The 114563-nt window shown below is 64.8% G+C and carries 106 protein-coding genes, 3 tRNA genes, 1 other RNA gene and 1 pseudogene (2 of these 111 only partly in view); 44 read left to right on the top strand and 67 right to left on the bottom strand.

The annotated features are described in order from the left end of the window. From OH686_RS17090 to trmJ, 14 genes are all read right to left on the bottom strand, one after another. Positions 1-139, bottom strand: partial view of a RodZ domain-containing protein gene (locus OH686_RS17090; RefSeq protein ID WP_289534105.1) — the 5' portion only. Its footprint begins 923 nt before the window's first position; the window shows 139 of its 1062 coding nt (coding positions 1-139); it begins with the start codon at positions 137-139; its stop codon lies beyond the left edge, outside the window. After that, positions 139-900 carry a type IV pilus biogenesis/stability protein PilW gene (gene pilW / locus OH686_RS17085; protein WP_289534104.1) on the bottom strand — a complete coding sequence of 254 codons (762 nt, stop codon included), beginning with the start codon at positions 898-900 and terminating at the stop codon, positions 139-141. The genes OH686_RS17090 and pilW overlap by 1 nt, the downstream gene beginning before the upstream one ends. Positions 901-913: 13 nt before the next feature. Continuing rightward, positions 914-2059: a dual-specificity RNA methyltransferase RlmN gene (rlmN, locus tag OH686_RS17080; protein ID WP_289534103.1), complete on the bottom strand. Its 1146-nt coding sequence runs from the start codon at positions 2057-2059 to the stop codon at positions 914-916. 24 nt (positions 2060-2083) lie between these two features. Next, a complete protein-coding gene (gene ndk / locus OH686_RS17075) occupies positions 2084-2515 on the bottom strand; it encodes a nucleoside-diphosphate kinase (protein WP_043308688.1) in 432 nt (143 codons plus the stop codon). Positions 2516-2613: 98 nt separating this feature from the next. Next, on the bottom strand, positions 2614-2814 hold the full coding sequence (gene iscX / locus OH686_RS17070; protein ID WP_137971090.1) for a Fe-S cluster assembly protein IscX: 201 nt from the start codon (positions 2812-2814) through the stop codon (positions 2614-2616). Positions 2815-2828: 14 nt separating this feature from the next. Then, positions 2829-3170, bottom strand: a complete 342-nt coding sequence (gene fdx, locus OH686_RS17065) for an ISC system 2Fe-2S type ferredoxin (RefSeq protein ID WP_137971089.1) — start codon at positions 3168-3170, stop codon at positions 2829-2831. Beyond that, complete coding sequence (gene hscA, locus OH686_RS17060) at positions 3170-5038, bottom strand: Fe-S protein assembly chaperone HscA (RefSeq protein WP_289534102.1); 1869 nt, start codon at positions 5036-5038, stop codon at positions 3170-3172. The genes fdx and hscA overlap by 1 nt, the downstream gene beginning before the upstream one ends. A 42-nt stretch (positions 5039-5080) precedes the next feature. Then, positions 5081-5602 (bottom strand): co-chaperone HscB, encoded by a 522-nt coding sequence (gene hscB, locus OH686_RS17055; protein WP_289534101.1) that lies wholly within the window; start codon positions 5600-5602, stop codon positions 5081-5083. An 8-nt stretch (positions 5603-5610) separates the two neighbouring features. Next, positions 5611-5934 (bottom strand): iron-sulfur cluster assembly protein IscA, encoded by a 324-nt coding sequence (gene iscA, locus OH686_RS17050; RefSeq protein ID WP_137971086.1) that lies wholly within the window; start codon positions 5932-5934, stop codon positions 5611-5613. 16 nt (positions 5935-5950) lie between these two features. Continuing rightward, positions 5951-6337, bottom strand: coding sequence for a Fe-S cluster assembly scaffold IscU (gene iscU, locus OH686_RS17045; RefSeq protein WP_137971085.1), 387 nt, complete (start codon positions 6335-6337; stop codon positions 5951-5953). Positions 6338-6385: 48 nt separating this feature from the next. Further along, positions 6386-7600, bottom strand: coding sequence for an IscS subfamily cysteine desulfurase (locus OH686_RS17040; RefSeq protein WP_289534100.1), 1215 nt, complete (start codon positions 7598-7600; stop codon positions 6386-6388). A gap of 31 nt (positions 7601-7631) precedes the next feature. Beyond that, positions 7632-8123, bottom strand: coding sequence for a Fe-S cluster assembly transcriptional regulator IscR (gene iscR, locus OH686_RS17035; protein WP_137971083.1), 492 nt, complete (start codon positions 8121-8123; stop codon positions 7632-7634). Between the two features lie 134 nt (positions 8124-8257). Further along, positions 8258-9037, bottom strand: a complete 780-nt coding sequence (gene cysE / locus OH686_RS17030) for a serine O-acetyltransferase (protein ID WP_137971082.1) — start codon at positions 9035-9037, stop codon at positions 8258-8260. Continuing rightward, positions 9030-9809 carry a tRNA (cytosine(32)/uridine(32)-2'-O)-methyltransferase TrmJ gene (gene trmJ, locus OH686_RS17025; protein WP_289539019.1) on the bottom strand — a complete coding sequence of 260 codons (780 nt, stop codon included), beginning with the start codon at positions 9807-9809 and terminating at the stop codon, positions 9030-9032. The genes cysE and trmJ overlap by 8 nt, the downstream gene beginning before the upstream one ends. Positions 9810-9958: 149 nt before the next feature. Here trmJ and suhB point away from each other — a divergent pair, with 149 nt between their 5' ends. Further along, entirely contained in the window at positions 9959-10774 is an 816-nt protein-coding gene (suhB, locus tag OH686_RS17020) for a type III secretion system regulator SuhB (RefSeq protein WP_137971080.1), read from the top strand. Positions 10775-10828: 54 nt separating this feature from the next. On the opposite strand, the gene OH686_RS17015 is transcribed toward suhB, so the two are convergent. From OH686_RS17015 to OH686_RS16985, 7 genes are all read right to left on the bottom strand, one after another. Then, positions 10829-11377 (bottom strand): glycine zipper 2TM domain-containing protein, encoded by a 549-nt coding sequence (locus tag OH686_RS17015; RefSeq protein WP_289534099.1) that lies wholly within the window; start codon positions 11375-11377, stop codon positions 10829-10831. A gap of 176 nt (positions 11378-11553) precedes the next feature. Next, positions 11554-12468, bottom strand: a complete 915-nt coding sequence (gene secF, locus OH686_RS17010; RefSeq protein ID WP_289534098.1) for a protein translocase subunit SecF — start codon at positions 12466-12468, stop codon at positions 11554-11556. Positions 12469-12481: 13 nt separating this feature from the next. Then, positions 12482-14353 (bottom strand): protein translocase subunit SecD, encoded by a 1872-nt coding sequence (secD, locus tag OH686_RS17005; RefSeq protein ID WP_289534097.1) that lies wholly within the window; start codon positions 14351-14353, stop codon positions 12482-12484. 60 nt (positions 14354-14413) lie between these two features. Further along, the gene (gene yajC / locus OH686_RS17000; protein ID WP_192399400.1) at positions 14414-14755 is read right to left on the bottom strand and encodes a preprotein translocase subunit YajC; all 342 of its coding nucleotides are present in this window, start codon (positions 14753-14755) and stop codon (positions 14414-14416) included. A 152-nt stretch (positions 14756-14907) separates the two neighbouring features. Next, the gene (gene tgt, locus OH686_RS16995; protein ID WP_289539017.1) at positions 14908-16026 is read right to left on the bottom strand and encodes a tRNA guanosine(34) transglycosylase Tgt; all 1119 of its coding nucleotides are present in this window, start codon (positions 16024-16026) and stop codon (positions 14908-14910) included. 5 nt (positions 16027-16031) lie between these two features. Next, a complete protein-coding gene (gene queA / locus OH686_RS16990) occupies positions 16032-17087 on the bottom strand; it encodes a tRNA preQ1(34) S-adenosylmethionine ribosyltransferase-isomerase QueA (RefSeq protein WP_289534096.1) in 1056 nt (351 codons plus the stop codon). A 78-nt stretch (positions 17088-17165) separates the two neighbouring features. After that, positions 17166-18932, bottom strand: a complete 1767-nt coding sequence (locus OH686_RS16985; RefSeq protein WP_137971148.1) for a cation:proton antiporter — start codon at positions 18930-18932, stop codon at positions 17166-17168. 200 nt (positions 18933-19132) lie between these two features. Between OH686_RS16985 and OH686_RS16980 the strand changes: the two genes are divergently transcribed. The 3 genes from OH686_RS16980 to OH686_RS16970 all read left to right on the top strand — a co-directional run bounded on the left by OH686_RS16980 (position 19133) and on the right by OH686_RS16970 (position 20309). Continuing rightward, positions 19133-19217: transfer RNA gene (locus OH686_RS16980), tRNA-Leu, on the top strand. A 255-nt stretch (positions 19218-19472) separates the two neighbouring features. Next, on the top strand, positions 19473-19685 hold the full coding sequence (locus tag OH686_RS16975) for a cold-shock protein (RefSeq protein ID WP_021700367.1): 213 nt from the start codon (positions 19473-19475) through the stop codon (positions 19683-19685). 120 nt (positions 19686-19805) lie between these two features. Beyond that, positions 19806-20309: an RDD family protein gene (locus tag OH686_RS16970; RefSeq protein ID WP_289534095.1), complete on the top strand. Its 504-nt coding sequence runs from the start codon at positions 19806-19808 to the stop codon at positions 20307-20309. Between the two features lie 3 nt (positions 20310-20312). Here OH686_RS16970 and OH686_RS16965 read toward each other — a convergent pair whose 3' ends face one another. Continuing rightward, positions 20313-21230, bottom strand: a complete 918-nt coding sequence (locus tag OH686_RS16965; protein ID WP_289534094.1) for a GIDE domain-containing protein — start codon at positions 21228-21230, stop codon at positions 20313-20315. Position 21231: 1 nt separating this feature from the next. Next, positions 21232-21804, bottom strand: a complete 573-nt coding sequence (locus tag OH686_RS16960) for a LemA family protein (protein ID WP_279864321.1) — start codon at positions 21802-21804, stop codon at positions 21232-21234. Positions 21805-21961: 157 nt separating this feature from the next. Between OH686_RS16960 and OH686_RS16955 the strand changes: the two genes are divergently transcribed. The 7 genes from OH686_RS16955 to OH686_RS16925 all read left to right on the top strand — a co-directional run bounded on the left by OH686_RS16955 (position 21962) and on the right by OH686_RS16925 (position 33304). Continuing rightward, complete coding sequence (locus tag OH686_RS16955; RefSeq protein ID WP_289534093.1) at positions 21962-23296, top strand: imelysin family protein; 1335 nt, start codon at positions 21962-21964, stop codon at positions 23294-23296. A 201-nt stretch (positions 23297-23497) separates the two neighbouring features. Then, on the top strand, positions 23498-24910 hold the full coding sequence (locus tag OH686_RS16950) for a di-heme oxidoreductase family protein (protein ID WP_289534092.1): 1413 nt from the start codon (positions 23498-23500) through the stop codon (positions 24908-24910). Between the two features lie 10 nt (positions 24911-24920). Beyond that, positions 24921-25982, top strand: a complete 1062-nt coding sequence (locus OH686_RS16945) for an imelysin family protein (RefSeq protein ID WP_289534091.1) — start codon at positions 24921-24923, stop codon at positions 25980-25982. Continuing rightward, complete coding sequence (locus OH686_RS16940; protein ID WP_289534090.1) at positions 25983-27092, top strand: DUF1513 domain-containing protein; 1110 nt, start codon at positions 25983-25985, stop codon at positions 27090-27092. 174 nt (positions 27093-27266) lie between these two features. Next, positions 27267-28892 (top strand): methyl-accepting chemotaxis protein, encoded by a 1626-nt coding sequence (locus OH686_RS16935; RefSeq protein WP_289534089.1) that lies wholly within the window; start codon positions 27267-27269, stop codon positions 28890-28892. Positions 28893-29078: 186 nt separating this feature from the next. Beyond that, positions 29079-30227, top strand: coding sequence for an efflux RND transporter periplasmic adaptor subunit (locus tag OH686_RS16930; RefSeq protein ID WP_289534088.1), 1149 nt, complete (start codon positions 29079-29081; stop codon positions 30225-30227). 23 nt (positions 30228-30250) lie between these two features. After that, positions 30251-33304 (top strand): multidrug efflux RND transporter permease subunit, encoded by a 3054-nt coding sequence (locus OH686_RS16925; RefSeq protein ID WP_289534087.1) that lies wholly within the window; start codon positions 30251-30253, stop codon positions 33302-33304. Positions 33305-33381: 77 nt separating this feature from the next. Here OH686_RS16925 and OH686_RS16920 read toward each other — a convergent pair whose 3' ends face one another. The 8 genes from OH686_RS16920 to OH686_RS16885 form a co-directional block, all read right to left on the bottom strand. After that, positions 33382-33618 (bottom strand): hypothetical protein, encoded by a 237-nt coding sequence (locus tag OH686_RS16920; RefSeq protein WP_289534086.1) that lies wholly within the window; start codon positions 33616-33618, stop codon positions 33382-33384. A gap of 143 nt (positions 33619-33761) precedes the next feature. Beyond that, complete coding sequence (locus OH686_RS16915; protein WP_289534085.1) at positions 33762-34454, bottom strand: lipopolysaccharide kinase InaA family protein; 693 nt, start codon at positions 34452-34454, stop codon at positions 33762-33764. A gap of 147 nt (positions 34455-34601) precedes the next feature. Continuing rightward, positions 34602-35915: a sensor histidine kinase gene (locus OH686_RS16910; protein ID WP_289534084.1), complete on the bottom strand. Its 1314-nt coding sequence runs from the start codon at positions 35913-35915 to the stop codon at positions 34602-34604. Beyond that, positions 35905-36588: a response regulator transcription factor gene (locus OH686_RS16905; protein WP_289534083.1), complete on the bottom strand. Its 684-nt coding sequence runs from the start codon at positions 36586-36588 to the stop codon at positions 35905-35907. Before OH686_RS16905 ends, OH686_RS16910 begins: the two co-directional genes overlap by 11 nt. Positions 36589-36731: 143 nt before the next feature. Further along, positions 36732-38372, bottom strand: coding sequence for a chaperonin GroEL (groL, locus tag OH686_RS16900; RefSeq protein WP_289534082.1), 1641 nt, complete (start codon positions 38370-38372; stop codon positions 36732-36734). A gap of 45 nt (positions 38373-38417) precedes the next feature. Next, positions 38418-38711 (bottom strand): co-chaperone GroES, encoded by a 294-nt coding sequence (locus OH686_RS16895; RefSeq protein WP_137971074.1) that lies wholly within the window; start codon positions 38709-38711, stop codon positions 38418-38420. Positions 38712-38931: 220 nt separating this feature from the next. Further along, positions 38932-39381 carry an FxsA family protein gene (locus OH686_RS16890; protein WP_289534081.1) on the bottom strand — a complete coding sequence of 150 codons (450 nt, stop codon included), beginning with the start codon at positions 39379-39381 and terminating at the stop codon, positions 38932-38934. A 64-nt stretch (positions 39382-39445) separates the two neighbouring features. Next, positions 39446-40177: a HugZ family pyridoxamine 5'-phosphate oxidase gene (locus OH686_RS16885; protein ID WP_289534080.1), complete on the bottom strand. Its 732-nt coding sequence runs from the start codon at positions 40175-40177 to the stop codon at positions 39446-39448. Positions 40178-40270: 93 nt separating this feature from the next. Between OH686_RS16885 and OH686_RS16880 the strand changes: the two genes are divergently transcribed. Next, positions 40271-41029 (top strand): SDR family oxidoreductase, encoded by a 759-nt coding sequence (locus OH686_RS16880; protein ID WP_289534079.1) that lies wholly within the window; start codon positions 40271-40273, stop codon positions 41027-41029. A gap of 213 nt (positions 41030-41242) precedes the next feature. Here OH686_RS16880 and OH686_RS16875 read toward each other — a convergent pair whose 3' ends face one another. The 3 genes from OH686_RS16875 to OH686_RS16865 all read right to left on the bottom strand — a co-directional run bounded on the left by OH686_RS16875 (position 41243) and on the right by OH686_RS16865 (position 43968). Then, on the bottom strand, positions 41243-42130 hold the full coding sequence (locus OH686_RS16875) for a ChaN family lipoprotein (protein WP_289534078.1): 888 nt from the start codon (positions 42128-42130) through the stop codon (positions 41243-41245). An 87-nt stretch (positions 42131-42217) separates the two neighbouring features. After that, the gene (locus OH686_RS16870; protein ID WP_289534077.1) at positions 42218-42985 is read right to left on the bottom strand and encodes a heme ABC transporter ATP-binding protein; all 768 of its coding nucleotides are present in this window, start codon (positions 42983-42985) and stop codon (positions 42218-42220) included. Beyond that, positions 42985-43968, bottom strand: coding sequence for a FecCD family ABC transporter permease (locus OH686_RS16865; RefSeq protein ID WP_289539014.1), 984 nt, complete (start codon positions 43966-43968; stop codon positions 42985-42987). Before OH686_RS16865 ends, OH686_RS16870 begins: the two co-directional genes overlap by 1 nt. A 192-nt stretch (positions 43969-44160) precedes the next feature. Between OH686_RS16865 and OH686_RS16860 the strand changes: the two genes are divergently transcribed. Continuing rightward, positions 44161-44481 carry a Rieske (2Fe-2S) protein gene (locus OH686_RS16860; RefSeq protein WP_289534076.1) on the top strand — a complete coding sequence of 107 codons (321 nt, stop codon included), beginning with the start codon at positions 44161-44163 and terminating at the stop codon, positions 44479-44481. Here the strand turns inward: OH686_RS16860 and sfsA are convergent. Beyond that, positions 44478-45185 carry a DNA/RNA nuclease SfsA gene (sfsA, locus tag OH686_RS16855; RefSeq protein ID WP_289534075.1) on the bottom strand — a complete coding sequence of 236 codons (708 nt, stop codon included), beginning with the start codon at positions 45183-45185 and terminating at the stop codon, positions 44478-44480. The two genes, OH686_RS16860 and sfsA, sit on opposite strands and share 4 nt — an antisense overlap. Next, positions 45175-46356, bottom strand: a complete 1182-nt coding sequence (locus OH686_RS16850; RefSeq protein ID WP_289534074.1) for a pyridoxal phosphate-dependent aminotransferase — start codon at positions 46354-46356, stop codon at positions 45175-45177. Before OH686_RS16850 ends, sfsA begins: the two co-directional genes overlap by 11 nt. A gap of 196 nt (positions 46357-46552) precedes the next feature. Here OH686_RS16850 and dksA point away from each other — a divergent pair, with 196 nt between their 5' ends. The 20 genes from dksA (at position 46553) to OH686_RS16750 (ending at position 70639) form a co-directional block, all read left to right on the top strand. Continuing rightward, entirely contained in the window at positions 46553-46996 is a 444-nt protein-coding gene (dksA, locus tag OH686_RS16845; protein WP_021700399.1) for an RNA polymerase-binding protein DksA, read from the top strand. A gap of 91 nt (positions 46997-47087) precedes the next feature. Then, the gene (gene gluQRS / locus OH686_RS16840; RefSeq protein ID WP_289534073.1) at positions 47088-47975 is read left to right on the top strand and encodes a tRNA glutamyl-Q(34) synthetase GluQRS; all 888 of its coding nucleotides are present in this window, start codon (positions 47088-47090) and stop codon (positions 47973-47975) included. A gap of 199 nt (positions 47976-48174) precedes the next feature. After that, complete coding sequence (locus OH686_RS16835) at positions 48175-48351, top strand: hypothetical protein (protein WP_137971060.1); 177 nt, start codon at positions 48175-48177, stop codon at positions 48349-48351. A gap of 47 nt (positions 48352-48398) precedes the next feature. Beyond that, positions 48399-51353, top strand: a complete 2955-nt coding sequence (locus OH686_RS16830) for a sensor histidine kinase (protein WP_289534072.1) — start codon at positions 48399-48401, stop codon at positions 51351-51353. Between the two features lie 69 nt (positions 51354-51422). Then, a complete protein-coding gene (locus OH686_RS16825; RefSeq protein WP_289534071.1) occupies positions 51423-52841 on the top strand; it encodes a sigma-54-dependent transcriptional regulator in 1419 nt (472 codons plus the stop codon). A 669-nt stretch (positions 52842-53510) separates the two neighbouring features. Continuing rightward, the gene (locus OH686_RS16820; protein ID WP_137971057.1) at positions 53511-54926 is read left to right on the top strand and encodes a polynucleotide adenylyltransferase PcnB; all 1416 of its coding nucleotides are present in this window, start codon (positions 53511-53513) and stop codon (positions 54924-54926) included. Then, entirely contained in the window at positions 54923-55405 is a 483-nt protein-coding gene (folK, locus tag OH686_RS16815) for a 2-amino-4-hydroxy-6-hydroxymethyldihydropteridine diphosphokinase (RefSeq protein ID WP_289534070.1), read from the top strand. Before OH686_RS16820 ends, folK begins: the two co-directional genes overlap by 4 nt. Before the next feature lie 173 nt (positions 55406-55578). Next, complete coding sequence (gene panB, locus OH686_RS16810; RefSeq protein WP_137971055.1) at positions 55579-56379, top strand: 3-methyl-2-oxobutanoate hydroxymethyltransferase; 801 nt, start codon at positions 55579-55581, stop codon at positions 56377-56379. Next, positions 56376-57224: a pantoate--beta-alanine ligase gene (gene panC / locus OH686_RS16805; RefSeq protein ID WP_289534069.1), complete on the top strand. Its 849-nt coding sequence runs from the start codon at positions 56376-56378 to the stop codon at positions 57222-57224. The genes panB and panC overlap by 4 nt, the downstream gene beginning before the upstream one ends. A gap of 80 nt (positions 57225-57304) precedes the next feature. Then, positions 57305-57685 (top strand): aspartate 1-decarboxylase, encoded by a 381-nt coding sequence (gene panD / locus OH686_RS16800; protein WP_137971053.1) that lies wholly within the window; start codon positions 57305-57307, stop codon positions 57683-57685. Positions 57686-57771: 86 nt separating this feature from the next. Continuing rightward, the gene (gene pgi, locus OH686_RS16795) at positions 57772-59436 is read left to right on the top strand and encodes a glucose-6-phosphate isomerase (protein ID WP_289534068.1); all 1665 of its coding nucleotides are present in this window, start codon (positions 57772-57774) and stop codon (positions 59434-59436) included. 227 nt (positions 59437-59663) lie between these two features. Next, positions 59664-61601 (top strand): acetate--CoA ligase, encoded by a 1938-nt coding sequence (gene acs, locus OH686_RS16790; RefSeq protein WP_289534067.1) that lies wholly within the window; start codon positions 59664-59666, stop codon positions 61599-61601. 114 nt (positions 61602-61715) lie between these two features. Then, a complete protein-coding gene (locus tag OH686_RS16785) occupies positions 61716-62594 on the top strand; it encodes an oxygenase MpaB family protein (RefSeq protein ID WP_289534066.1) in 879 nt (292 codons plus the stop codon). Between the two features lie 98 nt (positions 62595-62692). Further along, complete coding sequence (locus OH686_RS16780; protein ID WP_289534065.1) at positions 62693-63871, top strand: acetyl-CoA C-acetyltransferase; 1179 nt, start codon at positions 62693-62695, stop codon at positions 63869-63871. Positions 63872-64050: 179 nt separating this feature from the next. Next, positions 64051-65064, top strand: coding sequence for a class I SAM-dependent rRNA methyltransferase (locus tag OH686_RS16775; protein WP_289534064.1), 1014 nt, complete (start codon positions 64051-64053; stop codon positions 65062-65064). Between the two features lie 88 nt (positions 65065-65152). Further along, positions 65153-68194 (top strand): DUF748 domain-containing protein, encoded by a 3042-nt coding sequence (locus OH686_RS16770; RefSeq protein ID WP_289534063.1) that lies wholly within the window; start codon positions 65153-65155, stop codon positions 68192-68194. Continuing rightward, positions 68194-68484 (top strand): DUF2845 domain-containing protein, encoded by a 291-nt coding sequence (locus tag OH686_RS16765; protein WP_289534062.1) that lies wholly within the window; start codon positions 68194-68196, stop codon positions 68482-68484. The genes OH686_RS16770 and OH686_RS16765 overlap by 1 nt, the downstream gene beginning before the upstream one ends. Before the next feature lie 53 nt (positions 68485-68537). Then, positions 68538-68843, top strand: coding sequence for a DUF2845 domain-containing protein (locus OH686_RS16760; protein WP_289534061.1), 306 nt, complete (start codon positions 68538-68540; stop codon positions 68841-68843). Positions 68844-68878: 35 nt separating this feature from the next. Further along, complete coding sequence (locus OH686_RS16755; protein ID WP_354005256.1) at positions 68879-69169, top strand: DUF2845 domain-containing protein; 291 nt, start codon at positions 68879-68881, stop codon at positions 69167-69169. Between the two features lie 15 nt (positions 69170-69184). After that, positions 69185-70639, top strand: coding sequence for a rhomboid family intramembrane serine protease (locus OH686_RS16750; protein ID WP_289534059.1), 1455 nt, complete (start codon positions 69185-69187; stop codon positions 70637-70639). A gap of 64 nt (positions 70640-70703) precedes the next feature. Here OH686_RS16750 and OH686_RS16745 read toward each other — a convergent pair whose 3' ends face one another. The 17 genes from OH686_RS16745 to ftsH all read right to left on the bottom strand — a co-directional run bounded on the left by OH686_RS16745 (position 70704) and on the right by ftsH (position 87441). Further along, the gene (locus OH686_RS16745) at positions 70704-70901 is read right to left on the bottom strand and encodes a CsbD family protein (protein WP_043308795.1); all 198 of its coding nucleotides are present in this window, start codon (positions 70899-70901) and stop codon (positions 70704-70706) included. 49 nt (positions 70902-70950) lie between these two features. Beyond that, complete coding sequence (locus tag OH686_RS16740) at positions 70951-71304, bottom strand: BON domain-containing protein (RefSeq protein WP_137971042.1); 354 nt, start codon at positions 71302-71304, stop codon at positions 70951-70953. 203 nt (positions 71305-71507) lie between these two features. Then, positions 71508-72923, bottom strand: a complete 1416-nt coding sequence (locus OH686_RS16735; protein ID WP_289534058.1) for a DUF4013 domain-containing protein — start codon at positions 72921-72923, stop codon at positions 71508-71510. Between the two features lie 108 nt (positions 72924-73031). Next, entirely contained in the window at positions 73032-75137 is a 2106-nt protein-coding gene (gene pnp / locus OH686_RS16730) for a polyribonucleotide nucleotidyltransferase (protein WP_289534057.1), read from the bottom strand. Positions 75138-75353: 216 nt separating this feature from the next. Then, positions 75354-75623, bottom strand: coding sequence for a 30S ribosomal protein S15 (gene rpsO / locus OH686_RS16725; protein WP_021700421.1), 270 nt, complete (start codon positions 75621-75623; stop codon positions 75354-75356). 174 nt (positions 75624-75797) lie between these two features. Continuing rightward, positions 75798-76718, bottom strand: coding sequence for a tRNA pseudouridine(55) synthase TruB (truB, locus tag OH686_RS16720; protein ID WP_289534056.1), 921 nt, complete (start codon positions 76716-76718; stop codon positions 75798-75800). 2 nt (positions 76719-76720) lie between these two features. Further along, positions 76721-77098, bottom strand: a complete 378-nt coding sequence (gene rbfA / locus OH686_RS16715) for a 30S ribosome-binding factor RbfA (protein WP_289534055.1) — start codon at positions 77096-77098, stop codon at positions 76721-76723. A 100-nt stretch (positions 77099-77198) separates the two neighbouring features. Beyond that, complete coding sequence (gene infB / locus OH686_RS16710; protein WP_289534054.1) at positions 77199-79697, bottom strand: translation initiation factor IF-2; 2499 nt, start codon at positions 79695-79697, stop codon at positions 77199-77201. A 27-nt stretch (positions 79698-79724) separates the two neighbouring features. After that, entirely contained in the window at positions 79725-81206 is a 1482-nt protein-coding gene (gene nusA / locus OH686_RS16705; RefSeq protein WP_137971036.1) for a transcription termination factor NusA, read from the bottom strand. A 47-nt stretch (positions 81207-81253) separates the two neighbouring features. After that, the gene (gene rimP / locus OH686_RS16700) at positions 81254-81712 is read right to left on the bottom strand and encodes a ribosome maturation factor RimP (RefSeq protein WP_192399451.1); all 459 of its coding nucleotides are present in this window, start codon (positions 81710-81712) and stop codon (positions 81254-81256) included. A 132-nt stretch (positions 81713-81844) separates the two neighbouring features. After that, positions 81845-81921 (bottom strand) — tRNA-Met (locus OH686_RS16695). A 96-nt stretch (positions 81922-82017) separates the two neighbouring features. Further along, a tRNA-Leu gene (locus OH686_RS16690) sits at positions 82018-82103 on the bottom strand. Positions 82104-82113: 10 nt separating this feature from the next. Further along, positions 82114-82497: a preprotein translocase subunit SecG gene (secG, locus tag OH686_RS16685; RefSeq protein ID WP_137971034.1), complete on the bottom strand. Its 384-nt coding sequence runs from the start codon at positions 82495-82497 to the stop codon at positions 82114-82116. 3 nt (positions 82498-82500) lie between these two features. Further along, complete coding sequence (gene tpiA, locus OH686_RS16680) at positions 82501-83256, bottom strand: triose-phosphate isomerase (RefSeq protein ID WP_289534053.1); 756 nt, start codon at positions 83254-83256, stop codon at positions 82501-82503. Positions 83257-83321: 65 nt separating this feature from the next. Next, positions 83322-84659: a phosphoglucosamine mutase gene (glmM, locus tag OH686_RS16675; protein WP_289534052.1), complete on the bottom strand. Its 1338-nt coding sequence runs from the start codon at positions 84657-84659 to the stop codon at positions 83322-83324. Between the two features lie 15 nt (positions 84660-84674). After that, positions 84675-85526, bottom strand: coding sequence for a dihydropteroate synthase (folP, locus tag OH686_RS16670; RefSeq protein ID WP_289534051.1), 852 nt, complete (start codon positions 85524-85526; stop codon positions 84675-84677). Positions 85527-85536: 10 nt separating this feature from the next. Next, positions 85537-87441, bottom strand: coding sequence for an ATP-dependent zinc metalloprotease FtsH (gene ftsH / locus OH686_RS16665; RefSeq protein ID WP_289534050.1), 1905 nt, complete (start codon positions 87439-87441; stop codon positions 85537-85539). Between the two features lie 501 nt (positions 87442-87942). On the opposite strand from ftsH, the gene yhbY reads away from it, so the two are divergent. Further along, on the top strand, positions 87943-88254 hold the full coding sequence (gene yhbY, locus OH686_RS16660; RefSeq protein ID WP_021700432.1) for a ribosome assembly RNA-binding protein YhbY: 312 nt from the start codon (positions 87943-87945) through the stop codon (positions 88252-88254). Positions 88255-88267: 13 nt separating this feature from the next. Here the strand turns inward: yhbY and OH686_RS16655 are convergent, their stop codons facing one another. The 8 genes from OH686_RS16655 to grpE all read right to left on the bottom strand — a co-directional run bounded on the left by OH686_RS16655 (position 88268) and on the right by grpE (position 98387). Further along, positions 88268-88669, bottom strand: coding sequence for a DUF4149 domain-containing protein (locus OH686_RS16655; protein ID WP_289539012.1), 402 nt, complete (start codon positions 88667-88669; stop codon positions 88268-88270). Between the two features lie 10 nt (positions 88670-88679). Then, positions 88680-89156, bottom strand: a complete 477-nt coding sequence (gene greA, locus OH686_RS16650; protein WP_289534049.1) for a transcription elongation factor GreA — start codon at positions 89154-89156, stop codon at positions 88680-88682. Then, entirely contained in the window at positions 89153-92374 is a 3222-nt protein-coding gene (gene carB, locus OH686_RS16645) for a carbamoyl-phosphate synthase large subunit (RefSeq protein WP_289534048.1), read from the bottom strand. The genes greA and carB overlap by 4 nt, the downstream gene beginning before the upstream one ends. 36 nt (positions 92375-92410) lie before the next feature. Further along, the gene (gene carA, locus OH686_RS16640; RefSeq protein ID WP_289534047.1) at positions 92411-93547 is read right to left on the bottom strand and encodes a glutamine-hydrolyzing carbamoyl-phosphate synthase small subunit; all 1137 of its coding nucleotides are present in this window, start codon (positions 93545-93547) and stop codon (positions 92411-92413) included. A 185-nt stretch (positions 93548-93732) separates the two neighbouring features. Continuing rightward, positions 93733-94536, bottom strand: coding sequence for a 4-hydroxy-tetrahydrodipicolinate reductase (gene dapB, locus OH686_RS16635; protein ID WP_289534046.1), 804 nt, complete (start codon positions 94534-94536; stop codon positions 93733-93735). A 10-nt stretch (positions 94537-94546) separates the two neighbouring features. Continuing rightward, positions 94547-95677 (bottom strand): molecular chaperone DnaJ, encoded by a 1131-nt coding sequence (gene dnaJ, locus OH686_RS16630; RefSeq protein WP_289534045.1) that lies wholly within the window; start codon positions 95675-95677, stop codon positions 94547-94549. Positions 95678-95797: 120 nt separating this feature from the next. Further along, positions 95798-97714: a molecular chaperone DnaK gene (gene dnaK, locus OH686_RS16625; protein WP_289534044.1), complete on the bottom strand. Its 1917-nt coding sequence runs from the start codon at positions 97712-97714 to the stop codon at positions 95798-95800. Positions 97715-97817: 103 nt separating this feature from the next. Then, positions 97818-98387 carry a nucleotide exchange factor GrpE gene (gene grpE / locus OH686_RS16620; protein ID WP_289534043.1) on the bottom strand — a complete coding sequence of 190 codons (570 nt, stop codon included), beginning with the start codon at positions 98385-98387 and terminating at the stop codon, positions 97818-97820. A gap of 147 nt (positions 98388-98534) precedes the next feature. On the opposite strand from grpE, the gene recN reads away from it, so the two are divergent. Further along, positions 98535-100208: a DNA repair protein RecN gene (gene recN / locus OH686_RS16615; protein WP_289534042.1), complete on the top strand. Its 1674-nt coding sequence runs from the start codon at positions 98535-98537 to the stop codon at positions 100206-100208. Positions 100209-100272: 64 nt separating this feature from the next. Here the strand turns inward: recN and fur are convergent, their stop codons facing one another. Then, entirely contained in the window at positions 100273-100683 is a 411-nt protein-coding gene (gene fur, locus OH686_RS16610) for a ferric iron uptake transcriptional regulator (RefSeq protein ID WP_137971020.1), read from the bottom strand. A gap of 97 nt (positions 100684-100780) precedes the next feature. Here fur and OH686_RS16605 point away from each other — a divergent pair, with 97 nt between their 5' ends. Continuing rightward, positions 100781-101296 carry an outer membrane protein assembly factor BamE gene (locus tag OH686_RS16605; RefSeq protein ID WP_289534041.1) on the top strand — a complete coding sequence of 172 codons (516 nt, stop codon included), beginning with the start codon at positions 100781-100783 and terminating at the stop codon, positions 101294-101296. Between the two features lie 58 nt (positions 101297-101354). On the opposite strand, the gene OH686_RS16600 is transcribed toward OH686_RS16605, so the two are convergent. After that, on the bottom strand, positions 101355-101660 hold the full coding sequence (locus OH686_RS16600) for an RnfH family protein (protein WP_289534040.1): 306 nt from the start codon (positions 101658-101660) through the stop codon (positions 101355-101357). Continuing rightward, on the bottom strand, positions 101653-102087 hold the full coding sequence (locus OH686_RS16595) for a type II toxin-antitoxin system RatA family toxin (RefSeq protein ID WP_289534039.1): 435 nt from the start codon (positions 102085-102087) through the stop codon (positions 101653-101655). Before OH686_RS16595 ends, OH686_RS16600 begins: the two co-directional genes overlap by 8 nt. A 129-nt stretch (positions 102088-102216) precedes the next feature. On the opposite strand from OH686_RS16595, the gene smpB reads away from it, so the two are divergent. Further along, the gene (gene smpB / locus OH686_RS16590; RefSeq protein WP_137971016.1) at positions 102217-102699 is read left to right on the top strand and encodes an SsrA-binding protein SmpB; all 483 of its coding nucleotides are present in this window, start codon (positions 102217-102219) and stop codon (positions 102697-102699) included. A 30-nt stretch (positions 102700-102729) separates the two neighbouring features. Here smpB and OH686_RS16585 read toward each other — a convergent pair whose 3' ends face one another. Continuing rightward, positions 102730-103497 carry an FCD domain-containing protein gene (locus OH686_RS16585; RefSeq protein ID WP_137971015.1) on the bottom strand — a complete coding sequence of 256 codons (768 nt, stop codon included), beginning with the start codon at positions 103495-103497 and terminating at the stop codon, positions 102730-102732. Positions 103498-103807: 310 nt separating this feature from the next. On the opposite strand from OH686_RS16585, the gene OH686_RS16580 reads away from it, so the two are divergent. From OH686_RS16580 to OH686_RS16560, 5 genes are all read left to right on the top strand, one after another. Further along, on the top strand, positions 103808-105493 hold the full coding sequence (locus tag OH686_RS16580; RefSeq protein WP_289534038.1) for a lactate permease LctP family transporter: 1686 nt from the start codon (positions 103808-103810) through the stop codon (positions 105491-105493). 170 nt (positions 105494-105663) lie between these two features. After that, a complete protein-coding gene (lldD, locus tag OH686_RS16575; protein WP_289534037.1) occupies positions 105664-106809 on the top strand; it encodes an FMN-dependent L-lactate dehydrogenase LldD in 1146 nt (381 codons plus the stop codon). A gap of 59 nt (positions 106810-106868) precedes the next feature. Further along, positions 106869-109694, top strand: coding sequence for an FAD-binding and (Fe-S)-binding domain-containing protein (locus OH686_RS16570; RefSeq protein ID WP_289534036.1), 2826 nt, complete (start codon positions 106869-106871; stop codon positions 109692-109694). A 65-nt stretch (positions 109695-109759) separates the two neighbouring features. Further along, positions 109760-110032: a PA2433 domain-containing protein gene (locus tag OH686_RS16565; RefSeq protein ID WP_289534035.1), complete on the top strand. Its 273-nt coding sequence runs from the start codon at positions 109760-109762 to the stop codon at positions 110030-110032. A gap of 77 nt (positions 110033-110109) precedes the next feature. Then, positions 110110-110355, top strand: a complete 246-nt coding sequence (locus tag OH686_RS16560) for a PA2433 domain-containing protein (RefSeq protein ID WP_289534034.1) — start codon at positions 110110-110112, stop codon at positions 110353-110355. Here OH686_RS16560 and OH686_RS16555 read toward each other — a convergent pair whose 3' ends face one another. Then, entirely contained in the window at positions 110356-113274 is a 2919-nt protein-coding gene (locus OH686_RS16555) for a hybrid sensor histidine kinase/response regulator (protein ID WP_289534033.1), read from the bottom strand. It abuts the gene before it with no gap. Between the two features lie 145 nt (positions 113275-113419). Between OH686_RS16555 and ssrA the strand changes: the two genes are divergently transcribed. Both ssrA and OH686_RS16545 read left to right on the top strand, forming a co-directional pair. After that, positions 113420-113777, top strand: a transfer-messenger RNA (tmRNA) gene (gene ssrA, locus OH686_RS16550). A 305-nt stretch (positions 113778-114082) separates the two neighbouring features. After that, positions 114083-114454, top strand: a complete 372-nt coding sequence (locus OH686_RS16545) for a hypothetical protein (protein ID WP_289534032.1) — start codon at positions 114083-114085, stop codon at positions 114452-114454. Here the strand turns inward: OH686_RS16545 and OH686_RS16540 are convergent. Then, positions 114409-114563: pseudogene (locus OH686_RS16540) on the bottom strand (phage integrase) (it continues 828 nt past the right edge of the window). The gene OH686_RS16545 and the pseudogene OH686_RS16540 overlap by 46 nt on opposite strands.

Below are 114563 nucleotides of genomic sequence, written 5' to 3'. Positions count from 1 at the left end.
TACGCAGAGCCTGGGCAGTCAGGTTCAGCTGCACGGCGACATCGTTCAGCGCCAGGTTTCGGCTTTCGCGCACCTTGCGCAGCGTCTCTCCCGGATTGACCCGGGGCGCGGCAGCAACTTCAGGATGCGTAGCTTTCATCACTGCTCCGACAGGTATTGCTGGTATTCCGGGGTACCCGGATAGAGGCGCTTCAACTGCAGACCGAGGCTGGCCGCCTGGTCGCGGTCTTCGAAGACTTTGGCCAGACGGATACCCAAGAGCAAGCTCTGGGGATTCTGCCGCGCCTGCTGGCTGTAACCGGCGTAGTAGCTTCGAGCAGCCACATAGTTTTTATCGTCAAAAGACAGCAACCCCATCTGCAATAACGAAATGGAGCGCTGGCTATTGAGACGCAGCGCCTTTTCGAAGAACTGCTTGGCCTCTGCCCGCTTGCCCAGCTGCAGGGCAGTCAAGCCTAGATTCTCGAAAACTCGTGAACGCTCAGAGTACAGAGTGTCCTCAGAAGCCTTCATATATTGGGCATAGGCTTCGGGGTAACGTTTTTGCTCAAACAGAAAACCGCCGTAGTTGTTCAAAACCCGAGCATCGCCTTTGCTCAGTGAAATAGCTTTCCGATAGTGCTCATCCGCCAGTTTAGGCTCCATCTCGTATTGATATACGACAGCTAGAGCGGCATAGGTTTCGGCGTTGGACGAATCAAGCTCAAGCGCCTTGCGTAAAGGTTCCTTGGCCTTCTCGGTAGAGCCCTGCTGCAAATGCCCTATCCCTAACTGAACATAGGCATCACGAGCTGCATTTCGCCCCTCGCTCGTGCTCAACGGGTCGACCGGACCGCCCTCTCTCACACACCCCGCCAACAGGAAAACCAAGGACAGATACAGCGCAGCGCGCAAGGTCATGAATTACTCCCCTTCAATTTCGGTTGGCAGCATCGCGAGGCTCTGCGGCCTCGTTACCCAGCTGGCGTACGGCGATATAACGCTCACTGCGACGGGTACGGTCCTGCACCTGCCCGACCAGCTGCCCGCAGGCGGCATCGATATCGTCGCCACGGGTGGTGCGCACGGTGACGTTGAAGCCAGCCTTGTGCAGCAGATCCTGGAAGCGGCGAATGGCGTTGTTGCTCGGCCGTTCGTAACCGGAGTGGGGGAAGGGATTAAACGGAATCAGATTGATCTTGCAAGGGAAATCCTTGAGAAGTGCGATCATCTGCGCAGCATGTTCCGGCTGGTCGTTGACGTCCTTGAGCAGGGTGTACTCGACAGTGAGGAAACGCTTCTCGCCCAGACCCTCGATGTAGCGGCGGCAAGACGCCAACAGTACTTCCAGCGGATATTTCTTGTTGAGCGGCACCAACTGGTTGCGCAGCTCGTCGTTCGGTGCGTGCAGCGACAGGGCCAGGGACACGTCGGTGACGGTGGCCAGCTTGTCGATCATGGGCACCACGCCAGAGGTGGACAGCGTCACCTTGCGCTTGGAGATGCCGTAGCCAAGGTCATCCATCATGATCTGCATGGCCGGTACGACATTGTCGAAATTCAACAGGGGCTCGCCCATGCCCATCATCACCACGTTGGTGATGGCACGGTCGATCTTGGCCGGCACGGTGCCGAAGGATTTGTTGGCGATCCACACCTGGCCGATGATTTCCGCGGCAGTCAGGTCGCTGTTGAAGCCCTGCTTGCCGGTGGAACAGAAACTGCAATCCAGCGCACAGCCAGCCTGGGACGACACACAGAGGGTGCCACGGCCGCCTTGCGGGATATACACGGTCTCGACGCAGCTGCCGGACGCCACGCGCACCACCCACTTGCGGGTGCCGTCGCTGGAGATGTCCTGACTGACGATCTCGGGACCGCGAATCTCGGCGCAGGCGCTGAGCTTTTCGCGCAGGGCCTTGCCGAGATTGCTCATGGCGTCGAAATCCTCGACGCCAAAATGGTGAATCCACTTCATGACCTGACCGGCACGGAAACGCTTTTCCCCGATGCTCTCGAAGAAGCTTTCCATCTCGGGCTGGGTCAGCCCCAGCAGGTTGGTCTTGGCAACATCACTCATGGATTCACCCTCGCCGGTTCGCGCTTAGCGAATGCGAGCGCACACCTCGGTGGCGGAGAAGAAGTACGCGATTTCGCGAGCGGCAGAAGCCTCGGAATCGGAACCGTGTACGGCGTTCTCGTCGATGGAAACGGCGAAGTCGGCACGAATGGTGCCGGCAGCAGCTTCTTTCGGGTTGGTGGCGCCCATCAGCTCACGGTTCTTCAGGACGGCGTCTTCGCCTTCCAGAACCTGGACGATGACCGGACCGGAAGTCATGAAGGCAACCAGGTCCTTGAAGAAGCCGCGCTCGCTGTGCTCGGCGTAGAAACCGGCGGCTTCACGCTCGGACAGCTGAACCATCTTGGAAGCAACGACGCGCAGGCCGGCCTTCTCGAAACGGGTGGTGATTTCACCGATGACGTTTTTGGCAACGGCATCCGGCTTGATGATGGAGAAAGTGCGTTGAACGGCCATGTGAAGCTCCAGAAAGTTAAAGCGAAAAATTAAACCCGCGAATTATACGCGGGTTAGGGGGAAATGCGTAGGGCCGCGCCCTGAAGCGGTGCGGCGACTCAGTCGAGCTCTTCGATCCAGGCCGCCTGGATGGCCTCTAGCACCTTCTCGCCACCGCGCTGCGGGTCATCGGCGAAATCCGGCAGGGCCAGCACCCAGCGGTGCAGGTCGACGAAGTTGACGTAGCGCGGATCGACATCCGCCTTGCTCTCGGCCAGCTCGATGGCGATATCCAGCACATCGGTCCATTTCAGGCTCATGTCGGCTCCTTGACTCAGTGCGGCGCTTCGGCAGCGTGGTTGAGCGAGTATTTCGGGATCTCGACGGTCAGGTCTTCGGTGCCAACGACAGCCTGGCAAGCCAGCCGCGATTGCGCCTCCAGCCCCCAGGCCCGATCGAGGAAGTCTTCCTCCAACTCGTCTGCCTCTTCCAGCGAATCGAAACCCTCGCGAATGATGCAGTGGCAAGTGGTGCAGGCGCAGACGCCGCCGCAGGCACTCTCCATCTCGATGTGGTGTTCGTGAGCCAGCTCGAGAATGGAAGTACCGGGCTCGGCCTCCACGACCATGCCGTCAGGACAGAACTTCTCGTGCGGCAGAAAAATGACCTGTGGCATCAGTTATCCTCGATTTCATTCAGATTGCGCCCCGCCAGGGCGGCTTTCACCGTCGAGTCCATCCGCCGAGCGGCAAAGGCGTCGGTGATCTGCGACAGACGCTTGGTCTGCTGCTCGATGGCATGCGTATCGTCGCCAACCGCCAGAGCTCGCAGCTCTTCCATGGCCGCCAGAATGGCGATTCGCTCGTCTTCGTCGAGCAGGCGCTGGCCATCAACCTCCAGTGCCGACTGCACGGCCTCGAGCAGGCGCTCGGCCTCGACCTGCTGCTCGCGCAGCGCACGAGCCGCCTTGTCGCCACCGGCATTGCTGAAGGAATCCTGCAGCATGCGCGCGATTTCGCCATCGGTCAGACCGTAGGACGGCTTGACCTGGATGCTCGCCTCAACGCCAGAGCCCAATTCGCGCGCGGCGACGCTGAGCAGGCCATCGGCGTCGACCTGGAAGGTCACGCGAATCTTTGCAGCACCGGCAACCATCGGCGGAATACCGCGCAGCTCGAAGCGCGCCAGGGAACGGCAGTCCTTGACCAGCTCGCGCTCGCCCTGCAGCACCTGGATGGCCATGGCGCTCTGGCCGTCCTTGTAGGTGGTGAAATCCTGGGCACGCGCCACCGGGATGGTGGTGTTGCGCGGGATGACCTTCTCCATCAGCCCGCCCATGGTCTCCAGCCCCAGGGATAGCGGAATGACGTCGAGCAGCAACAGCTCCTCGCCATTGCCGCGCTGATTGCCGGCCAGGGTGTCGGCTTGGATGGCGGCGCCTATGGCCACCACCTGATCCGGGTCGATATCGGTCAGCGGCTCGCGACCGAACAGCTCGCCCACCGCCTCGCGCACGCGCGGCACGCGGGTGGAGCCACCGACCATGACCACCGCCTCGACCTCCTCGATCTCGATGTTCGCGTCGCGCACCGCGCGACGGCAGGCCTTGAGGCTGCGGACAATCATCGGCTCGATTAGCGCCTGGAACTGCGCCCGGCTCAGCTCGCCAGACCAACCATCATGGGACAGCGCAAAGACCTCGACCTCGGTCAGCGCCTCTTTCGCCGCACAGGCAGCCTGCAGCAGGCGGCGCTGGGCCGCAGGATCGAGATCGTGAGACAGGCCGGCCTGCTCGATGATCCAGCCGGCGATGGCGTGGTCGAAGTCATCGCCGCCCAGGGCGCTATCGCCGCCGGTGGCCAGCACCTCGAATACGCCACGAGTCAGGCGCAGCACGGAAATATCGAAGGTGCCGCCACCGAGGTCGTAAATGGCCACGACACCCTCGGCACCCTTGTCCAGACCGTAGGCAACAGCAGCCGCGGTCGGCTCGTTGAGCAGACGCAGCACGTTGAGATTGGCCAGGCGCGCGGCGTCCTTGGTGGCCTGGCGCTGGGCATCGTCGAAATAGGCCGGCACGGTGATCACCGCGCCGACCAGCTCACCACCCAGCGCGGCTTCGGCGCGCTGACGCAGGGAGCGGAGAATCTCCGCCGACACTTCCACCGGGCTCTTGGCACCCTGCACCGTCTCGATGAACGGCATGTGTGACTCGCCCTCGGCGAAACGATAGGGCAGCTGGTCGCCGAGCTGTTTGACGTCTGCCACACCGCGCCCCATCAGGCGCTTGACCGACAGCACGGTGTTCAGCGGGTCCAGCGCGGCAGCGGCCTTGGCGGAAGCGCCCACCTCGACGCGATCGGCGTGATAGCGCACGGCAGACGGCAGGATCACTCGCCCATCGGCATCGGCCAGCGGCTCGGAAAGACCGCTGCGCACGGCAGCGACCAACGAATTGGTGGTGCCCAGGTCGATGCCCACCGCCAGGCGGCGCTGATGGGGTTGCGGGCTCTGCCCGGGCTCGGCGATCTGCAGTAGGGCCATGGTGCTCTAGATGTCAGGCGCGCAGCGCAAGGCTGCGCCGGGTTAGTCGTCGAGGCGCTCTTCCAGATCGCGCACTTCGTGGGCCAGCTTGTCGAGGAACTGCATGCGACGCACCAGGCGCTCGGCCTCTTCGCGTCGCGCGGCATCTTTCCAGCAGGCGGAGAAATCTTCGTCCAGCTCGTCCTGAGCCGCTTTCAAGCGCTTCTTGAACGCCGCCACGCCGACCAGATCGGCGCTGTCCTGCAGGTCTTCCAGCTCCTCGCGCCAGCGCATCTGCTGCAGAAGGAACTCGGGATCCTGCACCGTTACTTCCAGCGGCAGCTCACGGCCACCCAGCGCCAGCAGGTAGAGCGCGCGACGCGGCCCGCTCTTCAAGGTCTGATAGGCCTCGTTGAGGCTGGCCGACTGCTCCAGCGCCAGACGCTGCTCGCGCTCGCCGGCATCGGCGAAACGGTCCGGATGGACGGCCTTGGCCAGCTCGCGATAGCGCGCGGCCAGCTGCGCCTGATCCAAACGGAACGTGGGCTGCAACTCGAACAGGGCGAAATGACAGGGACTACCCACAACCAGCCTCAGACGTTGAAGCTCTCGCCGCAGCCGCATTCGCCACGCACGTTGGGGTTGTTGAACTTGAAGCCCTCGTTGAGGCCTTCGCGGACGAAGTCCAGCTCGGTGCCGTCCAGGTAGGTCAGGCTCTTCGGATCGATGATCACCTTGACCCCGAAGCTTTCGAACACCTGATCCTCGCCCGCCACTTCATCGACGAACTCCAGCACGTAGGCCAGACCCGAACAACCGGTGGTACGTACGCCGAGGCGAATGCCCTCGCCCTTGCCACGCCCGTCGATCGAGCGCTGCACATGGCGAGCGGCGGCTTCAGTCATGGTAATGGCCATTAGCGACTCCTCGGGATCAGAGCAGACCTTTCTTCTGCTTGTAGTCGTGCACGGCGGCCTTGATGGCGTCTTCGGCGAGCACGGAGCAGTGGATCTTTACCGGCGGCAGGGCCAGTTCTTCGGCCAGCTGGGTGTTCTTGATCGACTCGGCCTCGTCCAAGGTCTTGCCCTTCATCCACTCGGTGGCGAGGGAGCTGGAGGCGATGGCCGAACCGCAGCCGTAGGTCTTGAACTTGGCGTCTTCGATCACGCCCTGCTCGTTGACCTTGATCTGCAGACGCATCACGTCGCCACACGCCGGAGCGCCGACCATGCCGGTACCGACATTCGGGTCCTCGGCATCCATCTTGCCGACGTTGCGCGGGTTTTCGTAATGGTCGATGACCTTTTCACTGTATGCCATGTTGCAAATCCTCTCTCATCAGGTGCCGCTCTACAGGCGACTCGAAAATCAGTGTGCCTGCCATTCGACCTTGGAGATGTCGACACCTTCTTTGAACATGTCCCACAGCGGCGACAGCTCACGCAGCTTGTTCACCGCACCGGCCACTTTGCTGGCCGCGTAATCGACTTCTTCCTCGGTGGTGAAGCGGCCGAAGGTGAAACGGATCGAGCTGTGCGCCAGCTCGTCGTTGCGACCCAGGGCGCGCAGCACGTAGGACGGCTCCAGCGAGGCGGAGGTACAGGCGGAACCGGAGGAAACCGCCAGGTCCTTGAGCGCCATGATCAGCGACTCGCCTTCGACGTAGTTGAAGCTGAGGTTCAGGTTGTGCGGCACGCGCTGGGTCAGGCTGCCGTTGACGTACAGCTCCTCCATGCCCTCGAGCTGCTTGTAGAAGCGATCACGCAGCGCCAGCACGCGCTGGTTTTCCTGCGCCATCTCTTCCTTGGCGATGCGGAAGGCCTCGCCCATGCCGACGCACTGGTGCGTGGCCAGGGTGCCGGAGCGCATGCCGCGCTCGTGGCCGCCACCATGGGTCTGGGCCTCGAGGCGCACGCGTGGCTTACGACGCACGTACAGGGCGCCGACGCCTTTCGGGCCGTAGGTCTTGTGGGCGGAGAAGGACATCAGGTCGACCTTCAGCTTCTCCAGATCGATCTCGACCTTGCCGGTGGACTGCGCCGCATCGACATGAAACAGCACGCCACGGGAGCGGGTCAGCTCACCGATGGCAGCGATATCGTTGATGGTGCCGATCTCGTTGTTGACGTGCATGATCGACACCAGAATGGTGTCCTCGCGCAGCGCCGCCTCGACCATGGCCGGAGTTACCAGGCCATCTTCACCCGGCTCGAGATAGGTCACTTCGAAGCCTTCGCGCTCCAGCTGGCGCGCCGTATCCAGCACCGCCTTGTGCTCGATCTTCGAGGTGATGATGTGCTTGCCCTTGGAGCTGTAGAAGTGCGCGACGCCCTTGATGGCGAGGTTGTCGGACTCGGTGGCGCCGGAGGTCCAGACGATCTCGCGCGGGTCGGCATTGACCAGCTCGGCGACCTGGCGACGGGCGTTCTCGACCGCTTCCTCGGCCTTCCAGCCGAAGACGTGGGAGCGCGATGCCGGGTTGCCAAAATTGCCATCCACCAGCAGGCACTCGCTCATCTTCTGCGCCACGCGCGGGTCGACCGGGGTGGTGGCGGAGTAATCGAGGTAAATCGGCAATCTCATCAGGTATCTCCTATTCAGGCAGGCGCCCTGCTCACTCGATGGCGGACGCTTCGATCTTGTCCAGCTGCGGCGTCCTGCCGTTACAACGGCGCTGATCCTGACGCTGTGCGACTTCCTGCACTTCGCGCCGGGTCACCAGATCAGCCAGGCTGATGCCGCTGAGAAATTCGTGAATCTGCTGACTGAGGTCGCACCACAGATGGTGGGTCAGACAGGTGTCACCGGAGTGGCAATCGCCCATGCCCTGGCAACGGGTGGCGTCGACCGATTCGTTCACCGCGTCGATCACTTGCGCCACCTGGATCACCCGCATGTCGCGCGACAGCTGATAGCCGCCACCCGGACCACGCACGCTGCTGACCAGGTTGCCACGGCGCAACTTGGCGAACAGCTGCTCCAGATAGGACAGGGAAATACCCTGCCGCTCGGAGATGTCCGCCAACGACACAGGCCCGCTCTGGGCATGCAGCGCCAGATCGAGCATGGCTGTGACGGCGTAGCGGCCTTTGGTGGTCAGACGCATGGTTATCGCACCACGGGTGAGCTGAGTTGCCGCAAGTATCCTCTTTTCCGACTATTTAGGTCAACTATAAGACCGATTAAAACAGTCGGGTATAGCGGCAATGCGGGGCGCGAATGATAGCAGACTATGCGTCGTCAGGCAGCCGGCTTGTCGCCCTGCTCCTTGCACACATCGGCGAAGTCCTCATCGCGCAGCGCCGGCAGCTCCTTGGCGCAGTAGTCGCTACCCAGCGCCTTAAGCGCCGAGCACATGCCCTCCAGGCGCCCATCGACCGCATGCAGATGGTCGAGCAGCTGGCCGATGGCACGCGCCACCGGATCGGGCATGTCCTGGCCAACGCCATAGGCATCGAAGCCGAGCTTCTCGGCCATGGCCTGACGCTTGGCCTCCTGTTCATCGTCGCTCTTGGCGATGATCCGCCCAGGGATGCCAACCACAGTGGCACCCGCCGGCACCTCCTTGGTCACCACCGCATTGGAGCCGACCTTGGCGCCGGCACCGACAGTGAACGGGCCGAGCACCTTGGCACCGGCACCGACCACCACGCCATCCTCCAACGTCGGATGGCGCTTGCCCTTGTTCCAGCTGGTGCCACCCAGGGTCACCCCCTGATAGAGGGTGACGTCATTGCCGATCTCGGCCGTCTCGCCGATGACGATGCCCATGCCGTGATCGATGAAGAAGCGCCGCCCGATCTTCGCCCCCGGGTGAATCTCGATGCCGGTCATCCAGCGCCCGAAGTTCGACACCAGGCGCGCCAGCCATTTCCAGCCCGCGCCCCACAACGCGTGCGCCAGCCGGTGCAGCCACACCGCGTGCAGACCCGGATAGCAGGTCACCACCTCGAAAGCGTTGCGCGCTGCCGGATCACGATGGAAAACACTTTGGATATCTTCGCGCACACGCTCAAACATCGTCTTTTCTCCGCTTGTGGGACTCGCCACGCACCGCCTTCTGGGTTTCCGTGAGAACGCCGCGCAGGATATTCATTTCCAGCTTGCTGATGCCCGAGCGACCGTACAGGCGGCGCAGGCGCGACATCAGGTGACGCGGATTGGCCGGATCGAGGAAGCCGATCTCCACCAGCGTACTCTCCAGATGGCCGTAGAACAGCTCCAGCTCATCCGTGGTTACCGGCTGGGTATTGAGCATCGCCGTGGTTTCCAGTTTGCTCATCTTGGTTGGCTGGCCCTCGGCCGCCAGCCAGGCCATACGCACCTCGTAGGCCAGCACCTGCACGGCAGCCGCCAGGTTCAGCGAGCTGAACTCCGGATTGGACGGGATGTGCACGTGGAACTGACAGCGCTGCAGCTCATCATTGGTCAGGCCGGCGTACTCGCGACCGAACACCAGCGCCACCTCGCCACCCAACTCGGCTTGTTGCAACGCCGTGGTCGCACACTCGCGCGGATTGAGCAGCGGCCAGGGGATGCGCCGATCGCGCGCACTGGTACCCAGTGCCACGCTGCAACCGACCAGCGCCTCTTCCAGAGTGCCGACAACCACAGCGTTATCGAGGATATCGGTGGCACCGGAGGCGCGCGCCACCGCTTCCGCGCTAGGAAAGTCTTCAGGATCGACCAGCACCAGACGCGACAGGCCCATGTTCTTCATGGCCCGCGCGGCACCGCCGATATTGCCGGGATGACTGGTATTGACCAGCACGACGCGAATGTTCTGCAGCAACGCCAGCTCCGCCCAAGGATGCGAAAGGGCCATGAATGTTACAGAAGGCCCCGCCCCAGCGCCATGCACTGCGACGAGCCGGCTGCACAGAAAAAGCTAGTCTGCTAGAATGGCCGGCTTTCTTCTTTAACGATCCAGGTGAACCTTCCATGCAGCCCATGCTGAATATCGCGCTGCGCGCTGCGCGCAGTGCCGGCGAACTGATCATCCGCTCCGTCGAACGCCTGGACGTCATCTCGGTCAACGAGAAAGATGCCAACGACTACGTCAGCGAAGTCGACCGCGCCGCCGAGCAGACCATCATCCAGGCGCTGCAGAAGGCCTACCCGACCCACGGCTTCCTCGGCGAGGAAGGCGGCAGCATCGCCGGTACCGGCGACGGCGCCGACTACCAGTGGATCATCGACCCGCTGGACGGCACCACCAACTTCCTGCGCGGCGTGCCGCACTTCGCCGTCAGCATCGCCTGCAAATACCGCGGCCGCCTGGAGCATGCCGTGGTGCTCGACCCGGTGCGCCAGGAAGAGTTCACCGCCAGCCGTGGCCGCGGCGCCGCCGTAAACGGCCGCCGCATCCGCGTCAGCAACCGCAAGAGCCTGGACGGCGCCCTGCTCGGCACCGGCTTCCCGTTCCGCGCCGAGCAGGTCGACAATCTGGACAACTACCTGGGCATGTTCCGCAGCCTGGTCGGCCAGACTGCCGGCATCCGCCGCGCCGGCGCCGCCAGCCTGGATCTGGCCTACGTGGCCGCCGGCCGCTACGACGCCTTCTGGGAGTTCGGCCTGTCCGAGTGGGACATGGCGGCAGGCGCCCTGCTGATCCAGGAAGCAGGCGGTCTGGTCAGCGACTTCAGCGGCGGCCACGATTTCCTCGAGAAAGGCCAGGTCGTTGCCGGCAACACCAAGTGCTTCAAGGCGGTGCTGACCGCCATTCAGCCGCACCTGGCGCCCTCGATGAAGCGCTGATTGCCAGCCAATGAAAAAGCCGCCCTAGGGCGGCTTTTTTGTTTCGGGTCGCGCTTACTGGGCGACTTGCGATTGCTGCACCAGCACCAGCTGGCCATCCTTGTTGACCGGAATCTGGCTGCCCGGATCGCGGTCCATGCGCACCTGACCGATCTTGCCGTCCAGCTGATACTTCACGTCGTAGCCCACCAGCTTCTCGCTGGTGTCGGTCACGGTGTTGCAGCGGGTCTCGGTGGTAGTGTAGGTGTCACGCTCCTGCATGCCCTCCTGCACCTTGTTGCCGGCATAGCCACCGCCGACGGCGCCGGCCACAGTGGCGATCTTCTTGCCGTTGCCGCCACCCACCTGATTGCCCAGCAGGCCACCAGCAACGGCGCCGAGCACGGTACCGGCGATCCGATGCTGATCCTTGACCGGCGCCTGACGAGTCACCGCCACGTCCTTGCAGACCTCGCGCGGCGTCTTGATGGTCTCTTTGATCGGCTGCACGGCCAGCACCTCGGCATACTGAGGACCGCCTACCAGGCTGTAGGTGGCTACAGCGCCACCGGCAGTGACACCCACCGCGCCCAATACTGCACCTACGATCATCGACTTGTTCATGGGGTCCTCCAGACTTCAGTTGCCGGGCATTTATGCCCTATTCCCTGCCTTGGATCAGGCCAGGCTGAGCGAGTTCCCGCTGCGCTGGCCAGCGCAGCGAGAACTGCGACGAAACGCACACCACCAAAACACGAAGCCCGGCACTGGGCCGGGCTTCGGACGATCGGCGAGATGAATCAGGGACGCTCGTCGACTTCCTCGCTGACCGCCGGCGGAATCAGGTCCTCGCTGGTCAGGTTCAACCAGATCAGCACCACGTTGGCGATATAGATCGACGAGTAGGTACCAGCCAGCACACCGACGAACAGGGCGATGGAGAAGCCCCACAGGTTGTCGCCGGCGAACGCCAGCAGGGCGAAGATCGCCAGCAAGGTGGAGATCGAGGTCGCCATGGTGCGCAGCAGGGTCTGGGTGGTCGAGATGTTGATGTTCTCGATCAGCGTCGCCTTGCGCAGCACGCGGAAGTTCTCGCGTACCCGGTCGAACACCACGATGGTGTCGTTCAGCGAGTAGCCAATGATCGCCAGCACCGCGGCCAGCACCGTCAGGTCGAAGGTGATCTGGAAGAACGACAGGATACCCATGGTCACGACCACGTCGTGCACCAGCGAGGCGATGGCGCCCACGGCGAACTTCCACTGGAAGCGGAAGGCCACGTAGATCAGGATGCCGCCGAGAGCCAGCAGCATGCCCAGGCCGCCCTGGTCGCGAAGCTCCTCGCCCACGGCCGGGCCGACATACTCGACCTTCTTCACCTGCAGCGAGTTGCCACCGCTGGCTGCCTGCAGCACGGAGGCCACCTTGTTGCCGAGCTGCGGATCATCACCCTGCAGACGCACCACCACATCGGTGGTAGCGCCGAAGTTCTGCACCACGGCGTCGGCATAACCGGCCGCCGCCAGCTGCTCGCGCACCTGGCCGAGGTCGGCGGGCTTGTCGTAACTCAGCTCGATCTGGCTGCCGCCGGTGAAGTCGAGACCGAAGTTGAGCCCCTTGAAGAACCAGCTACCGAGGGCGATAAGGGTCAGGATCATGGTCAGGGCAAACGCGAAATTGCGTATGCCCATGAAGTTGATAGTTCCGATTTTCATGACTGGCTGCCCCTTAGATCCACAGCTTCTTGAAGTCGCGACCGCCGAAGATCAGGTTGACCATCGCGCGGGTCACCATGATGGCGGTGAACATCGAAGTGACGATACCCAGCGACATGGTCACGGCGAAGCCCTTGACCGGGCCACTGCCCATGGCGAAGAGAATGCCGCCGACCAGCAGGGTGGTCAGGTTGGCGTCGAGAATCGCCGAGTAGGCACGGTCGAAGCCTTCGTGGATGGCGCGCTGCACCGACATGCCATTGGCGATTTCCTCGCGTATCCGCGAGAAGATCAGCACGTTGGCGTCCACCGCCATACCCATGGTCAAGACGATACCGGCGATACCCGGCAGGGTCAGAGTCGCGCTCAGCGCCGACATCAGCGCCAGCAGCAGGACCATGTTGAAGCCCAGGGCCACGGTCGCCAGCACGCCGAAGAAGCGGTAGATGGCGATGATGAAGATGGACACGAAGATCATGCCCCAGATCGACGCATCGATACCCTTGGCGATGTTGTCGGCACCCAGGCTCGGACCGATGGTGCGTTCTTCGGCGAAGTACATCGGCGCGGCCAGGCCACCGGCACGCAGCAGCAGGGCCAACTCGGAGGACTCACCCTGGCCGTTCAGGCCGGTGATGCGGAACTGGCTGCCCAGCGGCGACTGGATGGTCGCCAGGCTGATGATCTTCTTCTCTTCCTTGAAGGAGGGCACCGCCACTTCCTTCTCGACGCCGTCGACCACCTGCTTGACGTAGCGGGTCAGCGGCTTCTGCTCGATGAAGATCACCGCCATGCTGCGACCCACGTTGTTGCGGGTGGCGCGGTTCATCAGCTCGCCGCCATGGCCATCCAGACGGATGTTCACCTGCGGACGGCCGTTCTCGTCGTAGCTGGCCTGGGCATCGGTGACCTGGTCACCGGTGATGATCAGGCTGCGCTCCAGCGCCACGGCCGGGCGACCGGACTCGCGGAACTCGAAGGGCTCGGTGGCGGCGCGCGCGGCGTCGACGTCGGCCTGCAGACGGAACTCCAGGTTCGCGGTCTTGCCGAGAATACGCTTGGCCTCGGCGGTGTCCTGCACGCCCGGCAGCTCGACCACGATGCGGTTGGCGCCCTGGCGCTGCACCAGCGGCTCGGCCACACCCAGCTCGTTGACCCGGTTACGCACAGTGGTCAGGTTCTGCTTGATCGAATACTCGCGGATCTCCGCGCGCTTGGCCTCGGTCAGCGCCAGACGCAGCACCTGCTGGTCGTTGCGCTCGGTGGTGGTCTGCTCGAAATCGTTGAAGCTGCCACGGATTAGCTCACGGGCTTTTTCCAGCGATTCGCTGTCGGCGAAGCCGAGCTGGATGGCGCCACCCTGCTGCGGCAGGCTGCGATAACGCACGCGGTCTTTGCGCAGCAGACTCTTGATCTCGCTCTCGTAGACCTTCATGCGCGCGTCCATGGCCTTGTCCATGTCCACTTCCAGCAGGAAGTGCACACCACCGGACAGGTCCAGACCCAGCTTCATCGGGCCGGCGCCCAGGTTGCGCAACCACTGCGGAGTGGTCGGCGCCAGGTTCAGGGCGACCACGTACTCGTCACCGAGCAGCTTGCGCACCAGCTCCTTGGCCGGCAGCTGGTCTTCCTGCTTGGTCAGACGCAGCAGCGCAACCTGACCCTGCTTGGCGCCCAACTGAGCGGACTTGACCGCAATGCCACCGTCATTCAGCGCCTTGCCGATGCGATCGAGGTCGGCCTGGCCGATCTCCAGCGCCGTGCTGGCACCGGTGATCTGGATGGCCGGGTCGTCCGGATACAGATTGGGTGCGGAATAGATGAAGCCGACCGCCAGCACAGCCAGGATCAGCAGGTACTTCCACAGAGGATATTTGTTGAGCATGACGCCGCCCGTTATGACACGGGGCGCCTTAGGCGCCCCGTATTGGTGAACGAAGAATCGTTAGATGGACTTCAGAGTGCCCTTCGGCAGGGTCGCCGCGATGGCCTGCTTCTGGAACTTCAGCTCGACGTTGTCGGCGATCTCGACCACCACGAAGTCGTCGGTGACTTTGTTGACCTTGCCGATGATGCCGCCGCTGGTCACTACCTCGTCACCCTTCTGCAGGCCGCCGAGCAGGTTCTTGTGCTCCTTGGCGCGCTTGGCCTGGGGGCGCCAGATCATCAGATAGAAGATGACCATGAAACCGACCAGCATCAGGATGCTCATCATGTCACCGCCGGGCGCGGCGCCTGCCGCCGGGGCTGCGGTGTCGGCATAAGCAGCGGGGATCAGAAAACTCATGGAAAACTCCTATTGCGAGGTCTTGAAGCTGTTGTTTTCAGGCTATTTTTCGCGAGCGCCCGGGCTTTTTTTTTTGCACGGGCGTCGGCTGCCATCGCGAGTAGATGGGTGCGCCGCGCCGAATTTCAAGCGGCAGGCCGGCGAATCACCGATCAGGGCTCCAGCGGCGGCGTCGGTAGGCCGCGCCGGGCGTAGAAGGCGTCGACAAAGGCGGCCAATGTACCCTGTTGAATTGCCTCGCGCAAACCAGCCATCAGGCGCTGGTAATGGCGCAAGTTATGGATGGTATTCAGCATGCTTCCCAGCATTTCGCCGCATTTATCCAGGTGATGCAGATAGGCGCGGGAGAAGTGGCTGCAGGTGTAGCAATCGCAGCTCGGATCCAGCGGCGACTCGTCGTGCTTGTGCCCCGAGTTGCGGATCTTGACCACGCCGGTCTCGGTGAACAGATGACCATTGCGCGCGTTGCGGGTCGGCATCACGCAGTCGAACATGTCCACGCCACGGCGCACACCCTCGACCAGGTCCTCCGGCTTGCCTACGCCCATCAGGTAGCGCGGCTTGTCGGCCGGCAGCTGCGGCGGCAGGAAGTCCAGCACGCGGATCATCTCCTCCTTCGGCTCGCCCACCGACAGGCCGCCGATGGCCAGGCCGTCGAAGCCGATCTCGCACAGGCCTTCCAGCGAGCGCATGCGCAGTTCTTCGTGCATGCCGCCCTGGACGATGCCGAACAGCGCCGAGGGGTTGCCCTCGTGGGCGTTCTTCGAGCGTTTGGCCCAGCGCAGCGACAGTTCCATGGAGCGCTTGGCCACATCGAAGTCGGCCGGGTACGGGGTGCACTCGTCGAAGATCATCACGATGTCCGAACCCAGGTCGCGCTGTACCTGCATCGACTCTTCCGGCCCCATGAACACCTTGGCGCCGTCCACCGGCGAGGAGAAGTACACGCCCTCCTCCTTGATCTTGCGCATGGCGCCCAGGCTGAACACCTGGAAACCGCCGGAGTCGGTGAGGATCGGCCCCTGCCACTGCATGAAGTCGTGCAGGTCGCCATGGCGCTTGATCACTTCGGTGCCCGGACGCAGCCAAAGGTGGAAGGTGTTGCCGAGGATGATCTGCGCGCCGATGCCCTCGATGTCGCGCGGCAGCATGCCCTTGACCGTACCGTAGGTGCCGACCGGCATGAAGGCCGGGGTTTCCACCACGCCACGCGGGAAGGTCAGGCGGCCACGGCGGGCACGGCCGTCGGTGGCCAGCAGCTCGAAGGACATATGGCTCATGGGGTCTCCTCGGGACCGCGCGGGTCGGGGTTGCGGGTGATGAACATGGCATCACCGTAGCTGAAGAAGCGGTACTGCTGCTCCACGGCCGCTGCATAGGCGGCCATGGTCTCGGGATACCCGGCAAAGGCCGAGACCAGCATCAGCAGGGTCGACTCCGGCAGGTGGAAGTTGGTGACCAGGGCATCGACCACATGGAAGCGCTTGCCCGGGTAGAGAAAGATGTCGGTGTCACCACTGAAGGCCTTGAGCTCGCCATCGCGCGCGGCGCTCTCCAGCGAGCGCACGCTGGTGGTGCCGACGGCGATCACCCGTCCGCCACGGGCACGACAGGCCGACACGGCATCGACCACATCCTGACCGACCTGCAGCCACTCGCGGTGCATGTGGTGGTCCTCGATGCGCTCCACGCGCACCGGCTGGAAGGTACCGGCACCCACGTGCAGAGTGACGAAGGCGGTGTCGATACCCTTGTCGCGAATGGCCGCCAGCAGCGCCTCGTCAAAGTGCAGACCGGCCGTCGGCGCAGCCACGGCACCGGCCTTGGACCTGTCCGAGTAGACGGTCTGGTAGCGCTCGCGGTCGGCAGCTTCGTCGGGGCGATCGATATAGGGCGGCAGCGGCATGTGGCCGACGCGATCCAGCAGCGGCAGCACCGGCTCGCTGAAGCGCAGCTCGAACAGCGCGTCGTGACGGGCCAGCATCTCGGCCTCGCCACCACCTTCTATATGAATCAGCGAACCCGGCTTGGGCGACTTGCTCGAACGCACATGCGCCAGCACCCGGTACTCGTCGAGCACACGCTCGACCAGGACTTCCAGCTTGCCGCCGGAGGCCTTCTGGCCGAACAGGCGCGCCGGGATGACCCGGGTATCGTTGAAAACCATCAGGTCGCCGGGGCGCAGGTACTCCAGCAGATCGGCGAACTGCCGATGGGCCAGCGCACCGCTCTCGCCATCCAGCACCAGCAGGCGACTGGAACGGCGCTCGGCCAGGGGATGGCGGGCGATCAGGGCATCGGGCAGGTCGAAATGGAAGTCGGCAACGCGCATGGGGTCAGTCTCGCAGGGGGCGCAGAGCTTACCGGAAAGCGGGCCCGCGGACCACGCACCGGGCGACTGAAGGCATGCTCAATGCGGATCGCCGCCATGCTTGTCCTGCTCCAGGGTTTCCAGCAGGGCGATCTGCATCCGCGAGTGCAGGCGAATCAGCCAGCGCCACAGCAGGGTGATCGCCGCCACCGCTACCAGGCCGATGACCAACAGCGCCTCGCCGGTCGGCAGGATGCTGGCCGACAGCGCCATCAGCAGCACCATGATCAGGGCGAGAGACACCAGCGGGATCACTTCGGCTATCACCTTGCGCACGCGGACGGTGTGGCGCCCGGCCTTCTCGGGGCGCACACCGAGCTCGGCCAGGAGCATCGCCAACGCCTTCAGCTTGCGGTACGCCGCCACCAGAAACGGCAGCGACAACAGCAGCGCGCCACCCCAGACCAGCGCCTTCTGCAGGTTCTGCGCGGCCACCCAGGGTTCCAGATAGGCCGCCAGCGGTACGGCGAAATAGCTGGCACTGAGGAAGATCGCTATCACCAAGGCGATATTGATCGCCACCTGCAGCAGGATGCGCCGGATCATGCCCAGCAGCATCACGTTCTGCCCCTGGGGCTGGATGCTGCCCAGCCAGTCGCCGTACAGGCCGAAGACCCGCGCGACACGTTCCGGCATCAGCCCCGCCAGCTTGTTGGAGAAGGGGTCGGCGGCGCGGATCAGGTAGGGCGTGGTCAGGGTGGTGATGGCCGAGACGGCCACCGCCACCGGATAGAGGAAGTGACTGGTGACCTGCAGGGTCATGCCCAGCGCGGCGATGATGAAGGAGAACTCGCCGATCTGCGAAAGGCCCATGCCGACGCGCAGCGAGGTGCGCCCATCGTTGCCAGCGATGAAGGCGCCGAGGCTGCAGGACACCACCTTGCCGACGATGACCGCGACCGTGATCACCAGGATCGGCCAGGCATATTCGACGAGAATCGCCGGATCGATCAGCAGGCCGATGGCGACGAAGAAGATCGCGCTGAACATGTCGCGCACCGGTTCGATCAGCCGCTCGATCTGCGGCAGCTGGCGCGACTCGGCCATGATCGCGCCGATCAGGAACGCCCCCAGCACCATGCTGTATTCCAGCTTGACCACCAGCAGGCAGAAGCCGAAACACAGGCCCAGCACGGTGACCAAGAGCATCTCGTTGCTCTCGAACTTGGCCACGTACGCCAGGATGCGCGGCACCAGCAGGATGCCGATGACCAGCGCCACCACCATGAACAGCGACAGCTTGCCGACCGTGGCGAACACCTCGCCGGTCTCCACCGAGCCACTGACAGCGATGCCGGACAACAGCGCGATGATGCCGATGCCGAGGATGTCCTCGACGATCAACACACCGAAGATCAACTGGGCGAAGCGCTCGTTCTTCAGCTTCAGGTCGCTCAGCGCCTTGACGATGATGGTGGTCGAGGAGATGGCCAGGATGCCGCCGAGGAACAGCGAGTCCATCTTGCTCCAGCCGAAGAAGCTGCCGATCTCGTAGCCGATCCACAGCATCAGGCCGATTTCCAGCAGGGCCGCGATGAAGGCGGTGGCGCCGACGTTAAATAGCTTGCGCAGGCTGAACTCGAGGCCGAGGAAGAACATCAGGAAGATCACGCCCAGCTCGGCGAGGATCTTGATCGTCTCCTCGTCGTGAATCAGGCCAAAGGGCGGCGTATGGGGACCGATGATGAAGCCGGCAAGGATGTAGCCCAAAACCACCGGCTGGCGCAGGCGATGGAACAGCACGGTGACCACGCCGGCGACCAGCATGATCACGGCCAGATCCTGGATGAAACTGATGGCATGCATCGCGGCGCCCCCTCCTGTGAAAACCTCCCCGGCGCCGCTGCAGCGGCCACCACCAAACCGACCTCAGAGCCTAACAGCTTGATTTGGCGGACTTATCGGCAGCGCTCAGGGAATTTGTAAGCACAGATGGCAGTGCATTGACGCCGAAGCCGGTGCGATTGACCACCCCCTGACGCCTCCCTATACTGCGCGCCCATCGTGCCTCGGTGGCGGAATCGGTAGACGCGGCGGATTCAAAATCCGTTTTCGAAAGAAGTGAGAGTTCGAGTCTCTCCCGGGGCACCACGATATTCCCTCCTCAATTGCCTGCAAGGCCTCTGGAATCAGCTATTCCAGGGGGGTTGGCAAACGTATTTGAGTTAGCGTAGAGTTGGTCAACTGTGTTTGCATGGGTCGCCTTGAATCGTGACCTGGTGCAGTAGATCCTAAGATCCGCTACATCCCGCTCGACTTCTCTTACTCTCTGCAACCAGTTCCAGCCCTCTCGCGTCACAAGCTCGCGAGGCTGTCATCTAACTCTAGTTTCAAGGAAATAAGACAATGTCGAATCGTCAAACCGGCACCGTCAAGTGGTTCAACGACGAGAAGGGCTTCGGCTTCATCACTCCTGAGAGCGGTCCGGATCTGTTCGTGCACTTCCGCGCTATCGAAGGTTCGGGCTTCCGCAGCCTGAAAGAAGGCCAGAAGGTCACCTTCGAAGCCGTGCAAGGCCAGAAAGGCATGCAAGCTGACAAGGTCCAGGTTCTGGGCTAATCGCTGCTGCTACGAAGAGCCCCTGATGGCAACATCAGGGGCTTTTTTGTGCCCGGCGTTTTTGTCCCGGATGACGACACCCCGTACAATCCCGCGCAGTCTTTTCTTCCCGAGCTGTCCATGCCCAAGCACATGCTGCGCCCCCAGGGCGAATTCCCCGGCGTCGGCCTGCCCCGCCGCTTCGCCGCGATGTTCTATGACTTCCTGCTGTGCGTGGCCCTGGTCATGGTGGTGGGCCTGATTTACCAGCAGGGCCTGCTGCGCCTGATCTATGGCAGCGAGCGCCTGATGCAGCTGTCCCAGGCCGGCGCGCTGGACAACGACCCCATGCTGGCCAGCCTGGCGCTACTCAGCCTGTTCGGTTTCTTCGCCAAGTTCTGGACCCACAACGGCCAGACCCTCGGCATGCAGGCCTGGGGCCTGCGCATCCAGAACGCCGACGGCTCGGCCATCAGCCTGTGGCAGGCGCTGCTGCGCTTCGTGATCGCCATCGGCTCCTGGCTGTGCCTGGGCCTGGGCTTTCTCTGGGCGCTGTGGGACAAGGACAAGCGCAGCTGGCACGACATCTACTCGGAGAGCCGCGTCGTCCAGCTGCCCAAGGGCATCCACAAGCAGGGCAAGTAAGACTCAGGCCCCAGCCAGCCCCGGCAGCAGCACGTTGCTCACCAGCCAGGCAGTGGCCAGCGCACCCGCCACGCAGAGCAGCGCGCCACCGACCGCCTGCCAGTAGAAACCACGCGCCAGTTCGTCCTCGCCGCCATTGGAGAGGATGAACGGGAAGGACTCCCCCGGCTTGCGCAGCTGATGATGCACCGGCACCTCGCCGCGACCCGCCTGGCGACGCTGCGCCTCGACCCGCGCCGACTCGCGCATGCGTTCCCACTCGGCCGGGTCCAGCTGACCGTCGCCGTTGCTGTCGAAGCGCTGCAGCATGCCGGCGAAATCGCTCTTCCACTCGCGCACCACCGCGCCCTGGGCCAGGGTCAGGTCGAACGCTTCGGTGCCACCCTGAGTGCGGAAGTCACCGATGGCATACAGCGGCTGACCGACATGCAGGCGCTCCTCGGTGTAGCGATAGCGGCTACCGCCGGAGAACAGCATGCCGAACAACCCTCCACCGCCACTCAGGCCACGCGGATGGCGTTCGCTGCCACTCCAGACCTGGCGCGTGCTCGGCCGCACTTCCGCGCCCTTGGGGTTGATCAGGCATTCGCCGGTGGCATCCTTCAGGCGCACCAGCGCCTCGCTGACGCCGCTCTCGACCACCCGCCAGCGGCGGTTCTTGCCATCGCCGGAATACTCTTCGATCTTGAAGCGCCACCACAGGCACGGTGTGCCGGTGAGTGGCGCCTGCAGCGAGCCGTCGGGGAGCTCGTGCAGCACGCCGTAGAGCTCGACATAACCCTGGGCCGCCGAGCGGATCTTCGAGGTCGGCGTGTTGAGCAGGAAGCGCGCCTCGGACAGGCGCTTGATGCACCACCAGCCACCGCCGACGCACGCGCCGACGCTGAAGGCCATGCTGATGGCCAGACCAGGTACATCCATCTCAGTTGAACAGCGACTTGAGGTCGACGTCGGCCTTTTCTTCCTCGCTGAACTGCAGCAGCTCGGCTTCCTTGAAGGCGAACAGGCGAGCCAGGATCACGTCGGGGAACTGCTCAATGCGCACGTTGTTCAGGTTGACCGCCTCGTTGTACAGCTCGCGGCGATCAGCGATGGCGTTCTCCAGGCCGGAGATGCGCTGCTGCAGGTGCTGGAAGCTGTCGTTGGCCTTCAGGTCCGGGTAGTTCTCGGCCAGGGCGAACAGCTGGCCGAGGCCGGCGCGCAGGCTGCTCTCGGCCTTGCCCAGGGCGCCCACGTCGTGCTGCTCGCGAGCGCTGGCCACGGCGCTGCGCGCGGCGATCACCCGCTCCAGGGTGGTGCGCTCGTGCTGCATGTACTGCTTGCAGGTCTCCACCAGCTTGGGTAGTTCGTCGTGGCGTTGCTTGAGCAGCACGTCGATGTTCGACCAGGCCTTGCTCACGCCGTGCTTGAGACGCACCAGGCCGTTATAGAGAACCACCGCCCAGGCGGCGAGGAGAAACAGCACGACGAGTACGGCAACGGCAGTGAGGCTCATGGACAACGCTCCTTGTGAATTGCCGGCAATTCTATCGACACCATGAGCCACGTCTACCAGGGCGACGAACGGAAACGCCCTTTGCATTTAATGAAAATCTTTCGCATTATTGTGCGGTTTTCCCGCCTTCCAACACTAAGAAGCAAAGGACTCCGCCATGACTCGTATGCCCCTGGCCACCGCCAGCCTGCTGGCCCTCGCCATTTCCCTCGCCGGCTGCGGCGACGACAAGAAAGAGGCCGCCGCTCCGCAAGCTGCCGCTCCGGCTGCCGCCACCGCTACCGCCCCCGCTGGCAAGGTAGACGAAGCCGCCGCCAAGGCCGTGGTCGGTCATTACGCCGAACTGGCTTCCGCCGTATTCAGCGACGCCGCCAGCACCGGCAAGCAGCTGCAAACCGCCATCGACGCCCTGCTGGCCAAGCCCAGCGAAGAGACCCTGAAAGCCGCCAAGGAAGCCTGGCTGGCCGCGCGCGTACCCTACATGCAGACCGAAGTGTTCCGCTTCGGCAACGCCGTGGTCGACGACTGGGAAGGCCAGCTGAACGCCTGGCCGCTGGACGAAGGCCTGATCGACTACGTGGCCAAGGACTACCAGCACACCCAGGGCAACCCGGGCGCCACTGCCAACATCATCGCCAACACCACCATCCAGGTCGGCGAAGACAAGATCGACGTCACCGAGATCACCAGCGCGAAGCTGGCCGAGCTAAACGAGCTGGGCGGCTCCGAAGCCAACATCGCCACCGGCTACCATGCCATCGAGTTCCTCCTCTGGGGCCAGGACCTGAACGGCACCAACCCGGGCGCCGGTGCCCGTCCGGCGAGCGACTTCGTGGTCGGCGCTGGCGCCACCGGTGAGCACAACGAGCGTCGTCGTGCCTACCTGAAGGCCGCCACCGACCTGCTGGTTGCCGACCTGGACGAAATGGTCGGCCAGTGGCAAGCCGGCGTTGCCGACAACTACCGCGCCAAGCTGGAGGCCGAGCCGGCCGAGAGCGGCCTGCGCAAGATGCTGTTCGGCATGGGCAGCCTGTCCCTCGGCGAGCTGGCCGGCGAGCGCATGAAGGTCGCCCTGGAAGCCAACTCCACCGAAGACGAGCACGACTGCTTCAGCGACAACACCCACAACTCGCACTTCTACAACGGCAAGGGCGTGCGCAACGTCTACCTGGGCGAGTACAAGAAGGTCGACGGCACCACCCTGACCGGCCCGAGCCTGTCCTCCCTGGTCGCCAAGGCCGACGCCGCTGCCGACACCACCCTGAAGGCCGACCTGGAAGCCAGCGAAGCCAAGCTGCAGGCCCTGGTCGACAGCGCCGAGAAGAACAACGTGCACTTCGACCAGCTGATCGCCGCCGACAACAAGGATGGCCAGCAGATCGTGCGTGACGCCATCGCCGCCCTGGTCAAGCAGACCGCTGCCATCGAGAAGGCCTCGGCCGCTCTGGGCATCAGCGATCTGAACCCGGACACCGCCGATCACCAGTTCTGATACCCGCAGAGCTGTCCAGGACGGATGCGCCCACAAGGCGCATCCGTTTTTTTATGGCCGGCGTTACGCGAGCCGGAAACTTCTCCCGACAGCTTTTATGCCCGCGACAATCTGGCCCCGGCACAAACGCTAATTCCTCTTATTTGACTTCCCTTAGCCTGCTAAGATTGCCCGCCTGATTGGCCGTCCAGGTTTTCGCCGATGCCCTCGCCGTTGCGCCTTTGTTTTTTGCCGCTGGCCTTTGCCCTGGCGGCCTGTGAGCGCACGCCGCCTCCCGCCGAGCCGGGCGAGGCGCTGTCCGGCGGTGCCACCACGGTGCGCCAGAGCGACCAGAACGCCTTCTCCCTGCCCTCCGCCAACCTCGCGCCATCGCGGCGCCTGGACTTCGCCGTGGGCAACAGCTTCTTTCGCAACCCCTGGGTGATCGCCCCGGCCACCACCACGGCGCGCGACGGTCTCGGCCCGCTGTTCAATACCAACGCCTGCCAGAACTGCCATATCAAGGACGGTCGCGGGCACCCGCCGGAGCGCGATGCGCTCAGTGCCGCCTCCATGCTGGTGCGCCTGTCCATCAAGGGTGACGACTCACCGGCCCACGCCGAACTGCGCCAGCGCCTGGGCGTGGTGCCCGAGCCGGTATACGGCGGCCAGCTGCAGGACATGAGCAACCCCGGCGTGGCGCCCGAGGGCAAGGTGCGGGTCGAGTACGACCTGCAGTCGGTGACGCTCGCCGACGGCACCGTCGTCGAGCTGCGCAAGCCGCGCCTGGTGATCAGCAAGCTGGGCTACGGCGCGCTGCAGCCGGACACCCTGTTCTCCGCCCGCGTGGCGCCGCCGATGATCGGCCTCGGCCTGCTGGAAGCGATTCCCGAGGCGGCGATCCTGGCCAATGCCGACCCCGAGGACCGCGACGGCAACGGCATTCGCGGCGTCCCCAACCGCGTACATGACGATGCCAGCGGCCGGAAGGTGCTCGGCCGCTTTGGCTGGAAGGCCGGCCAGCCCAGCCTCAACCAGCAGAATGCCCATGCGTTTTCCGGCGATATGGGCCTGACCACCGAGCTGCTGCCGCATGACGACTGCAGCGCCGCCCAGACCGACTGCCGCGCCATGCCCGACGGCGGCCAGCCCGAGGTCAGCGCCAACATCCTCGCCAACGTGCTGTTCTACACCCGCAACCTGGCGGTGCCGGCACGCCGCGGCGTGGACGAGCTGGAAGTGCGCCGCGGCAAGCAGCTGTTCAGCGACGCCGGTTGCCAGCAGTGCCACATCCCCAGCTTCGTCACCGCCGCCGATGCCGCGGAACCGGAGCTGGCCAACCAGACCATTCGCCCCTATACCGATATGCTGCTGCACGACATGGGCGAGGGCCTGGCCGATGGCCGCCCTGAGTTCCAGGCCAGCGGCAGCCAGTGGCGCACCGCGCCGCTGTGGGGCATCGGCCTGACCCAGGCCGTCAACGGCCACACCCAGTTCCTCCACGACGGCCGCGCGCGCAACCTGCTGGAGGCCATCCTCTGGCACGGCGGCGAGGCGCAGAGCGCCCGGCAGGCCGTCATCAATTTCGACGCCAGCGAGCGCGGTGCGCTGCTGGCCTTCCTCAACTCCCTGTAAGGAGCCCGGAATGCCCCGTTCCCCCCTCGTCATCGCCCTGCTCGCCCTGGGCCTCGCCGCCTGCAGCCCGCAGGACCCGCAACAGCGCACCAGCGCCGCCCTGGTCGACGGCGTGCTGCTGCCGGCCTACAGCGCCTGGCACCAGTCCAACCAGCAGCTGGCCGAGAGCGCCAAGGCTTTCTGCGCCGGCCAGCAGGAGCTGGGCGCCGCGCAGCAGGCGTTCCTCACCGATGTCGCCAGCTGGGCCGCCCTGCAGCCCCTGCTGCTCGGCCCGCTGGCCGAAGGCAACCGGGCCTGGCAGGTGCAGTTCTGGCCGGACAAGAAGAACCTGGTGCAGCGCCAGGTGGAAACCCTGCTGAAGAACAAGCCGCAGCTGACCCAGGCCGACGTGGAGAAGGCCAGCGTGGTGGTGCAGGGCCTGACCGCCTATGAATATGTGCTGTTCGATGCGGGCATCGACCTCTCAGATGCCGCCCAGAAGACCCGCTACTGCCCGCTGCTGACCGCCATCGGCGAGCACCAGCAGAAGCTCTCCGCCGACGTCCTCGGCCAGTGGCAGGCCGAAGGCGGCATGGCCGCCCAGCTCAAGGAATTCCCCAACACCCGCTACGCCGAGGCACCCGAGGCCGTGGCCGAATTGCTGCGCGCCCAGGTCAACGCCATCGACGGTCTGAAGAAGAAGCTCGGCGCCGCCCTCGGCCGCCAGAGCAAGGGCGTGCCGCAGCCGTACCAGGCCGAGTTCTGGCGCAGCAATGCCAGCCTGGCCAGCCTCGCCGCCAGTGTCGCCAGCGCCGAGCGCCTGTGGCTGGGCGGCAACAAGGACGGCGTGCGTAGCCTGCTCGGCGACGACCAGCAGGCCCTGGCCGCCAGCATCGGCCAGCAGTACGCCAGCACCCGTCAGCATCTGGCCGCGCTGCAGCGCCCGCTCGGCGAGCTGCTCGCCGACGAGGCCGGGCGTGCCGAGCTGAACGCCTTCTATGACGAACTCAACAAGCTGCACCGCCTGCAGGGCAGCGAACTGGCCAAGGCCCTCGGCGTGCAACTGGGCTTCAACGCCCACGACGGTGATTGAATGAAGCGCAGAGCCTTTCTCGGCCTAAGCGGCCTGGCCCTGGCCGCCGGCGCCCTGACTACCAGCGCCCTGGGCGGCTGGAAGCTGATCGGCCACGGTCCGCAACCGCTGCTGCTGTCGGCCCGTGATGACGCCGACGGCCACCACTACGCCGTGGGCTATCGCTTGGACGGCAGCAAGGCCTTCGCCACCCGGGTGACCGAACGCTGCCATGACGTGGTGCCGCACCCCAGCCTACCGCTGGCGGTGTTCGTCGGCCGCCGGCCGAGCCGCGAGAGCTACCTGATCGATACCCGCGACGGTCGCCTGCTGCAGACCCTGGCCTCGCCGGCCGAGCGCCACTTCTATGGCCACGGCGTGTTTCACAAGAGCGGCGAGTGGTTCTACAGCACCGAGAACGACACCAGCCAGCCCGGCCGTGGCGTGCTCGGCGTCTATCGCCTGCAGGGCGAGCGCCTGGAACGGGTCGCCGAACGCAGCACCCACGGCCTGGGCCCGCACCAGCTGCTGTGGCTACCCGGTGGCGAGGAGCTGGTGGTGGCCAACGGCGGCATCCGCACCGAGGCCGACAGCCGGGTGATGATGAACCTCGACGCCATGGAGCCGAGCCTGGTGCTGATGCACCGTGACGGCACGCTGATCAGCAAGGAGCAGTTGCCCGAGCGGATGAACAGCGTGCGCCACCTGGCCGTGGCCGCGGACGGCACCATCGTCTCCGGTCAGCAGTATGAGGGCGACCCGCAGGACGCCGCGCCACTGCTGGCGATCAAGCGCCCCGGCCAGCCCTTCCAGCCCTTCCCCCTGGGCGAGGCGCAGCGCCTGGTGATGAACCAGTACACCGCCAGCCTGGCGATTCACGACGAGCTGCGCCTGCTGGCACTGACCGCACCGCGCGGCAACCGCTTCTTCATCTGGAACCTGGACAGCACCGAGCTGCTGCTGGATACGCCACTGCCCGACTGCGCCGGCGTCGGCGCGGTGGCCGACGGCTTCGTGGTCACCTCTGGCCAGGGCCGCTGCCGCCTGTACGACTGCCGCGGCGAGCAGATCGCCGTGCGTCCGCTGGCATTGCCGGCGGGGCTGTGGGACAACCATCTGCGCCTGGCCTGAAATAGCCGTGCAGGCTAAAGGCCAGCGTGGCGCGGCCGACCTATACTGCACGTTGCACTCGCGCCGGATTTCCGGCCGTTGCCGCCGGCTCTTCATGGCCGGGTGATAGGGATATCCGCAGTTCCGGTGCCCGCTTGGGCGCCGGGGGCAACCACCCCGAAGAGGCGAATCCCCATGTTCCTGCAAAAATCCCTGCGCGCGCAGATCCTCGCGCTGCTCGGCGGCAGCCTGGCGCTGATCCTGATCACCGCCCTGGCGTGCTTCAGCTTCCTCTCCAGCGGCATGCATGCCTACCGCGGCCTGCTCGACGGCCCGCTGCAGGCTGCCCAGTTGATCGACTCGGCCAACGTCGAATTCAAGATCCAGGTGCAGGAGTGGAAGAACGTCCTGCTACGCGGCCAGGAGCAAGCCAATCTGGACAAGCACTGGGGCCAGTTCGAGGCCCAGGAACGCAAGGTCCAGGACATCCTCGGCGAGCTGTCCCAGCAGGCCAGGGACGATGCCGCGCTCAAGGGCCAGGTGGATCGCCTGCGCAGCGAGCACCAGACCCTCGGCGCCAACTACCGCAAGGGGCGCGATGCCTTCGTCGCCGCCGGCGGTGACGCCAAGGCCGGTGATGCGGCGGTCAAGGGCATCGACCGCGCCGCCAGCGAGCAGATGACCGCCCTGGTCGACCAGTTGCGCGAGCAGAGCATTCAGCAGGCCGAGCAGATCAACGCCAGCGCCGACCGCACCATCACCCTCGGCACCCTGGTCATGCTCGCCGCCAGCGTGGTGATCGCCCTGTTCAGCCTGTGGCTGGTCAACCGCCACCTGATCATCCCGATCCGCCACCTGATCACCCATGTCGACCAGCTCAGCCATGGGCGCTTCGGCCAGAAGGTGGAAGTGCTGCGCAAGGACGAGCTGGGCATGCTGGCCAGGGCGGCCAACACCCTGCGCGACTTCCTCGCCAGCACCACCGAGAGCCTGCGCCTGAGCAGCGGCAACCTGAACACCGCCAGCGGCGAGCTGAACCAGATCGCCTCGCGCATGACCCTGGGCATCAACGAGCAGTTCGAGCGCACCGACCAGGTTGCCACCGCCATGCACGAGATGTCCGCCACCGCCCAGGAAGTGGCGCGCCACGCCGCCGAGGCCGCGCACGCCGCCGACGACGCCGACAGCTCGGCATGCCAGGGCGGCAAGGTGATGGAGTCGACCATCCAGACCATCACCGGCATGCGCGGCGAGATCGCCAACACCGCCGAGGTGATCCGCCGCCTGGAGAGCGACAGCGGGCGCATCGGCAAGGTGCTGGAAGTGATCCGCGGCATCGCCGAGCAGACCAACCTGCTAGCCCTCAACGCCGCCATCGAGGCCGCGCGCGCCGGCGAGCAGGGCCGCGGCTTCGCCGTGGTCGCCGACGAGGTGCGCACCCTGGCCCAGCGCACCGCCGAGTCCACCGCCGAGATCAATCAGATCATCGACACCGTGCAGACCGGCGCACTCAACGCCGTGCGCGCCATCGAGAGCGGACAGAATCGCAGCGAGGAAGGCGTGACCCAGGTGACCGAGGCCGGCGCCATGCTGCAGCGCATCACCGGTGCGGTGGAGGCGATCCGCGACATGAACCGGCAGATCGCCACCGCTGCCGAGGAGCAGACCTCTGTGGCCGAGGACATCTCGCGCAACCTCACCGAGATCACCGCCATCGCCAGCTCCAACCAGGAGAACGTCGAACGCACCCAGGCCGCCAGCCATACCCTGCGCAGCCTGTCCGGCGAACTCAGCGAAGTGACCCAGCGCCTGGGCGCCTGATGCGCCCAATCGGTACAGGGAAGTACCGATTTCCCGGTCATCTGTGCGGTTTGCGCGCCGCCGTGTTGCGCGACAATAACGGCGCAATCTTTTGCAAACGCCAGGCTTTTGACTTGATGGTCAAGTAGCACTAAGGTGCCACCTTCGCCATTCCAGGCCCTCCCCGCCTCGCCAAGGATTCGGAATATGTTGCTCCGCCGCATGCTCATCATGCTGGGCGTAGTACTCGTCGTGGTGCTCGCCCTCGCCGCCTACAAAGGCTTCTCCATCTACCAGCAGATCCAGATGTTCTCCGGACCACAGCCGGCCATCAGCGTGTCTGCCGCCGTCTCCGAGGAAAGACCCTGGCAGAGCCGCCTGCCGGCCATCGGCACGCTCAAGGCGTTCCAGGGCGTGGACCTGACGTCCGAGGTGCAGGGCACGGTCAAGGAGGTGCTGTTCCAGTCCGGCGAGAAGGTCACCGTCGGCCAGCCGCTGCTGCAGCTGGACAGCGAGGTGGAGCGCGCCATCCTGTCCACCGCCGAGGCGGTACGCGCCCTGGCCCGCGTCGAGTACCAGCGCGGGCAGGACCTGATCAAGCGCCAAGCCATCTCCAAGAGCGAATTCGACCGCCTCAACGCCGAGCTGCTCAAGGCCGAGGCCAGCGTCTCCCAGCTCAAGGCCGAGCTGGACAAGAAGCGCATCCTCGCGCCGTTCGCCGGTACCATCGGCATTCGCCAGGTGGACACCGGTGCCTACCTGAGCCCGGGCAGTTACTTCGCCACCCTGCAGGACTTGTCCAAGCTGTACGTCGACTTCTTCCTGCCCGAGCAGGACTTCCCGCAGCTGGCCATCGGCCAACGCGTGCGCCTGTCGGTCGCCGCCTACCCCGGCGAAGTCTTCGAAGGCGAGATCGGCGCCCTCAACCCCAAGGTCGAGGAAAACACCCGCAACGTGCAGATCCGCGCCACGCTGCCGAACCCGGACAATAAGCTGCTGCCGGGCATGTTCGCCAACCTCGAGGTACTGCTGCCGGGCGAGAAGAACCAGGTCGTGGTACCGGAAACCGCCATCACCTACACCCTGTACGGCAACTCGGTGTACGTGATCGGCGAGAAGAAGGACGACAAAGGTGTCGTCGTCAAAGACGACAAGGGCCAGGCCCAGCTGGTGGTCGAACGCCGCTTCGTCGAGACCGGCGAGCGCCGCGATGGCGTGGTGCTGGTGCTCAAGGGCCTGAAGGCCGGCGAGCGCGTGGTCACCGCCGGCCAGCTCAAGCTGGACAACGGCGCCCATGTGGCCATCGTCGATGATCAGTCGCTGACCCAGGACAACCAAGCCAGCGTCGAGAAGTAAGGCTCGACGCCAAGGAACCCGTTATGGCTTTCACAGATCCGTTCATCCGGCGCCCGGTCCTGGCCACCGTGGTCAGCCTGCTGATCATCCTGCTGGGCTTCCAGGCCTTCAGCAAACTGGTGATCCGCCAGTACCCGCAGATGGAAAACGCCCTGATCACGGTGGCCACCGCCTACCCCGGCGCCAACGCCGAGACCATCCAGGGCTATATCACCCAGCCGCTGCAGCAGAGCCTGGCCAGTGCCGAAGGCATCGACTACATGACGTCGTCGAGCCAGCAGAACCTCTCCACCATCTCCATCTACGCGCGTATCGGCGCGGATACCGACCGCCTGTTCACCGAGCTGTTGGCCAAGGCCAACGAGGTGAAGAACCAGCTGCCGCAGGATGCCGAGGACCCGGTACTGTCCAAGGAAGCGGCCGACGCCTCGGCGCTGATGTACGTCAGCTTCTACAGCGACGAGCTGTCCAACCCGCAGATCACCGACTACCTGTCGCGGGTGATCCAGCCCAAGCTGGCCACCCTGCCCGGCATGGCCGAGGCCGAGATACTCGGCAACCAGGTGTTCGCCATGCGCCTGTGGCTGGACCCGGTGAAGATGGCCGCCTACGGCATCACCGCGACCGATGTGACCGACGCCGTGCAGCGCTACAACTTCCTCGCCGCCGCCGGCGAGGTGAAGGGCCAGTACGTGGTCACCAGCATCAACGCCACCACCGACCTCAAGTCGGCCGAGGCCTTCGCCGCCATTCCGGTGAAGACCTCCGGTGACAGCCGCGTGCTGGTGCGCGACATCGCCCGGGTGGAGATGGGCGCCGAGAACTACGACTCGATCAGCTCCTTCGACGGCATCCCCTCCGTGTACATCGCCATCAAGGGCACGCCCAGCGCCAACCCGCTGGACGTGATCAAGCACGTGCGCGGCATCCTGCCGGAGCTGGAGTCGCAGCTGCCGCCGAACCTCAAGGTGTCCATCGCCTACGACGCCACCGAGTTCATCCGCGCGTCCATCGAGGAAGTGGTGAAGACCCTGGGCGAGGCCGTGCTGATCGTCATCGTGGTGGTGTTCCTGTTCCTCGGCGCGTTCCGCTCGGTGCTGATCCCAGTGATCACCATCCCGCTGTCGATGATCGGCGTGCTGTTCTTCATGCAGCTGATGGGCTACTCGATCAACCTGCTGACGCTGCTGGCGATGGTCCTGGCCATCGGCCTGGTGGTGGACGACGCCATCGTGGTGGTGGAGAACATCCACCGCCATATAGAAGAGGGCAAGACGCCGTTCGATGCCGCCATCGAGGGCGCCCGCGAGATCGCCGTGCCGGTGATCTCGATGACCATCACCCTGGCCGCGGTGTACGCCCCCATCGGCTTCCTCGAAGGCCTGACCGGCGCGCTGTTCAAGGAGTTCGCCCTGACCCTGGCCGGCGCGGTGATCATCTCCGGCGTGGTCGCCCTGACCCTGTCGCCGATGATGTGCTCCAGGCTACTGCGCCACGAGGAGAACCCCACGGGGCTGGCGCACAAGCTGGACATGGCCTTCGACAAGCTCAAGCGCCGCTACCAGAAGGCCCTTCACGGCACGCTCAACACCCGCCCGGTGGTGGTGGTGTTCGGCATCATCGTCATGTGCCTGATCCCGGTGCTACTCAGCTTCACCAAGAGCGAGCTGGCGCCCGAGGAAGACCAGGGCATCGTGTTCCTGTTCGCCAACGCGCCGCAGCCGACCAACCTGAACTACATGAACGCCTACACCGACCAGTTCGTGAAGATCTTCAAGGAGTTCCCCGAGTACTACTCGTCCTTCCAGATCAACGGCTTCGACGGCGTGCAGTCCGGTATCGGCGGCTTCCTGCTGACTCCCTGGAGCGAGCGCGAGCGCACCCAGATGGAGCTGCTGCCGATCGTCCAGCATCGCCTCAACGATATCCCCGGCCTGCAGATCTTCGGCTTCAACCTGCCGTCCCTGCCGGGTACCGGCGAGGGCCTGCCGTTCCAGTTCGTGATCAACACACCGAACGACTACGAGTCGCTGCTACAGGTGACCGAGAAGATCAAGCAGGAGGCGCTGGCGTCCGGCAAGTTCGCCTTCCTCAACGTCGACCTGGCGTTCGACAAGCCCGAGGTGGTGGTCGATATCGACCGCGCCAAGGCGGCGCAGATGGGCGTGTCCATGCAGGACCTGGGTGCCACCCTGGCCATCCTGCTCGGCGAGGGCGAGGTCAACCGCTTCACCATCGACGGGCGCAGCTACAAGGTGATTGCCCAGGTCGAGCGCGCCTACCGCGACAACCCGAGCTGGCTGAGCAATTACCACGTGAAGAGCGAGAGCGGGCAGATGGTGCCGCTGGCCACCCTGATCAAGGTCAGCGACCGCGCGCGGCCGACCAAGCTCAAGCAGTTCCAGCAGCTCAACGCGGCGATCATCGAGGGCGTGCCGATCGTCAGCATGGGTGAGGCGGTGGACACCGTGGCGCAGATCGCGCAGAAGGAGGCGCCGCGCGGCTACACCTTCGACTACGCCGGCGCCTCGCGCCAGTACATCCAGGAGGGCAGTGCGCTGTTCGTCACCTTCGCCCTGGCCCTGGCCATCATCTTCCTGGTGCTGGCGGCGCAGTTCGAGAGCTTCCGCGACCCGCTGGTGATCCTGGTCACCGTGCCGCTGTCGATCTGCGGCGCGCTGATCCCGATCTTCCTCGGCTTCTCCAGCATGAACATCTACACCCAGGTGGGCCTGGTGACGCTGATCGGCCTGATCAGCAAGCACGGCATCCTGATCGTCGAGTTCGCCAACCAGCTGCGCCACGACAAGGGCCTGTCGGTGCGCGAGGCGATCGAGGAAGCCGCGTCGATCCGCCTGCGCCCGGTGCTGATGACCACCGCGGCGATGGTGTTCGGCATGGTGCCGCTGATCCTCGCCACCGGGGCCGGTGCGGTGAGCCGCTTCGACATCGGCCTGGTGATCGCCACCGGCATGTCGATCGGCACCCTGTTCACGCTGTTCGTGCTGCCCTGCGTCTACACCCTGCTGGCCAGCCCGGACAAGGCGCCGGCCGCATCGACCGCGGCGGCGCACTGAGCTGCCACCAGAAACGAAAAAGCCCCGCCTAAGCGGGGCTTTTTTCTGGCTATCCAGGACTGGATCGGGCGAAAGACCTATTGCTCGCCCTTCATCGCATGGGACAGGCCGTATACCAGCAACAGCAGGTTGTCGCTATCGGCCTGGACCGCCACGGACCCTCGATGTCGGGCGGACACCACCGGGCACGCCTGATCGGCACAGTTCACCAGATCGATTACCTGCGGCGCCGGCTCCTGCCAGGCGGCTGCAGCGAGGGCCGTGACGCTCAGGGCACCGACGAGGAACAATCCTCTAGCAATATCTAATTTCATTTCGATAACCCCTTGATGGCGCTGCCAAACGCCTGAAAAGCAAAACTAGTTCAGGCCAGTCCTTGGCAACGTCCCAACCGACGAGTGGTTTGTCGGTCTGGGGTATGGCGCCCATCAGAGCGCCGTGCAGAAGCGAAGTTCCCTCACCCCAGCGGCAATGCCCTACCCCACTGGCGGCGGTAGCCCGACAGAAGCTGCTGCCACTCCGCTTCGCTCCACGACGAATGACGGCGCAGCTGCTTTAGGTCATGCAGCGCCGCGCGCTTGCGGCTCAGGCGACGCCGGCTCTTCTCCAGATCGAGCAGCGCCACTTCCACGCCCTCCGCCGTCACCTTGACGAACACATGCTTGGCGTACAGGCAGCCATGCTGCCAGCGCCCCAGGTGCATGCGCGCCAGGGTCGCACCTATTTGTTGCAGCAATACGTCATGCTGCTCGCCGGCACGCTCGCGGCCACCGGCGGCGTACCAGCTGTCGATATCGCTGAAGCCATCCAGCGCCTCGCTGATCAACAGGCCGCGCCAGCCCTGCCCTTCCTGGTAACTGGCATCACAGTAGATCAGGCGTGGTACGCGTACACCGAGGCGGCTCAGCCCCAGCAGCGCGTCGCGCTCGCGCAGCACGGTGGGCCGGCCGAACGGGTGACTCAGACTACGGCACAGATGCCCCACCTGGCGCTTGACGTACAGCAGATGCCCCTGGGCATCGCGCAGGCGCTGCACTCCGCTCTCTCCACCCCTGCGTCGGTTGGGCTCTTCGACCCATTCGCCTTGCTGCTGCCACCAATGCTCGAACTGGCCGGCAGCCGTTCCCCCGGAAACGAACTCAGACAACATCAACTCTCCAAAACTGTGACCACATGCAAGCGTGGTAACAATGCGGTAACGAATCTGCCTCGAATGACCCCATAACGGTAGCCATTTCCGATCTACGGCAAGCGATCGGGCGGATACTGCAAGGGGCATACCCATCTGACCAACACATCAGGTTGCGCTGCTACCTCCCAGGCTGACCTGGAACCGGCAACCCCTAGGCTCGGCGTCGGACAGTTCCACGCTCCAGCCCTGGCTCTCGCAAATGCGCTGCACCAACGACAACCCCAGGCCGAGCCCCTCGCCCCGCGCCGCACCACCGCGCACGAAGGGCTGGAACATGGCCTCGCGTTCGGCGGCAGGAATGCCCACGCCGCTGTCCTCGACCAGAAAACCCTGCTCGCCCAGGCTCAGGCCGATGCGCCCCTGCTCGGTGTAGTGCAGCGCGTTGCGCAGCAGGTTGCCCAGCACCGAGCGCAGCAGTGGCGCGTTGTAGCGCCGCTCGTCAGCCAGCTCGGCGTGATAGTCGAAGGTCAGGCCCTTGGCCTCGATGGCCGGTCGCCATTGGGCCGCCAGATCATCGGCAACCACCCGCAGACTGGCATGGGGCGTGCCGCCGGCCTCGTCCTGGCGCGAGCGGGCCAGCATCAGGAAGGTCTGCACCAGACCACGCATCTCCTCGCAGGCGTTGGCGATGCGCCGCACCTGCGCCTTGCCGCGGGCATCCAGGCTCGGGCTCTCCAGCAACAGCTCGCAGGAACTGGCCAACACCATCAGCGGGGTACGCAGCTCGTGGCTGACGTCGCTGGTGAACAGGCGCTCGCGCATCAGCGCGCGGCGCAGCAGGCCCAGCGTGGTATCGAAGGAGGCCGCCAGTTGGCCGACCTCGTCGTTGGCGTAGTCGCGCGCCAGCCGCGGCGCCTCGTCCAGCAGCTGCTCGGGCGCGCGCACCTGGCGCGACAGGCGCACCACCGGCTCGATCACCTTGCGCGCCAGCAGCCAGCCGAGCAGGCCGGACAGGCCCAGGCTGATCAGGAAGCCCACCAGCACCACGGCGAACAGCAGCTGCTCGCGCTCCTCGAAGCCGCTCTGATCCTGCAGCAGCACATAGCGTCGACCGTCCACCAGCTGCACGAAGCCGTGGTAGGACGTGCCCTCGCGGTACACCTCATGAAAGCCGGGCGACAGGTCCTGCAGTTCCTCCGGCAGGGCGAAGTCGCCGTGCCCGTCACTGAAGAAGAACAGCTGGCCCGGCTCGGGGCGATGACGCCATTCGTCGATGCTCTCCATCTTCAGGAAGCGCCCGAGGTCGCCGCCCAGTTCGCTGGAGATCAGCCGCTCCTCGACCTGGTGCACGGTCTCTACAATGCCGACGGCGAAAGTGCCGCCGACCAGCGCCGTCATCAGCACGAAGGCGATGACGATACGGCGTGACAGGCTCTGCCTGAACAGGCCATGCCTATACAGGCCGTCCCTAAACGCCATCGCCGGGCTCCGCCAGTCGGTATCCAACACCGTGCACGGTCTGCAGCAGCGCCTTGTCGAAGGGTTTGTCGATCACCTGGCGCAACTGGTGCACATGGCTGCGCAGGCTGTCGCTGTCCGGGCAATCGTCGCCCCACAGCGCCTCCTCCAGCACCTCGCGGCGCACCACGTGCGGGCTCTTCTGCATCAGCAGGGCGAGCAGCTTGAGGCCGACCGGATTGAGCCTGAGCGGCTTGCCGGCGCGGGCGATCTCCAGAGTATCGAGGTCGTAGCTGAGCTCGCCGACCTGCAGCAGGCGCTTGCCGCCACCGAGGCTGCGGCGCAGCACCGCCTCGATGCGCGCGGCCAGTTCGGAGAGGGCGAAGGGCTTGACCAGGTAATCGTCGGCACCCGCCTGAAAACCTTGCAGACGGTCGTCGAGCTGGTCGCGGGCGGTCAGCATGATCACCGGCGTGTCGCGCCGCGCCTCCTCGCGCAGGCGTTTGCACAGGGTGTAGCCATCGATGCCGGGCAGCATGATGTCCAGCACCAGCAGGTCGTAGTGCTCGCTGCTGGCCAGGCGCAGGCCGGACAGCCCGTCCTGGGCGCAGTCCACCGTGTAGCCCTTGATCTGCAGGTAGTCGGCCATGTTGGCCAGGATGTCGCGGTTGTCCTCGACTAGGAGGATACGCATGGAAAGAATCCTATTCGTCGCAATGCCGGCAAAGATACCGCGGAACGCCCCGGCATCCGCCGTCTTTGACGGATTTTTCACGGGCAAGAAAAAGCCCCGCACGGGGCGGGGCTTCTTCGCTGCAGCTCAGGGAGCCGGTCGGCTTACATCATGCCGCCCATGCCACCCATGCCACCCATGTCCGGCATGGCCGGAGCGGCCTTGTCTTCCGGAATGTCGGCGACCATGGCTTCGGTGGTGATCATCAGGCTGCCGATGGAAGCGGCGGCCTGCAGGGCGGAACGGGTGACCTTGGCCGGATCGAGAATACCCATCTCGATCATGTCGCCGTACACGCCGGTAGCGGCGTTGTAGCCGTAGTTGCCCTGGCCTTGCTTGACCTTGTCGACCACCACGCTCGGCTCGTCGCCGGCGTTGGCCACGATCTGGCGCAGCGGCGCTTCAACGGCGCGACGCAGCAGGGCGATACCGACGTTCTGGTCGTCGTTGTCGCCTTTCAGGCCTTCGATGGCCAGCAGGGCACGCACCAGGGCCACGCCGCCGCCAGGTACCACGCCTTCTTCGACGGCTGCGCGGGTAGCGTGCAGGGCGTCTTCAACGCGGGCCTTCTTCTCTTTCATCTCGACTTCGGTGCCGGCACCGACCTTGATCACGGCAACACCGCCGGCCAGCTTGGCCAGACGCTCTTGCAGCTTCTCTTTGTCGTAGTCGGAGGAAGTGTCTTCGACCTGCTTGCGGATCTGGGCAACGCGGGCCTCGATGTCGACCTGCTGACCAGCGCCGTCGATGATGGTGGTGTTTTCCTTGCTCAGGACCACGCGCTTGGCGTTACCCAGGTGCTCCAGGGCGGCGCCTTCCAGGCTCAGGCCGACTTCTTCGGAAATCACGGTACCGCCGGTGAGGATGGCGATGTCCTGCAGCATGGCCTTGCGACGGTCGCCGAAGCCCGGAGCCTTGACGGCAGCGACTTTGACGATGCCACGCATGTTGTTGACGACCAGGGTGGCCAGGGCTTCGCCTTCCACGTCTTCGGCGACGATCAGCAGCGGACGACCGGCTTTGGCGACGGCTTCCAGCACCGGCAGCATTTCGCGGATGTTGGAGATCTTCTTGTCGACCAGCAGGATCAGCGGGCCGTCGAGCTCGGCGACCATGGTGTCCGGCTTATTGATGAAGTACGGCGACAGGTAGCCGCGGTCGAACTGCATGCCTTCTACGACGGACAGTTCGTTTTCCAGGCCCGAGCCTTCTTCAACGGTGATCACGCCTTCTTTACCGACTTTTTCCATGGCTTCGGCAATGATGTCGCCGATGGAGTTGTCGGAGTTGGCGGAGATGGTGCCGACCTGGGCGATGGCCTTGGTGTCGGTGCACGGCTTGGACAGATTCTTCAGCTCGTTGACGATGGCGATGGTCGCCTTGTCGATGCCGCGCTTCAGGTCCATCGGGTTCATGCCGGCGGCAACGGCCTTCAGGCCTTCGCTGACAATGGCCTGGGCCAGAACGGTAGCGGTGGTGGTGCCGTCACCGGCAGCGTCGTTGGCCTTGGAGGCAACGTCTTTCACCAGCTGGGCGCCCATGTTCTCGAACTTGTCTTTCAGCTCGATTTCTTTGGCAACGGACACGCCGTCCTTGGTGATCAGCGGAGCGCCGAAGCTGCGGTCCAGGACCACATTGCGGCCTTTCGGGCCGAGGGTCGCTTTTACCGCGTCGGCCAGGACGTTGACGCCGACCAGCATTTTCTTACGAGCGGAATCGCCGAATTTGACTTCTTTAGCAGCCATGGTGGTTGTTCCTTAAATTCTTGGGTTAACGGAGAACGTGTCGAATCAGGCTTCGATGACGGCGAGGATTTCGTGCTCGCCCATCACCAGCAGATCTTCGCCGTCGACTTTGACGGTGTTGCTGCCGGAGTACGGACCGAACACCACCTTGTCACCGACTTTGACCGCCAGTGCACGGACTTCACCGCTGTCCAGAACCTTGCCGGTACCCACGGCGACGATCACGCCCTGGTTCGGCTTCTCGGCAGCGGAACCCGGCAGCACGATGCCGCCAGCGGTCTTGGTTTCTTCTTCGCTGCGACGGATGACGACGCGGTCATGCAGAGGACGAAGCTTCATTGTCGATCTCTCCTGAGTAGTTGTTTTCACTGGCCGGCGACTGCGCCGGCGGGTTAGGCAAATCCGGCTTGGGGCCGGGCGCGGCACGCCAGAGGCGAGTCGCGGAAGACTGTTCCACCGAAACGGTGGAAACCTTGCGGTGATCGCTAGATAGGGGCGGCGGCGGGCATTTCAAGGGGCGACTGTGAAATTTTTTACACAGCCACCTGCAGTCCCGGGGTCAATCGCGGCGCTGATACTCGCCCTCGATCACGTGCGGGTGGGTCTGGCCGCTGCGGGCCTGGGCGTCGTCGAAAAACGCGCGCTGACGCAATGCCTGCTCCTGGGCGCGACGTTGCAGCTTGCCGATCATCAGCCGGCGGGTGAAGGGAATCAGACACAGCAGGCCGAACACGTCACTAATGAAGCCGGGCAGCAGCAGCAAGCCGCCACCGACGGCGATCAGCAGGCCCTCGAACATTTCCTGCTCGGGCATCTCGCCCCGCGCCAGCTTCTCGCGGGCACGCCAGGCGGTGGCCACACCGGCCACGCGTAGCAGCACGCTGCCGAGCACCGCGGTGCCGATCACCAGCAGCAGGGTTGGCAGCACACCGATGGCGCTGCCGACCTGGATCAGCACGGCCAGTTCGATGAGGGGGAACAGCAGGAACAGAAACAGAAAAGCGCGCATTGCGAATGTCCTTGGCGGAAGAACGGCTTCCGATACGGATGAAGTATGGGGCCTGGCGCTTAATTCAAGCTGAAGCCTGCTCGGCGGTCGGCCAGACTTCGGCGCGGGCCAGCAATACCAGGGCCTGACGCACGGCGCCGGGGTTGTTACAGGATGTTGGGAATGCCAGCCAGTGCAGGCCCTTGCCGATGCGCAGATGGAAACCCTCGCTGTCGATGCCGGCCAGTTGTGCCGGTTCGTGGTTCGGCAGGTTGGCCAGTTGCACATAGTGGGCGAGCGCCGATGCGTGGTCGTCGTTCATGTGCTCGACCATGCTGCGCTCGGCCTCGCGAGCATGCGGGTTGGCCAGATTTACCGCCTGCAGCCAGTGAATGGCACCGAAGCCGCCGATAAAGCGCCAGCGCACGGGCTCGAGCACCCAGAAGTCGAAGTCGTGAGCGCTGTGATATCCGCGCGAATCGGGGAAATAGCGGTAGTAGCGCTCGGCGGCGGCCTCGATGGCTGCTGGCTCGTCCAGCTGCCGGGCTTCGGCCAGCAAGGTCAGGCGCCCGGCGGCCTGAACGTCCTCGGCGCCACGCTCGCCGACCAGCAGCGAGCACTTGGCATCCTTCTGCAAGTTATGGGTGTGCTGGGCGATGCGGCTGATCAGTATCAGCGGCCGGCCCTGCTCGTCCAGGCAATAAGGCACCACCGATCCGAAAGGGAAGCCCGGCATGCTCTTGGAGTGGGTGGAAAGCACCCCGCGGTATTCCTTGAGCAACAATTCTCGGGCATGCTTCTCGGCTGTCATGCTCAATTTATGACTCCTCGCTAAGAATTCGTCGAAAACAAAACGAACAGGCGCCCAGCGCCAGCGGGGCAATCTTCAAGACCTTCGAGGAGCAGTGTTATGGAACTCAAAGACAAAGTCATCATCATCACCGGCGGCTGTCAGGGCCTGGGCCGCGCCATGGGCGAGTACCTGGCCGCCAAGGGCGCCAAGCTGGCGCTGGTCGACCTGAACCAGGAGAAGCTGGATGACGCCGTGGCCGCCTGCAAGGCCGCCGGTGGCGACGCGCGCGCCTACCTGTGCAACGTGGCCAACGAAGAGCAGGTGACCCACATGGTCGCCCAGGTGGCCGAGGACTTCGGCGCCATCAACGGCCTGGTCAACAACGCGGGCATCCTGCGCGACGGCCTGACCATCAAGGTCAAGGACGGCGAGATGACCAAGATGAGCCTGGCCCAGTGGCAGTCGGTGATCGACGTCAACCTGACCGGCGTGTTCCTCTGCACCCGTGAAGTGGCAGCCAAGATGATCGAGCTGAAGAACCAGGGCGCGATCGTCAACATCTCCTCCATCTCCCGCGCCGGCAACATGGGCCAGGCCAACTACTCCGCGGCCAAGGCCGGCGTCGCCGCCGACACCGTGGTATGGGCCAAGGAACTGGCGCGCTACGGCATCCGCGTGGCGGGCGTCGCGCCGGGTTTCATCGAGACCGAGATGACCAGCGGCATGAAACCGGAAGCCCTGGAGAAGATGACCTCCGGCATCCCGCTGCGCCGCATGGGCAAGCCTACCGAGATCGCCCACTCCGTGGCCTACATCATGGAGAACGACTACTATACCGGTCGTATTCTGGAACTCGACGGCGGCCTCCGTCTGTAAGACCGTTTCGACTTGCTGCGCGTCGGCCGGGCGGCGTTGAAACGGTCGGGGCGCGCAGTCTCGGGCTGCTCATTACAGCTCGTAAACTCCGCGCCCTCACCAAGTTCTGCCTTGCCCGGCTCTAGCTCGCAGAGTCGAGCCGTAGCATCGCAAACAAAAAGCCCCGCAATGCGGGGCTTTTTGTTGCGTGCAGGCCTGCATGAGCGAGCAGCCCTATTTCTTGCGCAGCTTGGCGCAGTGATCCTCGGGCACATTGGCGGCGGTGTACCAGACATAGTCGGCACTGCCGGCAGCCGGCTCTTTGCCAACTTCGGCAAGGATCAGCACGGCATTGCCCTCACCCGCGCCGAGGTCGGCCAGGTGCAGCGGCACGCCCAGGTCCTTGCGCACATGGAAGACGCCGGCAAACAGCATGGCCGGCTGCGGTGCGGCGGCCAGGCGTTCGGCCATGCGCCGGTCGCGCTGCTGCTGCACGGCGAGCATCGCGGGAATCTGGCTGTCCGGCAGCAGTCCGCAGTGGGACTCGCGGATATCTTCCTGCAGCTTTTCCTGCACTGCCGGCGCGGTGGAAGCCGAGCCCTGCAGGGCCGGGCGCGCCTGGTAGATCTGCATGATCTCGGCGCGGTCCAGGTTGGCCGACAGCAGCGGATAGGGCTGGCGCAACTGGTACTGCACCAGCGCGCCGTACAGGCCCCAGTCCCAGTTCGGCAGCCAGGCCAACGCGGCGAAGGTATCGGCCGGCGCCTGGCCGGCGCGGGTATCGGCCTGCGTCTGTTCGACCCTGGCCTGCTGGCTGGGGTTGAGCATTTCCATCAGCACGCTGCCCTGCGGACGCTGGGCGGCCAGCTCACGCGACAGCCACAGCTGCAGGGCGTGATGATCGGGGTTGTCGTGTTGCTCGCCGACCAGCACGCGCGGCACCTTGGCCAGGCGGGCGACCAGCTTTTGCGGGCTGATGCGCTCGCCGCTGGCCAGGTCGATGATCTGGCCCAACTGGGCGTGATCGCGGCCCTCGGGGGCGATAGGCGCCGGAGGCGGCAGCACGCCGAGGGACTGGCAGGCGGCCAGCAGGACAAGAGAACAGAGCAACAGGGTTCGCATGCGGGCTCCTTATCGAGAGAGCTTTTCAGCCGTAGCCCGGATGCAATCCGGGATGGGCCGCTCCCGGATTACATCCGGGCTACAGATTCAACGGGCCACGATCAACGGGTGGCCGCGCTCCGGATGACGCTGGATCAGTACATCGAGGCCGAACACCGCGCGCAGCGGCTCGGCCTGCAGCACCTCGTCGGGGCTGCCGAAGGCATGCGGGCGGCCGTCCTGCAGCAGCAGGATGCGGTCGCAGTAGCGGGCAGCCAGGTTGAGGTCGTGGAGTATCACCAGCACCGCCGCGCCCTGGCCGGCGAAGTCGCGCACGGCCTGCAGGGTGGTGTGCTGGTGCAGCGGATCGAGGGCCGAGGTCGGCTCGTCGAGCAGCAGCACCTGCCCTGCCCCGCCCGGCCACAACTGCGCCAGCACCCGCGCAAGGTGCACGCGCTGGCGCTCGCCACCGGACAGGGCCAGGTAGCTGCGCCCGCGCAGGTGCTCGGCATCCGCCGCGCGCAACGCCGCATCGACGATCTCGGCATCGCGCACGCGGCCGGTATCGTGCGGCAGGCGCCCCATGGCGACCACCTCGGCCACCGGGAAGGCGAAGCTCAGGGTCGAACTCTGCGGCAGCACCGCCAGGCGTCGCGCGCGCTCCTGGCCGGACCAGGCGCCGAGGGCTTGGCCGTCCAGGGTCACATTGCCGCCATCGGCATCCAGCTCACCGCACAGGGCGCCGAGCAGCGTGCTCTTGCCGGCGCCGTTAGGGCCGAGCACGCCGAGCACCTCGCCGGGCTGCAGGGCCAGGTCGACGCCCTCCAGTACGGTGGTGCCGCCACGGCGCACACTCAAATCTTGCGCGCGCAACATCAGGCCCGCCCCCGCACCAGCAGATAAAGGAAGAACGGCGCGCCAATCAGCGCCGTGACGATGCCGATCGGCAACTCCGCCGGCGCCAGCACCAGACGCGCGACCAGGTCGGCCAGCAGCAACAGGCTGGCACCGGCGAGCAAGGACGCCGGCAGCAGCACACGATGATCGGGGCCGGCCAACAGGCGCATCAGGTGCGGCACCACCAGGCCGATGAAACCGATCAGACCCGCCGCCGCCACCGCGGCGCCAACCCCCAGGGCGGTACACAGCACCAGCTCCAGCTTGATCCGCTCGACGTTGAAGCCCAGATGGCGCGCCTCCGACTCACCGAGCAGCAGCGCGTTGAGCGCCGAGGCGCGGCGCGGTAGCCAGATGGCCACGCCGAGGGTCACCAGCAGCAGCGGCCACAGCCTTGGATAACTGGCGCCGTTGAGGCTGCCGAGGTTCCAGAAGGTCAGGCTGCGCAGGGTGGCGTCGTCGGCCAGGTAGGTGAACAGGCCGACGCCGGCACCGGACATGGCGGTCAACGCCACGCCGGCGAGGAGCATGGTGGCGACGTTGGTCTGCCCGTCACGGCGGCCGAAGCGATAGACCACGGCGGTCACGATCAGGCCGCCGGAGAAGGCGCAGATCGACAGCAGAGAGGGCGCCAGTGCCGGCGGCAGGCCTCCGACCATGCTGCCGCCGACGATGGCGATGGCCGCGCCGAGTGCCGCGCCGCCAGCGACGCCGACCAGGCCGGGGTCGGCCAGCGGATTGCGGAACAGGCCCTGCATGGCCACGCCGGACAGCGCCAGCACGATGCCCACGCAAAGCCCCAGCAGGCTGCGCGGCAGGCGGATCTGGCCGAGGATCAGCTCGGCCTGCTGCAGCCCCTCACCGTCGATGGGCAGCCCGATGAGGCGCAGGGCGGCCAGCAGGGTGTCGCCCAGCGGCAGGCTCACCGGCCCGAGGGCCAGCGACAGCCAGAACGCGAGCAGCAGCAGAGCGCCCATTGCCAGCAGCAATGGGCGGGGTCGAAAAACAGGATTCATCGGTCGAGGCTGGCCGTCAGTGCTTGCTCAGCAGGATAAAAGGCTACCGGCAACTCGGCCAGCCCCTCGGGCAGACGCGCGCCCTACCCCATCGCCACGCCCGTGCGGGATAATCCCCGCCTCGGCGTGGAGATTCCCATGATTCATCTGTGCGCCCCGGGTGAGCTGGTCGAAGGCCAGAGCCGGGGCTTTGTCGTTCAGGGTCGCAAGTTGCTGGCGGTACGCCGCGACGGTCGGGCCCATGTCTACCTCAACAACTGCCCGCATCGCGACCTGACCCTGGAATGGCGCGCGGACGACTTCCTCGACGCCAGCGGCAGCATGATCCAGTGCGCCCACCATGGCGCATTGTTCCTGATCGAGAACGGCGAGTGCGTCACTGGCCCCTGCGCCGGGCAATCACTGCGCAAGGTCGATTGCCGGGAAGACGGTGACGCCATCTGGGTCGAGCCGGCTTAGGCCAATACCTCCAGCCGGCGCAGCAGGCGCACTTCCTCCGGGGCAACCGAGGCGCCATAGGCCAGCACCTCCACACCCGCCGCGCGTGCCTCGCGCAGGCCCGCCGCGTAGGCCGGGTCGATCTCCTCGGCGGCGCGCACCGCCTCGATGCCGGACAGGTTCACGCAATACAGCAGCACCGCCCGCACACCTTGCCTGGCCAAGGCGGCCAGCTCGCGCAGGTGCTTGGCGCCGCGCTCGGTCACCGCATCGGGGAAGGCAGCCACCGTGGAGTCGGCGAAGCCCAGGGTCACGCTCTTCACCTCGAGGAACAGCGAGCCGGACAGGTAGTCCAGGCGGAAGTCGGCGCGGCTGCCTTCGCTGCCATAGGCCACCTCGCGCTTGAGCCAGGTGAAGCCGGCCAGCTCGGTGATGATGCCGACGCGCAGCGCCTCCTCGACCAATGCGTTGGCGCGTCCGGTGTTGAGGCAGGCCAGCCGCCCGTGCGGCGTCTCGCCCAGTTCCCAGGTGCCCGGCAGCTTGCGCTTGGGATCATTGGAACGGCTGAACCAGACGCGGCAGCCCTCGCTCAGGCAGTTGAGCATGGAGCCGGTGTTGGGACAGTGAATGGTCAGCGCCTCGCCGCTACTCGTCTCGATATCGGCGAGGAAGCGCTTGTAGCGGCGCAGCAGGCGCCCCTCTTCCAGCGGCGGATCAAAGCGCATCGGGATTCCAGGTCTTCAGTCCGCGGGCGATGCGTTCCACCGCCTGCTGCAGACGCTCGACAGTCTGCGTGTAGGCGAAGCGCACGTGGTGGCCGGCCAGGTGGCGACCGAAGTCCAGGCCCGGGGTGAAGGCCACGTGCTCGGTCTCGATGAAGTGCCGGCAGAAGGCGAAGGCGTCGCCGCCGAAGCTCGAAATATCCGCATATAAATAGAAGGCCCCTTCGGGCTCCACGGCGATGCCGAAACCCAGCTCGCGCAGCGCCGGCAGCAGGTAGTCGCGGCGGCGCTGGAACTCGTGGCGGCGCTCCTCGAAGATCGCCAGAGTCGCCGGCTCGAAGCAGGCCAGGGCGGCATGCTGGGCCATGGAGGGCGCGCTGATATAGAGGTTCTGCGCCAGCTTCTCCAGCTCCGGCACCGCATTGCTCGGCGCCACCAGCCAGCCCAGGCGCCAGCCGGTCATGCCGAAGTACTTGGAGAAGCTGTTGAGGACGAAGGCGTCGTCGTCCACCTCCAGCACACTGGCCGCCTCACAGCCGTAGGTCAGGCCGTGGTAGATCTCGTCCACCACCAGATGCCCGCCGCGCTGCTTGAGGGTGCTCGCCAGTGCCGCCAGTTCATCCTTGTGCAGCAGGGTGCCGGTAGGGTTGGCCGGCGAGGCGACCAGGGCACCAACGCTGTCACCGTCCCAGTGCCTTTCCACCAGCTGCGGGGTGAGCTGGTAGCGACTCTCGGGGCCTACCGGCACAAGCTGCGCGGCGCCTTCGACCAGGCGCAGGAAGTGGCGATTGCAGGGGTAGCCGGGGTCGGCCAGCAGCCAGTGCTTGCCCGGATCGACCAGCAGACTGGAGGCCAGCAACAGGGCGCCAGAACCACCGGGAGTAATCAGCACGCGTTCGGGGTCGATATCCACACCATAGCGGCTGGCATAGAAACCCGAGATGGCCTGGCGCAACTGCGGGATGCCGCGCGCCGCGGTGTAGCGGGTGTGCCCGGCGGCCAGCGCGGCCTGCCCGGCACGCACTATGGGTTCGGCGGTGGTGAAGTCCGGTTCGCCGATCTCCAGATGGATGACGTCATGGCCGGCGGCCTGCAGTTCGTTGGCTCGCGCCAGCAACGCCATGACATGGAAAGGTTCGATGGCGCGACTGCGCGCGCTGAAGGGCTGGGCCATTGGCCTTCCTTTATTAAGGAAAAGGGGGGATTCTAACCAACTGCCCCCGCTGCCAGTAAGAAGCGTGACAACCGGGAGTAGCATCGCCGGAATCGATCTGGTAAGTTCGCCCGCTTGCAGCCGCAGGCCCGGTGTCCGAGCCGGCAAAGGAACAGATCCTGCGCAATGGATCAGAGAGAGTGAGAGGCGGTCATCCATGCCCACCAAAGCAAAACAGAACGGCAACCAGCTGATTCGTGGCTTCGAACCCTACAAAGAAAAGAAGGGCGAGGAGTACATGAGCGATCCGATGCGTGCTCACTTCACCAGCATTCTCAACAAGTGGAAGCTGGAGCTGATGCAGGAAGTGGATCGCACCGTGCACCACATGCAGGACGAAGCCGCCAACTTCCCGGACCCGGCCGACCGCGCCAGCCAGGAAGAAGAGTTCAGCCTCGAACTGCGCGCCCGTGATCGCGAGCGCAAACTGATCAAGAAGATCGACGAGACCCTGCAGCTGATCGAAGACAACGACTATGGCTGGTGTGATTCCTGCGGCGTGGAGATCGGCATTCGCCGCCTCGAAGCCCGCCCGACCGCGACCCTGTGCATCGACTGCAAGACGCTGGCGGAAATCAAGGAAAAGCAGATCGGTTCCTGATTCCGGACGGGGCGCTAAGGCGCCCCGTTGCATTTCCGGCTACCGATAAGCGGGCTGGCGCCGCAAGGCTCCAGCCGATAGCCTCCCGCCCATGAAAGACTCCGCCTACATCGGGCGCTTCGCCCCCACGCCCAGCGGCTACCTGCACTTCGGCTCGCTGGTGGCCGCCCTTGCCTCCTACCTGGACGCGCGCAACGTCGGCGGCCAGTGGCTGCTGCGCATGGAAGACCTCGATCCGCCGCGCGAAGTGCCCGGCGCCCAGGACGCGATCCTGCGCAGCCTGGAGCTGTACGGCTTCGAGTGGGACGGCGAACTGGTACGGCAAAGTGAGCGCCATGCCGAATACGCCGCGCTGATCGAGCGCCTGTTCAGCCAGGGCCTGGCCTATGCCTGCACCTGCTCGCGCAAGCAGCTGGAAGGCTCCGGCGGCATCTACCCTGGCACCTGTCGCAACGCCGGCCATCCCGACTTTGAGGCCGCCATCCGCCTGCGCGTACCCGAACTGGAATATCGCTTCACCGATCGCGTGCAGGGCGAATTCCGCCAGCACCTGGGCCGCGAGGTCGGCGACTTCGTCATTCGTCGCAAGGACGGCCTGTTCGCTTATCAGTTGGCCGTGGTGCTGGACGATGCCTGGCAAGGCGTCACCGACGTGGTACGCGGCGCCGATCTGCTCGACTCCACCCCACGCCAGCTGTACCTGCAGGAGCTGCTCGGCCTGCCGCAACCGCGCTACCTGCATGTACCGCTGATCATCCAGCCGGATGGCCACAAGCTGGGCAAGAGCTACCGCTCGCCACCGCTGCCGGCCGACCAGGCGCCCCCACTGCTGACCCGCGCCCTGCGCGCCCTCGGCCAGCAGCCACCGGCCGAGCTGGCCGGCGCCACGCCGCACGAGGTACTGGCCTGGGGCATCGCCCACTGGGACGCCACGCGCACCCCGCGCAGCCGGACCCTGGCCGAGGCGCAGCTGCGCTAGCGTAACCATCTGTAAGGATGGGTTCAGGAGGCAGCGAACACCCCACCGTCACGCCCACACTTGTCCAGTGCTTGCTGGCGGCGCCCATGGCGTACTGCTTCGCGAGTACACCCTACGTCAGTGAGTGACTCCGTTCTTGCGGGTGGCCTGAGGCCGGCGGCTTCCTTTACCATCGGCGCATCCTCCGACGAGAAGCCGCATGTACATCTACCGACTGGTACTGATCCTGGTGGTGGGCATCTACCTGTTTTCCCCCGCCATCATGGACTGGTGGATCGACCCCAACGGCGCCTGGTATCGCCCGTACCTGCTGTGGCTGATCCTCATCGTCGTCACCCTGATCCTGCAGAGTCAGCGCGATGCCGATGAACTCTGACCCGCGCCCGTGGGGCTGCCCATCTATCCCTTCGCAGAGCCCGCGCAATGCCGACCAGCTTTGAACTCAGCCAGCTGATCCTGATCAGCTCCGCCTACCTGCTGCTGCTGTTCGGCGTGGCCTGGGTCAGCGAGAAGGGCCTGATCCCGCGCTGGGTGATCCGTCACCCGCTGACCTATACCCTGTCGCTCGGCGTGTACGCCAGCGCCTGGGCCTTCTACGGCACGGTGGGCCTGGCCTATCAGTACGGCTTCGGCTTCCTCGCCAGCTACCTGGGCGTGACCGGCGCCTTCCTCCTCGCCCCGGTGCTGCTCTACCCGATCCTGCGCATCACCCGCACCTATCAGCTGTCGTCGCTGGCCGACCTGTTCGCCTTCCGCTTCCGCAGCACCTGGGCCGGCGTGCTCACCACCCTGTTCATGCTGGTCGGCCTGTTGCCCCTGCTGGCGCTGCAGATCCAGGCGGTGGCCGACTCGATCGGCATTCTCACCCGCGAGCCGCTGCAGGATCGCTTCGCCCTCGGCTTCTGCGCGCTGATCACCCTGTTCACCATCCTCTTCGGCGCACGCCATATCGCCACCCGCGAGAAGCACGAGGGCCTGGTGTTCGCCATCGCCTTCGAGTCGGTGGTCAAGCTGGTCGCCCTCGGAGGCATCGGCCTGTATGCCCTGTACGGCGTATTCGGCGGCCCCGGCGAACTGGAACAGTGGCTGCTGCAGAACCAGCACGCGCTGACCACCCTGCACACCCCCTTGCAGGAAGGCCCCTGGCGCACCCTGCTGCTGGTGTTCTTCGCCTCGGCCATCGTCATGCCGCACATGTACCACATGACCTTCACCGAGAACCTCAACCCGCGCGCCATCGTCAGCGCCAGCTGGGGCCTGCCGCTGCTCCTGCTGCTGATGAGCCTGTCGGTGCCGCTGATTCTCTGGGCCAGCCTGAAGATCGGCGCCACCACCAACCCGGAATACTTCACCCTGGGCCTGGGTCTGGCCGTCGGCGACCGCAACCTGGCGCTGCTCGCCTATGTCGGCGGCCTGTCCGCCTCCAGCGGGCTGATCATCGTCAGCACCCTGGCGCTGTCGGGCATGGCGCTCAACCACCTGGTGCTGCCGCTGTATCAGCCGCCGGCCGAAGGCAATATCTACCGCTGGCTGAAGTGGACGCGCCGCGCGCTGATCATCGCCATCATCGCCGCCGCCTACGGCTTCTACCTGCTGCTCGGCGCCGAGCAGGACCTGGCCAACCTCGGTATCGTCGCCTTCGTCGCCACCCTGCAGTTCCTCCCCGGCGTGCTTTCGGTGCTGTACTGGCCCACCGCCAACCATCGCGGCTTCATCGCCGGCCTGCTGGCCGGCATCGCCGTGTGGGCGGTGAGCATGCTGGTGCCGTTGGTCAGCAATCTGCAGGGCGTGCACCTGCCGTGGTTCGACATCGTCTACGTGCTCGACGAGAACAGCTGGCACCTGGCCGCCGTCGGCTCGCTGGCGGCCAACGTGCTGGTGTTCACCCTGGTCTCACTGTTCACCGAAGCCAGCGACGAGGAAAAGAGCGCCGCCGAAGCCTGCACCGTGGACAACGTGCGCCGCCCACAGCGCCGCGAGCTGTTGGCCGGCTCGCCGCAGGAATTCGCCTCCGAGCTGGCCAAGCCGCTCGGCGCCGTCACCGCACAGAAGGAAGTGGAGCGCGCCCTGCGCGACCTGCACCTGCCCTTCGACGAACGCCGCCCCTATGCCCTGCGTCGCCTGCGCGACCGCCTCGAAGCCAACCTGTCCGGTCTGATGGGGCCGAGCGTGGCCCAGGACATGGTCGAGACCTTCCTGCCCTACAAGTCCGGCAGCGAGGCCTACGTCAGCGAAGACATCCACTTCATCGAGAGCCGCCTGGAGGATTACCAGTCGCGCCTCACCGGCCTGGCCGCCGAGCTGGACGCCCTGCGCCGCTTCCACCGCCAGACCCTGCAGGAACTGCCGATGGGCGTGTGCTCCCTGGCCAAGGATCAGGAAGTGCTGATGTGGAACCGCGCCATGGAGGAGCTGACCGATATCAGCGCGCAACAGGTGGTCGGCTCGCGCCTGCTCAGCCTGGACGAACCCTGGCGCAGCCTGCTCAAGGACTTCATCGAGCAGGACGAGGAGCACCTGCACAAACAGCACCTGGCCCTGGATGGCGAAGTACGCTGGCTCAACCTGCACAAGGCCGCCATCGACGAGCCGCTGGCACCGGGCAACAGCGGCCTGGTGCTGCTGGTCGAGGACGTGACCGAGACCCGTGTGCTGGAAGACCAGCTGGTGCACTCCGAACGCCTAGCCAGCATCGGCCGCCTGGCCGCCGGCGTGGCCCACGAGATCGGCAACCCGGTCACCGGCATCGCCTGCCTGGCGCAGAACCTGCGCGAGGAGCGCGAGGGCGACGAGGAACTCGACGAGATCAGCGGCCAGATTCTCGAGCAGACCAAGCGCATCTCGCGCATCGTCCAGTCGCTGATGAACTTCGCCCACGCCGGCCAGCAGCAGCGCGCCGAATATCCGGTGAGCCTGGCCGAGGTGGCACAGGATGCCATCGGCCTGCTGGCGCTGAACCGCAACAGCGCCGAGGTGCAATTCTTCAACCTGTGTGACCCCGACCACCTGGCCAAGGGCGACCCACAGCGCCTGGCCCAGGTCCTGATCAACCTGCTGTCCAACGCCCGCGATGCCTCACCGGTCGGCGGCGCGATCCGGGTGACCAGCGACGCCACGGAGCAGAGCGTGGAACTGATAGTCGAAGATGAAGGTACGGGCATTCCGCAGGCGATCATGGACCGTCTGTTCGAACCCTTCTTCACCACCAAGGATCCGGGCAAGGGCACCGGTTTGGGGCTCGCGCTGGTCTATTCGATCGTGGAAGAGCATTATGGGCAGATCACCATCGACAGCCCGGCCGACCCCGAACGCCAGCGCGGAACTCGATTCCGCGTTACCCTGCCGCGCTATGTCGAAGCGACGTCCGTAGCGACCTGAGTAGTGACCTAGAACCGCCGAGAGCCGTGAAGCGCCCGCGCGGATTCGGAGACCGTCGAGAGAGAATCAATGCCTCATATCCTCATCGTCGAAGACGAAACCATCATCCGCTCCGCCCTGCGCCGCCTGCTGGAACGCAACCAGTACCAGGTCAGCGAGGCCGGTTCGGTGCAGGAAGCCCAGGAGCGCTACAGCGTTTCCGGCTTCGATCTGGTGGTCAGCGACCTGCGCCTGCCCGGCGCACCCGGCACCGAACTGATCAAGCTGGCCGAAGGCACCCCGGTGCTGATCATGACCAGCTACGCCAGCCTGCGCTCGGCGGTGGACTCGATGAAGATGGGCGCGGTGGACTACATCGCCAAGCCCTTCGACCACGACGAGATGCTCCAGGCCGTGGCTCGTATCCTGCGCGATAACCAGGAGGCGCGGCGCAATCCAACCAGCGAAGCGCCGAGCAAGGCCAACGGCAAGGCCAGCAGCGCCGCGGCCGAAGGCGACATCGGCATCATCGGCTCCTGCGCCGCCATGCAGGACCTCTACGGCAAGATCCGCAAGGTCGCCCCTACCGATTCCAACGTGCTGATCCAGGGCGAATCCGGCACCGGCAAGGAGCTGGTCGCCCGCGCCCTGCACAACCTGTCCAAGCGCGCCAAGGCGCCGCTGATCTCGGTGAACTGCGCGGCGATCCCGGAAACCCTGATCGAGTCCGAGCTGTTCGGCCACGAGAAAGGCGCCTTCACCGGCGCCAGCGCCGGCCGCGCCGGCCTGGTGGAAGCGGCCGATGGCGGCACCCTGTTCCTCGACGAGATCGGCGAGCTGCCGCTGGAAGCCCAGGCCCGCCTGCTGCGCGTGCTGCAGGAGGGCGAGATTCGTCGGGTCGGCTCGGTGCAGTCGCAGAAGGTCGACGTGCGCCTGATCGCCGCTACCCACCGCGACCTGAAGACGCTGGCCAAGACCGGCCAGTTCCGCGAGGACCTCTACTACCGCCTGCACGTCATCGCCCTCAAGCTGCCGCCGCTGCGCGAGCGCGGCGCCGACGTGGTGGAAATCGCCCAGGCCTTCCTCGCCCGCCAGTGCGTGCGCATGGGCCGCGAGGGTCTGCGCTTCGCCCACGATGCCGAGCAGGCGATCCGCCATTACCCGTGGCCGGGCAACGTGCGCGAACTGGAGAACGCCATCGAGCGCTCGGTGATCCTCTGCGAGGGCAACGAGATATCCGCCGAGCTGCTGGGCATCGACATCGAGCTGGATGACCTGAGCGACGACGACTTCGGCGAGCAGCCCATGCCCTCCAGCGCCGTCAACAACCACGAGCCGACCGAAGACCTGTCGCTGGAGGACTACTTCCAGCACTTCGTGCTCGAGCATCAGGATCACATGACCGAGACCGAACTGGCCCGCAAGCTGGGCATCAGCCGAAAGTGCCTATGGGAACGTCGTCAGCGCCTGGGCATTCCGCGGCGCAAGTCCGGCGCGGCGGCGGGCTGAGCCGCAACGCGGTGACAGAGCTGTGGGCGGATGGTTCCGCAGCTGTTACCCCAATCAAACATCGCGTAACAAAGCCGGGTTCATCGGTAACGAGAACCCGGCTTTTTTATGCCTCATCTCTGCCTGTTTTTTCTCTAAGCCCTTGAAAAACAAGGACTCACAAAAACTGGCACGGCTTCTGCTTTATCTCTGGCACAACAACAATAAAAACGTTTGAAGCTCCATAATAAAAACAATACAGAACGACTCCAGCACAACAAAAACAACAACGCGGAGGCGCAGCTAACTGATTCTTTTGGAGAGGATGTGCCTTTGGGGTTCGCCCCACGACCAGGCTGAGAACAACAAAAACTGCACTAAAGCAGAGCCTGTACTGGTTGGGTCACGGAAAGACCACGGCAATATCAGCATCCAAAGCAATCCGTTTGCTCCTGGTACCCAGCTTGGGATACCTAAAACGGGCCTACAACAAAAACAACAGGCCCGACACAATAACAAAAACAAAGCACGCACCTATTTGGGGGGGAGCCTCGGCTCCCCCAGTAGCTTTACCCCTCTCGCCTTCCCCAGCCTGCCTTCTCCACCATTCTCCTTCCCAATGCTAGAATCCGCGCCAATCGTGCGGTTACCGGCATTTCCGGCCGCTTATTCCTGCAAACAGTGCCTCTCATGCTGAAAAAGCTGTTCAAGTCCCTCCGTTCGCCGCTCTCGCTCAAGCGCCAAGCCCATCCTCGCAGCACGCCGGAAGTGCTCGGCCCCCGCCAGCATTCGCTGCAGCGTGGCCAGTTCAGCCGCAATGCGGTGGGCGTGGTAGACCGCCTGCAGAAGGCCGGTTACCAGGCCTACCTGGTGGGTGGCTGCGTACGCGATCTGCTGATCGGCGTGCAGCCCAAGGACTTCGACGTGGCCACCAGCGCCACTCCCGAGCAGGTGCGCGCCGAGTTCCGCAATGCACGGGTGATCGGCCGCCGCTTCAAGCTGGCCCATGTGCACTTCGGCCGCGAGATCATCGAAGTGGCCACCTTCCGCAGCAATCACCCGCAGGGCGATGACGAAGAAGACAGCCATCAGTCGGCACGCCACGAGAGCGGCCGCATCCTGCGCGACAACGTCTACGGCACCCTGGAAAGCGACGCCCAGCGCCGCGACTTCACCATCAACGCCCTGTACTTCGACGTCAGCGGCGAGCGCGTGCTGGACTACGCCCACGGCGTGCACGACATCCGCAACCGCCTGATCCGCCTGATCGGCGATCCCGAGCAGCGCTATCTGGAAGACCCGGTGCGCATGCTGCGCGCCGTGCGCTTCGCCGCCAAGCTCGGCTTCGAGATCGAGAAGCACAGCGCCGCGCCGATCCGCCGCCTGGCGCCGATGCTGCGCGACATTCCGGCCGCCCGCCTGTTCGAGGAAGTGCTCAAGCTGTTCCTCGCCGGCCGCGCCGAGCGCACCTTCGAGCTGCTGGTCGAGTACGACCTGTTCGCCCCACTGTTCCCGGCCAGCGCCAAGGCCCTGGAGCGCGATCCGGAATACGCCGGCGACCTGATTCGTCAGGCCCTGGCTAATACCGACGAGCGCATCGCCTTGGGCAAGCCGGTGACCCCCGCCTTCCTCTTCGCCGCCCTGCTCTGGCCGGCCATTCCGGCCCGCGCGGCGCAGCTGCAGGCGCGCGGCATGCCGCCGATCCCGGCCATGCAGGAAGCGGCGCATGATCTGATCGTCGAGCAGTGCAAGCGCATCGCCATTCCCAAGCGCTTCACCATCCCGATCCGCGAGATCTGGGACATGCAGGAACGCCTGCCGCGCCGCCAGGGCAAGCGCGCCGACCTGCTGCTGGAGAATCCGCGCTTCCGCGCCGGCTACGACTTCCTGCTGCTGCGCGAAGATGCCGGCGAGCAGACCGATGGCCTGGGCGACTGGTGGACCGACTACCAGGACGCCAGCGACAGCGAGCGCCGCAGCATGATCCGCGAGCTCGGCAACCGTCAGGAAGAAGATGGCGAAGGCGGTGCTCCTGCCCGTAAACGCCGGCGCGGCGGACGCAACCGTCGCCGCGGCCCGCGCAGCGAAGCCCCGGCCGGCGAATGATCGAGCGGGTCTACATTGGCCTCGGCAGCAACCTGGCCGAGCCGCACCAGCAGCTGCGGGCCGCGCTCGCCGCCATCGCCGCGCTGCCGCACACGACGCTGGTCAGCACCTCCTCCTTCTATATCAGCGACCCACTGGGCCCGGCCGACCAGCCACGCTACGTCAATGCCGTGGCCGCGCTGGACACCGAACTGGCGCCGCTGCAGCTGCTCGACGCCCTGCAACGCATCGAGCTGGAGCAGGGCCGCGTGCGCAAGGCCGAGCGCTGGGGGCCACGCACCATGGACCTGGACATTCTGCTGTTCGGCTCGCGCATCCTCGCCGAGGAGCGCCTGACCGTGCCGCACTACCATATGCACGCCCGTGCCTTCGTCCTCTACCCGCTGGCCGAGATCGCCCCGCAGCTGCTGTTGCCCGACGGGCGCAGCCTGGAGCAGCTGCTGGCCGCCTGCCCCTACGAGGGGCTGGAGCGCCTGTAAGCGCAGCGCCGGTAACGCCGTAACAGCGCGGTAACACCCGTGATTGACTTCACGCCCCCCCATCGGGACTATAGGCGTCCCGTTGCCCCGAGGCGGTGCAGAGAGTGCCGTCCAAGAGGCCGAGAGCAGGCGCCACAAGTGCCGTAATCCGGCCCGCTGATGAGGAATCTCCAATGCCTGATGTAACCGTAAGCACCCTGCTGGGCCTGAAGCAGAAGGGCGAGAAGATCGCCATGCTCACCGCCTACGACGCCACCTTCGCCCAGGCAGCCTGCCAGGCCGGTGTGGAAGTGCTGCTGGTGGGAGACTCCCTGGGTATGGTCCTGCAGGGCCACGACAGCACATTGCCGGTGTCGCTGGCCGACATGGCCTACCACACCGCCGCCGTGAAGCGCGGCAACCAGGGCGCGCTGATCCTCGCCGACCTGCCGTTTATGGCCTACGCCACCCTGGAACAGACCTTCGCCAGCAGCGCCGCGCTGATGCAGGCCGGCGCCCACATGATCAAGCTGGAAGGCGCCAGCTGGCTGGCCGAGCCCATCCGCCAACTGGCCGAGCGCGGCGTGCCGGTGTGCGCCCACCTGGGCCTGACCCCGCAGGCGGTCAACGTGTTCGGCGGTTACAAGGTACAGGGCCGCGGTGACGCCGCCGCCCGCCAGCTGCGTGCCGACGCCATGGCCCTGGAACAGGCCGGCGCCGCCATGCTGCTGCTCGAGTGCGTGCCCAGCGAGCTGGCCGCCGAAATCAGCCAGTCGGTGAAGATCCCGGTGATCGGCATCGGCGCAGGCTCGGCCACCGACGGCCAGGTACTGGTGATGCACGACATGCTCGGCCTGTCCCTGACCGGCCGCGCGCCGAAGTTCGTGAAGAACTTCATGGAAGGCCAGCCCAGCGTCCAGGCCGCCTTCGCAGCCTATGTGCGCGCAGTGAAGGACGTCAGCTTCCCCGCCGAGGAACACGGATTCTCCGCATGAACACTGTCAAGACCGTACTGGAACTGCGCGCCGCCGTCGCGCGTGCGCGTGGCGAGGGCAAGCGCATCGCCTTCGTGCCGACCATGGGCAACCTGCACGAGGGCCACGTGGCCCTGGTGGAGAAGGCCGGCCAGCGCGCCGACTTCGTGGTCGCCAGCATCTTCGTCAACCCGCTGCAGTTCGGCCCCAACGAAGACCTGGCCAAGTACCCGCGCACCCTGGCCGCCGATCAGGAGAAGCTGGTCGCCGCCGGTTGCCACCTGCTGTTCCATCCGGACGTGGAGGAGATGTACCCCCACGGCCAGGAAGGCCAGACTCGCGTCGGCGTGCCCGGCGTCTCCGAGGGCCTGTGTGGCGCCAGCCGCCCAGGTCACTTCGAGGGCGTGGCCACGGTGGTCACCAAGCTGTTCAACATGGTCCAACCGGACCTCGCCGTGTTCGGCGAGAAGGACTTCCAGCAGCTGGCGGTGATCCGCACCCTGGTGCGCGACCTGAACATGCCGGTACAGATCATCGGCGAGCCGACCGTGCGCGCCGAGGACGGCCTGGCCCTGTCCTCGCGCAACGGCTACCTGAGCGCCGAGCAGCGTGCCCAGGCCCCGGCCCTCCACCGCACCCTGCAGCAGTTGGCCGAAGCCATTCGCAATGGCGACCGTCAGTTCGCCCAACTGATCGAGCGCGGCCAGGCCAGCCTGGCCAGCGCCGGCTTCCGCCCCGACTACCTGGAGATTCGCGAGGCGCTGAGTCTGCGTCCGGCCCAGGCAGACGATACGCAACTGGTGATCCTGGGCGCCGCCTTCATGGGCAACACGCGCCTGATCGATAACCTGACGCTCGAGCTGTAACCCGCACATCGCCTGGTCTTGAACCCCTTCGGGGGTTCGGGCACACTCTGCCGCCGCCGTATTCCGAGAGGGGAGTAGTCATGCACGCCATCATGCTCAAGGCCAAGCTGCACCGCGCCATCGTCACCCATGCGGTGCTCGACTATGAGGGTTCCTGCGCCATCGACGGCGAGTGGCTGGACCTGTCCGGCATTCGCGAGTACGAACAGATTCAGATCTACAACATCGACAACGGCGAACGCTTCACCACCTACGCCATCCGTGGCGAGGAAGGCTCGAAGATCATCTCGGTCAATGGCGCCGCCGCGCACAAGGCCGGCGTCGGCCACCGCGTGATCATCTGCGCCTACGCCCACTACAGCGAGGCCGAGCTGGCCAATTTCCAGCCGCGCGTGCTGTACATGGGCGCCGATGGCGAACTCAGCCACACCAGCAACGCGATTCCCGTACAAGTCGCCTGAACGAGTCGCGTCCCGCTACACTCCAAGCCCGGAATCTCCGGGCTTTTTAATGCCCGAAACGCCGCATAACAAGGAAATTGCCGCCCATGGCGTACTACCAGCAACCGCTCGATGTCACCACCCTGCCCGCCTGGCAGGCCCTGCGCCAACACCGCCAGGCCATGCAGGACTTCAGCATGCGCGACGCCTTCGCCAGCGACGCCAAGCGTTTCGAGCGCTTCTCCATGAGCACCAGCGGCATCTTCCTCGACTACTCGAAGAACCTGCTCAGCGAGGAAACCCGCACCCTGCTGGTCAACCTGGCCAGGGAAGCCGGCCTGCAGGAGGCCATCGAGGCCCTGTTCAACGGCGAGCACGTCAATTCTTCGGAAGGCCGCCCGGCCCTGCATACCGCCCTGCGCCGCCCCATCGGCGACTGCGTCATGGTCAACGGCGCCAACGTGATGCCGGACGTGCACCGCGTGCTCAACCAGATGACCGATATCGTCGGGCGCATCCACAGCAACCTGTGGCGCGGCTACAGCGAGAAGACCATCACCGATGTGGTCAACATCGGCATTGGCGGCTCCTTCCTCGGCCCGCAGCTGGTGTCCGAGGCGCTGCTGCCGTTCACCCAGCACGGCGTGCGCTGCCACTACCTGGCCAATATCGACGGCAGCGAATTCCATGAACTGGCCGCCAAGCTGAATGCCGAGACCACCCTGTTTATCGTTTCAAGTAAGTCGTTTGGCACCCTGGAAACCCTGAAGAACGCCCAGGCCGCCCGCTCCTGGTACCTGGCCCGTGGCGGTACCGAGGAGAAGCTGTACCGCCACTTCATCGCGGTCACCAGCAACAACCAGGCGGCCATCGAGTTCGGCATCCGCGAGAAGAACATCTTCCCCATGTGGGACTGGGTCGGCGGGCGCTACTCGCTGTGGTCGGCCATCGGCCTGCCGATCGCCCTGGCCATCGGCATGTCCAACTTCAAGGAACTGCTGTCCGGCGCCTACAGCATGGACAATCACTTCCGCAGCACCAGCTTCGACAAGAACATGCCCGTGCTGCTGGCCTTGCTCGGCGTCTGGTACGGCAACTTCTGGGGCGCTCAGAGCCACGCCATCCTGCCGTACGACCACTACCTGCGGAACATCACCAAGCACCTGCAGCAGCTGGATATGGAGTCCAACGGCAAGAGCGTGCGCCAGGACGGCAGCCCGGTGAGCGTCGAGACCGGCCCGGTGATCTGGGGCGGCGTCGGCTGCAACGGCCAGCACGCCTACCACCAGCTGCTGCACCAGGGCACCCCGCTGATTCCGGCAGACTTCATCGTGCCGGTGGTCAGCTACAACCCGGTGGCCGACCACCATCAGTGGCTATACGCCAACTGCTTGTCGCAGAGCCAGGCGCTGATGCTCGGCAAGTGCCGCGATGAGGCCGAGGCCGAATTGCGCGCCAAGGGCCTGAGCGAGGACGAAGTGCAGCGCCTGGCGCCGCACAAGGTGATCCCGGGCAACCGCCCGAGCAATACCCTGGTGCTGGAACGCATCAGCCCGCGGCGCCTCGGCGCGCTGGTGGCCATGTACGAGCACAAGGTGTTCGTGCAGAGCGTGATCTGGGGCATCAATGCCTTCGACCAGTGGGGCGTGGAGCTGGGCAAGGACCTCGGCAAGGGCGTCTACCAGCGCCTCACCGCCTGGGATGCGGCGCCGGCCGAGGACGCCTCGACCCAGGGCCTGATCGACTTCTTCCGCGGTCGTCACCGCGGCTGAGGCGCGCCCGCCAGTCGCCGGGCGCAATGCCCGGCGGCTGTTTCCCAGCACTGCTATCGTTAGCGCCGCCGGCCAGCCCGGAACTGCCTCCCCGGGCGATTGCCGAACCTGAAGAGGCAACCTGCGCGCTCGCACGCACCGCGCCTGAACGCCAAGGCTTGAACCGAGCAGGTGCTTGGTACACCCTAGCCGCCATCGTGGCTCAACAATAAGACAAGGACCCCGCCATGTTCGAAATCAGCCTTCACCCGGTCAAGGATGCGGTTCGCCAGCGTGCGTACCTGGACAACGAGGCCTACCAGCGCCTCTACCGCCAGTCCGTCGAGCAGCCGGAAGAGTTCTGGAGCGAACAGGCCAAGCAGTTCCTGCACTGGTTCAAGCCCTGGGATCAGCTGCACCACAGCGATCTGGCCAAGGGCGAGGCGCAATGGTTCAAGGGCGGCCAGCTCAACGTCGCCTACAACTGCATCGACCGCCACCTGGAACAGCGCGGCGAACAGATCGCCATCATCTGGGAAGGCGACAACCCGGCCGAGTCGGCACATATCACCTACAACAAGCTGCACCACAACGTCAGCCGCCTGGCCAATGTGCTGAAACAGCGCGGAGTCAAGAAAGGCGACCGGGTGTGCATCTACATGCCCATGGTGCCGGAGGCGGCCTACGCCATGCTGGCCTGCACCCGCATCGGCGCCATCCACTCGGTGGTGTTCGGCGGCTTCTCCCCGGACGCCCTGCGCGACCGCATCCTCGATGCCGATTGCCGCACCGTGATCACCGCCGACGAAGGCGTGCGCGGCGGCAAGTACATCCCGCTGAAGAACAACGTCGACAAGGCCCTGCAGAGCTGCCCGAACGTCAGCACCGTGCTGGTGGTCGAGCGCACCCAGGGCGAGATCGCCTGGGTCGACGGCCGCGATCTCTGGTACCACCAGGCCCTCAAGGAGGCCAGCGCCGACTGCCCGGCCGAGCCGATGGACGCCGAGGACCCGCTGTTCATCCTCTACACATCCGGCAGCACCGGCAAACCCAAGGGCGTGCTGCACACCACCGGCGGTTACCTGCTGGGCGCGGCGATGACCCACAAGTACGTGTTCGACTACCACGAGGGCGACATCTACTGGTGCACCGCCGACGTCGGCTGGGTCACTGGGCACAGCTACATCGTCTACGGCCCGCTGGCCAACGGCGCCACCACCCTGATGTTCGAGGGCGTGCCCAACTACCCGGACGCCTCGCGCTTCTGGCAGGTGATCGACAAGCACCAGGTGAACATCTTCTACACCGCGCCGACCGCCCTGCGCGCGCTGATGCGCGAGGGCGAGGCCGCCGTGAAGGCCACCGACCGCTCCAGCCTGCGCCTGCTCGGCTCGGTGGGCGAGCCGATCAACCCCGAGGCCTGGGAGTGGTACTACAACGTGGTCGGCGAGCGCCGCTGCCCTATCGTCGACACCTGGTGGCAGACCGAAACCGGCTCGATCCTCATCACCCCGCTGCCCGGCGCCACCGACCTGAAACCCGGCTCGGCCACCCGCCCGTTCTTCGGCGTGCAGCCGGTGCTGCTCGATGAGCAGGGCAAGGAGATTGAAGGCCCCGGCGCCGGCGTGCTGGCGATCAAGGCCAGCTGGCCGAGCCAGATCCGCAGCGTGTACGGCGACCACCAGCGCATGATCGACACTTACTTCAAGCCCTACCCCGGCTACTACTTCACCGGCGACGGCGCGCGCCGCGACGAGGACGGCTACTGGTGGATCACCGGCCGCGTCGACGACGTGATCAACGTCTCCGGCCACCGCATCGGCACCGCCGAGGTGGAGAGCGCTCTGGTACTGCATGACGCCGTGGCCGAGGCCGCGGTGGTCGGCTATCCGCATGACCTCAAGGGCCAGGGCATCTACGCCTTCGTCACCACCATGAAGGGCCTGGAACCCTCCGACGAGCTGAAGAAGGATCTGCTGGCCCTGGTCGGCAAGGAGATCGGCAGCTTCGCCAAGCCGGAGCTGATCCAGTGGGCACCGGGCCTGCCCAAGACCCGCTCGGGCAAAATCATGCGGCGCATCCTGCGCAAAATCGCCTGCAACGAGCTGGACAACATGGGCGACACCTCGACCCTGGCCGACCCGTCGGTAGTGGATAGCCTGATCGAGCAGCGCCTGAACCAGTAACCCTCCTCCTTAGGCGGGTAACCCCACGCGCCCGCCCCACCTTCCCCTCTCCCTCTGGGAGAGGGGCTAGGGGTGAGGGCCTCACCAGCAACACCGCCGATAATCGAAATCACCATGGAATTCCTCCGCCGCCGCATCGAAGCCCAGGTTCTCAGCCTCAGCGGCATCGTTCTCGGCCAGATCGACTTCAGCCAGCCCCAGGGCGATCCCGGCCTGTTCGGCCCGGACGCGGTGTGCTGGCGCGTGCACGGCGACTTCACCAGCATGATGGTCGGCGGCATCAGCGCCCTGCTGCTGCAGGCCCTGCACCCTCTCGCGCTGTCCGGCGTGTGGGACCACTCGAATTTCCGCGAGGACCTGATCGGCCGCCTGCGCCGCACCGGCCAGTTCATCTCCGGCACCACCTTCGGCTCGCGCCGCGATGCCGAGTGGCTGATCGACAAGGTGCGCACCATTCACCTCAAGGTGGTCGGCACTGCGCCGGATGGCCGGCCCTACGCGGCCAGCGACCCGGCGCTGCTGACCTGGGTACACGTGGCCGAAGTGTCGAGCTTCCTCGCCGCCCACCTGCGCTACTGCAACCCCCAGCTCAGCGCGGCCGACCAGGACCGCTACTACGCCGAGGTGGCGCTGATCGCCGAACGCCTGGGCGCCGAGAACGTGCCGCGCTCGCGCGGCGAAGTCGCCGCCTACCTCGATGGCGTGCGCCCGCAGTTGCTGTGTGACGAGCGCTCGCGGGAGATCCTGCGCATCCTGCAGGGCGCGCCGGCGCCCAGCGCCCTGGCCGTGCCGGTGGGCAAGCTGCTGATGCAGGCCGGCTTCGATCTGCTGCCGGACTGGGCCCAGGCCATGCTCGACACGCCCATCGGCACAGCCCGCAGCCGGGCCATTCGCACCGGGGTGAACAGCCTGGCGCCGACGCTGCGCTGGGCCGTGCGTGGCGCCGCGGTGCATCGCGCACGCCAGCGCATGGGCCTGCCGCCGCGCGACTGAGCGGTCGGCCCCGGCACTGGCCGGGGTCGAATCGGCTATGCCACCATAGCGCCCCCGTCGCGCCATCCGCGCGCGCACCCGATTTCGAGGAGCCCGTCATGCAAGAAGTCGTCATCGTCGCCGCCACCCGCACCGCCATCGGCAGCTTCCAGGGCTCCCTGGCCGGCGTACCCGCCGTCGACTTGGGCGCCGCGGTGATCAAACGCCTGCTGGAACAGACCGGCCTCAATGGCAGCGAAGTGGACGAGGTGATCCTCGGCCACGTGCTGACCGCCGGCGCCGGACAGAACACCGCCCGCCAGGCCTCGATCAAGGCCGGCCTGCCGAATGCCGTGCCGGCGCTGACCCTGAACAAGGTCTGCGGCTCCGGCCTCAAGGCCCTGCACCTCGGCGCCCAGGCGATTCGCTGCGGCGACGCCGAGGTGATCATCGCTGGCGGCATGGAGAACATGAGCCTGGCGCCCTACGTCATGCCCGCCGCCCGCACCGGCCAGCGTATGGGCCACGGCAAGCTGATCGACACCATGATCCAGGACGGTCTGTGGGACGCCTTCAACGACTACCACATGGGCATCACCGCCGAGAACCTGGTGGACAAGTACGGCATCAGCCGCGAGCAGCAGGACGCCTTCGCCGCCGCCTCGCAGCAGAAAGCCGTGGCCGCCATCGAGGCCGGTCGCTTCAATGACGAGATCACCCCGATCCTGATCCCCTCGCGCAAGGGCGACCCGGTCAGCTTCGCCAAGGACGAACAGCCGCGCGCCGGTACCACCGCAGAAAGCCTGGCCAGCCTCAAGCCGGCGTTCAAGAAGGACGGCAGCGTCACCGCCGGCAACGCCTCCAGCCTTAACGACGGTGCAGCGGCGGTTCTACTCATGAGTGCTGAAAAGGCCAAGGCCCTCGGCCTGCCGGTACTGGCCAAGATTGCTTCTTACGCTAACGCCGGTGTCGACCCGGCGATCATGGGTATCGGCCCGGTCTCGGCCACCAAGCGCTGCTTGGAGAAGGCCGGCTGGCAACTGGCCGACCTCGACCTGATCGAGGCCAACGAGGCCTTCGCCGCCCAAGCCCTATCGGTGGGCAAGGAGCTGGGCTGGGATGCGGCCAAGGTCAACGTCAACGGCGGCGCCATCGCCCTCGGCCACCCCATCGGCGCCTCCGGCTGCCGCGTGCTGGTGACCCTGTTGCACGAGATGATCAAGCGCGACGCCAAGAAGGGCCTGGCCACCCTGTGCATCGGTGGCGGGCAGGGTGTAGCCCTGGCCATCGAACGCTAACGTCACGCCCATCACTCGCATTCGCGGTGTCGGCGGCGCTTGCCGTAGGCGGTCTACTGTCTGCGCACCGCCTCCTTGCGACTACGAGTGCTGTGCGCGACTGAACATGGAGTAACGCCGGCCGAGAGCCGGCGTTTTTCTTGGTAAACTGCGCGCCCTCCCGCTCCGAGACGCCGCGCATGTCTTCTCTCGACCAGGCGCTCTCCGCCGCCCTCGATGCCCGCCAGCCATTGCTGGCCGAACTGCACCAGCAGCAGACCGACTGCTACCGGCTGTTCCATGGCAGCCAGGAAGGCGCACCCGGCCTCACCGTCGACCGCTATGGCCCGCAACTGATGGTGCAGAGCTTCCATCAGCCACTGGAGCTCGATGCACTACTCGACCTGCACACCACCATCAACGGGCGCCTCGGCGTCGAACTGCAACTGGTCTACAACGACCGTTCCGGTGGCAACTCGCGCGTCGACCGGCGCGACCCGGTGTACCAGGCCGCTCCCGAGGCGCTGGAAGACATGGTCGGCCGGGAATGGGCGCTGAATTACCGGGTACGCGGGCGCCATCCGGGCCAGGACCCGCTGCTGTTCCTCGACCTGCGTGAAGCGCGTGGCTGGGTGAAGCGCCACAGTGCCGGCAAGAGCGTGCTCAACCTGTTCGCCTATACCTGCGGCGTCGGCCTGGCAGCCGCTGCCGGTGGCGCGCGCGAGGTGCTCAACCTGGACTTCGCCGAGGGCAACCTGGCGGTAGGCCGCGAGAACTTGGCACTCAATCCGGGACTGGCGATGGACTTCGTGCAGTCCGACTACTTCCCCGCCATCCGCCAGTTGGCCGGGCTACCCATTGCCTCCCGCCGCGGACACAAGTTGCCGAGCTACCCGCGCCTGGAACAGCGCCAGTTCGACCTGGTGCTGCTCGACCCACCGGCCTGGGCCAAGAGCGCCTTCGGCACTGTCGACCTGCTGCGCGACTACCAGAGCCTGCTCAAGCCGGCGATCCTCGCCACCGCCGAGGATGGCGTGCTGATCTGTTGCAACAACCTGGCGAAAGTGGCGATGGACGACTGGCGCCCGCAGGTGCTGCGCTGCGCCGAGAAACTCGGGCGCCCGGTGCGCGAGTGCGAGCAGATCGTCCCCGCTGCCGACTTCCCCTCGCGCGACGGCCAGCCACCACTGAAGACCCTGGTGCTGCGCTTCTAAGTCGATCACAAGGGCACAGTGCTGGCCCACAAAGCGTGACGGCCCATGCCATACTCCTGGCGTCTTAGCCTGGAAGATGTGCCGCACCATGCCCAAAGGATTGAAACGCGCCGCCTACGCGCTCGCGATTGCATTCGGACTGTATAGCCTGCTCGGTTTCCTGATCCTGCCCGGCATCGCGCTGCGGGTGGCCAACCAGCAACTGGCCCAATTGGCCACCGTGCCGGCGCGACTGGGGCGCATCGAGCTCAACCCCTTCAGCCTGGAGCTGCAGCTCTGGGGCCTGCATATCGGCGAGCCGGCCAAGCCGCAGGTCGCCTTCCAGCGCCTGCACGCCAACCTGCAGGTCGACAGCCTGTGGAGCGGCGCCCTGCACCTGGCCGACATAGAACTGGAGAAGGCGCATACCGAGGTGCTGTTCGCCAAGGACGGCAAGCTCAACCTGACCGGCCTGTTCCAGCTGCCGCCCAGCGAAGAGAAACCCGCAGCGGAGGAGCCGAGCGAGCCCTTCCCGCTGCGCATAGGCCGCATCGCGCTGATCGAGAACGGCCTGCACTTCGAGGACCTGCGCCCCAGCGAGCCGGTGGAGTTCATCTACGACTCGCTGAATCTGGAGCTGACCAACCTCAGCACCCTGCCCGACGACAACGCCGACATGCAGATGGTCGCCATCGGCCCGCGCGGCGGACGCATCGACTGGCAGGGCCAGGTCAGCCTCACCCCGATCGCCTCCAAGGGTCAGCTCAAGATCACCGACGGCAAGCTCAAGGGCGTGTGGCCCTATGTGCGCGATGCCGTACCACTGGTGCTGGAAGACGGCGTGCTCGACCTCAGTGCCGAGTATTCGCTGAACCTGGCCAAGGGCACCGAGCTGCAGCTGAGCAACGTCAGCGCCGCGCTCTCCAGCTTTGCCATCAAGAGCCCCGAGGACAAGCCGCTGGCTCGCCTGGAGCGCCTGGACGTCAGCGAAACCAGCCTGGACCTGGCCAAGCAGCAGGTGGTGATCGGCAAGATCCGCAGCCACAAGCTGGAGACCTGGGCGGCCCGCGAGAAGGACGGCCAGCTGGACTGGCAGAAGCTGTTCGCCAGCCATAGCAAGCCTGCTCCGGCGGCCGCACCTGCTGCCCCGCAGACGCCCGCCGCCGCTCCCGAAGCTCCGGCTCCGGCTCCGGCTCCGGCTCCGGCTCCGAACGAGGGTGGTGCAGGCTCCACGCCCGCAACAGCCGCACCGGATGCTTCTCAACAAACCGCCAGCGCCGCAGCTCCGGCAGAGCCGAAAAAACCGGAAGAGCCGGCCAAGCCCTGGCAGGTGCTGCTGCGCGATGTGCAGCTGCGCGACTACCAGATCCACCTGGCCGACCGCGCCGCAGGCGCCCAGGAGGTCAAGCTCGACCTGGCCCCGCTCCATCTCGATCTCAAGGACTTCGACAGCCTGGGCACCTCGCCCTTCTCCCTCAAGCTCGATACCGGGGTGAATAAGCGCGGGCAGCTCAAGGCCGATGGCCAGGTCCAGCTACAGCCGACCACCGCCAAACTGCAGCTGGTCACCCGTGACATTGATCTGCGCCTGGCTCAGTCCTATATCAGCCCCTTCGTCCGCCTGGAGCTGCGCAGCGGCCTGCTCGGCAGCGACCTGGCCGTGAACCTGAAGAGCGTCGATCCGCTGGCCTTCAGCATCGGCGGCCGCGCCGAGGTCAACCAGCTGCATACCCTGGATACCCTCAAGGACCGCGACTTCCTCAAGTGGCAGCAACTGGTGGTGGAGGGGCTGGACTACCAGCACGAACAGGGCCTGGTGATCGGCCAGGTCAATCTGCAGCAGCCTTATGCGCGCTTCATCATCAACGAGGACCTGACCACCAATATCAACGACCTGGTCATCGCCCAGCCCGCCGATCCGAAGGCCAAGCCGGCGCCGGCCGGTAAGCAACTGCCGATCCGCATCGGCGGAGTGAACATCAAGGACGGCTCGGCCAACTTCGCCGACTTCAGCCTGACCCCCAACTTCGCCACCGCCATCCAGCAACTCAATGGCCAGATCGGCACCTTGGACAACCAGAGCCCGAAGACCGCCAGCGTCGATATCAAGGGCAAGGTCGACAAGTACGCGCCGGTCACCATCAAGGGCGGGCTGACGCCGTTCGACCCGATGAACAGCCTGGATATCGCCACCAGCTTCAAGAACGTCGAGCTGACCACCCTCACCCCCTACTCAGGCAAGTTCGCCGGCTACCGCATCAAGAAGGGCCGCCTCAACCTGGACCTGCACTACCAGATCGAGAAGGGCCAGCTGAATGCCGAGAACAAGCTGCTGCTGGAAGACCTGCAGCTGGGCGAGAAAGTCGACAGCAAGGACGCCGTGGACCTGCCGATCCGCCTGGCCGTGGCCCTGCTCAAGGACACCAAGGGCAATATCGACATCCAGCTGCCGGTGCAGGGCAACCTCAACGACCCGCAGTTCAGCGTCATGCCCATCGTCTGGCAGACCATGCGCAACCTGGTGCTGCGTGCCGCCCAGGCACCGTTCAAATTCATCGCCGGCCTGGTCGGTGGCGGCGAAGCCGACCTCAGCCAGGTGCAGTTCGCCGCGGGCAGCAGCGAGCTGGACGGCGCAGCGCAGAAATCCCTGGATACCCTGGCTGCCGCGCTCAAGGAGCGTCCAGTGCTGCGCCTGGAAGTGGAAGGCATGAGCGCCGAAGCCAGCGATGGCCCGCTGCTGGCCGTGCAACGCCTGGAGCGTGAATACCAGAGCACCCAGTACAAGATGCTGCAGCGCAACGGCGATCAGGTGCCGGCCGAGCCCGAGCTGCTGGTGGTGGACGAGGACGACAAGGCCGTGCTGCTGGAAGGCATCTACCGCACCCGCCTGAAGCAGCAGCCTCCCGCCGAATGGAAGGAGCTGCCGGACGAAGAGCGCACGGCGAAGATGCGCAACGCCGTGCTGGAGTCGTGGTCCAAGAGTGAACTGCTGCTGCGCCAACTCGGCCAGGCCCGAGCGGCCAGCATCAAGGACTATCTGGTGGAGCGCGGCGGCCTGGAAGACCAGCGCATCTATCTGCTCGATGTCAGCCTGACCCAGGGCCAATCCGGCGGCCAGGTTGCCACCGCGCTGCATCTGGGGAGCTTGTGATGAACCGGAGCCTATTGGCCATTGCGCTGACGCTATCCTGTGGTTTGGCGGAGGCAGGAACGCTGCGCTGCGGCAGCAAGCTGATCAACGAAGGCGACCGCGCCTTCGAGGTCCAGCGCAAGTGCGGCGAGCCCGAGTATCGAGATCTGGTCGGCTATACCGGCGGCAACTACGGCGACCGCGAGCTGGTGATCGAAGAATGGGTATACGGCCCCACCAACGGCATGCTCAGCATCCTCACCTTCCAGGGCAATCGCCTGGTCCGCATCGAAACCAAGCGCGCAGACTGACAGAAGACTGGCCACCGTGTAGGCTTCCGCCTCTCGACCCACGGTCCCACATCATGCATCTCAGACACCTGTTGCCTGCCCTGTGCCTGCTGCTGGCCGGCACGGCCGAAGCGGCCTCCACGCTGCGCTGCGGTGCCCGTCTGATCAGCCTGGATGACCTGGCCGGCGAGGTGGAAGACAAGTGTGGAACCCCCGTCCAGCGCGACTTCCTCGGCTACAAGGAAGTACTCGATATCTATGGTTACGTCCATGAGGTAGAGGTCGAGGAATGGACCTACGGGCCGAAGAACGGCATGTACTACTTCCTGCGCCTGGAAGGCAATCGCGTCACCAAGATCGAAAGCAAACGCGGCAAATGACAGCCCGTTAACCCCTCGGAACAAGGATGCTCACCATGAAAAAACTGCTCTCCATCACTCTACTCGCCCTGATCACTGCCAACGCCCAGGCCTCGCTGCGCTGCGAGCACGGCATTGCCGACAGGGGCGACCGTACCTCCGAAGTGCTGGCCAAATGCGGGGCGCCGGCGAGCCAGGCCGTTACCGGCTACATCCTCGACAAGAACGGAAACGAGAAATTTCAAAAGGAAGAGTGGGTCTACGGCCCCAGAAACGGCGGAATGCTGTATTTCCTGCAGTTCGAGGGCGAGCGTCTCGTCCGGATCGACAGCAAACGCAGCAACTGATCCAGGCGCCCTCCCATGCTGATCATCCCCGCCGAGCACCCGCTGGACTGGAAGCGCCCGCCAGTCATCACGCTGCTGCTGATCCTGCTCAACACCCTGATCTACTTCGCCTACCAGGGTGGTGACGAAGCTCGCCGCGAGGTGGCGGTGCAGGCCTATCTCGACGGCGGCCTGCTGGGTCGCGAGCGCGCGCTGTTCCTCGAGGACATCGCCCAGCGGGAAAAGCTGGACGACGAGCAGCGTGAATACCTCGACCATATGCGCCGCCAGGAGCTGGCCGGGTGGATACTGCACGATCTGCAGTTCGAGCACACGCTGCACCAGCGCAGCGACTTCCGCGCCGATCAAGCCTGGCAGGCGGCACGCGCCAGGGCCGAAGAGGCGCGCAACCAGCTCAGCACATTCCGCTTCGGCTTCATTCCGGCGCAATCCACCCTCGAGGGGCTGTTCGGGGCCATGTTCCTGCATGGCAGCTTCGACCACCTCCTGGGCAACATGCTGTTCCTGTTCATCTTCGGATTCGCCCTGGAGATCGCCCTGGGGCGCTGGGTCTATCTGGGACTGTACCTGCTCAGCGGCCTCGCCTCGCACCTGCTGTGGTGGGCGCTGGATCCGGTGTGGGTCACCGGCGTGGGAGCTTCGGGAGCCATCTCGGGGCTGATGGGCATGTATATCGGCGTATACGGCCTGCGCCGAATCAACTTCTTCTACTGGCTGGGTCCGCTGATCGGCTATTTCAAGGCACCGGCCCTGTGGATACTGCCGGTCTGGATGGGCAAGGAACTCTACGGCCTGCTGGCGGCGGACGATCACGTCAACTACTACGCCCACCTCGGCGGCCTCGGCGCGGGCTTCCTCGCCGTGTGGCTGGCGCGCCTCAGCGGCCGCCTGCAGATGGACGAAGCCTACCTGCTCAAGGAAGATCCGGACGCGCCCTTCAAGCGCGAACTGGCGGCGCTGGATCAGCTTATCGGCCAGTTCGCCCTGCCCCAGGCCGCTATCCGCGGCCCCGATCTGCTGACCCGCTATCCCGGCCGCCTCGCGCTGCTCGAGCGGCTCTATGCCGTGGCCTGTGGGCGCCAGGACAAGGCGCTGCTGACTCAGGTACTCAAGCAGCTGTTCGCCCTGGCGGACACGGTAGAAGCCAGGCCACTGCTGCTGCGCATGGCCAATGACAGCAGCGAGACGCACCGCCAGCTGCTGGGACATCCCGCCGTACAGTTGCACCTGCTGCAGAAGCTGATCCGCATTGGCGAGGGCCCTCACGGTCTGGCTGCATGGCGGCGACTCAGCCAGATGCCGCAACCCCTGCAGCAGCTGCCGCCGCTGACCTTGCAGTTGGCCAAGCAACTGGGGCAGCGCCGGGATCTGCGGGCGGTCAGCGAAATGGCCCAGTATCTGCGCAAGGCCTTCCCCGAGGCGGAGCAGACCCAGCAACTGAGCTTCTATCAACAGAATCTGGCGCGCTGAGCCCCCATAAAAACTCATAAATAAAAAAGCCCCGAATTCGGGGCTTTTTTATGGCAAACGGCTGCTACAGCTTACTGCTGAAGTCGCGCACTTCCTGTTGCGCCCGCTCCTTGGTCCAGCCGTAACGCTCCTGCAGCTTGCCTTCCAGATACTCGCTATGACCTTCGACGATATCCAGGTCGTCATTGGTCAAATTGCCCCAGCGCTCCTGAATACGGCCGGAGAGCTGTTTCCATTTGCCTTTGATCACATCGGAGTTCATGGCGTTTCCTCCCATGGGGCACTGCCGGCCATGCCGGCAGCGCTGTGGGTTATTCGGTAGATTTCAGGCCATCGGCGGATACGGAAGTCACGCCCTTGATCGCCTTGGCTTTCTCCACCGCCAGATCACGCTCGGCATCGGTCGGCACCACACCGGACAGCGAGACCACGCCTTCGTTGGTTTCCACCTTGATATCCAGGCCGCTGATGCTGTCGTCGGCCAGGAAGCTGGCTTTCACCTTGCTGGTGATCCAGGTATCGGTAACCGCTTCTTCCGCCTCGTTGACGGTTTCACTGGCGGCCAGTTGCAGAGGCTCGTCGGCGAAGGCCGCGTTGCTCAGCGGCATGCCGATGACAGCGGCGGTAAGAGCGGCAAGGGTCCACTTGTTGAAAGGCTGTTTCATAGCGATCTACTCCTGATTGCTTCGGAAGTATTCGCAGCCAACTCCTGGCTGCGCTTGCAGGGAGAGATATCGCAAGCGCTATGCCAGCTTTCCTTCTAAAATAATTCCTTACTTTTCAATCACTTGAAATAACAAGAAGCCAAGCGGGGCATGCAAAATGCCGAAACCGCGAGAATAAGCCGTGCAGATTGCAATACCTGGCGTTATGCCCGTGCCGCCAACTGGGCGATGACGGCCTCCAGACCGGCCACCTCTCCCAACAGGGGGGATTGCGGATAGCGGGCACGAATGAAGCCCAGCAGCTTCTGCGCCGGCTCCAGCTGCCCCAATCCCTCGGCAAAACCGCGAGCGGCCAGCAGATACGCCCGTGGAATATGCGGATAGTCAGGGAAACGCTGATGCAGATTGCGCAGCAGGCTCAGCCCTTCGCGAGTTTTGTGCCGCTGCAGCAGGGCCTCCGCCACGCGCTCGCAGACCTGGGCATCGTCCGGCAGATAGTCGGGCTTCAGCTGGCGGGCATTCAGCAACGCCGTGGCAGCCTGAGCCGGATTCAGGCGTGCCACCAACGGCAGGTAATGCGCCAGATGACGCAGACAGCGCTCGCGCGCGTCGAGACCGAACAGCAGCTGATGGAAGCGCTCGTTGAGCTTGAGGTCGTTGGGCGCCACGTCCAGCGCCTTGGCCAGCACCTCCAGGGCATGGCCACTCTGCCCCTCCTTCAATCGCACCTCGGCATCGGCGAGGGCGCGGCGACGACGGTACTCCTCGGCGGGAAAGCCGCTCGGCGCCTGGTCATCCACCGCCACGTAACCCAGGGCGCCCTGATACTGGAATACGGCGTAGCCCATCATGGCGCACATCACCACACTGAAATAACCGAACAGCAGCGCAGCGACGGGGATCAGCACCACCTCGGGCAAGCCCTTGGACAGCATGTAGATGACCCAGTCCGGCGACTGCCAGAGGATGAACAGAAAGACCCAGAGAATCAGATAGCGCCAGCCCATGGCCTGGATCACCGAACCGACCTGGTCGGGGCTCAGTGCGGCGCCCAGGGTCTTGTCCAGCGCCAGGCGGATCAGGCTGGCCGGGATCAGCAATTGCACGCCCAGGGTAGCCGCCCAGAACAGCGCCTCGCTGTCGAAGTCCGCCGCCAGCCAGACCACGGCGAAGGACAGGAAGAAGATCACCAGCACTCGCCAGAACAGGCTGAAGCCCTCGCCGTCGAAGGCGCTGAGCAGGGAAGGAGCCTCGCGCGTGCCCTGACTGGCGCCCTCGATCACGCTCTGCAGGTACTTGGTGGCCACGCAGAACAATGCCAGCCACAGCAGCTTCCAGGCCGGCATGAACAGGCTGGCCAGGCATAGCGCGGCGGCAAAGGCCAACGGGCCGGGCTGCAGGCCATAGCGGAAGAACGCGGGAATGCGCTGCCAGAACGGCTGGGCAGTGTTGGCCGCCCCCAGGAAGCGCAGCTTGCCGGCGCACAGCGGACACTGCGGCTCCAGCTCCGGCGCATCGGCATTCAGCGGAACGCAGCAGTCGCCATAGTCACGCTGGCAGGGTGAGCAGTGCCAGGTGGCGGGCTGGGCGGGGTGATAGCGGCAGTGAGTGATTTCCATCGCCAGACGTCCTTGTTGGGTACTGCGGAAAGCGCCATTGTCGGGGCAAATCGCGGGCAAAAAAAGAGGGCCCGCATGGGGCCCTCCTTTCTACCGCCTGACTTGGACTTAAACGCCCGAAGCCTTGGCAGCAGCGACGTCCTTGATGGACAGCTTGATGCGGCCGCGGTTGTCGACGTCCAGTACCAGCACTTCGACTTCCTGACCTTCCTTCAGCACGTCGGTGACCTTCTCCACGCGAGCGTCGCTCAGCATGGAGATGTGCACCAGACCGTCCTTGCCCGGCAGAATGTTGACGAAGGCGCCGAAGTCGACGATGCGCTCGACCTTGCCGACGTAGATCTTGCCGATCTCGGCTTCCGCGGTGATACCCAGAACGCGCTGGCGCGCGGCCTCGGCAGCTTCCTTGGTTTCGCCGAAGATCTTGATCGAGCCGTCGTCTTCGATATCGATCGAGGCCTTGGTCTCTTCGCAGATAGCACGGATGGTGGCGCCACCCTTGCCGATGACGTCGCGGATCTTGTCCTGGTCGATCTTCATCGCCAGCATGGTCGGGGCATTGGCCGACAGCTCGCTGCGCGACTGGGCGATGACCTTGTTCATCTGGCCGAGGATGTTCAGGCGCGCTTCCAGGGCCTGGTTCAGGGCGATCTCCATGATCTCTTCGGTGATGCCCTGGATCTTGATGTCCATCTGCAGCGCGGTCACGCCATTGGCGGTACCGGCAACCTTGAAGTCCATGTCGCCCAGGTGGTCTTCGTCACCGAGGATGTCGGTCAGTACGGCGAACTTGTCGCCTTCCTTGACCAGACCCATGGCGATACCGGCCACCGGGGCCTTCATCGGCACGCCGGCGTCCATCAGGGCCAGGGAAGCGCCGCAGACCGATGCCATGGAGGAAGAACCGTTGGACTCGGTGATTTCCGAGACGATACGGATGGTGTACGGGAACTCGTCACCGCTCGGCAGCATGGCGGCTACGCCACGACGGGCCAGACGACCGTGGCCGATTTCGCGGCGACCGGTGGCGCCCATGCGACCACACTCGCCCACCGAGTACGGCGGGAAGTTGTAGTGCAGCATGAAGGGGTCTTTCTTCTCGCCTTCCAGGGTGTCGAGCAGCTGCGCGTCACGGGCGGTGCCGAGGGTGGCGACCACCAGGGCCTGGGTTTCGCCACGGGTGAACAGGGCCGAGCCGTGGGTCTTGTCGAGCACGCCAACTTCGATGTTCAGGCCACGCACGGTGCGAGTGTCGCGACCGTCGATACGCGGCTTGCCGTTGACGATGTTCTCGCGCACGGTGCGGTATTCGATCAGGCCGAAGGCATCTTTGACTTCGCCGGAAGACGGCTGGCCTTCTTCGCCGGAGAACTTGGCAACGACCTGGTCGCGCAGCTCGTCCAGACGGTTGTAGCGATCCTGCTTGATGGTGATGGTGTAGGCCTGGGAGATGGCCTCGCCGAACTCGGCCTTGATGGCGCTGAGCAGAGCGGTGTTCTCGGCCGGAGCGGTCCAGTTCCAGCGCGGCTTGCCGGCTTCGGCAGCCAGCTCGCCAACGGCCTTGATCACGGCCTGGAACTCGTCATGGGCAAACAGTACGGCGCCCAGCATCTGGTCTTCGGTCAGCTCTTTGGCTTCGGATTCCACCATCAGCACGGCGTCTTTGGTACCGGCCACGACCATGTCCAGGCTGGAGGCCTTGAGCTGCTCGTAGGTCGGATTCAGCAGGTAGCCGGTTTCCGGGTGGAAGGCCACGCGCGCGGCGCCGATCGGGCCGTCGAACGGAATGCCGGAGATGGCCAGGGCGGCCGAGGTGCCGATCATCGCGGCGATGTCCGGATCGGTCTTCTTGCTGGTGGAGACCACGGTGCAGATGACCTGCACTTCGTTGAGGAAGCCTTCCGGGAACAGCGGGCGGATCGGACGGTCGATCAGGCGCGAGGTCAGGGTCTCTTTCTCGGAAGGACGCGCTTCACGCTTGAAGAAGCCGCCAGGGATCTTGCCGGCGGCGTAGGTTTTTTCCTGGTAGTGCACGGACAGCGGGAAGAAGCCCTTGCCCGGATCGGCTTGCTTGGCGCCAACCACGGTGCACAGCACGCTGACATCGTTGTCTACGGTGACCAGAACGGCACCGGAGGCCTGACGGGCAATGCGCCCGGTTTCGAGGGTGACGGTCGACTGACCGAACTGGAACTTTTTAATAACCGGAGTCACGGTATTTTCCTTCTCTTTGTTGCCTTGGGGGAAACTGCTGCAACAGGGGCCTGCTGCCCCTGAAACCTGTTCAGAACTCGGCTCGGTGGAACCGGTTTTTGAACGGGTTTCAAATTCCGTTCTGTAGAAAGCCAGAAGCTGGAAGGCCGAAGCCGCTGGCCGGTATCAACCGTCCCGCAACCCCGAGCTTCCAGCTTCTCACTTCAGGTGTACGTCTTAGCGACGCAGACCCAGGCGACCGATGAGGGCGCTGTAACGACTGGTGTCCTTACCCTTCAGGTAGTCCAGCAGCTTGCGGCGCTGGTTAACCATGCGGATCAGGCCACGACGCGAGTGGTGGTCTTTGCCGTTGGCCTTGAAGTGGTCCTGCAGCTTGTTGATGTTGGCGGTCAGCAGGGCAACCTGCACTTCCGGAGAACCGGTATCGCCTTCAGCTTGCTTGTAGTCGTTAACGATCTGGGCTTTTTCTTCAACGCTCAGTGCCATGGTAATGGGCTCCTAGAGAGAACAGGCCGGGAGCGACTCCCGTGTTTTAAATGGAGGAATGACCGCGCCTGTTGACAGCCACCCTCTTGGCCGCGAGTGGACGAGTCCGCCCGCGGTTCCGGTCATTCGACCGAATCAGTTGCCCTGGGCCGGAGCCCGGAGCCTCTACCGCTATCAAGTAGCGGTAGAGATCAATCGCTTCGGCGCGATGCGCCCGTCTTCGCTCACTTCACCGATACCGATGAAGCGACCATTGTGATCCTGCACCCGGACCATGCCGAACTTCGGTGCTTCCGGGGCGCGTACCGGCTGGCCATGCAGCCAGTAATAGGCGCTGTGTTCGCTGAACTGCAGCAGGGGCCAGTGTTCCAGACCGCTGTCCGATGGCAGCAGGAAGCAATCCAGCGCCTCGTTGCCACCTTCCGCGTGCACCCGTTCCAGCTCTTCCAGCGTCACCGTCTGCGCCAGGCTGAACGGCCCGGCCTGGGTGCGCCGCAACTCGGCGACGTGGGCACCACAGCCCAGCTCGCGACCTAGATCCTCCACCAGGGTACGGATATAGGTGCCTTTGCTGCAGGCCACGGACAGGCGCAACTGCGCATTATCCAGGGCCAGTAAATCCAAGCGCGCGATAGTAACAGATCGCGCCTCGCGCTCCACTACTTCGCCGGCACGCGCCAGCTTGTACAGCGGCTGGCCGTCCTTCTTCAGGGCGGAGTACATCGGCGGTATCTGTTTGATTTCGCCGCGGAAACGCGGCAGCTGCGCCTCCACGTCATCCCGACCGACGGTCACCTCGCGGCGCTCGAGCACGTCGCCCTCGGCATCGCCGGTAGTGGTGGTCACGCCGAGCTGGGCAAGGGTCTCGTAGCCCTTGTCGGCATCCAGCAGATACTGGGAGAACTTGGTGGCCTCGCCGAAGCACAGCGGCAGCACGCCGGTGGCCAGTGGATCGAGGCTACCGGTGTGACCGGCCTTCTCGGCATTGAGCAACCAGCGCACCTTCTGCAGGGCCTGGTTGGAGCTCATGCCATGCGGCTTGTCGAGGATCAGGATGCCACTGACATTGCGGCGGATACGTTTTACCTGGGCCACGCTCAGTCATCCTGATGCTTGCTGTCTTCGGACATCGCACGATCGATCAGTGCCGACAGGTGCGTACCACGGGAGATGCTCTTGTCGTAGTGGAAATGCAGCTGCGGCACGCTGCGCAGCTTCATCGCCTTGCCCAGCAGCATGCGCAGGTAGCCGGCGGCATCGTTGAGCACACGCACGTTCTGCTTGATCTTCTCCGCATCGTTCTCGCCCATCACGGTGATGAACACCTTGGCGTGGCCGACGTCGCGACTGACGTCGACGGCGGTGATGGTGACGAAGCCCAGGCGCGGGTCCTTGACCTCGCGCGGAATCATCTGCGCCAGCTCGCGCTGGATCTGATCGCCGATACGCTGGGTACGGCTATACACTTTTGCCATTTCTTCCTACCTCACCCGCGACGCTGTCAGCGGGTTCACAAGCGGCAAACGCCCGGCCGCGCTGATGCGGGGCCGGGCGTCCGGTGTTGCGGGCCGTCCCTTACAGGGTACGAGCCACCTGGACCTTCTCGAACACTTCGATCTTGTCCCCGACCTTGACGTCGTTGTAGCTCTTCACGGCGATACCGCACTCCATGCCGTTACGCACTTCGGCGACGTCGTCCTTGAAGCGGCGCAGGGATTCCAGCTCGCCTTCGAAGATCACCACGTCGTCGCGCAGTACTCGAATCGGACGGTTGCGATAGACGGTGCCCTCGATGACCATGCAGCCGGCGACGGCGCCGAACTTCGGCGAACGGAACACGTCACGCACTTCGGCGGTACCCAGGATGTTCTCGCGGACGTCGCTGCCGAGCATGCCGGTCAGGGCCTTCTTGACGTCTTCGATGATGTCGTAGATCACGTTGTAGTAACGCATGTCCAGGCCTTCGGCCTCGACGATCTTGCGCGCACCGGCATCGGCACGCACGTTGAAGCCGAACAGCACCGCGTTGGAAGCCAGCGCCAGGTTGGCATCGGACTCGGTGATACCACCGACACCGCCACCGACCACGCGAACCTGGACTTCGTCGTTGCCCAGGCCGCTGAGCGAGCCTTGCAGCGCCTCGAGGGAGCCACGGACGTCGGATTTGAGGACGATGTTGAGCGTCTTCTTCTCTTCCTGCCCCATGTTCTCGAAGATGTTTTCCAGCTTGCCGGCATGAGCACGGGCCAGCTTCACTTCGCGGAACTTGCCCTGACGGAACAGAGCGACTTCGCGGGCCTTCTTCTCGTCGGCCACCACGGTCAGGTCGTCACCGGCATCCGGGGTGCCATCCAGGCCGAGAATCTCGACCGGAATAGACGGACCGGCTTCCTTGATTGGCTGACCGTTCTCGTCGAGCATGGCACGCACGCGGCCATAGTTGACGCCGCACAGAACCATGTCGCCCTGGCGCAGGGTACCGTCCTGGACCAGCACGGTGGCCACCGGGCCGCGGCCCTTGTCCAGACGGGACTCGACCACCACACCACGGCCAGGAGCCGACGGGGTGGCTTTCAGTTCGAGAACCTCGGCCTGCAGCAGCACGGCTTCGAGCAGCTCGTCGACGCCGGTACCGGCCTTGGCCGAAACACCCACGAACGGAGCATCGCCGCCCCACTCTTCCGGAATCACATCCAGCGCGGCCAGGCCGTTCTTGATGTTGTCCGGGTTGGCATCCGGCTTGTCCATCTTGTTGATCGCGACCACGATCGGCACGCCAGCCGCTTTCGCGTGCTGCACGGCTTCCTGGGTCTGCGGCATCACGCCGTCATCGGCCGCCACGACCAGAATGACGATGTCGGTGGCCTTGGCACCGCGGGCACGCATCGCGGTGAACGCGGCGTGGCCCGGGGTATCGAGGAAGGTGACCATGCCGCGGTCGGTTTCCACGTGGTAGGCACCGATGTGCTGGGTGATACCACCGGCCTCGCCAGCGGCTACCTTGGCACGACGGATGTAGTCGAGCAGGGAGGTCTTGCCGTGGTCGACGTGGCCCATCACGGTCACTACAGGCGCACGGGAGAAAGCCTCGCCTTCGAACTTCAGCGACTCGGCCAGCTGCTCTTCGAGCGCGTTCTCGCTGACCAGCTTGACCTTGTGGCCCATTTCCTCGGCGACCAGCTGAGCGGTCTCCTGATCCAGGACCTGGTTGATGGTCACCGGGGAGCCCATCTTGAACATGAACTTGACCACTTCGGCGCCCTTGACCGACATCTGGGCAGCCAGGTCACCAACGGTAATGGTCTCGCCGATCGCTACTTCGCGCACAATAGGTCCTGTCGGGCTCTGGAACCCGTGCTGGTTACGCTTCTTCGGCTTCATCCGACCACCGCGACGGCGGTAATCGTCGACTTCTTCGTCGGTGCTGCGCGGAGCGACACGCGGAGCAGGCACTTTTTCCTTCTCCTTGAGGGAAGGACGATGCTGGGCATGCTTGCGATCGCGACGCTCGTCGTCATCGCTGCGTGCCGGCTTGTCCTTCTCGACGCGACGCGGCTCTTCCTTCTTGCGCTCGACGGCAGCAGCAGGTTCGGCAGCGGCGGCGACAGCCACGATCGGAGCGACGTCAACAGGCGCTTCGGCAGCCGAAGCAGCAGTTTCCTGCGGCTTGCTGGCGGCCGCTTCGGCCTGCTTGCGAGCCTCTTCCTCGGCCTTCAGACGCGCAGCCTCTTCGGCGGCGCGCTGCTCTTCCAGTTCACGCTGTTTCTCGGCCTCGATCTCGGCCGGGCTGCGCTTGACATAGGTCTTCTTCTTGCGCACTTCCACGCTGATGGTCTTGCTACCGGCAACCTTCAGGGTGGTGGTGGTCTTGCGCTGCAGGGTGATCTTGCGCGGCTCTTCCAGCTTCTCGCCGTGGCTGCCTTTCAGGTGCGCCAGCAGGGCCTGCTTCTCGTTGTCGGTCACCACTTGCTCGGCACTGGTGTGAGGCAAACCCGCCTCACGCATCTGCTGCAGCAGGCGCTCCACTGGTGTATCGACCACTTGGGCCAGTTCTTTCACCGTGACTTGCGTCATGCATCTCTCTCCTCAGGCCGCAACCGCTTACTCGAACCAATGGGCTCGGGCGGCCATGATCAGCTTGCCGGCACGCTCTTCTTGCATGCCGTCGATGTCGAGCAGGTCGTCGATCGACTGCTCGGCCAGGTCTTCGCGGGTAACTACGCCACGCACCGCCAGTTCCTGGGCCAGCGTCTTGTCCATGCCTTCCAGGGAAAGCAGGTCTTCGGCAGGCTGGGCATCGGCCAGCTTCTCTTCGTTGGCGATGGCCTTGGTCAGCAGACGGTCCTTGGCACGAGCACGCAGCTCGTTGACGATGTCCTCGTCGAAACCGTCGATGCTGAGCATCTCTTCCATCGGCACGTAGGCAATCTCTTCCAGGCTGGTGAAGCCTTCCTCGACCAGTACCTGGGCCAGCTCCTCGTCGACTTCCAGCTCGTCGACGAAGGCCTGCAGGATGTCGCCGGTCTCGGCCTGCTGCTTGGCCTGGATGTCGGCCTCGGTCATCACGTTCAGGGTCCAGCCGGTCAGCTGGCTGGCCAGACGCACGTTCTGGCCACCGCGACCGATGGCCTGGGCCAGGTTGTCTTCACCGACGGCGATATCCATGGCATGGGCATCTTCGTCGACGATGATCGCCGCCACTTCGGCCGGGGCCATCGCGTTGATCACGAACTGGGCGACGTTCTCGTCCCACAGCACGATGTCCACACGCTCGCCACCGATCTCGCCGGAGACGGCCTGGACGCGCGAACCGCGCATGCCGATGCAGGCGCCTTGCGGGTCGATACGCTTGTCCTTGGAACGCACGGCGATCTTGGCGCGCGAACCCGGGTCACGAGAGGCGGCCATCACTTCGATCAGGCCCTCGGCGATTTCCGGCACCTCGATGGTGAACAGCTCGATCAGCATCTGCGGCGCGGTGCGCGACAGGATCAGCTGCGGGCCGCGGTTCTCGGTGCGAATTTCCTTAAGCAGGGCGCGCATGCGCGCCCCGACGCGGAAGGTCTCGCGCGGGATGATGTCTTCGCGGGCCAGCAGCGCTTCGGCGTTGTTGCCGAGGTCGACGATCACGCTGTCGCGGGTGACCTTCTTCACGGTGCCGGAGATGATCTCGCCAACGCGTTCGCGATAGGCGTCGACCACCTGGGCACGCTCGGCCTCGCGCACCTTCTGCACGATGACCTGCTTGGCGGTCTGCGCGGCAATACGGCCGAACTCGATGGACTCGACCGGCTCCTCGACGAAATCGCCGAGCTTGGCGCCGGCCTCGCGCTCCTGCGCCTGCTCGACGGTCAGCTGGGCAGCCGGGTTTTCCAGATCGTCCTCGGCTACCACTTCCCAGCGACGGAAGGTCTCATAGCTGCCGTTATGGCGGTTGATCGCCACGCGCAGCTCGACTTCGTCGTCGAAACGTTTCTTGGTCGCCGTCGCCAGAGCCAGCTCCAGCGCCTCGAAAATCACATCGGCCGGTACGCCTTTCTCGTTGGATACCGACTCAACAACCAGCAGTACTTCTTTACTCATCGTACGCCTCGCCTTTCGCAATCCATTGGATCCGCGGGATCCGCGTCTCAGTCAAAACGGGGGATAATGTTGGCCTTGTCGATCAGATCGATCGGCAACAGGAATTCGTGGTCATCCACCAGCACCACCACGTCCTGCTCCTCCACACCGCGAAGGAGGCCCTGGAAATTGCGCCGCCCATCGAAGGGCGAACGCAGCTTGATCTTCACCTGCTCGCCAACATGCTTGGCGAACTGTTCGATGGTGAACAGCGGTCGATCCATACCCGGCGAAGACACCTCGAGGGTGTATTCGCTGCTGATCGGATCTTCGACGTCCAGCACGGCGCTGACCTGCCGACTGACCGCCTCGCAATCCTCGATCAGGATGCCGTTGGCATGATCGATGTACACGCGCAGCAGGGAATGCCGCCCCTGGGAGATGAACTCGATGCCCCAGCATTGATAGCCGAGAGATTCGATCACCGGGGCCAACATGGCCTGCAACTGTTCCAGCTTGCTCGACACCCGAAGCCCTCCGCGCATGTCGTAGAAATAAAAAATGGGCGAAACGCCCATCCATCGTGCCACCCGACCGTAATGCCGGTGGCGGATTGTCCAGCTAGCAAAAAGCCCCTGAATAAGGGGCTTCTTTACGACTGGTTGCGGGGGCTGGATTTGAACCAACGACCTTCGGGTTATGAGCCCGACGAGCTACCAGACTGCTCCACCCCGCGCCAAAGCTGGGCCAAGAGTATACGGACCTAACCCCTGAGGGTCAACCGAACTCCTGAAAACGACAAGGCCCGCAATCTGCGGGCCCTGCCGAAATATGGTACCGAGGAGGGGACTCGAACCCCTACAGCCTATGGCCACTACCACCTCAAGGTAGCGTGTCTACCAATTCCACCACCTCGGCAAAGAGGGTATTACTTCTGCTCCGGAACCTGGGGCACGTCAGCCTTTTCGACTGCCGGCTTTTGCTCTTCGAGCACCGGAACATCTTCAACCGCCGGCTTCTCTTGCTGAACTTCCAGCACCGCCGGATCTGGCAGACCAGCCTGCGTCAGATTATCAGCTTTCTCTTTAGCAAAGAAGGCTAAACCCAAGCTGGTAATGAAAAAAGCCGCGGCGAGTATAGCAGTAAAGCGACTCAGAAAGGTAGCGGAACCTTGGCTTCCGAACACGGTACCGGAAGCACCTGCACCGAAAGAAGCACCGGCATCGGCACCCTTACCTTGCTGCAGCAGCACCAGACCAACGACGCCAATGGCGCCCAGCAGATGCACGACGATTACGACTGTTTCCAGCATTTATCAGTTTCCTGCGGCGCGACAGATCGCACCAAACTCATCTGCGTTCAAGGAGGCCCCACCAATGAGCCCCCCATCGATATCCGGCATGCCGAACAACTCGGCAGCATTGGCGGCCTTGACACTGCCGCCATACAGAATTCTTACACCGCGCGCCACTTCCGCATTTTCCGCTTCAAACTGCGCACGAATAGCTGCATGGACTTCCTGAGCCTGCTGAGGCGATGCAGTCAATCCGGTACCTATGGCCCAGACTGGCTCGTATGCCACAACAGCCGCGGAGAAGGCACCTACGCCCAACTCTTCGACCACACTTCCCAACTGGGCAGACACCACTTCCAGCGTCCTGCCCGCCTGACGCTGCTCCAGGGTCTCGCCAATGCACAACACCGGAACCAGACCACAGGATTGCGCAGCGGCAAACTTGCGACTTACCTGCTCGTCACGCTCACCAAGAATCAGGCGGCGCTCGGAGTGCCCGACAAGCACCATGCTGCAACCAGCATCAGCCAACTGACTGGGCGCAATCTCACCGGTCAGAGCGCCTTGCATGGGCTCCAAAGCGCAGTTCTGCGCACCGACGGTGATCGCCTTGCCTTCCAGCCCAATCAGCACCTGATTGATGTACAGGCAAGGCGGCATGACTGCCACTTCGACACCGCTAGGCAGTGCCAATTGATGAAGGCCCTTGATCAGCTCTGCGACGCTGGCGCGGGTACCGTGCATTTTCCAGTTACCAGCTACCAGGGGGCGACGCATGCCAGACCTCGTCGTTCAAAGTGGGCGCAGATGTTACCCAAGAGCTTTTCCACTAGCAAGCCGAATCAGGCACAGACCTCGCCGACCACTTTGGCCAGCTCCTCGGCATAGCCACGCACCTGATTTTCGTCGTCGCCCTCGACCATCACACGCACCAGCGGCTCGGTGCCGGACTTGCGCAACAGCACACGGCCGCGCCCCGCCATGCGCTCGGTGACTCGCGCACAGGCATCCTTGACCGCCGCATGCTCTACGGGATCGACATCGCCGGAAAGGCGCACATTGATCAGTATCTGCGGACACTTGCGCACCACCTGGCGCGCCTCGGCCAGGGTATGCCCGCTGCGCTTGAGCGCCATCAGCACCTGCAAGGCAGCAATGATCGCATCGCCCGTGGTGGTATGCTGGCAGCACACCAGGTGTCCGGAGTTCTCTCCCCCCAACTGCCACTCACGCTCCTGCAGCTCGGCCATCACATAGCGATCGCCAACCTTGGCCCGCACGAAGGGAATACCCAGCCCACCGAGCGCCAACTCAAGCCCCAGATTGCTCATCAGGGTGCCAACCACACCACCTTGCAGCTTGCCGCGCTCCTGCAAGTCGCGCGCGATGATGTACAGCAACTCATCGCCATCCACCGCGGTACCGGTGTGGTCGACCATCAACACGCGATCGCCATCGCCATCGAAGGCAATGCCCAAATCCGCTTGCTGCGCCAGCACCTCGGCCTGCAACGACTCTACATGGGTCGAACCACAGTTATCGTTGATGTTCAGGCCGTTGGGCTGGGCCGACAGCACGGATACCTGGGCACCCAGTTCGCGGAACACACTGGGCGCAACCTTGTAGGTGGCGCCATGGGCGCAGTCGATGACCAGCTTGAGACCGGCGAAACTGGTACTGCTCGGCACGCTGCTCTTGCAGAACTCGATGTAGCGACCCGCCGCATCGTTGATACGTGAGACCTTGCCGAGCTGATCCGACTCCACCACCGTCATCGGCTGATCGAGCAACTCCTCGATCATCAGCTCAATCTCGTCCGGCAGCTTGGTACCCTTGCCAGAAAAGAACTTGAAGCCATTGTCATGGTGAGGATTGTGCGAGGCACTGATGACGATACCCGCCTCGGCCTGGAAGGTGCGCGTCAGATAGGCGATGGCCGGGGTCGGCATGGGACCGAGCAGCATCACGTCAGCGCCAGCAGCCACCAGCCCGGCCTCCAGTGCAGACTCGAACATATAGCCCGAGATGCGCGTGTCCTTGCCGATCAGAATGCGGCACTTACCCTGCTTGCGGAACGCCATGCCCGCAGCCCAGCCCAGTTTGAGAATGAACTCGGGAGTGATGGGGAACTGGCCGACAGGGCCGCGGATACCGTCGGTACCGAAATACTTTCTGCTCATACTCACTCCAACTTCTTATTCTGCTGTCTGTACGGCGGCAATCATGCGCACCGCATCGACAGTTTCGGCGACATCATGGGCGCGCAGGATACACGCCCCCTTGGCAACCGCCAGCGCCACCAGCGCCAGGCCACCCGACAAACGCTCGTGGACTTCGCGGCCCAACGCCTGACCGATCATGGTCTTGCGCGACACACCGACAAGAAGTGGCCGGCCGAGCTCATGCAGCGCCTCCAGGCGCTTAAACAGGCTCAGGTTGTGGGCGAGAGTCTTGGCGAAACCGAAGCCGGGATCAAGAACGATGCGCTCGACGGGAATACCCGCCTCGACACAGGCCGTCATGCGCTGAGCGAGAAAATCACGGACCTCGCCCACCACGTCGCGATACTGCGGATTCTGCTGCATATTGCCGGGCTCGCCGAGCATATGCATCAGACATACCGGCAAACCGCTGTCGGCAGCCGCCTCCAGCGCGCCATCACGACGCAAGGCCCGCACGTCGTTGATCAGCCCCGCCCCCAGCCGAGCGCCTTCGCGCATCACCGCGGGGGTCGAGGTATCCAGGGAGATGATCACATCCAGCTCGGCAGCGATGGCCTCGACCACCGGGGCCACGCGCTCCAGCTCCTCGACCGGCGACACCGGACGAGCACCGGGACGGGTTGACTCACCACCAACATCGATCAGCGTCGCGCCGGCCGCCACCATCTGCGCCGCATGACGCACTGCAGCATCACGCGCGGCAAAGCGACCGCCATCGGAAAAGGAGTCGGGAGTGACATTGAGGATGCCCATCACTTGCGGCTGGGCCAGGTCGAGCACCCGGCTACCACAGGGCAGCCGGGGCGGGTACTGCGGAACGATCATGCGCGGGCCTTTAGTGCTCACCCGCCGGACCGCCAATAGGAGTTTCTGGGCGCTCGGCCTGCTCCTTGGGCGCATGAGTACCCGAGCCGCCCTGCCAATCACGCGGCTCGCGCGGCGTGCGGCCGGCCATGATGTCGTCAATCTGGTCAGCATCGATGGTCTCGTACTTCATCAGCGCGTCGGCCATCATGTCCAGCTTGTCGCGATTCTCTTCCAGCAGACGCTTGGCGGTGCCATAGCAGCCATCGATGATGTTGCGCACTTCTTCGTCGATAGCCTTAGCGGTTTCGCCAGAGACGTTGGCCTGCTGACTGCCGGCACTGCGCCCGAGGAACACCTCGCCCTCTTCCTCCGCATACATCAGCGGGCCGAGCTTCTCGGACAGGCCCCACTTGGTCACCATGTTCCGCGCCAGACGCGTGGCACGCATGATGTCGTTGGAGGCGCCAGTGGTAACGCCATCGAAGCCGAGGGTCATCTCTTCGGCGATACGGCCGCCGAACAGCGAGCAGATCTGACTGGTCAGGGCGCGCTTGGACAGGCTGTAGCGGTCCTCTTCCGGCAGGAACATGGTCACACCCAGGGCACGCCCGCGCGGAATGATCGACACCTTGTAGACCGGATCATGCTCGGGCACCAGGCGACCGACGATGGCATGGCCCGCCTCGTGGTAGGCGGTATTGAGCTTCTCCTTCTCGGACATGACCATGGATTTGCGCTCGGCGCCCATCATGATCTTGTCCTTGGCCAGCTCGAACTCCTTCATCTCCACCAGACGCTTGCTGGCACGAGCAGCGAACAGCGACGCCTCGTTGACCAGGTTGGCCAGATCGGCACCGGAGAAGCCCGGCGTGCCGCGCGCAATGACCGCCGGCTCGACGTTGTCACCCACCGGCACCTTGCGCATGTGCACTTTCAGAATCTGCTCGCGACCGCGGATATCCGGCAGACCGACCACCACCTGGCGGTCGAAGCGGCCGGGGCGCAGCAGCGCCGGGTCCAGCACGTCCGGACGGTTGGTGGCGGCGATGACGATGATGCCGTCGTTCATTTCGAAGCCATCCATCTCGACCAGCAGTTGGTTGAGAGTCTGTTCGCGCTCATCATGACCGCCACCCAGGCCGGCGCCACGATGGCGACCAACGGCGTCGATCTCGTCGATGAAAATGATGCAGGGCGCATGTTTCTTGGCCTGCTCGAACATGTCGCGCACGCGACTGGCGCCGACACCGACGAACATCTCGACGAAGTCGGAACCGGAAATGGTGAAGAACGGCACCTTGGCCTCACCGGCGATGGCCTTGGCCAGCAAGGTCTTACCGGTACCGGGCGGACCAACCATCAGCACACCACGAGGAATACGGCCACCGAGGCGCTGGAACTTGCCCGGATCACGCAGGAACTCGACCAGTTCGCCGACCTCTTCCTTCGCCTCGTCGCAACCGGCAACGTCGGCCAGCGTGGTCTTAACCTGATCTTCGGAGAGCAGACGTGCCTTGGACTTGCCGAAGCTCATCGGCCCGCCGCGACCACCGCCGCCGCCCTGCATCTGGCGCATGAAGAACATGAACACGGCGATGATCACCAGGATGGGGAAGCTTGCTACCAGCAGCTGGGTCCAGATGCTCTGGCGCTCCGGCTGCTTGCCGACGATCTCGACGTTGTTGTCAATCAGGTCCTTGATCAGACCGCGGTCCTCGATGGCCGGACGAACGGTCTCGAAGGTAGTGCCGTCGAGGTTCTTGCCGCTGATGATGTAACCATCGACAGTGACTTGCTTGACCTTGCCTTCCTGCACCTGCTGGATGAACTCGGAATAGTTCAGCTTGCCGGCTTCACTGGGGCTGGAGAAGTTGTTCATCACCGTGACCAGGACGGCTGCGATGATCAGCCACAGGATCAGGTTCTTTGCCATGTCGTTCAATTCGCTACCCTCTGAAACGAGCCTCGTCCTGGAAACGCGCTTCGCATGACGGCTGGTGGATTACCAGCCTAACTTACTACACAACCCCTACCCCAGGCAGGAACCGTCTGTAACCCTTTATGAGACTCGGCCATCCGACCCGGCCCCGTCAGGCCAGTTCCAGTCTAGGCGCCACGGAGCCTGCGAACCAGCCAGCGCGCCCGGCGGAACTATCCACCACACTCATACCACCACACTCATATGGGGGCCGGATCGGAAATCACAAGGCCAGCGCGATAGCTCGCGCTCCAGGAGAGAGCGCGGAAGCCATCTCGTCCCGCGCCAACTAGTCTTGAGCATGCCACAGGCCGATCGCCCGAAGAGAAACGGGCGCAGCCGGGTCGGCTCGGGTAAACTACGCGGTTTTTGCGGCCGGTGCGCGGCAACGGAATGGGTGACGGCTGCGGCCTGCCCGCCGGGCAAGGCCGATACAAACAGCAGCAGGATCAGATTATGGCGCTTACCAACGAACAGAAGAAACACTTCAAGTCCATCGGTCACCACCTGAAACCGGTACTGATCGTGGCCGAGAATGGCCTGACCGAAGGCGTACTGGCCGAGCTGGAGCGCGCCCTCAACGATCATGAACTGATCAAGGTGCAGTTCCGCCTGACCGAGCGTGACGACCGCCGCGCGCTGATCGACGAGCTGGCGTCCGTCGGCCGCTGCGAGCTGGTCCAGGTGATCGGCAAGATGGCCCTGATCTACCGCAAGAATCCCAAGCCGAACAAGAATCTCTCGAACATCCACCGCTATCAGGCCTGATAGCGGTCCCGCCTCATTCGCTCCGCTGCCCCGGCAGCGGCTGCAGCACCAGCACCAGGCCGCACAGGGCCAGCACCAGATAGTTGAACTGCAACCAGCGTTCGGCATCCGGCTGCCAGTGGCGCACAGCGAAGAATGCCACCGCCATGACCAACACGATCAGCAGCAACTGGCCACGCAGCTCGCGCCACAGGCTGGACAGCCCCTGGGCCTGCGCCAGCACCATGCCCTGAAGCACCACGCAGAACGCGGCGAAGCCGATCAGCAGCGGGCTCAGTGCCGCATTGACCTCTTCGATCAGCAGCGGCGCCAGGCCCATCTTCTCCAGCGTCGGCAGCATGACGAAGTGCAGCAGCCAGAGGCCGCCGACCCAGAATGTCTGAGCCAGCTGCCAGCTGATCGCACCCGCACGCAGCGGTTGGCGCTTAAATATGGCGGACTTCGACAATCTCGTACTCGACCAGGCCGCTCGGGGTCTTCACCGCCACCACGTCCCCCTCCTCCTTGCCCACCAGGGCACGGGCGATGGGCGAGCTGACCGACAGCTTGCCGACCTTGATGTCGGCCTCGTCCTCACCCACGATCTGGTAGGTCACGGTCTCGTCGGTCTCGCAGTTGGCGATGTCCACGGTGGTACCGAAGATCACCTTGCCGGTGTGGGCGATGGTGGTGACGTCGATCACCACCGCGTGCTGCAGACGGCCTTCGATATCGCGGATACGCGCCTCGACCATGCCCTGCTGTTCGCGGGCGGCGTGGTACTCGGCGTTCTCCTTGAGGTCGCCCAGCTCGCGCGCCTCACCGATGTCCTGGCTGAGCTTGGGACGCACCACCTTGGTCAGGTGAGCTAGCTCTTCTTCCAGAGCGCGAGCGCCCTGGACGGTCATGGGGTACTTGTTCATGCCTTGATTCCTGCATGCAGATCCTGCAGGCGGCGCACGGTCTTCTCGGGACCGAACTTGAGCGCTTCGCAGATCGCCTGACCAGCCGCGATGGTGGTGGTGCAGTAGATCTTGTGCTGCAGGGCGTTACGACGGATGGAGTAGGAGTCAGCGATGGACTGACGACCTTCGGTGGTGTTGATGATCAGGGTGACTTCGTCATTCTTGATCATGTCGACCACGTGCGGACGACCCTCGGTCACCTTGTTCACGCGACGCACCGGCAGACCGGCGGCCTCGATCACCTTGGCGGTACCGGCGGTGGCGACCACCTCGAAGCCCAGACCGACCAGATCGCGCGCGACCTCGACGGCCTGCACCTTGTCGTCTTCGCGCACGCTGATGAAGGCGCAGCCGGAGTTCGGCAGGATTTCGCTGGCGCCCAGCTGCGCCTTGGCGAAGGCCTCGCCGAAGCTGTCGCCCACACCCATCACTTCACCGGTGGACTTCATTTCCGGGCCGAGGATCGGGTCGACGCCCGGGAACTTGGCGAACGGGAATACCGCTTCCTTGACGCTGAAGTACGGCGGAATCACTTCCTCGGCGTAACCGGCTTCGGCCAGCGACTTGCCCGCCATGACGCGGGCCGCGACCTTGGCCAGCGACTCGCCGACGCACTTGGAGACGAACGGCACGGTACGCGAGGCGCGCGGGTTCACTTCGATGACGTAGATGTCTTCGCCTTGGACGGCCATCTGCACGTTCATCAGACCGACCACGCCGAGTTCCAGGGCCATTTTCTTGACCTGGTCGCGGATCTCGTCCTGGATGTGCGCCGGCAGCGAGTACGGCGGTAGCGAGCAGGCGGAGTCACCGGAGTGCACGCCGGCCTGTTCGATGTGCTGCATGATCGCGCCGATCACCACGGTCTCGCCGTCGCACACCGCGTCGATATCGACTTCGATGGCGCAGTTGAGGAAGCGATCCAGCAGCACCGGGCTGTCGTTGGACACTTTCACCGCTTCGCGCATGTAGCGCTTGAGCTCTTCTTCCTGGTAGACGATTTCCATGGCACGACCGCCCAGTACATAGGACGGGCGCACGACCATCGGGTAGCCGATGGACTTGGACAGGGCCAGGGCCTCGTCTTCGCTGCGCGCGGTGGCATTGGCCGGCTGACGCAGGTTCAGGCGCTGCACCATCTGCTGGAAGCGCTCACGGTCTTCGGCGCGGTCGATGGCATCAGGCGAGGTACCGATGATCGGCACACCGGCTTCTTCCAGGGCGCGGCACAGCTTCAGCGGAGTCTGGCCGCCGTACTGCACGATCACGCCTTTCGGCTGTTCGACGCGGACGATTTCCAGCACGTCTTCCAGGGTCACCGGCTCGAAGTACAGGCGGTCGGAAGTATCGTAGTCGGTGGAGACGGTTTCCGGGTTGCAGTTGACCATGATGGTCTCGTAACCGTCTTCACGCATGGCCAGCGCCGCGTGTACACAGCAGTAGTCGAACTCGATGCCCTGGCCGATACGGTTGGGGCCACCGCCGAGGATCATGATCTTGTCGCGGCCGCTCGGGTTGGCCTCGCACTCTTCCTCGTAGGTCGAGTACATGTAGGCGGTGTCGGTGGCGAACTCGGCGGCGCAGGTGTCGACGCGCTTGTATACCGGCAGCACTTTCAGCTTGTGGCGGTGGCTGCGCAGGGTCTTCTCGGTCACACCCAGCAGCTTGGCCAGACGGATGTCGGAGAAGCCTTTGCGCTTGAGCTTGAACATCAGGTCGCGGTCGATGGCCGACAGCGCCAGGGTCTTGATGCGCTCTTCGTCCTTGACCAGGTCTTCGATCTGCACCAGGAACCACTCGTCGATGCGAGTCAGGTCGAACACCTCGGCGACGGTCTTGCCGGCGCGGAAGGCGTCGGCCACGTACCAGACGCGGTCGGCGCTCGGCACAGTCAGTTCGCGACGCAGGGTGCTCTCGGCTTCCGGGTCGTTCAGGTCGAGCTTCTCGTCGAAACCGGCAACGCCGACTTCCAGGCCGCGCAGGGCTTTCTGCATGGACTCCTGGAAGGTGCGGCCGATGGCCATGACTTCACCCACGGACTTCATCTGGGTGGTCAGGCGGGCGTCGGCTTTCGGGAATTTCTCGAAGGCGAAGCGCGGGATCTTGGTGACGACGTAGTCGATGGCCGGCTCGAACGAGGCCGGGGTGCGGCCGCCGGTGATGTCGTTGCTCAGCTCGTCGAGGGTGTAACCCACGGCCAGCTTGGCGGCGATCTTGGCGATCGGGAAGCCGGTGGCCTTGGAGGCCAGCGCCGAGGAACGCGACACGCGCGGGTTCATCTCGATGACCACCATACGGCCAGTGTTCGGGCAGATACCGAACTGCACGTTGGAGCCGCCGGTTTCCACGCCGATCTCGCGCAGCACCGCCAGGGAGGCGTTACGCAGGATCTGGTATTCCTTGTCGGTCAAGGTCTGGGCCGGAGCCACGGTGATCGAGTCGCCGGTGTGCACGCCCATCGGGTCGAAGTTCTCGATGGAGCAGACGATGATGCAGTTGTCCTTCTTGTCGCGGACCACCTCCATCTCGTATTCCTTCCAGCCGATCAGCGATTCGTCGATCAGCAGCTCGCTGGTCGGCGACAGATCCAGGCCGCGGGCGCAGATCTCTTCGAATTCTTCACGGTTGTAGGCGATGCCGCCGCCGGTGCCGCCCATGGTGAAGGACGGACGGATGATGCAGGGGAAGCCGACCTTCTCCAGCACGCCGTAGGCTTCTTCCATGTTGTGGGCGATGCCGGAAACCGGGCAGGCCAGGCCGATGTCTTTCATCGCCTTGTCGAAGCGCGAACGATCTTCGGCCTTGTCGATGGTGTCGGCGTTGGCACCGATCATCTCGACGCCGAATTTCTCCAGGATGCCGTGCTTTTCCAGGTCCAGGGCGCAGTTCAGCGCGGTCTGGCCGCCCATGGTCGGCAGCAGCGCGTCCGGACGCTCCTTCTCGATGATCTTGGCCACGGTGGCCCACTTGATCGGCTCGATGTAGGTGGCGTCGGCCATGGCCGGGTCGGTCATGATGGTGGCCGGGTTGGAGTTCACCAGGATGACGCGGAAGCCTTCTTCCTTCAGGGCCTTGCAGGCCTGGGCGCCGGAATAGTCGAACTCGCAGGCCTGGCCGATGACGATGGGGCCGGCGCCGAGGATCAGGATGCTTTTGATGTCTGTACGTTTTGGCATGGTTCTTACTCGAATCCTTGGGTCAGTCGGCGTGGCTTAGCGGCGCTTGGCCATGGCTTCGATGAAGCGGTCGAACAGCGGGGCGACGTCGTGCGGGCCTGGGCTGGCTTCCGGGTGGCCCTGGAAGCTGAAGGCGTCCTTGTCGGTACGCTCGATGCCCTGCAGAGTGCCGTCGAACAGCGACTTGTGGGTGGCACGCAGGTTGGCCGGCAGGCTCGGCTCGTCCACGGCGAAGCCGTGGTTCTGGCTGGTGATCATCACCACGCCGGAATCCAGATCCTGCACCGGGTGGTTGGCGCCGTGGTGGCCGGTGCCCATCTTCACGGTCTTGGCGCCGGAGGCCAGGGCCAGCAGCTGGTGACCGAGGCAGATGCCGAACAGCGGAATCTGGGTATTGAGAATTTCCTTGATCGCGGCGATGGCGTAGTCGCACGGCTCGGGATCGCCTGGGCCGTTGGAGAGGAACACGCCGTCCGGGTTCAGCGCCAGCACGTCCTTGGCCGGGGTCTGCGCCGGCACCACGGTCAGGCGGCAGCCGCGCTCGACCAGCATGCGCAGGATGTTGACCTTGACCCCGTAGTCGTAGGCGACCACATGGTAAGGAAGCTCGCTGGCGGCGATTTCCGGGTGGCTGTCGTCTTTCAGGTTCCACACACTGGAGCGCCACTCGTAGCGCTCGGTGCAGCTGACCACCTTGGCCAGGTCCATGCCTTTCAGGCCGGGGAAGCTGCGCGCCAGTTCCAGGGCTTTTTCCTCGGTGGCGTCTTCGCCAGCCAGGATGCAGCCGTTCTGCGAACCCTTCTCGCGCAGGATGCGGGTCAGGCGACGGGTGTCGATGCCGGCGATGGCGACGGTACCGTTCTCTTTCAGGTACTCGTCCAGCGGCTGCTTGTCGCGCCAGTTGCTGGAAGTCAGCGGCAGGTCGCGAATGATCAGGCCGGCGGCCCACACGCGGTTGGACTCGGCGTCCTCGGGAGTAGTCCCCGTGTTACCGATATGCGGGTAGGTCAGGGTGACGATCTGCTGGGCATAGGAAGGATCGGTGAGGATTTCCTGATAGCCGGTCATGGCGGTGTTGAACACCACTTCACCGATGGTATGGCCGTCGGCCCCGATTGCTTCACCGCGGAAAATGCTGCCGTCGGCAAGGGCGAGAATGGCTGGCTTAGTCAAGAAGACCTCCCTTAGATCTGAAACTTGCACAAACGCAGGTTGTAAAAAAGCGGGATGACGTATTGACCGTCACCCCGCTTCTTTATCTGATTCATTCTGCGTTACTTTTAGTGGACACACTAAAGCGGGAAGCTTACAGGAAAAGCCCTTTTCGGTCCACAGCTTGCATGGACCGTTCAGGCATTTCAGTTTAGCCCCAACACGTCCTGCATGTCATAAAGTCCAGCCGGCTGCCCCTGCAACCATTGCGCCGCGCGCACCGCGCCCTTGGCGAAGGTCATGCGACTGGAGGCCTTGTGGGTGATCTCCACGCGCTCGCCATCGGCGGCGAACAGCACGGTGTGATCACCGACCACATCACCAGCACGCACGGTGGCGAAACCGATGGTCTCGCGCTCGCGGGCGCCGGTCTGGCCCTCGCGACCGTAGACCGCAACCTTCTGCAGATCACGCCCCAGGGCATTGGCCACCACCTCACCCATGCGCAGCGCGGTGCCGGAAGGCGCGTCGACTTTGTGCCGGTGATGCGCCTCGATGATCTCGATATCGACATCGTCGCCCAGCACGCGGGCGGCGGTATCCAGCAGCTTCAGGCACAGGTTGACGCCCACGCTGTAGTTGGCGGCGAAGACGATCGGGATCTGCTTGGCCGCCTCGCTCAGCAGCTGCTTCTCCTCCGGCGAGAAGCCGGTGGTACCGATGACCATGGCCTTGCCTGCCTGGCGGCAGACTTCCAGGTTCTTCAGGGTCACCGACGGATGGGTGAAGTCGATCAGCACATCGAACTGATCCAGCACGGCATTCAGGTCGCCGGACAGGGTCACGCCGATCTTGCCCTGCGCCGCCAGTTCGCCTGCGTCGGCACCGATCAGGCTGCTGTCCGGGCGATCTACCGCCGCGGTCAGCTGCGCGCCTTCCGCCTGGCCGACCGCCTCGATGAGAATCTTGCCCATGCGCCCGGCGGCGCCCATCACTGCGATACGTTGCATAGCCTGTTCCTTAGATGTCGCCGAAGAAGCGCTTCATGCCGTCGAACCAGCCGCTGGCCTTGGGCGAGTGGGAACTGTCGCCTTCCAGCGACTTGCGGAACTCTTCCAGCAGCTCGCGCTGGCGCTTGTCCAGATTGACCGGCGTTTCCACCGCCACCCGGCACATCAGGTCGCCGGCACCGCCACCGCGCACCGGGGCCACGCCCTTGCCACGCAGACGGAACAGCTTGCCGGTCTGGGTGCCTTCCGGGATCTTCAGCTTGACCCGGCCATCCAGGGTCGGCACTTCCAGCTCGCCGCCAAGCGCCGCGTCGGCGAAGCTGATCGGGACTTCGCAGTACAGGTGCTTGCCGTCGCGTTGGAAGATCGGGTGCTCGCGCACGTTGACCACCACGTACAGGTCGCCGGCCGGCCCGCCATGGGAGCCCGCCTCGCCTTCGCCGGACAGACGGATACGGTCGCCGGTGTCGACGCCTGCCGGCACCTTGACCGACAGGGTCTTGCTCTCTTCCACCCGGCCCTGACCATGGCAGCTGCCACAGGGGTCGGTGATCATCTTGCCGCTGCCATGGCAGCGCGGGCAGGTCTGCTGCACCGAGAAGAAGCCCTGCTGCATGCGCACCTGGCCGATGCCACCGCAGGTGGTACAGGTCACCGGGCTGGTACCCTTCTTGGCGCCGCTGCCATCGCAGGTCTTGCAACCGACCAGGGTCGGCACGCGAATGGTCACGGTGGTGCCGCGCACCGCCTCTTCCAAGTCCAGTTCGAGGGTGTAGCGCAGATCCGAGCCGCGCTGGGCGCCGCCACGCTGGCCGCCGCGACCGCCACCGCCGAAGAAATCACTGAACACATCGCCGAAGATGTCGGAGAAGTTCGCGCCGCCGGCGCCAAAGCCGCCACCGCCGCCCATCTGCGGGTCGACGCCGGCATGGCCGTACTGGTCGTAGGCCGAGCGTTTGCTGGCATCGGAGAGCACTTCATAGGCCTCGTTGGCCTCCTTGAATTTCTCTTCCGCGGCCTTGTCGTCCGGGTTGCGGTCCGGGTGGTGCTTCATCGCCAGGCGGCGGTAGGCCTTCTTCAGGTCCGCCTCGCTGGCGCCGCGCTCCACACCGAGCACTTCGTAATAGTCACGTTTGGCCATACATCAACACCTTTAAATTCGTCTGCCCCAGACACACCAACGCGGGAGCAAGCTCCCGCGCGGCGAATCGCACCTGCCGAAGCCAGGCTTCGGCAGGCTGGAACGGAAGCAAGCCGTAGCTTACTTGTTGTCCTTGACCTCTTCGAACTCGGCGTCGACCACGTCGTCGCCGGCGTCCTTGGCGTCATCCGCGCCCTGGGCGGCAGCGCCCGGTTGCGGCTGCTCGGCGTACATCTTCTGCGCCAGCGGAGTGGTAGCTTCGGACAGGGCGTTGATCTTGGCCTCGATGGCAGCCTTGTCGTCGCCTTTCAGGGCAGCTTCCAGTTCGCCGATGGCCTTCTCGATGGCCGCCTTCTCGTCGGCAGTGGCCTTGTCGCCAGCCTCGGTGATCATCTTGCGAGTGGCGTGGACCAGACCGTCGCCCTGGTTGCGGGCAGCGGCCAGTTCCTCGAACTTGCGGTCTTCCTCGGCGTTGGCCTCGGCGTCACGCACCATGCGCTCGATCTCCTCGTCGGACAGACCGGAGTTGGCCTTGATCACAATCGACTGCTGCTTGCCGGTGGCCTTGTCTTTGGCGCCGACGTGCAGGATACCGTTAGCGTCGATGTCGAAGGTCACTTCGATCTGCGGCACGCCACGCGGAGCCGGCGGAATCTCGGCCAGGTCGAACTTGCCCAGCGACTTGTTCTGCGCGGCTTGCTTGCGCTCGCCCTGCAGCACGTGAATGGTCACGGCGCTCTGGTTGTCGTCGGCGGTGGAGAACACCTGCGACTTCTTGGTCGGGATGGTGGTGTTCTTCTCGATCAGCGGAGTCATCACGCCGCCCATGGTCTCGATGCCCAGGGTCAGCGGGGACACGTCGAGCAGCAGCACGTCCTTGACGTCACCGGCCAGCACGGCGCCCTGGATGGCGGCACCGATGGCCACGGCCTCGTCCGGGTTGACGTCCTTGCGCGCTTCCTTGCCGAAGAACTCGGCAACCTTCTGCTGCACCAGCGGCATACGGGTCTGGCCGCCGACCAGGATCACGTCGTCGATCTTGCTGGCGTCAATGCCGGCGTCTTTCAGGGCAATGCGGCACGGCTCGATGGTACGGGCGACCAGATCCTCGACCAGGGCCTCCAGCTTGGCGCGGGAGATCTTCACGTTGAGGTGCTTCGGACCGGTCGCGTCGGCGGTGATGTAAGGCAGGTTGACATCGGTCTGCTGGGACGAGGACAGCTCGATCTTGGCCTTCTCGGCGGCTTCTTTCAGGCGCTGCAGAGCCAGCGGATCGTTCTTCAGATCCATGCCGGACTCTTTCTTGAACTCATCGACGAGGTAGTCGATCAGGCGCATGTCGAAGTCTTCACCACCGAGGAAGGTGTCACCGTTGGTGGCCAGCACTTCGAACTGGTGCTCACCGTCGACTTCGGCGATCTCGATCACCGACACGTCGAAGGTACCGCCACCCAAGTCATACACGATCACGGTGTGGTCGCCCTTGGCCTTGTCCATGCCGTAGGCCAGCGCAGCCGCGGTCGGTTCGTTGATGATGCGCTTGACGTCCAGACCGGCGATGCGGCCGGCGTCTTTGGTGGCCTGGCGCTGGCTATCGTTGAAGTAGGCCGGCACGGTGATCACCGCTTCGGTCACGGCCTCGCCCAGGTAGTCCTCGGCGGTCTTCTTCATTTTCTTCAGCACTTCGGCGCTGATCTGCGGCGGCGCCATGTCCTTGCCGCTGGCCTGCACCCAGGCGTCGCCGTTGCTGGCCTTAACGATCTTGTAGGGAACCAGCTTGATGTCTTTCTGCACGACATCTTCTTCGAAGCGGCGACCGATCAGGCGCTTCACTGCGAACAGGGTGTTGTGCGGGTTGGTCACCGCCTGGCGCTTGGCGGACTGGCCGACCAGAGTCTCGCCGTCGTTGGTGTAGGCGATGATCGAGGGGGTAGTACGCGCGCCCTCGGCGTTCTCGATGACCTTGACGCTGCCGTTTTCCAGGATGGCCACGCAGGAGTTGGTGGTCCCCAGGTCGATACCGATGATTTTGCCCATGTTCAAACTCTCCGAAACTTTGTCGTTAACCGCGGCCTGTCATGCCCGCCGCGTCAGCTATGAATTCGCTTGCTGTAACAGATGGGGGTCGGCCCGATGGATTTCAAGCCTGCTCGTCGATGGAGGGCGGCGGCGCGCTCGGCGCCTTGCTCACCACGACCATGGCCGGGCGCAGCAGGCGACCGTTGAGCAGGTAGCCCTTCTGGAACACCTTGAGCACCGTATTCGGCTCGACATGGGTGCTCTCCTCCATCGCCATGGCCTGATGATGCTCCGGATTGAACGGCGTGCCGTGCGGATCGAGCGCTTCCAGCTGGTAGCGCTTGAGGGTGTCGTGGAACAGCTTGAGGGTCAGCTCCATGCCTTCGCGCACGGCCTTGATCGCCTCGTCGTTGGGATTGGACAGCTCCAGACCGCGCTCCAGGCTGTCGACCACCGGCAGCAGGTCGTTGGCGAACTTCTCCAGGGCGAACTTGTGCGCCTTCTCTACATCCTGCTCGGCGCGGCGGCGCACGTTCTGCAGGTCGGCGGCCACGCGCAGGGACTGATCCTGGGCGGCAGCCAGCTGCTCTTCAAGGATCTGCACGCGGGCGGCCAAGTCGTCGCCGGCGGTCGCCTCGGGGGCCAGTTGCTCTTCCGGGGTTGCCGGGTCCAGGGTCTGTTCGTCTGCCATTGGTTCCTCCTGTCTATACATCGGCGGGTCATGGCCCGCGCTTCTTGCCGCCTATATGGGGGCCGGTCGCACGGTTTCAAGGGTTATTGCCGGGACAAAACAAAACACTGTATAAATAGCCAGCACAAACTTTTGGGAGCGCTCTCCATGCTGGTGCACCTGTCCGTTCACAACTACGCCATCGTCGAACACCTGGATCTGGAGCTGGAACGCGGCATGTCCGTGATCACCGGTGAGACCGGCGCCGGCAAGTCGATCATGCTCGACGCCCTCGGCCTGGCCCTAGGCGATCGCGCCGACAGCGGCGCGGTCCGCCCCGGCGCCGACAAGGCGGACATCCTCGCCAGCTTCGACCTGGAAGACATCGCCGAGGCCCGCGCCTGGCTGGCCGAACGCGACCTGGACCACGACGGCCCGTGCATCCTGCGCCGCGTCATCACCAGCGAAGGCCGCTCGCGCGGCTATATCAACGGCGCGCCCTGCCCGCTCGGCGACCTCAAGGCCCTCGGCGAGCTGCTGATCGACATCCACAGCCAGCACGAGCACCAGTCACTGCTCAAGCCCGACACCCATCGCCGCCTGCTCGACGAATACGCCGGCAGCCAGGAGCTGGCGCGCCAGGTTCACCTGGCCGCTCAGCGCTGGCGCCAGACTCGCCAGGAACTGCAGCGCATGTCCTCGACTGGCGACGAGCAGCGCGCCCGCCACCAGTTGCTCAGCTACCAGCTGGAAGAGCTGGAGAACCTGGGCCTGGGCGACAACGAGCTGGAACGACTGGAGCAGGAACACAAGACCCTGAGCAGCGCCGAACAGCTGCTCGGCGCCTGCCGCCAGGTGCTCGACCTGTGCAGTGAGAGCGACGCCGGCAACGTGCTGTCCGCCCTCACCGCCAGCCTCAACCGCCTCACCGCCTTCAGCAGCCAGCCCGGCGCCCTGGGCGAGGCGACCAACCTGCTGGCCAGTGCGCAGATCCAGGTCGAGGAAGCGGTCGGCGAATTGAATCGCTTCCTCGACCATTTCGACGCCGACCCGCAGCGTCAGCAGTTGCTGGAAGAGCGCCTGGACGCCATCTACAGCCTGGCGCGCAAGCATCGGGTGCAGCCCTTCGAGCTGGCCGAGCTGCAGCAGCGCCTGCTGGAAGAGCTGGAAAGCCTCAACGCCGATGACGAGGCGGTAGAGCGTCTGGGCGAGGAGCTGGCCTCCTACGCTCGCCATTATCAGGAGAAGGCCGCCGAGCTGAGCGCCCTGCGCCAGCAAGCCGCCAGCCGTCTGGCCGAAGCCGTGCAGGTGGAGATGCAGACCCTCGGCATGCCCGGCGGACGCTTCAGCATCGAGCTGCAGGCTGGCAGTGCCGAAGAGCCGCAACCCCACGGCTTGGAGCAGGTGGAATTCCTGGTCAGCGCCAACCCGGGCCAGCCACTGAAGTCGCTGGCCAAGGTCGCCTCGGGCGGCGAACTGTCGCGCATCAGCCTGGCCATCCAGGTGATCACCGCGCAGACCTCGCGGGTACCGACCCTGGTGTTCGACGAAGTGGACGTCGGCATCGGCGGCCCCACCGCCGAAGTGGTCGGCCAGCTGCTACGCCGCCTGGGCGAGCGCGGCCAGGTGCTGACCGTGACCCACCTGCCGCAGGTCGCGGCCCAGGGCCACCATCATCTGTTCGTGCACAAGCAGCGCGACAGCGCCGAGACCCGCACCGCCGTGGCCAACCTGGATACAGCGCAGCGCGTCGAGGAAGTCGCGCGCATGCTCGGCGGCGTCGACCTCACCGAGGAATCCCTGCAGCACGCACGCAAGATGGTCACCAGCGTCCAGAGCTGACACTGCAAGCCGCCCATGAAAAAGGCGCCCCGCGGGGCGCCTTTTTCGTCTGACTCGGTACGCGTTACTTCTTCTTGCGCACGTAGAGCACCAGATTGTGATCGACCAGTTCGAAGCCGTGCTGCTTAACGATCTCTTTCTGCAGCTTCTCGATCTCTGGATCGAAGAACTCGATCACTTCGCCGCTATCGACGCAGACCATGTGGTCGTGGTGCCCGCTGTCGGCCAGCTCGAATACGGCATGGCCGCCGTCGAAGTTGTGGCGCTCGACCAGGCCGGCAGCCTCGAACTGGGTCAGCACGCGGTAGACGGTAGCCAGGCCTACATCTTCGCCGGCCTCCATCAGAGCCTTGTATACGTCTTCCGCACTCATGTGACGCTGGCCGGAAGTGGCCGAGTCGAGCATCTGCAGAATCTTCACGCGCGGCAGGGTGACCTTGAGGCCAGCCTTACGCAGTTCGTTGTTTTCAACCATGGTCAGCTTTCTCGTGGTTGCTGCTTCGCAGCTCCCGTTAATGCGGGTATGATCGGGGTTTAATTTGCCCAGCCAAGATAGTGGAAGTCACCCACCGATGCAAAACACCAAGCTCTTGCTGCCCAGCCTCACCCTCGTGGGTCTGTTCGCACTCGCCGGCTGTTCGTTTCCCGGGGTCTACAAAATCGACATCCAGCAGGGCAATGTCGTTACACAGGACATGATAGACCAGTTGAAGCCCGGAATGACCCAACGCCAAGTGCGGTTTATCATGGGCAACCCGCTGATCACCGATACCTTCCACGCCAAGCGCTGGGACTATCTGTACAGCATTCAACCGGGTGGTCGTCAGCGTTACCAGGAACGCATCAGCCTAATGTTCGACGGCAGCGATCAACTGATCGGCCTGGCCGGCGACTTCATGCCGGGCGTCAGCCGCGACCAGGAAATCCTCGGCGAAGGCAGCGACACGAGCGTCAACCAGCAGCCGCAACAGCAGACCGAAGAGCCGGCCAAGCCGGGCTCCCTGCTGGAGCAGATCCAGGACGAAGTGGATGCCGCCGAGCCGATCCCGGTGCCGATTCCGGAGCCGCTGGACCCGCAGCCGCAGTAATCCGCTACAACAAAAAGCCCGGCCAATGCCGGGCTTTTTCATGGCCGCCGAAAATCACTCAGTCGCCTTGCTGCGCAGCCTTGGCTCGTGCCGCACGCGCCTTGCGCACTTCCTTGGGATCGGCCAGCAGCGGCCGATAGATCTCGACCCGCTCGCCGGCCTCCAACACCCGCTCCTCCGGCTTGGCCACTAGCTTGCCGAAGATACCCAGCGCAGCAGTGCTCAGATCGAGACCGGGAAAGTGCTCGTCCATCGCCGAGCGCAGCGCCGCCTCGCGCACTGTGGTGCCGGTCGGCACGCTCAGGCGTAGCAGACGCTGCTCGCCTGCGAGGGCGTAGACCACCTCAATATCAATCTCAGCCATAGAGCTGCTTGGCCCGCTGGCAGAAAGCATCGACCATGGTGTTGGCTGCCTGGGTGAACAGCGGACCGAGCGTCGCCTTGACCAGCGGACCGGCGTAATCGAAGGTCATGTCCAGGCTGATCTTGCAGGCCTTGTCGCCGAGCGCCTTGAACTCCCACACACCATGCAACTTGGAGAACGGGCCGTTCACCAGCTGCATATCCATGGACTTGCCCGGCACCAGGCGGTTGCGCGTGGTGAACTGCTGGCTGATGCCCCCCTTGGCCACAGTCAGGGTCGCGCGCATCTCGCTCTCGCTGGATTCCAGCACCTCGGACGCCGCGCACCAGGGCAGGAATTGCGGATAGCTGGCCACATCGTTGACCAGGTCATAGAGGGCCTGCGCCGGATAGGGCAACAGGGCCGAGCGTTGGATACGGGTACTCATCAGCCTTTTGTTCCTGAACTGCCGCGCCGGCCTGCCAGCGCCACGGAGCGCGCATTGTGCGGAATTAGACCACCCCTCTCAAGCGCACCTGTCGCCACGGGCGCGTCGACTCCCTATAATGCGCGCCCTATGGCCAAGCAGAAGAAACACCCCACCGGGACCATCGCGCTGAACAAGAAGGCGCTGCACGACTACTTCATCGAACACAAGTTCGAGGCCGGCCTGGTCCTGTCCGGCTGGGAAGTGAAGAGCCTGCGCGCCGGCAAGGCGCAGCTGGTAGACAGCTATATCCTGCTCAAGGATGACGAAGCCTGGCTGATGGGTTGCCACATCACCCCGCTGAAGACCGCCAGCACCCACGTCATCGCCGACCCGATCCGCACCCGCAAGCTGCTGCTGAACAAGCGCGAGCTGGACAAGCTGTTCGGCTCGGTACAGCAGAAGGGCTACACCTGCGTTGCCCTGTCGATCTACTGGAAGGCCCACCTGATCAAGTGCGAGATCGCCCTGGCCAAGGGCAAGAAGGACTTCGACAAGCGCCACACCGAGAAAGAACGCGACGCCGATCGCGAAGTCCAGCGCGCCATGCGCAGCAAGGGCAAGGACGAATAAGACAAAGGGCGGATCATCCGCCCTTTTCTTTTACAGCCCCTGGCGCCGCTGCGCCCGCTCCAGGCGCCGGGCCTCCTGCTGGGCCTCGGTCAGCACCTCCTGCACATACTGGATATGCAGATCCGACAGTTGCCGCGCTGCCTCGGCGCGCCGCTCGATGATCGCCTCGAACAGCGCCTGGTGCTGTGCGCGCAACTGGTCACGGGTCTCGCTGCGCTGCAGGTACATGCCGCCGATATTGGTCACCACGTTGTGCCGGAGCAGGTCGAACAGGCCACGGATGGTGTGTAGCAGCACCGCGTTGTGGCTCGCCTCGGCGATGGCCAGATGGAAGCGTGCATCCGCCGCGCCCTCCTCCGCCCGGCTGGCCTTGCTGTCCGGCGCATAGCAGCGCTGCAGCTCGTCGAAGGCGGCACGCAGGCGCTCGTGGTCGAGCGGCGTGGCGCGCTGCGCCGCGTAGAAGGCGCAGGAGCCCTCCAGCGTATGGCGGAACTCCAGCAGGTCGCGCTGGGCATCGGGGTTGCTCTCCAGCAGGTGCAGCAGCGGGTCGCTGAAGGTCGAACCCAGTTCCGCGGCCACATAGTTGCCGCCACCCTGGCGACTGACCAGCAGGCCCTTGGCCACCAGCTTCTGGATCGCCTCACGCAGCGACGGCCGCGATACGCCGAACTGCTCCGCCAGCGCACGCTCCGCCGGCAGCCGCTCTCCAGCCTTCAGCGTGCCCTCGAGAATCATCGACTCGAGCTGACTGACGATGTCGTCCGACAGGCGGCGCTGCCGTACCTGACCGAATGTCATACCACTTCCACCCTCATTTCCTGCCGCCCGGCGGCCGTCTGGCCCGCCATTCGCGACTTGTGCCGGGCAGCCTAACCAGCCCCGTTAACCGCGGCAAGCAGCCGCAAACGGCGAGCCGGTGCGACCAAAGTCGCAGACGGACAAATTGACACACCCAGAGCCAGGCTTTTACCCTGAGCGCCTGGCTTTGTAAATTGGTATTACCAATTAATCCAAGTCATCGAGTCGCTCGATCTGCCGCCGCCGGGCCAGAAGCCTGAGGACCACCGAGCGCTAGGCACCTCCAAAAACAATTAGGGAGCCACCCGCAATGCAAACCTGGCAACAGCTCTATACCCCGCTCGGCAGCCTCGGCCTGTCGGCGCTCGCCGCACTGATTCCGATCATCTTCTTCTTCCTCGCCCTGGCCGTGTTCCGCCTCAAGGGCCACATCGCCGGCACCATCACCCTGGCGCTGGCGCTGCTGGTGGCGATCTTCGCCTTCGGCATGCCGGCCGAAAAAGCCTTCGCCGCCGCCGGCTACGGCTTCGCCTACGGCCTGTGGCCAATCGCCTGGATCATCGTCGCCGCGGTGTTCCTCTACAAACTCGCGGTCAAGAGCGGCCAGTTCGAGGTGATCCGCAGCTCGGTGTTGTCGATCACCGATGACCAGCGCCTGCAGGTGCTGCTGATCGGCTTCTCCTTCGGTGCCTTCCTCGAAGGCGCGGCCGGCTTCGGCGCGCCGGTGGCGATCACCGCCGCCCTGCTCGTCGGCCTCGGCTTCAACCCGCTGTACGCCGCCGGCCTGTGCCTGATCGCCAACACCGCGCCGGTGGCCTTCGGCGCCCTGGGCATTCCGATCACCGTGGCCGGCCAGGTCACCGGCATCGACCCGTTCAAGATCGGCGCCATGACCGGTCGCCAACTGCCGTTGCTGTCGATCATCGTGCCGTTCTGGCTGGTGGCGATGATGGATGGCTGGAAAGGCATCAAGGAAACCTGGCCGGCCGCGCTGGTCGCCGGTGGCAGCTTCGCCGTCACCCAGTACTTCACCTCTAACTTCATCGGCCCGGAACTGCCGGACATCACCTCGGCCCTGGTCAGCCTGGTCAGCCTGACCCTGTTCCTCAAGGTCTGGAGTCCGCGCCGCGCCGAAGACAGCGAAGTGGTCAGCCTCTCCGGCGGCGCCGCGACCCTCGGCGGCTTCGGCGGCCAGAGCGGCGCCACCCCATCGCCCTACAGTTTCGGTGAGATCCTCAAGGCCTGGTCGCCGTTCCTGGTGCTGACCCTGCTGGTCACCATCTGGACCCTCAAGCCGTTCAAGGCCATGTTCGCCCCAGGCGGCGCGCTGGAGAGCTTCGTCTTCCTATTTGCCATCCCGCACCTGGACCAGCTGGTACTGAAGGTCGCACCGATCGTCGCCAACCCCACGCCGATTCCGGCCCTATTCAAACTGGATCCGATCTCTGCCACCGGCACCGCGATCTTCTTCTCGGCACTGATCTCCATGCTGATCCTGAAGATCGACTTCAAAACTGGTCTGACCACTTTCAAGGAAACCTTCATCGAGCTGAAGTGGCCGATCCTGTCCATCGGCATGGTGCTGGCCTTCGCCTTCGTCACCAACTTCTCCGGCATGTCCACCACCATGGCCCTGGTCCTGGCCGGTACCGGTTCGCTGTTCCCGTTCTTCTCGCCGTTCCTCGGCTGGCTGGGCGTGTTCCTGACCGGCTCGGACACCTCGTCCAACGCCCTGTTCGGCTCGCTGCAGGCCACCACCGCGCACCAGATCGGGGTCAACGACACCCTGCTGGTAGCCGCCAACACCAGCGGTGGCGTGACCGGCAAGATGATCTCGCCGCAATCCATCGCCGTGGCCTGCGCCGCCACCGGCATGGTCGGCAAGGAATCCGACCTGTTCCGCTTCACCCTCAAGCACAGCCTGATCTTCGCCACCTTCGTCGGCCTGATCACCCTGGTCCAGGCCTACTGGCTGACCGGCATGCTCGTGCACTGAGGACATTCGGATCTGCTGCGCGTCGGCGATACAGCGTTAGACATGGCCTCGGGCTGCTCATTTACAGCTCGTAAACTCCGCGCCCTCGGCCATGTCTGCCTTGTCTCGCTCTAGCTCGCGAGATCCGTCCGCAACATCGTTGTTCCCATTTTCCAACGGATGAGAAGCCAATGATCATCTCCGCCTCCACCGACTACCGCGCCGCCGCCCAACGCCGGCTGCCGCCGTTCCTGTTCCACTACATCGACGGCGGCGCCTACGCCGAGTACACGATGCGGCGCAACGTCGAGGACCTGGCCGGCATCGCCCTGCGTCAGCGCGTGCTGAAGAACATGTCCGAGCTGAACCTGGAAACCGAGCTGTTCGGCGAGAAGCTGGCCATGCCGGTGGCCCTGGCCCCGGTCGGCCTGACCGGCATGTACGCCCGCCGCGGCGAGGTGCAGGCGGCCAAGGCGGCGGCGGCCAAGGGCGTTCCATTCACCCTGTCCACCGTCTCGGTCTGCCCGATCGAGGAAGTGGCCCCAAGCATCGACCGGCCGATGTGGTTCCAGCTCTACGTGCTGAAGGACCGTGGCTTCATGCGCAACGCTCTGGAGCGAGCCAAGGCCGCCGGCGTCACCACCCTGGTGTTCACCGTCGACATGCCCACCCCCGGCGCGCGCTACCGTGACGCCCACTCCGGCATGAGCGGCCCCAACGCCGCCCTGCGCCGGGTGCTGCAGGCCGTCACACACCCGGCCTGGGCCTGGGACGTCGGCGTGCTGGGCAAGCCGCACGACCTCGGCAATATCTCCACCTACCGTGGAAATCCGACTGGGTTGGCCGACTATATCGGCTGGCTGGGGGCCAATTTCGACCCGTCGATCTCCTGGAAGGACCTGGAATGGATTCGTGAATTCTGGGACGGCCCGATGGTGATCAAGGGCATCCTCGACCCCGAGGATGCCAAGGACGCCGTGAAATTCGGCGCCGACGGCATCGTCGTGTCCAACCACGGCGGCCGCCAGCTCGACGGCGTGCTGTCCAGCGCCCGCGCCCTGCCAGCCATAGCCGACGCGGTGAAAGGCGAGCTGAAGATCCTCGCCGACTCCGGCATCCGCACCGGCCTCGACGTGGTGCGCATGCTCGCCCTCGGCGCCGACGGCGTGATGCTCGGCCGTGCCTTCGTCTACGCCCTGGCCGCAGCCGGCGGTGCCGGGGTGAGCAACCTGCTCGACCTGTTCGAGAAGGAGATGCGCGTGGCCATGGTTCTGACCGGCGCCAAGTCGATCGCCGAGATCAGCCGCGACTCGCTGGTGCGTGAACTGGGCGTCTGATGTTCTAGTCCCCTCTCCCAGAGGGAGAGGGGTGATACCACCGGATACATGGAGCTCGCATGAGCCTGCCCGCCGCCTTCCTCGCCGAAGTCCATCGCCTGATCCCGCGCGAGCGCCTGTTCGACGACCCGCTGTCGACCCTGGCCTTCGGCACAGATGCCAGCTTCTACAGGCTGATTCCCAAGCTGGTGGTACGGGTCGAATCCGAGGCCGAGGTGGTGCAGCTATTGGAGCTGGCCAGCGCTCAGCGCGTGCCGGTGACCTTCCGCGCCGCCGGCACCAGCCTCTCCGGCCAGGCCATCAGCGACTCGGTGCTGATCGTCCTCGGCGACAGCTGGAACGGCCGCGACATTCGCGCGGGCGGCGCGCAGATCCGCCTGCAGCCCGGCGTCATCGGCGCCCAGGCCAACGCCTGGCTGGCCCCGCTGGGGCGCAAGATCGGCCCCGACCCGGCCTCGATCAACGCGGCGAAGATCGGCGGCATCGTCGCCAACAATTCCAGTGGCATGTGCTGCGGCACCGCGCAGAACAGCTACAAGACCCTCGCCGGCCTGCGCGTGGTGCTGGCCGACGGCAGCGTACTGGACAGCGAGGACGCCGCCAGCATCGCAGCCTTCCGCGCCCGTCACGGCGCGCTGCTCGACACCCTGGCCGAGCTGGGCCGGCAAACCCGCGCCAATACCGCGCTGGCCGACAAGATCCGCCACAAGTACCGACTGAAGAACACCACCGGTTTCTCGCTCAACGCACTGGTCGACTTCGACGAGCCTCTCGACATCCTCAACCACCTGATGGTCGGCTCCGAGGGCACCTTGGGCTTTATCAGCGCGGTGACCTACGACACCGTGCCGGAGCACCCGCACAAGGCCAGCGCGCTGATCGTCTTCCCTGACGTGGAGAGCTGCTGCCAGGCCGTACCGTTGCTCAAACAGCAGCCGGTGTCCGCGGTGGAGCTGCTCGACCGCCGCAGCCTGCGCTCGGTGGAGAACATGCAGGGCATGCCCGAGTGGGTGCAGAGCCTGTCGGGCGGCGCCTGCGCCCTGCTGATCGAATCGCGCGCCGCCAGCCAGTCGCTGCTGCACGAGCAGATCGGCCAGATCATGGCCTCCATCGCCCACTTCCCGGTGGAGAAGCAGGTCGACTTCAGCGAAGACCCGGCCGTCTACAACCAGCTGTGGAAGATCCGCAAGGAGACCTTCCCCGCCGTCGGCGCCGTGCGCCAGACCGGCACCACGGTGATCATCGAGGACGTCACCTTCCCGGTGGAGCGCCTGGCCGAGGGCGTCAACCGCCTGATCGCGCTATTGGAGAAGCATCGCTACGACGAGGCCATCCTGTTCGGCCACGCCCTGGAGGGCAACTTGCACTTCGTCTTCACCCAAGGCTTCGACGACCCGGTTCAGGTCGCGCGCTACGAGGCCTTCATGCAGGACGTGGCGCAGCTAGTGGCCGTGGAGTTCGGCGGCGCGCTCAAGGCCGAGCACGGCACCGGCCGCAACATGGCGCCCTTCGTCGAGCTGGAATGGGGCAGCGAGGCCTACCAGCTGATGTGGACCATCAAGCGCCTGTTCGACCCGCTGGGCATCCTCAACCCGGACGTGGTGCTGTCGGACGACCCGCAGATCCACCTGAAGAACCTCAAGCCGCTGCCGGCCGCCGACGAGATCGTCGACAAGTGCATCGAGTGCGGCTTCTGCGAGCCGGTCTGCCCGTCCAGGGGGCTGACCCTGACGCCACGCCAGCGCATCGTCATCTGGCGCGATATCCAGGCGCGCAAGCGCGCCGGCATCGATACCACGGAGCTGGAAGCCGCCTACCACTACCAGGGCGTGGACACCTGCGCCGCCACCGGACTGTGCTCGCAGCGCTGCCCGGTGGGCATCAATACCGGCGACCTGGTGCGCAAGCTGCGCGCCCGCGACGCCGAGCACGGGCGCAGCGCCGACTGGCTGGCCGCGCACTTCCACCGCACCCTGCAGGGCGCGCGGGTGTTGCTGCACGTGGCCAACGGCGCGCGCATGCTGATGGGCGCGCCACTGCTGGGCAGGACCTCGGCCCTGCTGCACAAGGCCAGCGCCGGGCGCGTGCCGCAATGGACGCCGGCCATGCCGCAGCCGGTACGCAATCTCGATCTGCCGGCTTTCAGCAATGATGCGCGACCACGCGTGGTCTACCTCGCTGCGTGCATCTCGCGCGCCATGGGCCCGGCCTTCGCCGATGCCGAGCAGACGCCGCTGATCGACAAGACCCGCCGCCTGCTGGAAAAGGCCGGCTTCCAGGTGGTGTTCCCCGAAGATGCGGACAACCTCTGCTGCGGCCAGCCATTCGCCTCCAAGGGCTACCCGGAGCAGGCCGAACGCAAGAAGCAGGAGCTGGTCGACGCGCTGCTCAAGGCCAGCCGCGGCGGCCTCGATCCGATCTATTGCGACACCAGCCCCTGCACCCTGCGCCTGGTCCAGGACGGTCTCGACCCGCGGCTGCAACTGCACGATCCGGTGAAGTTCATCCGCGAATATCTGTTCGAACGCCTGGAATTCACCCCGCAGGACAAGCCGGTGGCGGTGCACGTCACCTGCTCCACCCAGCATCTGGGCGAGGCCCAGGGGCTGATCGACATCGCCCGCCACTGCGCCAAGGAAGTGGTGATCCCCGAGGGCATCCACTGCTGCGGCTTCGCCGGCGACAAGGGCTTCACCACGCCCGAGCTGAACGCCCACTCGCTGCGCTCGCTGAAGGACGCGGTGCAGTACTGCGAGGAAGGCATCTCCACCAGCCGCACCTGCGAGATCGGTCTTTCCAGCCACAGCGGCATCGACTACCACGGCCTGGTGTACTTGGTGGACCGGGTGACCCGGGCAAAAAACTCTGAACCGAGGCCGCTCTAACCCAGTCGACTGCACACGGGCCCGTTTGCCGGGCTCGCTTCGACGACTGAAGAGGAGAGACCTCGATGAAGCGTACTGCCCTGATTTTTGCCTGTGCTCTCGCCGCCTCGCCGGCGTTCGCCAACGACGATCTGTGCGCCACCAACCTGCAGAAGATCGATGACCAACTGGCCAGCCAGACCGCTCTCGGCGCTGCAGCCAAGCAGCAGGTCGAGGATCTGCGCAAGCAGGCCGTGCAAGCCCAGCAGGCTGGCGACAACGAAGGCTGCGCCGGGCATGCCAACCAAGCCGTGACCCTGCTGGAAAAAACCGGCAAGGGCGACGGCCCGGCCGATTGACGGCTGGAGAGCCGGCGGCACGGCGGACCTGGCGTCCGTCTCTATACTGAGTTCACCCCATCCATGGAGGACTCACCATGCGCCGGCTCTTCCTGCTCTGCTCCACCCTGCTGTTCAGCACCTCGCTATGGGCCATGCACTGTCCCCAGGACATGACCAAGATCGACGAAATGCTCAAGACCGACCCGCCCGCCGATGCCGAAGTATTGGCCGAAGTGCAGCGCCTGCGCGCCGAAGGCGAGCAGCTGCACAAGTCCGGCAATCACGGTGAGTCGGTGAAGGTGCTGGAGGAAGCGCTGAACCTGCTGCAGGCCAGCGAGTAGTCAGGCTTCCTGACCGAGCAGCGACAGCGCCATCTGGCGCAGTTGCTGCAGGTCCACCGGCTTCAGCAGGCAGGCCTGCGCCCCCTTGGCGCGGGCTTCCGCCAACAGCTCCTCGTCGGCCGCAGCGCTGACCACCAGCACCGGCACCTCGGCCAGGCGCGGCTCATTGCGCATGTATTCCAGCACTTCCAGGCCGCTGCCATCGGGCAGATCGAGATCGAGCAGCACCAGCGCCGGCGTCTGCTCGCTGAGTTGCAGCAGCGCACGGCGCACCGAGCCCACGCCGCCGACCACCGCCATCTCGCGCAGCCCCTCCTGCAGCACCCGCAGGCAGGCCGGATGGTCTTCCACGCAGAGCACCTGGGCCAATACCTGGCGCGCACGCGTCGCGGCCGGCTGTTCGGCCGCGCCACCGAGCGGCGGCTCGGCGGCGCTGGGCAGCTCGATCCAGAAACGACTACCCAGGCCGACATCGCTGGTGAAGCCCATCTCGCCGCCCATCAGCTCCGCCAGTTCGCGGCACAGCACCAGGCCGATGCCCGTGCCGGGGATATTGGAGTTCTCCCGGCCGAGACGCTGGAACGGCTGGAACAGCTGCGCCTGCTGTTCGGTGCTGAGGCCCGGACCACTGTCGTCGACCCACAGGCGCACACCGCTGGCGCGCACCTCGTAGCCCATGCGGATCATGCCCTGGGGGCTGTTGTACTTGATCGCGTTGGACAGCAGGTTGAGCAGCACCTGGCGCAGACGCCGCGGATCGGCCAGGACGAACAGCGGCGGATGCGCCTCGGCCAACACCTGCAGCTGCAGGCGGCGTTGCTGCACCTCGGGCTGGATCAGCTCGGCGCAGCTACGCAGCAGCGGGCCGATATCCACCGGCTGCAGTTGCAGCTGCTGTTGGCGGCTCTCGATGCTGGAGAGGTCGAGGATGTCGTCCACCAGCGAGGTCAGGTGCCGGCTGGCCAGCACGATCTCGCGAGCGTACTCGGCCTCCTGGTTGCGCTCGGCATGGTCCTGGGCCTCCAGCTCGATCAGCTGGGCGAAGCCGTGGATGGCATTGAGCGGCGTGCGCAGCTCGTGGCTCATGCTGGACAGGAACCGGCTCTTCGCCTGGCTGGCGGCCTGGGCCTCGTGGCTGGCGCGACGCAGCTCCTCCTGCACCTGCTTGAGGCGCGTGATGTCGACGTGGGTGCCCGCCGCACGCACCGCGCGGCCCTCGGCATCACGCTCGATCACCTTGCCACGGCTGAGCAGCCAGACGTAGCGGCCCAGGCCATCGGCATAGCGATACTCGGCCTCGAAGAAGTCCTCGGCGCTGTCGTCGGCCATGCTCAGGCGCAGGTGGCGTACCCGCGGCAGGTCGTCCGGGTGCACGCGTTGGTTGAATTCAGCGAACGGCATGCAGTCGGTGGGAAGGCCGAAGCGCCGCACGAAGCGGTCGCTGATGCGGATGCTGAGGCTCTCCGCCTCCACTTCCCAGAGACTCTCGGTGGTGCTCTCCAGCACCAGCTCCAGGGTGCGCTGGGCACGCAGGCGGCTCTCCTCGCTGGCCTGCAGCTGTTGGCCGGCGTGCTGCACCTCCACCGCCATCTCGGCCATCTCGGCGATGGAGGTCGGTGGTGCCGCTGGTTTGCGCTCGCCCACCGCCAGGCTGCGCATCATGCCGACGATGCCGGCGATGGGCTCGGCCAGCTCGTTGCTCAGGCGCCGCGAGCGCGTCCACATCCAGGTACCGAACAGCAGATAGAAGAACACCAGGCCGGCGATCAGCAGGTAGCCGATGATCTGGTATTGCTCGGCCAGGCGGTTGGTCTCGCTGAAGATGTTGGCCTCGTCCACCACCAGCAGCAGACGCCAGCCGGTCTGCGGAATCTCACTCCAGGCCATCAGTTGGCCACGGCCGCCGAGCTGCACCTCGACCACGCCGTGATGCCGGGTGGCCATGGCCTCCAGCAGCGGGCGCAGGCCCTGCTGGCGATCGAGCTTGAAGTCGGCCGGCTTGAGCACCTCGCGGCTGACCGCCTCGGCGTACGAGTAGCTGGTCAGCTCGCGCAGGCCGAAGTCCTTCTCGCCCGCCGTGGGCAGGGCCATGATCGCGTTGTCGCTACCCACCAGCAGCGCATAGCCCTGCCAGGGCACTTGAAGATTGCCGATCTCGGCGAGCATCTGCCCGACCGTCACGTCCAGGCCGGCGACGCCCTCGAGGAAGTTGTCGCGATAGACCGGCGCGATGGCCGACATCATCCAGCCCTGACCGGCCGGGTCGAGATAGACCTCGGTCCACACGGTACTGCGCTTGGGGTTGTGCTCGGCGTTGGCCAGGTAATAGAAGTTGTACTGCGGAATGACCATGTCATGTGGGTACTGCTGCAGCACATCGAAGTAAGGGTAGATGCGGTTGTAGCTGTCCCAGGTGTTGAAGTAGACCGCCGCCACCAGCGGGTCGGCCTGGCGGATCGAGCGCATCAGCGGGTCCACCCGCGACAGGCGCAGCGCCTTGTCGCGGTCCTGCTTGGCCGGCGGCGTGGCGGCGGAATAGAAGGAGGCGGCGCGGCCATCGTCGCTGTTGCTGTAGAACACGCCGCTCGGCGCGCTGGCGTGACGCTTGCGCTCCAGTTCGTCCGGGGCGAAGCGGTGGTCGCTCAGGGCCTCGGTCACCGCGTCACGGTAGATGCCGACCTGGGCCTCGATGGCGCGCAGACGGCTGTCGATCACCTGCCCTTCGCGGCGCACGGCGCTGTCCAGGTCCTGCAGCGCGCTGCTCTGCAGGTAACCGACCTGGGACTCTCGGATGGATTCGTTGGTATAGAGATAGACGGCGATCAGCACCGACTCCACCAGTACCAGGGGAATCAGCGCACTCTGCAGGAACGCTCGCCAGATCCAGCGGCGCAAAGGCTTGAGCGGTGCGAGCGGCATCCGTCGCTCCTCGAATTCTAATCTGAAGAGAATGGCACAAGACCGCCGAACGGCCAGTGCCCGCCAGGGATTGTACTGGCAGTTCGATGGTCGACGCTGGTGAACCTTTGCCGTACACTGCCCTCCAACCTCGCAAGAGCGTTCTGGGGCCGATTAGGATTCGACGCCGGTAGCAAAACTTGAGGGGCATGCCGAGTAGGTGACAGTTCTCGTAAATCCGCTGCCACAACTTTATAGTTGCCAACGACGACAACTACGCTCTAGCCGCCTAAGTGCCGCTAGCTGACCCTAGGGGATGCCTGTAAACCCGACGATTAGGTCAGTCAGATAGAACAGGATCGCCGCCAAGCTCGCTGCAGGTGTAACGGCTAAAACTTATGCAGCTCGCTCCAAGCGCCCTGCCACTCGGGCCGCGCGGAGTTAACTCAGTAGAGATGGCTAAGCATGTAGAACCGATAGCGGAGAGCTGGCGGACGGGGGTTCAAATCCCCCCGGCTCCACCAAACAAGCCCCTGATTTTCCTAGAGAAAGTCAGGGGTTTTTCTTTGGGTGTCGAAAAAGTGTCGAAAGTACAGACTTAAAGCGAAGCGTTAGAAATCTGACGTTGAAGCTAGACCTAGACCAATTCTTGGCGTAAAAGTTGAGAGGAAAGCCAGGAAATATATGCCCCACACTCCCCGCCCCGGTTTCTAGACGCTCAGCCTGCAGTAGCATAGCCGCCCTCCCGCTGAGGAACCTGACTAAGGAACGTGGTTACACCCACAGAGCCGTCACGCTAAGGGCAGCTCTCGCTTAGCAAGTTAAGGCCATGAACTCACTGCGCCGCGAGCGGTACGAGGTTCCTCTCGTGCTACTGGAAGGTAAGTTATTTCTGGACGTTATGTGCCATGCCGACAAGGTTCTGCTCGTCAACGTCGTCTATAACGACACCACCCAAGCGGTTTACTACCCACCGACAGATAGCGAAATTCCTTGTGAAGAAGCGGAGCGGGCATGCCGGATGGCGTTGGGCCATTTCAGATCAAAGTCATTTGGTCTCTACATGAACGACCGCCGCGCCGTCCTAAGACGATCCGCGCTCATCCTTGATGCTCAAGGCCCGCTATATGACGGCATCCTTTTTAAGCACGAGATTCACCAAGAGAGCGCGGCCAGAGGCCCCAGTCTAAGCGCGTCCTGAAGGTGATCCGGGGCAAGATGCGCATAGCGCATGGTCATGGCCAAGCTCGAATGGCCCAGGATTTTCTCAGCGTAAGGATGTTGCCGCCGTTCTGGATGAAGTGGCTGGC

It is taken from the genome of Pseudomonas sp. SO81 (genome assembly GCF_030374125.1).
Lineage (GTDB): Bacteria > Pseudomonadota > Gammaproteobacteria > Pseudomonadales > Pseudomonadaceae > Aquipseudomonas.
This window is presented reverse-complemented; position numbering and strand designations above follow the sequence as displayed.

Bases quoted from the DNA above. Each gene is read 5' to 3' on its own strand.
- pilW (WP_289534104.1), bottom strand. From the start codon at position 900: ATGACCTTGCGCGCTGCGCTGTATCTGTCCTTGGTTTTCCTGTTGGCG.
- rlmN (WP_289534103.1), bottom strand. From the start codon at position 2,059: ATGAGTGATGTTGCCAAGACCAACCTGCTGGGGCTGACCCAGCCCGAG.
- ndk (WP_043308688.1), bottom strand. From the start codon at position 2,515: ATGGCCGTTCAACGCACTTTCTCCATCATCAAGCCGGATGCCGTTGCC.
- iscX (WP_137971090.1), bottom strand. From the start codon at position 2,814: ATGAGCCTGAAATGGACCGATGTGCTGGATATCGCCATCGAGCTGGCC.
- fdx (WP_137971089.1), bottom strand. From the start codon at position 3,170: ATGCCACAGGTCATTTTTCTGCCGCACGAGAAGTTCTGTCCTGACGGC.
- hscA (WP_289534102.1), bottom strand. From the start codon at position 5,038: ATGGCCCTACTGCAGATCGCCGAGCCCGGGCAGAGCCCGCAACCCCAT.
- iscA (WP_137971086.1), bottom strand. From the start codon at position 5,934: ATGGCCATTACCATGACTGAAGCCGCCGCTCGCCATGTGCAGCGCTCG.
- iscU (WP_137971085.1), bottom strand. From the start codon at position 6,337: ATGGCATACAGTGAAAAGGTCATCGACCATTACGAAAACCCGCGCAAC.
- OH686_RS17040 (WP_289534100.1), bottom strand. From the start codon at position 7,600: ATGAGATTGCCGATTTACCTCGATTACTCCGCCACCACCCCGGTCGAC.
- iscR (WP_137971083.1), bottom strand. From the start codon at position 8,123: ATGCGTCTGACCACCAAAGGCCGCTACGCCGTCACAGCCATGCTCGAT.
- cysE (WP_137971082.1), bottom strand. From the start codon at position 9,037: ATGTTTGAGCGTGTGCGCGAAGATATCCAAAGTGTTTTCCATCGTGAT.
- suhB (WP_137971080.1), top strand. From the start codon at position 9,959: ATGCAGCCCATGCTGAATATCGCGCTGCGCGCTGCGCGCAGTGCCGGC.
- OH686_RS17015 (WP_289534099.1), bottom strand. From the start codon at position 11,377: ATGAACAAGTCGATGATCGTAGGTGCAGTATTGGGCGCGGTGGGTGTC.
- secF (WP_289534098.1), bottom strand. From the start codon at position 12,468: ATGAAAATCGGAACTATCAACTTCATGGGCATACGCAATTTCGCGTTT.
- secD (WP_289534097.1), bottom strand. From the start codon at position 14,353: ATGCTCAACAAATATCCTCTGTGGAAGTACCTGCTGATCCTGGCTGTG.
- yajC (WP_192399400.1), bottom strand. From the start codon at position 14,755: ATGAGTTTTCTGATCCCCGCTGCTTATGCCGACACCGCAGCCCCGGCG.
- tgt (WP_289539017.1), bottom strand. From the start codon at position 16,026: ATGTCCTTCGAGCTGCTGGCCACCGACGGCCGTGCCCGCCGTGGCCGC.
- queA (WP_289534096.1), bottom strand. From the start codon at position 17,087: ATGCGCGTTGCCGACTTCCATTTCGACCTGCCCGATGCCCTGATCGCC.
- OH686_RS16985 (WP_137971148.1), bottom strand. From the start codon at position 18,932: ATGCATGCCATCAGTTTCATCCAGGATCTGGCCGTGATCATGCTGGTC.
- OH686_RS16975 (WP_021700367.1), top strand. From the start codon at position 19,473: ATGTCGAATCGTCAAACCGGCACCGTCAAGTGGTTCAACGACGAGAAG.
- OH686_RS16970 (WP_289534095.1), top strand. From the start codon at position 19,806: ATGCCCAAGCACATGCTGCGCCCCCAGGGCGAATTCCCCGGCGTCGGC.
- OH686_RS16965 (WP_289534094.1), bottom strand. From the start codon at position 21,230: ATGGATGTACCTGGTCTGGCCATCAGCATGGCCTTCAGCGTCGGCGCG.
- OH686_RS16960 (WP_279864321.1), bottom strand. From the start codon at position 21,804: ATGAGCCTCACTGCCGTTGCCGTACTCGTCGTGCTGTTTCTCCTCGCC.
- OH686_RS16955 (WP_289534093.1), top strand. From the start codon at position 21,962: ATGACTCGTATGCCCCTGGCCACCGCCAGCCTGCTGGCCCTCGCCATT.
- OH686_RS16950 (WP_289534092.1), top strand. From the start codon at position 23,498: ATGCCCTCGCCGTTGCGCCTTTGTTTTTTGCCGCTGGCCTTTGCCCTG.
- OH686_RS16945 (WP_289534091.1), top strand. From the start codon at position 24,921: ATGCCCCGTTCCCCCCTCGTCATCGCCCTGCTCGCCCTGGGCCTCGCC.
- OH686_RS16940 (WP_289534090.1), top strand. From the start codon at position 25,983: ATGAAGCGCAGAGCCTTTCTCGGCCTAAGCGGCCTGGCCCTGGCCGCC.
- OH686_RS16935 (WP_289534089.1), top strand. From the start codon at position 27,267: ATGTTCCTGCAAAAATCCCTGCGCGCGCAGATCCTCGCGCTGCTCGGC.
- OH686_RS16930 (WP_289534088.1), top strand. From the start codon at position 29,079: ATGTTGCTCCGCCGCATGCTCATCATGCTGGGCGTAGTACTCGTCGTG.
- OH686_RS16925 (WP_289534087.1), top strand. From the start codon at position 30,251: ATGGCTTTCACAGATCCGTTCATCCGGCGCCCGGTCCTGGCCACCGTG.
- OH686_RS16920 (WP_289534086.1), bottom strand. From the start codon at position 33,618: ATGAAATTAGATATTGCTAGAGGATTGTTCCTCGTCGGTGCCCTGAGC.
- OH686_RS16915 (WP_289534085.1), bottom strand. From the start codon at position 34,454: ATGTTGTCTGAGTTCGTTTCCGGGGGAACGGCTGCCGGCCAGTTCGAG.
- OH686_RS16910 (WP_289534084.1), bottom strand. From the start codon at position 35,915: ATGGCGTTTAGGGACGGCCTGTATAGGCATGGCCTGTTCAGGCAGAGC.
- OH686_RS16905 (WP_289534083.1), bottom strand. From the start codon at position 36,588: ATGCGTATCCTCCTAGTCGAGGACAACCGCGACATCCTGGCCAACATG.
- groL (WP_289534082.1), bottom strand. From the start codon at position 38,372: ATGGCTGCTAAAGAAGTCAAATTCGGCGATTCCGCTCGTAAGAAAATG.
- OH686_RS16895 (WP_137971074.1), bottom strand. From the start codon at position 38,711: ATGAAGCTTCGTCCTCTGCATGACCGCGTCGTCATCCGTCGCAGCGAA.
- OH686_RS16890 (WP_289534081.1), bottom strand. From the start codon at position 39,381: ATGCGCGCTTTTCTGTTTCTGTTCCTGCTGTTCCCCCTCATCGAACTG.
- OH686_RS16880 (WP_289534079.1), top strand. From the start codon at position 40,271: ATGGAACTCAAAGACAAAGTCATCATCATCACCGGCGGCTGTCAGGGC.
- OH686_RS16875 (WP_289534078.1), bottom strand. From the start codon at position 42,130: ATGCGAACCCTGTTGCTCTGTTCTCTTGTCCTGCTGGCCGCCTGCCAG.
- OH686_RS16870 (WP_289534077.1), bottom strand. From the start codon at position 42,985: ATGTTGCGCGCGCAAGATTTGAGTGTGCGCCGTGGCGGCACCACCGTA.
- OH686_RS16860 (WP_289534076.1), top strand. From the start codon at position 44,161: ATGATTCATCTGTGCGCCCCGGGTGAGCTGGTCGAAGGCCAGAGCCGG.
- sfsA (WP_289534075.1), bottom strand. From the start codon at position 45,185: ATGCGCTTTGATCCGCCGCTGGAAGAGGGGCGCCTGCTGCGCCGCTAC.
- OH686_RS16850 (WP_289534074.1), bottom strand. From the start codon at position 46,356: ATGGCCCAGCCCTTCAGCGCGCGCAGTCGCGCCATCGAACCTTTCCAT.
- dksA (WP_021700399.1), top strand. From the start codon at position 46,553: ATGCCCACCAAAGCAAAACAGAACGGCAACCAGCTGATTCGTGGCTTC.
- gluQRS (WP_289534073.1), top strand. From the start codon at position 47,088: ATGAAAGACTCCGCCTACATCGGGCGCTTCGCCCCCACGCCCAGCGGC.
- OH686_RS16835 (WP_137971060.1), top strand. From the start codon at position 48,175: ATGTACATCTACCGACTGGTACTGATCCTGGTGGTGGGCATCTACCTG.
- OH686_RS16830 (WP_289534072.1), top strand. From the start codon at position 48,399: ATGCCGACCAGCTTTGAACTCAGCCAGCTGATCCTGATCAGCTCCGCC.
- OH686_RS16825 (WP_289534071.1), top strand. From the start codon at position 51,423: ATGCCTCATATCCTCATCGTCGAAGACGAAACCATCATCCGCTCCGCC.
- OH686_RS16820 (WP_137971057.1), top strand. From the start codon at position 53,511: ATGCTGAAAAAGCTGTTCAAGTCCCTCCGTTCGCCGCTCTCGCTCAAG.
- folK (WP_289534070.1), top strand. From the start codon at position 54,923: ATGATCGAGCGGGTCTACATTGGCCTCGGCAGCAACCTGGCCGAGCCG.
- panB (WP_137971055.1), top strand. From the start codon at position 55,579: ATGCCTGATGTAACCGTAAGCACCCTGCTGGGCCTGAAGCAGAAGGGC.
- panC (WP_289534069.1), top strand. From the start codon at position 56,376: ATGAACACTGTCAAGACCGTACTGGAACTGCGCGCCGCCGTCGCGCGT.
- panD (WP_137971053.1), top strand. From the start codon at position 57,305: ATGCACGCCATCATGCTCAAGGCCAAGCTGCACCGCGCCATCGTCACC.
- pgi (WP_289534068.1), top strand. From the start codon at position 57,772: ATGGCGTACTACCAGCAACCGCTCGATGTCACCACCCTGCCCGCCTGG.
- acs (WP_289534067.1), top strand. From the start codon at position 59,664: ATGTTCGAAATCAGCCTTCACCCGGTCAAGGATGCGGTTCGCCAGCGT.
- OH686_RS16785 (WP_289534066.1), top strand. From the start codon at position 61,716: ATGGAATTCCTCCGCCGCCGCATCGAAGCCCAGGTTCTCAGCCTCAGC.
- OH686_RS16780 (WP_289534065.1), top strand. From the start codon at position 62,693: ATGCAAGAAGTCGTCATCGTCGCCGCCACCCGCACCGCCATCGGCAGC.
- OH686_RS16775 (WP_289534064.1), top strand. From the start codon at position 64,051: ATGTCTTCTCTCGACCAGGCGCTCTCCGCCGCCCTCGATGCCCGCCAG.
- OH686_RS16770 (WP_289534063.1), top strand. From the start codon at position 65,153: ATGCCCAAAGGATTGAAACGCGCCGCCTACGCGCTCGCGATTGCATTC.
- OH686_RS16765 (WP_289534062.1), top strand. From the start codon at position 68,194: ATGAACCGGAGCCTATTGGCCATTGCGCTGACGCTATCCTGTGGTTTG.
- OH686_RS16760 (WP_289534061.1), top strand. From the start codon at position 68,538: ATGCATCTCAGACACCTGTTGCCTGCCCTGTGCCTGCTGCTGGCCGGC.
- OH686_RS16755 (WP_354005256.1), top strand. From the start codon at position 68,879: ATGAAAAAACTGCTCTCCATCACTCTACTCGCCCTGATCACTGCCAAC.
- OH686_RS16750 (WP_289534059.1), top strand. From the start codon at position 69,185: ATGCTGATCATCCCCGCCGAGCACCCGCTGGACTGGAAGCGCCCGCCA.
- OH686_RS16745 (WP_043308795.1), bottom strand. From the start codon at position 70,901: ATGAACTCCGATGTGATCAAAGGCAAATGGAAACAGCTCTCCGGCCGT.
- OH686_RS16740 (WP_137971042.1), bottom strand. From the start codon at position 71,304: ATGAAACAGCCTTTCAACAAGTGGACCCTTGCCGCTCTTACCGCCGCT.
- OH686_RS16735 (WP_289534058.1), bottom strand. From the start codon at position 72,923: ATGGAAATCACTCACTGCCGCTATCACCCCGCCCAGCCCGCCACCTGG.
- rpsO (WP_021700421.1), bottom strand. From the start codon at position 75,623: ATGGCACTGAGCGTTGAAGAAAAAGCCCAGATCGTTAACGACTACAAG.
- rbfA (WP_289534055.1), bottom strand. From the start codon at position 77,098: ATGGCAAAAGTGTATAGCCGTACCCAGCGTATCGGCGATCAGATCCAG.
- infB (WP_289534054.1), bottom strand. From the start codon at position 79,697: ATGACGCAAGTCACGGTGAAAGAACTGGCCCAAGTGGTCGATACACCA.
- nusA (WP_137971036.1), bottom strand. From the start codon at position 81,206: ATGAGTAAAGAAGTACTGCTGGTTGTTGAGTCGGTATCCAACGAGAAA.
- secG (WP_137971034.1), bottom strand. From the start codon at position 82,497: ATGCTGGAAACAGTCGTAATCGTCGTGCATCTGCTGGGCGCCATTGGC.
- tpiA (WP_289534053.1), bottom strand. From the start codon at position 83,256: ATGCGTCGCCCCCTGGTAGCTGGTAACTGGAAAATGCACGGTACCCGC.
- glmM (WP_289534052.1), bottom strand. From the start codon at position 84,659: ATGAGCAGAAAGTATTTCGGTACCGACGGTATCCGCGGCCCTGTCGGC.
- folP (WP_289534051.1), bottom strand. From the start codon at position 85,526: ATGATCGTTCCGCAGTACCCGCCCCGGCTGCCCTGTGGTAGCCGGGTG.
- ftsH (WP_289534050.1), bottom strand. From the start codon at position 87,441: ATGGCAAAGAACCTGATCCTGTGGCTGATCATCGCAGCCGTCCTGGTC.
- yhbY (WP_021700432.1), top strand. From the start codon at position 87,943: ATGGCGCTTACCAACGAACAGAAGAAACACTTCAAGTCCATCGGTCAC.
- greA (WP_289534049.1), bottom strand. From the start codon at position 89,156: ATGAACAAGTACCCCATGACCGTCCAGGGCGCTCGCGCTCTGGAAGAA.
- carB (WP_289534048.1), bottom strand. From the start codon at position 92,374: ATGCCAAAACGTACAGACATCAAAAGCATCCTGATCCTCGGCGCCGGC.
- dapB (WP_289534046.1), bottom strand. From the start codon at position 94,536: ATGCAACGTATCGCAGTGATGGGCGCCGCCGGGCGCATGGGCAAGATT.
- dnaJ (WP_289534045.1), bottom strand. From the start codon at position 95,677: ATGGCCAAACGTGACTATTACGAAGTGCTCGGTGTGGAGCGCGGCGCC.
- dnaK (WP_289534044.1), bottom strand. From the start codon at position 97,714: ATGGGCAAAATCATCGGTATCGACCTGGGGACCACCAACTCCTGCGTG.
- grpE (WP_289534043.1), bottom strand. From the start codon at position 98,387: ATGGCAGACGAACAGACCCTGGACCCGGCAACCCCGGAAGAGCAACTG.
- recN (WP_289534042.1), top strand. From the start codon at position 98,535: ATGCTGGTGCACCTGTCCGTTCACAACTACGCCATCGTCGAACACCTG.
- fur (WP_137971020.1), bottom strand. From the start codon at position 100,683: ATGGTTGAAAACAACGAACTGCGTAAGGCTGGCCTCAAGGTCACCCTG.
- OH686_RS16605 (WP_289534041.1), top strand. From the start codon at position 100,781: ATGCAAAACACCAAGCTCTTGCTGCCCAGCCTCACCCTCGTGGGTCTG.
- OH686_RS16600 (WP_289534040.1), bottom strand. From the start codon at position 101,660: ATGGCTGAGATTGATATTGAGGTGGTCTACGCCCTCGCAGGCGAGCAG.
- OH686_RS16595 (WP_289534039.1), bottom strand. From the start codon at position 102,087: ATGAGTACCCGTATCCAACGCTCGGCCCTGTTGCCCTATCCGGCGCAG.
- smpB (WP_137971016.1), top strand. From the start codon at position 102,217: ATGGCCAAGCAGAAGAAACACCCCACCGGGACCATCGCGCTGAACAAG.
- OH686_RS16585 (WP_137971015.1), bottom strand. From the start codon at position 103,497: ATGACATTCGGTCAGGTACGGCAGCGCCGCCTGTCGGACGACATCGTC.
- OH686_RS16580 (WP_289534038.1), top strand. From the start codon at position 103,808: ATGCAAACCTGGCAACAGCTCTATACCCCGCTCGGCAGCCTCGGCCTG.
- lldD (WP_289534037.1), top strand. From the start codon at position 105,664: ATGATCATCTCCGCCTCCACCGACTACCGCGCCGCCGCCCAACGCCGG.
- OH686_RS16570 (WP_289534036.1), top strand. From the start codon at position 106,869: ATGAGCCTGCCCGCCGCCTTCCTCGCCGAAGTCCATCGCCTGATCCCG.
- OH686_RS16565 (WP_289534035.1), top strand. From the start codon at position 109,760: ATGAAGCGTACTGCCCTGATTTTTGCCTGTGCTCTCGCCGCCTCGCCG.
- OH686_RS16560 (WP_289534034.1), top strand. From the start codon at position 110,110: ATGCGCCGGCTCTTCCTGCTCTGCTCCACCCTGCTGTTCAGCACCTCG.
- OH686_RS16555 (WP_289534033.1), bottom strand. From the start codon at position 113,274: ATGCCGCTCGCACCGCTCAAGCCTTTGCGCCGCTGGATCTGGCGAGCG.
- OH686_RS16545 (WP_289534032.1), top strand. From the start codon at position 114,083: ATGAACTCACTGCGCCGCGAGCGGTACGAGGTTCCTCTCGTGCTACTG.